Genomic DNA, 115,343 nt, shown 5'->3' on the forward strand with positions numbered 1-115,343 from the left:
GTCAGCGGAGTTCTGATTTCATGCGCTACATTGGTGAAGAACTCAATCTTAGCCTGATAGATTTCCTTCTCTTTTTCATGCTCAAAAAGCTCCATCAATCTTTTGCTTTTACGTTCCGTTCTTTGATGGTATTGCCAGATCAGGATCGCTAGAAAACCAATGAACAACAAGCCGTACAATATATAGGCAAAATTGGTTTTCCAGAAAGGAGGCAACACTGTTACGATCAGTTTTACATTGTCATGGCTCCATTCCTTGCTGCCGCTGATCATCGCTTTAGCCTCAAAAACATAGGTTCCTGGGGCCAGTTTCGTGAAATAAACCTTCCTGTTCGTCTTTAAATACTCCCAGTCGTTATATAAACCGGTCATTTTATAGGCATACTCAGTCATTTCCGGAGAAATGAAACTCAATGCCGCAAAGTCAATACTAAAAGAGGACTGGTCATGCTGTAAGGTAATCTCCTTGGTAAAGAGGATGGATTCATTCAGGATGGAATCTTCTTTTTGATCCTGAAGCCCTTTATTGTCAATTTTGAAGTCGGTTAAAAATACAGGAGCGGTAGCCTTAGTTGTACTCAATTGTGAAGGCTGAAAACTCACCATTCCTTTTACGCTGCCAAAAAACATTCGGCCATCCAGATCTTTAAACGAAGAATTGTAGTTAAACTGGTCGGTCAGCAAGCCATCTGCCCGGGTATAAACTTTTAGGGTGTTAAGGATCGGATTAAATCGGATCAAGCCACGGGTGCTGCTGATCCACAAGTTCTGCTGCTGATCTTCCTGCATCCGGAAAATAAAGTTACTCGGAAATCCATCCTTTACCGTATAAGATTTGAAAGCAGTTTGACTACTGTTGAGTAGCGATAACCCGCCGCCATCAGTTGCCACCCAGAGGTTCTTCCTGCTATCTTCGAAAATGCCGTTTACCGTGTTACTCGCTAAACTAGCTCTGTTTTTAGCTTCATGTCTGAAATTCTGATAACCTTTTACACCGGGCTTAAAACAAAAAAGACCCTCGCTATAAGTTCCCGCCCAGATCCGACCTTTACTATCTTCCAATATGTTATTGAAAAATAAAAGAGGTAAACCCGGAATGGCTTCAAAATCATCCTTTTTACGTTCGTATTTGTACAGCCCTACAGTAGTGGCCACAAGCACATCCCCGGACTTGGTTTTATAAAGGTGTAAGCTGAAATTAGACCTTAGTGCATTGCCAACACCCGCCTGATAATGCTTGATAATCCTGCCACTTTGGATGTCCATCAGGTCTATTCCATGTTCAAAAGTGCTGATCCAAAGCTTGTTTCCGTCGGCCAGCAAGCCATGGATATTCGAGTGAGCAATACTGGATTTGCTGCCATCTGGAAAAAAGGAAGTAAAGCGACCTGTTTTAGGATCCAGCTTATTCAATCCTGCATCCTCTGTGCCGATCCAGAAATTGCCATTTTTATCTTTAGTGATTTCCCGGATGTCATTTCCGCTGATAGAATTCTGCTCTGGCTGGGGGAAATACTTGCTGAAAACAGAAGATTTTGGGGAGTAATAATTGATGCCACCAAAATAAGTACCCATCCAGATGCCACCTTCCTTATCTTTACAAAGGGTGTAAATGGCATTATCCGATAGGGAATATGGGTTGCCCAGTTGCTTTTGTAAATGAGTAATCTTTCCGCTCTCCAGATGGTAACTGTACAAACCGGACTCTGTTCCAATCCAAAATTCATGGTCATTTAAAGCCTGAATATCCCTTACATAAATATGAGTTTTGTCTTTATTCTGTATTATCAGGTCCTTTAATACCTTGGTTTTTAAGTTGAATAACTTCAAACCTTCATTACTGGTTCCTATAATCAGCTGTTGATCCGGACTTTCTGCCATGGCGCAAATTCGGCCAAAAGAACTACTGCCTTCTTTAGTCAGGCGGTATTTGGTTTCAAAAGCCCGGCTATTCTTGTTGTAAAGCGCTAGGTCGGCCTGCGGACTACTGATCAGCATTTGTCCATTCGGGCGACAATATAGATGGGTTGCGCTAAATGAATCTTCCATCTTTACCTCTTGAAAGAGCTTCTTTAAGGGTTGATAAGTATATACTTTTTCTCCGGAAAGGATCCATAGCGTCCCTTCATGGTCTACCTGTAGCACCGAAATACCCATCTTTAGACTTTCTTTAATTGGGCTGAATGTTTCTTTCTGCGGATGGTATTTATAAACGCCCTGATCTGTGCCCAGCCATAAACCTCCGGATGGATCACTTACCAAAGCATGAACTTTATCATTTCCCAGGCTCTCCGGATCAGCAGGGTCATGGCGGTAAGTTTTAAAAGAATAACCGTCAAATCGGTTTAAACCGTCTTTAGTCCCAAACCACATCAATCCATCCCGGTCCTGGACATTGGAAAAAACACTGTTGTTGGAGAGTCCGTTCTCCACCTGATAATGCTTGAAGTAATAAGGTTGTGCATACCCCATTTTTGCGGTAAGCAGTAAAAATACGAGTAATATGGTTCTCAATTTGGTTTGGCTGGTTGTTTCAAATATATTAAAGATATCATCGCTTTTCGCCTGGAATGTAGATTGACACTATTTGTGGAGATTTTGAGACAAACGAGTAGTAGCACATCAGCCTAAATCAGCAATATTTGAGTAATACTCAGCAAATACGGAGCTGAATTCCCGAACCACCTTTAAAAAAACCAAATAATGAACAGACATTTAAAATATACGATGTGCCATCTGCTGCTCGCCGGGTTTGCCCTTAATATGCTTTCCTGCAGGGATATGCCAGGGAAAAATGCAGAAGAGCAAACTTCTGAGAATGTCTCAGCGATATCTGAAAGCGCTTTTGAGAAAACGGTAGATGGTAAAGAAGTAAAGCTTTTTAGCCTTCAGAATAAAAACGGTGCAAAAGCCTTGATCAGTAATTATGGCGGTCGATTGGTAGCTCTCTTGGTACCTGATAAAAACAATAAACTCCAGGATGTGGTCGCAGGATTCAGTACGCTGGAAGGTTATCAGCAATCTACAGAACCTTATTTTGGCGCTACAATCGGCAGGTATGGCAACAGAATTGCCAAAGGTAAGTTTACGCTGGATGGTAAAAACTACCAGTTGTTTACCAATAACGGAGTAAATACCTTACATGGTGGTAAGAAAGGATTTCAGGATGTAGTATGGGAGGCCAAACAGCTAGATCCCCAAACTTTGGAACTGAGCTATTTGTCGAAAGACATGGAAGAAGGTTTTCCTGGGAACCTAAAAGTTAAAGTTCTTTATACGCTGAGCAATGATCAGGAATTGAAAATTAGCTATGAAGCCACAACAGATAAAAATACGGTTGTCAATTTAACCAACCACGCATTTTTTAACCTCAATGGGGAGCAAAGCGGATCAATCCTGAATCACCTCCTGAAAATTAATGCAGATAAATATACGCCTGTGGATACTACACTCATTCCTCTTGGGAACTTAGCTGAGGTAAAAGGAACAGCTTTCGACTTTACAACCGAAAAAACCATTGGCAAAGACATTGAAACAAAAGATGAACAGCTTAAAAATGGAAAGGGTTATGACCATAATTATGTACTGAATAGTCATACAGCAAATCAGCCTGTGGCCCTGGTTACCGGAGATAAAAGCGGTATTGTGATGAGTGTTTACACGGATCAGCCAGGATTACAGTTTTATAGCGGCAATTTTATGTTAGGAAAAAACACCATGAAAGGCAATCATAAAGACGATTTCAGAACCGCTTTTGCCTTAGAAACGCAGCATTTCCCAGACAGCCCAAATCAACCAGCTTTTCCTTCAACACTATTGAAACCGGGGGAGCTTTACAAATCTACTTCCGTTTATAAATTTACAACGCTTTAATCATCCCTCTCGTTTTATCCTCTCCCCCAAAAAAGAAGGCACCGGGTAAACCCGGTGCCCGACGAAGATAAGATAACTAATTTATCTTATATCAAACCTGTCCTGGTTCATCACTTTATTCCATGCCGTTACAAAGTCGGTCACGAATTTACCCTGAGCATCTGCACTTCCATAGACTTCAGCAACCGCCCTTAATTCTGAATTAGAACCAAACACGAGATCCGCACGAGTAGCAGTCCATTTTAACTGCTGCGTATTGCGGTCGCGTCCTTCGTAGATCTCTTTTTCATCAGAGGTAGACTGCCACACTGTATTCATATCCAGTAAATTAACAAAGAAATCGTTGCTAAGCTGACCCGGGTTAGCGGTAAATACCCCATGTTTCGAACCATCAAAGTTAGCGTTCAATGCGCGCATACCGCCCAATAATACAGTTAACTGAGGTACGGTAAGCGTCAGTAAATTAGCTTTATCGATCAGTAGTTCTTCTGTGGATACTGGTATTTTTGAGTTTCGGTAGCTGCGGAAACCATCTGCAAGAGGCTCCAGGTAACCAAATGAATCTACATCAGTCTGCTCTTGTGAAGCATCCATACGACCCGCTGCAAAAGGAACCCTAACCGGATGACCAGCATCTTTTGCCGCTTTTTCAAGACCTGCACAACCAGCCAATACGATTAAATCAGCAAGAGAGATTTTCTTGCCCCCAGATTGAGCAGCATTGAACTCTTTCTGGATGTTTTCCAGCACATTCAATACTTTTTTCAATTGTGGAGGGTTATTCACTTCCCAGTCCTTTTGTGGAGCAAGGCGAATGCGTGCGCCATTGGCGCCACCACGTTTGTCTGTACCACGGAAAGTAGAAGCGGAAGCCCAGGCAGTAGAAATCAACTCAGATACGCTTAAACCTGATCCAAAGATTTTAGTTTTTAAAGCAGAGACATCACTTTCATTCACCAATGCATGGTCTAATGCAGGGATAGGATCTTGCCATAGCAATTCTTCCTGTGGTACTTCAGGACCCAGATAGCGCTCAATTGGCCCCATATCACGGTGCGTCAATTTATACCAGGCACGGGCGAAAGCATCTGCAAACTCATCCGGATTTTCGAAGAAGTGTCTGGATATTTTCTCATATACCGGATCAAACCTTAAGGCCAGATCGGTAGTTAACATCGTAGGTAAGTGTTTTTTTGAAGGATCAAATGCATCTGGAATCGTCGGTTCTGCCGCTCTTGCCACCCATTGGTGCGCGCCTGCAGGACTAGTCGTCAATTCCCATTCGAAACCAAATAAGTTTTCAAAGAAGTTGTTGCTCCATTGGGTTGGTGTGGTCGTCCAGATCACTTCCAGTCCGCTGGTAATCGCATCCGGACCTTTGCCCGAACGGTAGCTGTTGCTCCAGCCTAAGCCCTGCATTTCCAGGTCTACCGCTTCCGGCTCATTGCCCACATGATCAGCAGATGCCGCGCCATGTGTTTTACCAAAGCTATGGCCACCAGCAATTAAAGCCACGGTTTCATAATCATCCATGGCCATCCGGCCAAAAGTATCGCGAATGTCTTTGGCAGAAGCCACAGGATTCGGATCACCATCAGGACCTTCCGGATTTACATATATTAAGCCCATTTGCACTGCGGCAAGGGGTTTTTCTAATTTACGGCTATGGGTAGTTTCGCCATCATCATCGGTTACCACTACACCATGGTCTTTATCTACGCCAGAGGAGCCTTGCGCATAACGCAGGTCGCCACCCAGCCATTTGTCTTCAGCACCCCAATAAACGGATTCATCCGGTTCCCAAAGGTCTTCACGGCCACCGGCATATCCAAAGGTTTTAAAGCCCATAGATTCTAAGGCCACATTTCCGCTAAGGATCATTAAGTCCGCCCAGGAGATCTTACGGCCATATTTTTGCTTAATTGGCCAAAGCAATCTGCGAGCCTTATCCAGACTCACATTGTCAGGCCAACTGTTTAAGGGTGCAAAGCGCTGTAAAGCTGCACCTGCACCGCCACGTCCATCACCTACACGGTAGGTTCCGGCACTGTGCCATGCCATACGTATAAACAAGCCACCATAATGCCCGAAATCGGCTGGCCACCAGTCCTGAGAATCAGTCATCAGGGCATTTAAATCTTTTTTTACAGCTTCCAGATCCAGGCTGTTAAACGCTTCGGCATAATTAAAATCTTCCTCCATAGGATTGGATAGAGAAGAGTGTTGGCGCAGAATGCTCAGCTTTAATTGGTTAGGCCACCAATCATGGTTTCGTGTGCCGCCACCGCCAACATTGTGTTTCATGCTGCCATTATGAAAGGGGCATTTACTGATGTCATTTGATTCACTTTCCATACTTTAAATTTTACAGGTTGAATAGTTGCTTTTCCTCGCTGATCCTTAAGCAATATAAAATTAGGAGAATAAATGAAATTGTCATCATCAAATGATTATAAATTAGCTTCTTAAATCAGATTTTGATCAAGTCCAGAACCATTGACAACAGTAAAGAATAGGTTAGTAGGTAGAATGTGATGCGAAGTATTTCAAATTAAAATCATGCGTTTAGAACTGTTAGTTTTTTCAGCTTTTGAAACAGGTCATTAGGGTCGAATGGTTTGGATAGGCAATCGTTCATTCCAGATTGCTTTACCTTCATGGCTACACTGTTATTGACATCTGCGGTTAAGGCAATAATAGGCACATTCGCTTTGCGGGGATCAGTCAATTCACGAATCGCTGCCGCCGCCAGATAGCCATCCATTTCAGGCATATACAGATCCATTAAGACAATGTCGAACTCTTGCTGTACCACTTTCTGGACTGCAATTTTCCCATTTTCCGCAACCACTGGATGAATGTTCCACTGCTCCAGGGTCTTTTTAATCACCAGGATATTGATCGGATTATCTTCAGCAACGAGGACCTTCAAATGAGCCAGCTCTTTCCCGTTATTAGTCAGTTGATCTGTGTTATCAGGATCGGAAGCCTGGTAGTTGAAAGAGATCTCAAAAGAAAATTTGGTCCCTACATCTGGCGTGCTTTCCATTTTTATCGTGCTGTTGTGCATGGTCAACACCTTTTTAACAATAGGAAGACCAAGGCCTGTGCCACCATAATTTCTATTGGTACTGCTGGAAGCCTGAATGAAAGGTTCGAAGATTTGCTGTTGTTTATGCGCTTCAATCCCAATACCCGTATCGGCAATCATAAAGAGCAGTACGATGTGCTGCTCGCTGAGCTTGCTGGTTTTCACTTCCATACTTACTGATCCGTTTTCCGTGAATTTAATGGCATTATTCAATAAGTTTAGCAAAACCTGGGTCAGACGGGTCGGATCACCAATCAGCATTTTATCCTTTAGATCTTCGCTGATCGAAAGATTTAAATCCAGCATCTTTTCCCGGGCTTTCAATTTGATGCTGGAATAGTTGTTCTTCAACAGCACGTTCATATCAAAAGGAATACATTCCAGTTCCGCTTTATTAGAGTCGAACTTGTTGAAATCCAGCACATCGTTGATCAGTAGCAATAAGTTTTCTGCGGAGAATTTAAGTACGCCCAGGTTTTCTGCCTGGTCTTTACGTGGGTTTTGCAGTAACAAGGCGTTTGAAATTCCAATCACCCCGTTTAATGGCGTACGTAACTCATGCGACATGGTGGATAGGAAATCCATTCTGGCATTGGATGTAATTTGGAGGTCTTCCAGTGTTGTCTTTAGCTTTTCATTGAGTTCATTTAATTCATTTTTTGTGGCCGTCAAATTCACAATGTTATTATTAAACACCTTGAAAAAGTAATGGTGCATATAGATGATCCAAAGAAAATTATAAGCGATCACAAAAAGATAAGTCAGCAGGCTCACCGTATATGGACCGGCACCCAGGTAGAAATAATTCTGGTGATCACCCGCCGTAAGGACCAATACCGGCAACACATTAATTGCCGAATAAAACCATCCCCATTTTAAGCCATGCATGTAAAATCCCAATGCACAGGCAAACCAGATCAATTGCAGCGTCTCTACGTTTACCCCATGCACATAAAATGAGACATTGCTCCATACGGCCAGTGTAAGACTACAAAGAACGATGTGAGAGGCCGTTTTCCAGATCTTAAAATGATAAATAGCGGCGAGTAGGATCAGACAATTCACGAAAACAATACTTACCCGAATCAGGTGTGGCGCTGCTCCACCATAAATGTAGGCAATGATTAAGATCGCGGTATAGGGGATGTACAGAATCAGGATGTACAACAGTAATTTAATTCGGGCCTGATCGATTGTATCTGATTCAAATGAAGCGATATGGTTGACGAATTTTTTTAGAGGGCTGTATAAATGAATCATGGGAAGCTTTAATAGCTAAAGTTACACAATTCAATGAATTGGGAGAACTGGATTTTTTTGAACAAGAAAAAAGGCCTTGATCAAATTGATCAAGACCCTTTTCAGATAAGAGGAAAATTTAAAAACCTTTAATCGTTCTGATCAGGTAATCTTTAGTAGATCCATCAGCTGCTTTTACCTGATACACATGATCTTTTGAAAAGCTTCCCGAACTTCCCAGTTTCGGTGCATCCGCTAAAGGAACAACCGTACTGACATCAGAAACCGTCACGTAAACCCATAATTTATTCAATTGATCGGTTTGGATCAGCTTGTCAAAGGTGCTATAAAGCATTGCTTTAGTGACAGAGCCCGTCGGACCAGCTTTCAATACAGAATTCACATCATATGATATCGTGGTTTTAAATCCATCCATCCCGTTCTCATTCAGCTTAACGGTGTTTTTCTTAAACAGAACTTCACATACCCGATCTTTTAGAATCTCTTGTTTATCAGTTCCTTTTTGAATGGTATCCGTATATAAAAACCGGTAGGTATAATCAACGGAAGTCATCGCTTTTTGATTTGAATTTTCCAAATCTTCCATTCCTGCTTTTAAACAACCTGTCAGTGAAAAGATCATTCCAAGTGCCAATACACTAAACAGTGGTTTTATTATTTTTGTCATTGCTATTTGAATTATTGTAAGAATTAATCCCAACCTGGGTTCTGTTTAAGGCCTGATTTTAAACGAAATGCTTCGTTGATTGGTAAGAGGTAACGCTTAGGAGTAAACCTGGCTTCACCAGCCGAATTGTTGTCCTGGAAAAAGGTATACGTCTTTCCATCTCTGGAAATCCTGATGCCCCGAAGTGATCCTTGTAAATCCGGAATCACATAACCGCTACTTGCATATTCTCCATTCTTTACACCTCCGGAAGTTCTCATTCCCCAGCGTAAAAGAGACCAGTAACTGTCATTGTTTTCATAAACCATCTCCACATTTCTCTCTCTTTTATAGGCTTCAAACAAAGAACTACCCCAGGTATTTCCTGTTAGCGGAGCTAAATAACTCGTCACCTGACTTTCATCAAAGCCGGCATGTTTCACCATGGTTGGCGTCATGAAGGTCTTGGCATTTGCAAAATCACCTTTCATCAGGTAAGCTTCCGCCATATTCAGATAAGCCTCACCAAACCTTAAAACTGAAAAGGAATAATCTAATTTCTGATCGCCAGGATTTGGTAAACTGATGATCTGATCGTATTGATATTTGATCATCGCATAACCTGTAGAAGAGTTATAGTTCTCTGAATTTCCGGCTTTATAGCCATATTCTTCTACTGAACCTTCATTGATTTTACTGTTGGAATTACTCACATTTCCGTCTCTTCTAAAGAATACACGGGCTTGATTGTTGAAGTACATACAGCTATCGTATAATACGGTAGAGTAAAATCTAAGGTCTCTCTTTTTGGTGCTGCTGAAATACATCTTTTCATCAACATTTCTACCAGTATTGACATAGGAAGCCTCGTCCCATGGCTTAATACTGCCATTCACATCTTTCACCAGATAGTCGTCTACCAGATCCTGAGTAGGCCAGGAGCCGCCATCCATTCCCCAGAAATTCATCGTTACATTGATTGGGAAATGAAGTTTTGCATAGGCTGAGAAATTACCATTTGCCCATAATCCCTGATACTGTATCGGGGTATCATATAGCGAACTGTTAATCTTTGAACGCTCTCTGGATAGGATAATTTCTGGTGCTGCAATAGCCGTTTCATAGGCTCTGAACATATTCTCGTAGGGGCTAAGTTGTGAGCCCCCTGCATTCAGCCCTAATGCCGTTCCGGCAGCAATAGTTTTATCGTAATAAATGCTATTTGTTGCTCCGCCATCTACATAAGATGCTGCTTGTATGCCCACCCTCATCAAGAGTGCATAAGCCGCCGCAGAAGAGGCTCTTCCTCTTTCAACAGTTGGGGGAAGCGACTGACTGGCGGCATCCAGATCAGCAATGATAAAATCGTAAGTCTCCTTGATCGATTTCCTTGGGATTTGAAGGTCCTCCGTTGGACTAAGTTCACGATCAATAATCTGCAAACCACCATACAGCTTTGCATAGATAAAATAATGGGCAGCCCTCAAAAAGTGTAGCTCTGCCAGTGATCGTTTTTTATACTCCGCAGAGAACTTAGTACTCTCCTGAATATTTCTCATGGCAGTATGTATTCTCCAAAGTAGGTTGTAGTTTAACCAACCATAATCATCATTTTTAGTCATCAATTCCGCGCGGTCTTTCGACCAGAACGCCCCATTTAAAGTCCCCGTCATGGCATTTTTTGTGGAACTCTCCGAACGTGCAGAATTTGGACTTGCATAGGCGGCTAACCAGGAGTCACTGGTCAATATATCCGCATAGATCTGGTAAATAAATGCAGTAGTTAAATTCTCACTACTCCAGGTTTGTTCGCCAGTAATCTTGTCGTAGGGCTTTGTATCTAAGAACTTTTTACAAGAGGATAGGCAAATAGACAATAGGCCCAGCACCCATATTAGTTTATATTTTTTCATTTTCATATCATTTAGAAACCCAATTGAAAACCTGCAGAATAAGTCTTCATCATCGGATAAGAATAACCTTCAAAGTTGTTTGATTCAGGATCACCATATTTTACAGAAGGACCAGTGGCGAAAAGATTCAGGCCGGAAGCAAAAACCGTAAGGTTGCGCAACCAATTCTGCTGACTTAACATGGCATGCTTGAAGTCGTAGGACAGCGTCACTGATTTTAAGCGGACATAATTCGACTTACGTGCCCAGAAATCCGAGCTTGCATAATTGTTATTGTCATTTAAGGTAAGGTTCCCAGGTCTTGGTAAAGTGGCATTTGGATTATCTGTAGACCAGGCATCGGTCTGGAACACAAAATCTAACCTTCTTTCGCCTTCAGAACCCATCGCAACATTACTCATATAAGTTTGTCTTGGACCTGTTCCCTGAATTGTAGCCATAATAGAAGCGCCTTTGTAACTTGCGCCAAGGTCAAATCCAAAGACAAAAGTTGGCGTGGTATTGTGCCCGTATCTCATCTGATCCTGACCATCTATTTTTCCGTCATTATTCACATCCTGATATTGTAAATCACCAGGTCTAAGGTCTCTTGAAGTAAGGCGCTTAGGGTTGTTCAGAATGTCCATCGGATTGGTGTAGAATTTAGCACCCACATAACCGGTACCCACAAAAAACTTCTCATTTCCTTGTTTACGAAGACGAGGATTGGCCAGGGTAAGGCTATCTTCATTCGTTTTAAAAGCAAGAGATCTATAATAGGTAAAGTTAAATCCGGCAGTAAAATTCACCTGACCAATTTTAGTGTTATACTTTAAGGCACCATCAAAACCTTCTATTCGATCTTCAGCTTCCGATACCACCAATGGTAACTCGTATCCGATTGGATCTGTATAACGGAATTTATCAGCAGATAAAAACCCTTTGGTCTTTTCGAAGAAATAATCTACGGTACCCTCCAGTCGATTGCCAAAGAGGAAGAAATCTAGCCCGATGTCGTATTTGGTCTGATCATACCAGGTCATGTTTAAACTTGGTGTTGGTCCCGGGGTAACACTATTTTGTAGCTTTCCATCCACTACATAGGCATTGGAATTGTAATTATAAGTAGGCAAATAAGCATAGATCGAGTGTTCTATATCGTTTACCCCAATCTGTCCATAGGAAGCCCTAAGTTTCAGGTAATTCAATATATTTCCACTCTTGATGCCCTGGAAAAATTTTTCCTCAGAAATCGCATATCCTGCGGATACAGAAGGGAAGAAGCCCCATCTTTTGCCCTCAGGGAAGTTATCCGATCCATCATAACGCCCGGCAAATTCTAACATATATTTGCGGTCATAATCATAATGGAAACGCCCTACATAACCCATCCAGGCCTGCATTCCCTCGTTATTCCATCCCGTAACGGTACTCGCATCACCTTTTTGAATCTGGTGGATTTCTGTGGTATTAAAACCTCTGGATCCCGAGGATAAAGAGTCACTGTAAAAATGTTGTCTGGTATGTACTAACGTCGCTTCGATATTGTGTTTGCCAAGGATTGTTTTTTTGTAATCTGCCCTAACATTTACATCATATTGGTTGGTCATGAAAGAGGAGCGGCCAACGCTAATGTTGGAAGGATCTTCTTTGGTTGGATTCCCCGCCTCATCGTAAAAGGTGGCGGTTTGCGTCCAGTCTGCACGGTTCTGCGACTGCACATTATAGTTTCCGCTAAGCCCAAAACTCAAGCCTTCTACTCCAGGAACCACCCAGTTTAATGATCCTGCTACCTGGTTATAAACCGTTCTGATTTTAACATATCCCGGACTCATCAATTGCAGCGCCGGATTGTCAAATTGGTTGGAAATCTGACCATTTGAAGTAAATGGTTTCTCAAAAGGATTCCGATCTCTAATGCGGGAATAAATGGTGTAAGCACTAGCAGGTGGGTATTTTTCATCTGTTTGCGTACCATTTACATTCAGCTCCAACGTTAGTCCGATTTTATCAAAATGACTGCTCACATTGGATCTGTAGTTATATCGGTTGTAGTTTAGAGACTTGAATTTCATAATTCCTTCCTGTCCTAATGCATTTAAGCTCCCGAAAAACTTTAAGCGATCCGTACCGCCATTTACCGAAACGGTATGCTCTTGTTGCGGGGCATATTTGCGTAGCAACTCATCTTCCCAATTGGTGTAATTCGATAAATTCTGACTGATCTCCTGCATTTCTGCTGGCGATTTGAAAGCATTTACCCCTTGTCCCAATGCCTGAAAAAGGTTGTTTACGGAAGTAGCATATTCAAAAGCATTCATGCGTTTTGGCGCGTAAGAAGGGGTGTTGAAGGCGAAATTGCCCTGGTAATCAAAAGCCAATTGGCCGGATTCGCCTTTTTTAGTCGTGATCACCACTACACCATTACCGGCGTTCATTCCATATACCGCTGTAGAAGCGGCATCTTTCAGCACAGAAAGCGTTTTGATATCGATCTTGTTTAAGGTTAGAAAACGCTCGCGACTAGATACAAAACCATCGATAATGTACAAGGGTTCTCCGTTTCCACGAATGGAAATACTGGCCCCATTTTGTCCGGGCTCAGCCGAGCCTTGCTGCACAATAACACCGGGAACTCTACCTTGTAAGGCCGAACCCATGTCTCCAAAAGGTAAGTCTTTTAGAGCTTTAGGATTAAGCGTTGCAACCGAAGTAGTGTTTTTTCTGATACTCGTGGTACCAAATCCAACCACCATTACCTCTTCAAGTCCCTTCGCATCGGCATCCAGGGTAATTTGTAAGTTCGATTCCTGTCTTGAAACCCTATACTCTTTATTGATATGCGTGATATGACCAATCCGTAAAACGGTATTTATGGGCACTTCAATAGAAAACTTACCGTTTTCATCAGTGATGGTACCTTTTTTAGGATTTTTCTTGTCCACAATACTCGCCCCCGGAAGTGGCTTTTTATCACTATCGTATACCGTTCCTTTTACGCTTACGATCGTATCGGCTACAAGATTGTTGTGTATGGAATAACCCCTCAATGGTAGATGTAGGGTACTCACATTTCCTGGGCGTTTGCCTGCAAATGCTTTTGTGGCAGGTAAAGCGGCTAATAACATCGGAAAAACAATCATTAGACCTAAGCCAGTATTGGTTTGATGAAAACCAGCAAACCATCCATTAGATTTTCTGTTTATTTTCATTGCTCTGCTTGAATTTGGTAATTAGAATTGCACAATAGTGGCGAGGACGGGAGTCCCATTTTCAGGTAGTTTTTTCTTTTCATACGTTGGTTTGGTTGTTGGTTGATTTGGTGTCCATGAAGCAGCATTGCTGAGGTTCATGTTGGCTGTGCATGCTGAAAAATCTTATCGACGATTGGGGGAGGTTAAGCTTTTTTATATCTGTTGATCAGGCAGAGTTGTGGTGTTTTATACCCGGGCCTAACCAATATTCCCTAGCTACTAAAGATTATCAATTTATACAGTTTGTTGACTATGAGTAAATATAGAGGGCGTGTTTAGGCAATTCTAAAAGTTAAAATGCAAATGCTAAAACTATCTTACCCTGATGTATCTATTTGGAGGCGAAATGTTTAGTTTCGCTTTTTTTTCTATTGTAAATTTTCAAATGAAACCAGAATTAATAGATGTTAACCACATGGGGGTCAAGACTTTAAAAGTTAAGAGGTTGGAGACGAATAGCCTGATTGCCTCTTTTCATTTTCATGAATTGTGTGAGTTGGTTTGGATAGAAAAGAGCTATGGGAAACGGATTGTGGGCGACCATATTGGTAATTTCGAAGACAACGACCTTGTTTTAATGGGGCCGGATCTGCCTCATATCTGGCAGAGTGATCAGAACTTCCTGGCCGAAAAAACCAATAAAGTGAAATCAACGGTTGTCTATTTCCCATCCGACTTTTTATTGGGATTAAGTGATGATCAAAACACCATAAATCAGATACAGGAGCTGATCCGAAAAGCAGGTAGGGGATTGCGATTTTATGGGAAAACAAATCAGGAAGTCACCAAAATCCTGACGAAGTTACCTCAAAAAAAGGGGGTGAATAAGATCATTGCTTTTCTTCAGGCCATTGAGATCTTATCATTATCAAATGAATATGAGTACCTGGCAAGTGTCACCTTCAAAAATCCCTATGATGAAAAAGATACCAATAGGATCAATAAGGTTTATCAGTATTTAATGGAGAATTTTCAACGCGATATCAACCTTAAAGAAGTGGCTGATCTGTGCAACCTGACCACAAATTCCTTCTGCAGGTTTTTTAAGGATAGAGCCCAAAAATCATTGACGCAGTTTGTCAATGAGATCCGGATTGGCCATGCCTGTAAACTGTTGCAAAATGCAGAACTTTCGATCTCAGAGGTATGTTATGCCAGCGGATACAATAACCTGACTAACTATAATAAGTTCTTCAAGCAAATTACAGGAATGACGCCTTCAGAATACCGTGGGAATTTAAACAACAGTTTTAAAGGGAATGAACTCTAGTTTTGAAGAGCGGCAGCCAATAAGCCGCCGCTCTATTCATCTATTTTGTTAGAAAATCAAGCTCTGCAATAGCTAATGAGGTTTTGTTACCCGCAATAACAGTTGCCTGAATCTGTACATATCTGGCAGTGATCGCTGATTTAAAGTAATGTGTTCTTGCAGTTGGATCATTGATCAGGTTGCCAAATTCAAATTGCGAAACTGTTTCCCAATTTTTGCCATCCTGACTGATCTGCAGCAATCCTTTTTCCATCATACCTCCTAAAAATCCTTTTGGAGGAGTATAAACGAAGGCCGTTAATTGATGTGTAGCCCCTAAATCAATAGCAATTTTTGCTTGCGTATCATCAGGTTTTGAAAGCCAGTAAGTCTGCGCTTTTGCATCAAAAGCCATAGTTGCTGTATTCTTCGGACCAGCTTCACTACTTGCATTCAACAGTTTCCAGGTGTTTTTCACCAAACCAAATGTTGCAGTGGCAATGCTACCCTTATCCTGATCAGCAAAAGCAACCGCTTTTACTTCCCCCTTGGTGATCACAATAGGAGCAGTGTATTTTTTTGAAGCTTTTGTAGGTTCAGTCCCATCGGTAGTATAATAGATCTGACTGCCTTTGCCCAGGTTCTCTGAAGCGTTTTGTCCGTGGGGCTTCCATCCAAACTCATGCTGACTTGCCGAAATGGTCAATAAACCATTCAGGTCTCTTTGCAATTGTAATTGTGGCGGTCTGGTGCGGTAATGATGCGCCTCAATTGTGGCGATGGCTGGGTTTGCTCTGGACGACAGTACTTTTAACCTGAATTTCGAAGCGGTAACATCTGGGAAACGTAAAATACGCTTGTAACCAATGTTTGTTGCAGTCGCAATTTGTTGCCATTTATTGTCCAGCCAGGCCTCCAGGATGTGTTCTTCTACACGTTCCCCATGACTGGCGATCGCTTCCTGTAAAACAATTCTGTTGATGGTAACCGGGGCAGGAGTGCTGATCTCAATGGTTTTTTGACCTCCATTTAACAACTGATAGGTTCCAATTTGCTGATCCAATACTTGCTTTGATCCTTTAGCATTGGCAAATAAGTTTTTACCATAAGTCTCATTGATACGTTTACCTACTTCTTCCAGTACTTTTACATCAGTTGCTGAAAATTTACCATCTCTGTTTGGTGGAATGTTGAGTAGGAACGTAGAATTACCGCCAACAGATCTTTCATATATATCAAAAACATCATCCGTGCTCCGTACTTTTTGCTTCTCATCGTCACGGTAAAACCAGCCCTCACGGATTGAAGTATTGGTTTCTGCCTGCTGATAATGTAAATAATTAGCCTTATATAATTCCGCCCTGCTGCCCAAAGTATCTAAGGTTAAATCAGGGAAGTTGCTGGCCGTATTTGGATTTTCCTGGTAAGGGATCACATTCCATTCTGTGCTTCTTGTAGCCCCAGCTTCATTGCCACACCAACGGATATCTTCCTTGCCAAAAATCACCGCCTTAGGTGCTAAAGTATGGATCAGCTTTTTCCAGGCAGCATAGTTATAAGTCTGCCCGCCTTTGGTTTTTGGATGTGCGCCATCAAACCAAACCTCATCCACCTGTCCGTATTCTGTCAATACTTCAAACAATTGGTTCAGGAAGTATTCATTATAATCATCAACTTCAAACTCGAACTTAGTTTTGTTGGCAAATGGTTTGCCAGTAACTTGGCGAGGAATTGTACGCTTGGTCACTTGGCTTAAATTACCGTATAAACCGGTAGGGCTTTCGATTTGGAACAAATCTGCCGGCGATAAATAAACGCCTAATTTCAGGCCGTATTTCTTGGCAGATGCAGACAATGCTTTTAATATATCACCCTGGCCGTTTTTGAAGCCGGTCGACATGATGCCATGTTTCGTATATCGGCTTTGCCAAAGCACAAATCCATCATGGTGCTTTACCGTCAGGATCACCATTTTCATTCCCGCAGATTTCATAGACTGACACCATTGGTCGGTATCCAGTTCTTTTAAATCGAAAATCTTTGGATCTTCCATGCCATTTCCCCATTCCATACGCGTAAACGTATTCGGTCCAAAATGAATAAAGGCAATGAATTCGTTTTGTAGCGCGCTCAGTTGGTTCTTGGTAGGAACCACATGTGCAGCCTTGGCAATAATGCTGGCCTTGCTGTCTGCTTTAAGAATGGGAATGGTGTTTTGAGCTTTAATAGCAGCAGTTTGAGCTGATGCATTTAAATAACAAGTTGCCATAAGGGCGACTATAACAAATGGTTTTTTCATTTATGTGGATCTGGTTGCGGTAAAATTACAATTTGTTTGAGTTCAATACTTCAAGGTAATTGTCTCCTTCTTATGCGATTTTAGCATCTGTGCTGGTAAAGACCAGGTAAATATGGATAATATAGTATCAGTTTTGGCCAATAGGCTTTTAGTTATTTCGGATGATCATTGATAATTTGGCGCAGCAATATTTAATTAGAAATCCGCAACTGTGATCAAATTCCAGGTTAGAATGATAGCCATTTTATTGATGTGTAATATCAGCACATCAATCGCCCAAACAAACCTACATGAGCTACAAGCCAATTTCGTTGATTTGCGTTTTGGCGCAATGATGCACTTCAATATGGGGACGTTTACAGACGAAGAATGGGCAAGTCCCAACCATGATCCTAAACAATTTAACCCTACAAAACTGGATTGTAATCAATGGGCAGAGGCCTGCAAATCTGCTGGGATGACTTATGGCATTCTGACCACCAAACACCACGATGGTTTTTGCTTATGGGATTCAAAATATACCAATTACGATGTCGCCAATAGTTCGGTTAAAAAGGATGTGGTGGCCGAATATGTGAAAGCTTTCCGCAAGCAGGGACTTAAACCCTGCCTGTATTTTTCTATATGGGACAGGCATAATGGCGTAGAGAACGGCGGGCCAAAAGAAGAGGAGTTTGTAATGAACCAACTTACAGAACTGCTGACTCAATATGGAGAAATACCAATGATTATTTTTGATGGCTGGAATTGGAAAATGGGCCACCGGTTAATCGATTTTCAAAAGATCTATAACCATATAAAAAAGCTGCAACCCAATTGTCTGGTGGCTGAGCATAATGGCAACAGTCCATTACAAACTGATGTGATTTATTACGAAGGACCTAAAGGAGTGTATCCTCCAGGAAACAACAATTATCCTTCACAAATGGCACTTACCCTAACCAATGGTTGGTTTTGGCATCCTGCTGCAGAAAAACAGGTTAAAAGTCTGGATTATGTGCTGGATAAATTGCAAAGAGTGGTTCCTTTATATTGCAACTTTATGGTAAACATCGGACCTAATCGGGATGGGCTTTTTGATGAGGAAGTAGTTGCAAGACTTAAAGAAGTTGGGACGCGCTGGAAACCAGATTTAACCAGGTTGCCATTACCCAAACAAGGGGCAGCCTTAAAAAACTATATCCGCGCAAAAGGGATTGAAGCAAGTACTGGAAAGGTGTTTATTGAGCCTTCTGGCCCTGCCGATGATGGTACTCCGGTAGCTAGTTTGCTGAATCAGAAAACAGCCAGCGTGATGATCGATGGCATCAGTGACCTTGTTGGAGACCGAGGTGGATTTGCTGCTTTCCAAACCTATTGGAAGTTCTCGGACGAAAAAAATAGTTCCCTTGTTCTAGACCTGGGCATCGCACAAAGTATCAGTAAGTTTTATTATTTACCCGTTCAATTAAAAGGATACATCGGACTCATTACTAAATATGAGCTGTTAGTATCGGATGATAACCTGAATTTCCGACAGATTAAAACTGGCAACTGGAATAAAACTTCCGACCTTAAAATTGCGGATTTTGAACCCATAAAGACCAGATATATCAAGCTCCGGATCTTATCCGCTGTGGATGAAGCAATGGTCAGTGAAGTTGGGGTAGGTAACTAATCCTCCTAAATAATATCAAAAAAATAACCCACTAAATTGTAAATGATTTAAAGCACAGATATACCTTGGTTAGGTAAATAGGGCCACAGTTTCAGTAATCTGGCTGTGGTTCCTATTAAAATATTTGGAGGTTATCATAAATTCCATACATTTGCATAACTAGTTATGTAATTAATTATACCTATGGAACTATTCGAGAAAACAGGGAAGATGGCTTTAGGGAGCCGACTAAGATTACTGACCTCCAGAATCACTGAGGATGCAGCCAGGATTTACGAATTATACAATGTGGAATTTGCACCTAAATGGTTCCCCGCATTTTTTCTGCTTTCAGCAGAAGGCGAAAAGACCATTACCGAAATCGCCAATGAGATCGGACATTCACAACCATCTGTCAGTAAAATCATTCAGGAAATGACCACCGCAGGGTTGGTACAGGAAAACCGCGAATCATCAGATAAACGAAGGAATGTAGTTGCGCTAACTGAAAAAGGAGCGGAGATCGCTAAACAAATTAAGGTGCAATGCGCTGATGTGGATGCGGCAATTGACAGTGTAATCGCAGAAGCCAGGCACAACCTGTGGGAAGCAATCGCAGAATGGGAATTTCTGCTGGACGAAAAATCATTGTTCAGAAGAGTTCAGGAACACAAAAAACTACGGGAAAGTAAAGACGTGGAAATTGTTGCCTATGAGGAGAAATACCAGACTGCCTTTAGAACATTCAATGAGGAATGGATCTCGACTTACTTTAAAATGGAAGAAGCCGATTATAAAGCTCTAGACCATCCTAAAACCTATATACTGGACAAAGGAGGGAAGATTTTCGTGGCCTTGTACAACAACGAACCAGTAGGAGTTTGTGCATTGATTAAAATGGATGATCCAGAGTATGATTACGAATTGGCTAAAATGGCGGTATCGCCAAAAATTCAAGGTAAAAGTATAGGCTGGTTGTTAGGACAGGCAGTTGTAAATGCCGCTAAAGAGTTAGGAGCTAATAAAATATACCTGGAAAGTAATACCGCTTTGAAACCCGCGATCAATTTATATCAAAAGTTAGGCTTTAAGAAAGTGATCGGCAGATCTACACCTTATGAGCGCTGTAACATTCAAATGGAATTAGCACTGAAACCAAGCAATTAATTGATCCATGGAACAAGGAATTGAAAACACATCAAACTTCGCTAAAGAACTATTCATCATCGGAAATGGTGTGATTGCAAAAGCCCTGGCTGTTGCTTTAGCTCTCAATGGAAGAAAGGTGACCATTTTGAGAGGCAGTATTGATGGAGAACTGAGGTATACCGAAAATATTCAGGTAGAAATTGGAGCGGAATTGCTACAGGCTGAGATCGCCATCAGCAGCATTAGCAATTATGAAAAGCTGGATGGGATCATTCTATTGACCAACAAATCATTTGGCAATAAAGCGCTGGCAGAAAAACTACAGCTAAAAGCACAGGAATCACCAATCGTATTTTTGCAGAATGGTTTACATATCGAAAACTGCTTTATTGACCTTGGTTTTAAAGAACTGTATAGGTGTGTATTGATGGCCACTAGTCAGTCAGTTTCCGAAAATAGGGTGAGGTTTAGATTGGTTGCCCCATCACCGATTGGATGGATTAAAGGTTCAGAAGAAGTTCTTCAGCTTATTGTAGAAACACTGAATACTACGATATTTTCTTTCCGTGATGAAGCGGATATTCAAAAGCTAATTTGGAAGAAAGTAATTAGCAACTGCGTGTTTAACTCCATTTGTCCGCTGCTCGAAGTAGACAATGGTGTATTTCAACGAAATGATGCCGTACTGGAAATCGCAAAAACAGTGATCGCTGAATGTTTGACTGTGGCCATAGCCAATGGTATTCAACTAACTCAGGATGAGGTGTTACAAAACGTATTGGCGATCAGTAAAATGTCTGATGGAATAAAGATATCAACCTATCAAGATATCTTGAATAAGCGCGAAACAGAGATAGACACCTTGAACTTTGCAGTAGCCAAAGCCGGGGGACCTGGAATCTCTATTCCGGTAACGACCTTATTAGGGGAGCTGACAAAAATCAAATCCGACTTATCCAGAGCATAAAAATTCCCGATATTATTGAAGCATTTTTGCCAGGTTTCCCAGTTGCTTAAGTTTGAACTTTAAGGTGTCCGACCAGGGTAAACCGATGCAGAGTCTCATACAGTTTTCAAATTGGTTCTGTAAGGTAAACATCCGCCCGGGAGCAATGCTAATTTGCTGCCGGATGGCTAAATCATATAATTTGGTGGTATCCAGTTCCTTCTTGAATTCTACCCAAATTGCGAGTCCGCCTTGTGGCCGGCTCGTTTTTGTGCCTTCCGGGAAATATTCGGCAATGGCATTCACATAATTCTGATAATTGCTATTTAGCGTGCGGCGAATCTGTTGAAGGTGCTGCTCATACCTGCCGGTTTTCATGAAATTACCAACGGTTTCATGAATGAGAGATACAGAAGCGACCGAATGAATCAGCTTTAATTTTAACAGTTGCTCCTTGTATTTTCCCGGAGCAATCCAACCCACGCGATAGCCAGGAGCCAAAGTTTTGGATACAGAACTGCACCATAAAACATTGCCTTCGGTATCGAAAGATTTGCAGCATTTGGGACGCTGGGCACCGAAATATAAGTCGCCATATACATCATCTTCAACCAGGGGAATCCCATGTTTCGATAACAGTTCAACCACCTCTTTCTTATTTTCATCCGGCATACAACTCCCTAAAGGGGTGTTGAAATTAGGCACCAACAAGCAAATGTTGATCTTTGGAATCGCTTTTTTTAAAGCATCAATTTCTATTCCGGTAATGGGGTGGGTGGGCAATTCCAGGACTTTAAATCCGAAACCTATGGCGAGTTGTAAGATCCCCGGATAACAAGGGCTTTCTATGGCAATGGTATCCCCGGGTTTACCCAGCGCCATTAAACACAGCGACAAAGAGTTCATGCCTCCCGTGGTGGTCATCAGGTCGTCTTCATGCAAATTACCTCCCCAGCCTAAAGATCGTACCGCAATCATTCTCCTTAATTTTTCATTTCCTTGAAGGGACTCATAAGCTGCACCTCCTTCATTAAGCGCCCTGCTCGCATAACCGATTTCCTTTTTGAGTTTCGCCAATGGCAACAGATTGCCGGAAGGAACAGCAATGGAGAAGAGGGTTAAGTCGTCGTTGCCCATGCTCGTATATACCTTCGTGATCAATTCATCTGGCTCCGTATTCTGGGCAATCAGGGAAGGCTTGCTGACCTCAGAAAGGGGGAGTTTCTTGTAAGGGAGTTGGCTTACAAAAAAGCCTGACTGGGGTTTTGATTCAATTAGCGACTGACTTTCCAATTCAAGGAAAACCCGTTTGGAGGTATTCATTCCAATACCATAGTCCTGGCATAACTTCCTGACAGAAGGCAGTTTATCGCCGGCTTTTAAAACACCGCTTTTAATCTGAATCGCAATTCCATTCGCGATTTCATCATATATAAAACTCTTGCTCATTTGTAATACCCTAACTGTGTCTATGCAAATGTACAAAACTGATACTGTTATTTCTTGCTGCTTCTGTTCATTTTTGTCAGCAGGAAATAAATGATATGAAAGCAATAACTCTTGAAAAATCTATAGATCAAACTACCTGGGGCTGGATTAACGGCTTCATTGGCGTGGTCATATTTAGTGGATCTCTACCGGCAACAAGGGTAGCTGTTTTAGATCTGAACCCCTTATTTGTAACCGGCGGCCGAGCAACAATCGCTGGCCTCCTTGCAACTGCCATGTTGCTGATCTTTAAAGAAAAGCGTCCAAGTCCTCAGCAGATGTCCCATTTATTGATTGTAGCATTAGGCGTAGTGGTTGGCTTCCCTTTGCTAACCGCATTTGCGCTACAATATGTAACTTCTGCACATTCTATTGTTTTTCTGGGGCTGCTGCCACTTTCCACAGCGGTATTTGGAGTAATTCGTGGCGGAGAACGACCAGCACCGGTATTCTGGCTTTTTTCCATTCTAGGAAGCCTGCTGGTGGTAGGATTTGCAATTTCCCAAGGCCTGGCTGCAGCTCCTCTGGGCGATATCCTGATGTTGCTTGCTGTAATTCTGTGTGGATTGGGTTATGCTGAAGGGGCTAAATTGTCTAAAACATTAGGTGGCTGGCAGGTCATCTCCTGGGCATTGGTGATCTCATTGCCCCTTATGGCGCCCCTAACTTTCTTTATGCGTCCAGAATCATTTGCTGCAGTGAGTACAACTGCATGGTGGAGCCTGGGTTATATTGGCGTGTTCAGTATGTTTATCGGATTTATATTCTGGTACCGCGGATTGGCTCAGGGAGGCATTGCAGTGGTAGGGCAGTTACAACTTCTGCAACCGCTTTTCGGTCTCGCACTAGCTGCTACCTTACTTCATGAACAGGTGAGTGTTGGAATGTTAGGCGTTACTGCAGGGGTCATTATGTGCGTTGCCGGGACAAAGAAATTTGCTAAATCATAACGTTTTTAGGTTAGAGTAGCTGTGCCCCTCCAGCATATTTATTGAAAAATTCCTGTTTGAAAACTTCCCCAATGGGGATTTCAAATTCGTCCATGTAAATCGTGTGGTTATCAAATGAATCTATACAATTCAGATTCACCACATAGGATTTACTGACCCTGAGAAAGTAAGGAGCAGGGATCTTTTGATGGATGTTCTTTAGATTCATTGCGGTAATCAGCTTTTGTGTTTGTGTATAAATGACCACATAGTCTTTTAGCCCTTCAATAAATCTGATGTCCTGAAAGCGGATTTTGTAATACCTGCGCTCGGATTTGATCATCAGGAAATCTTCTGTACTGCCTTCAAATGTGCTTTTTGAACCGTCTGAGAGTAATTTTTGATATGCAACAGCTTTAGAAATTGCTTTTTCGAGCCTCTTGGTATCAATAGGTTTGAGCAAGTAATCAATAGCATCCAGTTCATAGCTTTTTAAGGCATACTGAGAATAGGCGGTCGTAAATATGATCAGGGTTTGTCCGGATATTTGTGCCGCAAACTCCAATCCGCTTACCTTAGGCATTTCAATGTCGAGGAAAATCAGATCCACTTCATTGCTTTTCAGAAACTCCAAAGCGGATAGCGCATTTGAAAAAACACCAATCACCTCTACCTGAGATAATTCCTTGACAAGAATCTGTAATTCCGCTCTCGCTAAAGGCTCGTCGTCTACAATGATACAATTCATATCGGAATGCTTAAATTAATGGAATATTGATGGGCTTCGGACTTTAAATCAAGGCTATATTCCTGCTGATATAAAAGCTCCAGCCTTCTTTTGATATTAATCAGTCCTAATCCGCTGTATTTTTGATCAACAACAGCATCATCTGCACTTTTAGAATTGGTACAGCTAAAATGTAACCTTTCGTTTTCTATCGAGATTGCTATGTGAATATAAGCCTCAGCTCCAGTAATATCTACGCTATGTTTCACCGCATTTTCTACAAAAGTAGTGAACAAATTGGGTGGAATAAATACATTCCTGAAAAACGATTCTTCTATTTGATTCTTTATCTCGAAGCTAAAATTATCTCTTCTTATTTTCTCCAAATTCAGGAAGTTGGAAATGAAATTGATTTCGGAAGTTAATGGCGTTTTTGTCTCATTGTTTTCATAGAGCTGGTACCTTAAAAACTCCGACAATTTGAGGATCACAATCGCAGCTTTTTCCGGGTCAGTTCTGATGAGCGCTTTCACATTATTGAGCATATTAAACAAGAAATGTGGATTGATCTGGTTCTTCAGTTCATTCAACTCCATATGAAGGGTCAACTCCTTTAATTCCGAAATCCGTTTATTATCCTGTATCCATCTTTGCAATAGCTTGATGGTGGTGGTGAGTAGGATGATCGGTACGGTAATCATGGCACCTTCATAATAACTTCTCACTTTGTGATGGTCTTCATTAGCCCAATTGATGCGATGGGTCTCCGTATCTTTTAACAAATACCCGGTAAGGGATAAGCCGGCCAATACCAACCCGACGACCAGTAAGAGGTACAGCAGATACTTGGCTCTAAAGAAAAACAAAGGAACCAATAGGTACATGTTGATATAGAACATCAGCACAAACACGCTGAAAATGCACATCAGGGTATAATATTTATAAACCCCTACATACTGGTTTGAAAAATCAGAATAGTAAAACAGTGCAAACAGGCCAAGCAAAAATCCCCCATGCCTTAAAAACCGATATCGGTCTTCGGAGAGGAAATTTAGAACCTGTTTGTTTTTAAGCTCTTGTGTAGTACAAGTCATTCGGTATAAATTAAAATTGATGCCCGGTCACAAAAGTAAAGTATATCCGATAGTTAGCAGGAGAATTATACCAAAGCCCTGCTTTATTATATCAAATTTCATTTATCCCGGCTTTTGGTATAATAAAGTGGGGCTTTGGTATAATAAAAAAATAGCAATACAAGTATTTTGTTGCTTTGCGACTGATTAATTCAACGGTATGAGTGTGGAACAGTTTCAAGTATTAGCAGAACAGATTGTAGATAGTCCCTGGTTAGAAGAAAATCAGCAGGAAGAAAAGATCATTCAGCTTGCGGATTTGTGTCGCTTTATTGCGAGCTATAAGCCTTCAATTAGTATTAAAGAAGTACGAACGCATAAAATAAATGTGATTGAGGACGATGGGATTAGAAAGGGTGTGTTTTGCATTGATGCTAAAGGTTTGTTGCAAATGTCAGCGGATTTCTCCTTGTTTAATTCCTTTGCGATAGAGGCTTATAAGGCCCAAACTAAAGTTGCTGAATTATGGATGGTCTTTATCGAGGATGGCGTGTGTAGCAAGGAAGATCAGTTTAGTGATTTTCTGGCAAAAAGTAGAATTGCCGCTATTTATGATAAAGTATTCTGCCTTGATTTCTTCCAATCTAAAATTCACGCATTAAAATAAAAATATGCCCATTTTCAATAAAGGAGCCATCAGCTTTAGCTTCCTGATGCTGTCCGGTGTAGCCGGTTTTTCTCAGAAAAGAGATAGTATTCCCGAAAGAGCAAAAGCTTATGTTGCCGATAAATTTCCAATGGCCAGGGTACTCAACCTGGAATACAATACAGTTATCCCTTACCGCTATAATTCCACATTCCATGGCGCAGATCAGCCGGAAAGAAAAGTAGAGAACTTCTACCAGTTAAAGGCGAGTGTGAATATAAATTTCTTTACGAATAGAAAATGGTCACTGGGAACCATTTTGAGCTATCGATATGTCTCTGCATCCCTTGATAATGAAAAGCATAAGAGAGATTTTCAATACCACTCAGAATCGCTTAACCTGAGCCATTTCAGCAAGCTATTTGGCAAAACGGCCATCTTTACCGGAAGTGCTATTGTGGATGGGACTGAGCAGGATTTTGAAAGAGTAAGGGGAGTGCTGACGGGTACAGTGTTATTAAAAGCCAACCGACAAACTCAAATGGCAGTAGGACTGATTGCATTGCTGGATCCCGGCGCAGTGTTCCCTGTTTTTCCTTCATTTAGTTACAAACACCAGTTCAACAATGGCTGGCTGGCAGATGTGATTTTACCAAGAGGAGTCCTGATACGTAAAAACGTGTTTGCCAATGGCAGATTCTCCCTTGGTTCTGAATTGGAAAACACCTTTTTCTACCTATATAACCTGGATGAAACTGGTCAGACTTATAGCCTCAATCAAATGGAAATTAATTCCGGTTTAACCTACGAACACCACCTTGGAGGCTCATTCATCGCCACTTTAAAGACCGGAATGAAGAATGTTGTCGAGGCCAGGGTATTTGAAAAAAGTGCCACTCAGCGCGACTATATTTTTAGGGCAAAGCCTGAGCCCTCGCTGTATTTAAATCTAGGCCTGTCCTTTAATCCTTTTGGTAAAAAGAAAAATTAACACACATATTATTATAAAATGGTTACTGTTTTCAAAACAAACGTACAATGTCCTGCAAAGGCAGTCTTTATCGTAAATGGACTTTTATCCGAATATCCAGCATTCAGAATCAACTTTGATCTGGAGGATTGCGATCGGATTTTAAGGGTAGAAGGAAATCATATTGAGATCAATGGGATTATAGCCAGTCTACAAAACCATGGGTATCTTTGTGAAGAGCTGCCTTATTGATGGCCATTAAATAATGGTTTGTCAATTTGGTACTCCCCGCATACCAAATTGAATTAGATCGGTAATTTATAGGTTTTTCTAAAACGTGACGCAGGGCGTCACATTTTATGGTTTGGTACTATCTTCCCAATTGTCAGTTCTAAATGGAGCCGCTGGAAGCCCGGCTTTATTGTACAAATTACATCCCGGGTTATTTGACCATCCATAGCGTATCGCTTTTGGCTGCATTACCTCAGGACTGCTTAAAATAATTCGATCTCCATGAATACTGGCTTTTGCCCAATGAAAAACCTGGTCTGCTCCGGCAATCGAAAACCCCCTTAATGTGGCGTTGTCTTTTGTCTTCAAGCCCCCATGAACAGCTCTAAAATTCAATTTAACAAGATCTTTATCGATCGTATAAGACTTTAATACTGGTCCGGAAAAGGGAATTTTCTTTCCATAAATATTGGCCAATGCAACTAATGCCAATCTTCTTCCCACTTCCTGTTTGTTTTTTGGATGGATATCCAGTTCATTACCGATATCAATGGTAACCGCCATTCCAGTGTTTTTCAGCTTCAATGCCCCCAATTGTGCATCTCTTAATTCAGCCCCTAAAGAAGGCCCCGGATGCAGATCTCTTTTCATAAAGTATGGAAGCTGCACAAAGTAAAATGGGAAATCTCCAATACCCCATGATTTTCTCCAATCATTAATCAATGCCGGAAAAAGAGTCCGGTATTGGTGTGCCCGCTCGGCATTACTCTCTCCCTGATACCAGATCACACCTTTAATAGCGAAATCTAAAAAAGGATAAATCATTGCATTGTACAGTACGGTAGGTTGTTGGTAACTCAACTCTTTTTTTGCAGGATTTAATTTCTCAACTGTTTTTGTAATATCAGGAAGGCTTTTAAGGGTTGCAGCACTCATCCAGGCTTCTGCAACACTACTTCCCCAGGAAGCATGAATAAGGCCTATAGGGATGCCGGTTTTTTGATATACCGTTCTCGCAAAAAAGTAGGCAGTAGCGGAAAACCCCGCAATATTTTCAGGATTGCAGACCCTCCAGCCAGCATTGGCTATCCCAACATCTTTTAGTGGTACATTACTACTGCGATGTTGAACCTGTAGTAGCCTGATGTTTGGGTAATTTGCATCCTTAATTTCTTGCTGATAGTTGTTTATTTTACCCCAGTCAGCTAATGGCATTTTCATATTGGACTGACCAGAGCAAACCCAGACATCGCCCAGCATGACATTGGAAAGCTGCAATGTTTTGCCATCGGAAATGCTGATTTTGTATGGACCACCATATCCTGGTGTTGGTAGCTTGATTTTCCAGTTGCCATTTTTATCCGATTGGGTGCTAAAAGTTGAAGAAGCCCAACTTGCTTTCAAGTTAACCTGCTTTCCAGGGGCTGCTTTACCCCAGAAGGCTACGGTAGTCTTTTGCTGGATCACCATATTATCACTAAAAACCGCTGCCAGAGTGATTTTTGCATTTCCCTGAAGGGATACAAAAACCATAGCCAGAAGGAGCGTAATGCTGGCATAACTGTGTTTTAATGTCATTTGACGAATATATAGAATTTATGCGACTCAGAAATGGCTCAGTAATAGAAAGCTATACCGGGAACGATATTAGGTATTATAGAGAAGGAAGAAAGCTTAACAAAAGGTTAATGCTGGGGTAAAATGGGAGGGCGTTAAACTGGGTATTTTCGCCATAAACTCATTAAGACAAGCTCCCAACGATATGAAAAGAAGAGATTTTGTGAAAAGCACTGCTTTTACAGCATTGGGCGCCACTTTATTGGCTCCATTAGCATCTGTAGCAGCCAATGCGGAAACCCATTTTGAAGGCGAGGATCTTTCTCCAGCCAAGGCTAAAAAGGATGATTATAAATTACATTTTGTAGCCATCGGAGATTGGGGACGAACCGGTGCAGACCATCAGACTCATGTTGCCAAGCAAATGGGGAAATGGGCCACAGAAAATCCAAATGATTTTATCCTCTCTTTAGGAGATAACTTTTACCCAAAAGGAGTGGTGAGCGAGCATGATCCGTTATGGCACTATTCTTTTGAAAATATCTATACTGATTTCTCATTGCAGGATGATTGGTATCCTATTCTAGGAAACCACGATTACCAGAGTGATCCGGATGCACAGGTGAGGTATAGTAAAGTGAGTAGGAGATGGAAAATGCCAGCACGCTACTATTCAAAAGAAGTTAGTCTGGGGGGGACTAATGGCGATAAAGTTCTGATGATTTTTATTGACACTTGTCCACTGATTCCAGAGTTCCATAACAATGAAAAATATGCACCTTTTGTAGACAACCAGCAACCTGATCAACAGCTCGCCTGGATTGATAAAACCCTGAAAAATGCAGGGCCGGATATCAAATGGAAAATGGTAATTGGCCATCATCCCATTTATACTGTCGGACCAAGGATCAAAAATTACGATACACTTGCCGTAAGAAAAGTGCTGAAAGAGATTTTCGAGCGCAATAAAGTGGATGTTTATTTATCCGGGCATGACCATTCTCTACAACACCTGAAACCCGAAGGTTTTACCCATCAGTTTATCTCTGGTTCCGGCTCAGAAATTACACCCGTTACCGCAGGCATTCCATATAGTAAGTTTGAAGCGGCAGAACATGGCTTTATGTATTTTTCAATAGATAAAAACAGATTGAATGCGCAAATTATCAATCATTCTGGAAAAGTCATTTATGAAACTACCCTAAATAAAGCATAGCTTTTAGGGGAATTTAGCCCCGATATCTTCGATCAGCTGAGCCAAAACTTTAATTTTTGGTTCCTGAATTTTCTCATAACTAATCGCAGTCCAGTTATGCGCAACTTCATCATCTCTTTTTCCATCTTTATTCCTTAATTTGCCATAAAGAAGGAGAGAGAGGTTGGAGCGGACTTCAGTTCCGATAAACTCTTTCCACCAGATTTGATCGCCAGCCACCATTTCTCCCTCATCATTCTCGTAATAGGTTTGAAGCTTAGCCGTATCAACTTTTAGTCGCAATTTTTCACCAAATAGTTCTCTGGAAATCATATTGATGGAATCAATTTTTGATTTTTGTGCATATAACGTCCAGCTAGAGGCCATAATGAGCAATAATATACAGAGTAGTTTTTTCATGGATGGTGCTTTGTATACAAGTTAATTATTTTTTTATCCCAATTTCAACCACATTCCCTTTATTTACAATAATTTTGCGGCGAAATAATAAATTCAACGCAATTATGTTTAGTAAGGATCTGCTGAAATGGGATAACATAAAAACCAGGTTGATCAGTTTGGTATATGGCGAATACTTTACAGATGCCTTGCGAAATACCATAGCCATTGTATTACCTTTTGTATTGCTGTTTTACTACGATCAACCTAACATGGCCGTTGGGGTAGGAGTTGGTGCATTACTGATCAGCTTAACGGATGCACCGGGAAACCGTGCTAATAAGTTTAAAACTGCGATTACCAGCACATTTTCTTTCTTTTTTACTGCGCTGATTATTTCCTCATCCTTGGGGAATCATTGGCTTACGGGCACGAGTATTTTCCTGTTGACTTTTGTCTTTTCCATGTTGGCGATTTTTGGCCACAGACTGGCACTAACTGGAACGATGGCCATTATTCTGGGGATATTCACCCTGGGCTTACATCCCGTAAATCCTCTGTTATTTAGCTGGTACATCTTACTGGGCGGATATTGGTATTTCCTGATTAGCTTGATTCAGATTGTGATCTGGCCATATAGATCATTGCATCAGGCCATTTTTGAATGTATTACCGCAACCTCTGTTTTTCTAAAATCTAAAGCCCGCTATTATGATCCTGAGGTAAACCTCGAGGAATGTTATAGTGAAACCATCGCCTTACACATCAAAGTGAGCGAAAAGCAGGAGTTGGTAAGAAATCTGTTGCTAAGCGACAAAGCGGCAATGAAGCCAACTAATGAACGTGGACAACAGTTGTTGCGAACCGCAGTGAGTGTAATTGACTTGTACGAACAGGTAACCGCCATCCATTACGACTATGCTTATGTTAGGAAGAAACTCGATAAAACCGGTGCATTAAACCTGATTATTGAATCCATTGAGTTGCTGGCAGAAGAATTAGAAGTGCTTAGCGCTGTTTTCTTAAGGCCTAAAAAAGCACATTCGGAATCCAGGTTACTTAAATTTGAACAGGCAAAAGCGGAACTAACCAGACTGGCATCTTCAGCAGAAGAAGCAACCGCGAACATCATACTTAAAGTATTGAAAAACCTGGAAGGGATTGTATTGGACATTCAGGTGATTAAAAACAGCAGACCTATGTCTGCCATTCCTGCCAATCTGGATACGGAGGACATTGCTTATGAAGAGTTTTTATCTCCTCAATTATTTACCCTAAAATCATTAAAGCAGCACTTTTCTTTTAGTGCCCCGGTCTTTAGATTTTCCTTGCGACTGGCGCTCATGTGTGGTTTCGCCTACCTGATCACACTGCTCTTCCCACTTGGAAAATACAGCTATTGGTTGTTGCTCACCATTGTGATCGTAGCAAAACCAAGATTCGGACTCACCTGGAAGAGAAATGTGGAGCGCTTATCCGGAACTTTCATTGGTGCCGTTCTAGGAATTGTGTTATTACTGTTGATCAAACAAACCGCAGTACTCCTGGTTTTATCTGCATTTATGCTCCTTGGTTTCTTTACCTTCAACCGGATAAAATATTCCGTTAGTGTGGTATTCGTGACTGCCATGGTGATCCTTTCGCTTAGTATTTATGATGGTCATTCCGATCATATCATTATGGAGCGGGTCTTGTATACGATTGTAGGCTGTGTCATCGCTTTCCTTGCCGCATTTCTTTTCCCGGTATGGGAGATCAAAAGCCTAAAAACACTAATTTCAAATATCCTCGAAGCCAATAGCAATTACCTGCATAAAGTAAGGGAGGAGCTATGGGGAAATGCAACAGGACTAACGGCATCAAAACTGGCGCGGAAAAATAGTTATATCCAGCTGGCTAAATTTTCAGAAACGCTGCAATACCTGCACCTGGAACCGAAAAGTAAACTGGTAGACATGCACGGGGTTTTTGCCATTCAAATCCTTAGCTATAGAATCAATTCTATTATCGCCTCTTTGTCGCTGTCTGCAAAGCGAAGTACCATGGAGAATTCAGGGATCGCATTGTTGTCGGAAGCCTTAAGTAATATGGAGTTTTGTGCCCAGAACAGCGATAAATTAAACCTGCAAAATATCAATAAAGTGGTTCATAGGGATAAAATGGAAGAATATAACGATGGGGAAGGGACATTACAACACCGACTTAACCTTTTACTCGCTCTATCTTTAGAATTGAAAATGTATTTCGTTTAATTTTTTAGCTTACCTTAGAATTAAGAATAGATTTCAGCAGATGAGTACCCTAGAAAATTTAAAAGATGGTGATCCATGCCTGGTCATCGGAGGAACCCATAAAGGTAAATCCGGTAAGGTGAGAGACATCAATACCAGCAAAACCGGACACATTACCATCACCGTGGAACAAGAAAATGGGCCGAGGTTTAAAACCCTTGGGAAAAATGTAATCGTAGTACCAGAAATCAATTAAGTATTGAACTTTTCTTCTTCCATATCCAGGAATTTTAAATGTCTTCTGATGATTTCTTCATCCAGGGTCATCTCTATTTTGTTTTTATTTATTAACCATATTCGTTGCTTTTCCAGCAATTCAAGATAGATGATTTTACATTCTTCAGCGAGTGGTTGATCAGGACTGGCGGTTGTTGCATTTTCCCATTTTATTGCGATTTGTTGTAACATCGGCTGATGATTTAACTGCTCGGGGTAGTTAGCTCTCAATTCCGACAAAGCATATGCGGCCAGCTCTTTCTTTATCGATTGGTAGGATTCCTCTTCTGGCAATTCTTTATCCAGGTTTGGGAATTTTATTTTCCTAATGAAATAGGGAAGGGTGAGGCCTTGTATGAGTAGGGTGAGCAGAATCACAATAAAAGTGATGAAGAGAATTAGGTTCCGTTGGGGAAAAGGACTGCCGTCTGCGAGGTGTACAGGGATAGATAAAGCTGTAGCTAGGGACACTACACCACGCATACCTGTCCAACCCAATAAGAGGATCGCTCCAGCGCTTACTGCATCAGGTGGAGACCTTGATTTTATTGGCCACCATAATCAGCAATACGATGGCGACAATTATTGCCAGATAAAATGAGAAATTCTTTTTCTGATAGGCTTTCTACCTGATGGCCATTTTTCAACTTATTTTCCTACTCTCTTTTGCAAATGTTCAGGATAACGCGCACCCTGAATCTGGATTTGTTTAGCAGCTTCTTCGATCTGTTGTAAATCTTCGGATGTAAGTTCAACCTCTCTTGCCCCAATGTTTTCTTCCAGGCGATGTAATTTCGTAGTGCCGGGAATAGGGACAATCCATGGTTTTTGTGCCCAAAGCCAGTTCAGTGCAATTTGTGCCGGTGTAGCCTCTTTTTCTCTGGCAATGTTATTCAGTAAATCTACCATTGCCTGGTTTGCTTTGCGTGCCTCTGCCGAAAAGCGGGGTACGATATTGCGGAAATCGGTTTTGTCAAACTCCGTATTTTCGTTGATTTTACCAGTCAGAAAGCCTTTTCCAAGCGGGCTGAAAGGGACAAAGCCAATTCCAAGTTCTTCAAGGGTAGGGATGATCTCCAATTCTGGTTCCCGCCACCATAAAGAATACTCGCTTTGTAAAGCAGTAACCGGTTGTACCGCATGGGCAAGACGGATGCTTTCCACACCTGCTTCCGATAAGCCAAAATGTTTCACTTTGCCTTCTTTAATCAGGTCTTTTACCGTTCCCGCAACCTCTTCCATCGGTACATTCGGATCCACACGGTGTTGGTAAAATAAATCGATCGCCTCAATATTTAATCTTTTTAAGGAAGCCTCAGCAACCGCTCTTATTCTCGCAGGACTGCTATCTAAGCCTTTTTTCGAATCTCCATCCTGAAAGCCAAATTTTGTGGCAATCACTACCTGGTTGCGAAATGGGGAAAGCGCTTCGCCAAGTAGTATTTCATTGGTAAATGGTCCGTAGCATTCTGCAGTATCAAAAAAGGTAATTCCCTTTTCGACAGCTGCATGTAATAACGTAATCATTTCTTTCTTATCGCCTGCAGGTCCATAGCCAAAGCTCATGCCCATACAACCCAGACCCATGGCAGATACCTGGAGTCCGCTTGTTCCTAATGTTCTGTTTTTCATATTTTAAGATTTCTAAACAAAAGTCACTGAATATTTTCTATCAGATGGTATCCAAATTACTGTTTTCCTTACCATTATCACTGTTGAAGTACAGAGATAATAAGAGGCAAAGCCCAATACCTGCTGTATATGCAAAAATGTCAGACCATAGAAAGCCGCGTCCAAGAACCAAGGCACCTAAAGTTGTGCTTCTGATCTGGTTGATCCATGGCGCCTGGTAAATTTGAGCAAACTCAATGCAGTAACAGAGTACTAAACTTAGGGTTCCTACCTTTTGATCGCTTGATTTCAGGAGCAGAAACCTGATGATTAAAAACATCATCACTGCATATAATAAATCGCCTACGAATAATGGGACAATGGTCGTTTTCCTGGAAAGTAAACCAGTAGCAATGACAATCAGAATGAGTAAGGCATAAAAACCTCTTTTTTTGAGGTTAAGCATGCTTGTTCATTAATTCTTTTGCGAGTTTTTTGATGAACATATAATTTATGGTTCCACTAATTACGCCACCTACCACTGGTACTAAACGGCGACTTACTTTGGAGCCTAAATTCAGGAATATTTTCTCTGCAACTTCCTCCATAATGTTTTTACTGAGTACCAATTGGGTATCTGCCTTCACTGAGGAAGCTACAATCTTGAAAAATTCTTCAAAACTGATTTTATACAAACCGGTTTTATGATAGGAAATGGCCAAAGTGACACGAAACTGCTGTGTGATGATGTTGATCATATCTAGGGGAGTACCAATCAGCATGGTGCCAACGCCACCTACTCCGGTAATTAAACCCGATCCACCTGCCATTAATGCACATTGATTTACGAACTTATCAATGCCTAAAGTGTCAACACCTTTTTTGATATTCACCTGGTCAATCCGACTAAAAATCTGTTTAAAGCCACCAGAGGCAAGGTTGTTAAAGCCTTCTCTGACATCTTTTCTTACTTTTTTAAAGTTGATGTTCTTAAGCGAGGGTAAATTCATAATTTCTAATTTAATAGAGAAGGCAGTACCACTTTCATGCCAGAGCTGAAAAAACAGGGCAATTCTGTCCCTGACGGTCTTGTTGATCATCAAAAAATAGATGCCAGAAGGCTGGGTTTAGACGAATCCGATCCTCAATTTATGACACTCAGGAGGGATGGTCGGGATTCTCCGGGATCTTCGCATTTCGGACTGGCGAGAACTGAGGCTTTAGCTTTGTACTAAGCTTGGCTTTTATTTTAGTTTTTGGTGATGATTTAGTGTTGGCGGTATGTTTAACTATCGTCTGAACCTCTTTGCTCGCATTCTTCTCCGCTTTTTCTGTGGGTTCAGTTTTTTCTATTTCAGGTTCAGCGATCTTTTCTTTTTTGGCAATGCTACCTGCATGAACACTGTCTGATATGGCTGATCCATCGGCTTTGATAAAGGAAATATAGGCCTCTATTCTTGCATTGACAAGGCTTGGATCAATTTGTAGGGTATGTTTCCCATCTTCTCTATGGGATGCACTGAGGCAATGCGTTTGTTGAGTATTACCCGGGAAACAAATTTGCAACATGGCCCGATCTTTTCTGTTTTCCCATGGAAGGTCATCTGGTACGTCCCAGGTAAATTCAATTGCTGTGCCTATGAGCTGGATTTGTGGGTTTTCTGCTTTTAAAAGCGTTCCCATGCTCAGCATGGCTTTGGAATAATCCATTTCAGCATTAGGATATTCGCCCATTACAGCGTGTTTTTTATTGTAAGAAACTGCTTCATTGTAGTAGTTTCTGTCCGTTCCAAGTACTTTTAGCTTAAAACCCAGTTTGATGAAACTGGTAATTGGGTGTAAAAAATCGTTCACAATCTTCATGCGATCGCAATTGATCTTTCTGGCGGGGCTAAGGGGCTTACCAGAGTGCCCAATAGTTCTGATCACGTTTTTGCCGTTCAGTATATAGCCAACTAGATTGCCTACCCGGCCATTAAATCCACCAAATAATCCGTTTTGTAAACTTCCCATAGCCTTGTTATTGATTGGTTAGTAGTGTGTTGCGAATGGTAAGGTAGTTAATTGCTTCGACATTCCTTATAGATGATTTCGAAATAAGCTCTAAATCTTTAGATATTAAATACGTAGTCAGGACATCTTCAAATAGTGCTTGAAAGGTCATTTTGACCTATTAAGGATTAATCAACCATTAATAGATAATGAATGGAAGACTTACTGAAATAAGACTCATATAGAACTGATATCGAGGGGAGGATAAAGGAGCTGAGGCTTAAGCAGTCTGAAACAGATTTTTTTGGCTTTTGTTGTGGTGGTTAACTTTTGGATTAAAATTAATTGTTATTTTTCTTATAAATTATTTTAATAGATTTGTTTATGTCTATATAATTAATAATATTAGTCTTGTAATTAAATTTTTTAGTAAAGAGTCTTGTCGTAGGAGTATCTGAAGCCGCGGGATAAGACAGCAAAAAAAACACCCATATTTGTACTTTAGGGTGTTTATATTTATGCATCCAATAAAAATGGATGTGAGGACTGCTGTAATTCCATTTCGCGTAAGGCTTCAGAAACTTTAAATTGCTACGATGGTTTGCAGTCCTCACATTTATTTGTGTTGATCTCAAAAAGGCTCATTAAAAAAATATGAGCCATGAACCCAAGAAAACGACAAATCTCCGCTTCAAATTTAGACCTCCTTGCTAACTGGCATCGGGAACCGAGAACTAAAGCTCCGGCTCCGGTTTAGTATAATGAAATTTTTTCCTGTTGATAATTCCAGAATATTTCATTTCCTAAACATTAACCATTATGGTAAGAACAGAAAACGGTAAAACAATAATAGAGATAGATAATTTCGAAGATTTCGAACATGACTTTATACAGGATTTACAATTTGATTTAATTCAATTGATGAATTGTGTACACGCATTAAAGAAAGGGCAAGATCTTGATCTGCCACTGCCCAGTTCTTTTTTAAGCATCATGCAATTGCAGAAGGCATTGGTGCCTACTATAGATCAGCTCAAAGTAATTTATCCTAAACCATTATTTAAATAGATTGGAGGCCAAAAATGCAACATTCATTATATAAAATATCAGAAATAGAATTACAGTACAAACCGAAGATTAAAGCATGTGAACGCCCTATTTTAAGATGCACCGAAGACATTTATGAAATATTTATGCAGCATTGGAATATGGATATGATTGGGCTGATCGAAGAATTTAAAGTCATTCTTTTGAACAGAAGCAATGCGGTGTTGGGGATTTTAAATGTTTCTAAGGGTGGATTAACGGGGGTAATTGCCGATCCAAGAATCATATTTGCCGCTGCCATCAAAAGTGGGGCGACTGGGATTTTGATATGTCATAATCACCCGGCAATGGTGTTAACACCTAGTGAACAGGACCTAACCTTCACGGAAAACCTAAAGAATATAGGAGCGATGTTAGATATCAATGTGATAGATCATTTGATTATAAATGAGGAGGGATATTTCAGTTTTGCCTGTGAAGAGTTGTTGTAGCGGTCAATTAACAAAAGACATCCATAGTCAATGGAAGTTTATAGTGGAGACCAAGGTGTTAAAGCAGGCGGTAAGACGTAATATTACCGGTTTTCCCGACGACTTTATGTTTGAAATAACCAGAAAAGAGCTTGAAAGTTTGAGGTCACAATTTGTGACCTCAAAGAAGAATAAACCTTACCTCTACCTTCTGGGCATCAAAACCGAGTAAGCTTTCGGCTTTTATCAGAGTTTTGCTGCCCTTGCCTACACCATCACTTTCGCCCTGTTTACGGATTTAAAAACACGATGTAAATTGATTAAATGGCGTACCGATTTAGAGTTGAATATTAGTACCCTTGCACATATTTTAGTCTATCTTCGAACCAATTTTTTATTAGTCGTTATGAAATAAGGGGTAGAATGGCCATCATAAAAGCAACGTTTAATTTATAAAAGAACCAATCAGTAAAAATGAAATCAAAAGTTGTTAAAATAATTATGCTTTTTAGTCCTGTTTATTTCCTATATCAGATCAGCAGTATAGCTTGCTTGGGTTAAGTGGATTCTTTATTTCAATAATAATAATCAAGATGGGGAGATTAATAAAATGTATGTTTATAGTTTTTGTACTTTCTACGAATGTAGCTTTTGCGCAGAAGGGTTACAATGTTGATAAAGATCATCGGATTCTTAAATTTCAGAATGAAATTATTAATTTTTTAATTCAAGAAAAGCAGATTTCTATTGAGAAATCACCAATTAAAATGGCAGATTATTCGGGGCAAATATTTATAAAGAAACATGTAGATATTTATGGTGCTAAAGTAGGTGATGTGCTATTAATTCAGTTTGGCTCTCTTGGTGATCATATAGATAAGTATTGGGGTTTGATAAATAGACGCAAGATGTTTTTGTTCTATAGTATTGATGACCCTGAATTTTTTAAATTAACTAAGGAGACAGATCCGCTAGTTGTGGCAACCATTACAGCTTATATCCAAAAATCTGCTTTAGATGAATAATGTAATTTTTAATATTTTGAAAGGAATAATTCTTTTAATTCTCTTATTAGAAGTTATTACTTTGATCCTTTAGTTCGTTGTAGAGGTTTTACAGAGAATTAATATGTATTTCCGAGTGCCAGAGTCAAAAGGTACAATAGGGACTGGAAAAATTGACGCAGGTCAAATGGTTAATTAATAATATATGAAAGATTATAATGGAACTCAAAAGGTGTTTATTGTACTGGCATTGTTCTGTATTGTGTATAATTTGTTCTTTTATTTTCAGGATGCAAATCTCGAAAAAGAGGGGTTGGTGAAGCTTTATGAGGTTAATCGCCAGTTATATAGGCGTTCAAAAACTATTTCTTCTATTCAAGTATATTTTAAGGGGAAAGTACATCGAATTAGAATGGGAAGTGAGGAAAGCTTAAAATATCCGGTAGGATCTAAGATACGGCTTATATATAATGATGAGTTTGATTACTTTTACAGACCTGGTGGACTAACACATTCTCTGGGTAAAGTTTTTATTGCACTCGCATTTTTAATTCTATCTGCTTTACCCTGGGATAAATTCATGTATAGATTACAGGTGAATCAAATCGTAAAAAAAGGAAGAATTTCCAAAGAGGTAGAATATGAATTGCTAATCAGTCGAATTGACGAAATATATGGAGATATAAAAAAAGTTGGTGAGATTGAAAAATTAAATAAGTTGCTTATTGCGTTCAATAAAAATTATAAGAAGAGTTCTAGGTAAAACCAGTGTTACTGGCTTTGCTCGGGGGGGCGGATTTTCCTATTTATTACTTTATGTACACAAAAAAAGATGGATTACAGGTAATTAGGGCAAGTAAAGAGTATGTTTTACAAAGTAATTATGAAAAGTGTTAAAATTCCATTAATTTTTTGTGGCTTAATTTTTGGCTTCTTAATAAGTGTAAGTTGCCAATCAAATCTTCATGAACTAGATAGTAAAATAATCATGGAGAATAAGCAGGATAGTATTTTTAAGCGCTGGGTAGGAGATACAATGGAAGTGATAAAGAAAATGCCAGATAAAATAGGAGATGGCTTAATTGACGTACGATTTGTGATTGCAGGTGATTCCCTTTCATTAGATGAAGTTAAGACTTATGGTTATAAATCTTACAATAAAGTTCCTAATAGGATGATTTTAAATGTCATTGCTTTACTAAAAGAGTATGAGGAGTTACCTCCAAATGATTATGAACTTTCTTTTATTACAAGTACATATTTCTTTTCTTCGGCTGTTCCGACTTTTCCATATGGTTATTTATTTGAATTTAAGGATGTAACAGTCGTGTATGACGGTAGAAGAATCAACTACGGGTATATAAGAGGTCGGTTGTCAAATAAAACAGTTAGTTGGAATGATACCCTGGCAAACAAAAGCAAAGTGATTTATGATTTTATTTGGAAGGATCATAAATTAATTAAAATAAAGAGGTAGCTGTTTGGTAGTATCATGACTGTTTGTTATGCTGAACTCTAGTCAAACTATAATTAATATGAAACTATCAATCACAATTCTTATTGGGCTATTAATAACCTTATTATTAGCAAGTATTATAATTGGTCACTTCTTGCCACCCAGTGGAATCTTTATGACTCCTGTTACAATATCTATAATGACAGGGTTAATCCTATTTACTGAAACAGATTTCAGTATTCTTGTGAAATCAGTCCTGTCCTATTTTTTCATAGGTCTAAATGATATTGGTACAAAACTTTTCGCAGGGGGTAAGAGTGACTTGGCAGGAATGGGGTTCATACATCTGTTGCTCTTTATTGGATTAGTACCTTGCTTTATAATGTTACTTATCGGTGTTTCTCAAGATAAGAGGTCTTCTCTTGGAATTAAAGTCCTTAGTGTCTTAATATTTATATTATTGATGTACGTGCATGTTGAACTATTTCAAAGCTTAGGTCTTAAGGAAGATCAATATTAGCGGCAACCATTACGGCTTATGTCATAACTTATGAAAATCAATCTATGAATCACCTTATAAAATAACCAACCAAAATAAATGAACATAAATCTATTAAAGGAAAATCAATTGAAAGAAAAAAAGTTGAGCATACTTGTTTTGCTATTGTTACTTAGTCCAGTGATTGGCTTTGCGCAATTTTTTGAAGGAACCATTACATATTCTAATAGTTATAAAAGCAAGTCTCCTCAATTGAAGGATGAGCAATTAAATGAAATAATGGGCACTACACAGGAATACTTTATTAAAGGGGGAGATTACAAATCTATCATGAATGGATCCTTTCTTAAAATGCAACTATATAGAAGTACAGAAAATAGAAGTTATATGCTTACCGGGAACTCAGATATAGTTTATTGGGAAGATTATAGTAAAAATAAAGATGTCGCTATAAAATATGAGGTACAAAAGAGTAAAGAAATCATTATGGGGATACCTTGTGATGTGCTAGTAGTTTATACGCCTAAAAGCAAAAGCTATTATTATTTTAATAAGAAATATGCTGTAAATCCAGAACTGTTTAAACAACATATATATGGCAATTGGTACTATATCATTTCCAGGACAAAAGCGTTGCCTTTAAAAACTGTTTATGAAGATGATCAATTTGTTTTGACAAGTACGGCTATAGATATTACGCCTAAAAAGTTAAATGCAAATGTATTCGAACTGTCTGATAAAGATAAAATTACACCGGCAACCTGGTAAAATAACTATGGAGAGTAAATGCTTAAACTAAAAGAACTCAGAGAGAAATGGGTTATTGAAAACACCTTGTATGGCTCAGCTGCAGATCCCGAATATTTACGGTCATTTCAGAAAGAAAATAACGTGATCATACCCGAAGATTTAATGACCTATTTTAAATCATTAAATGGAACCGGAGGGGAATGTACTAATGAACTTTATGAGTTTTATTCCATTGATCGAATTGTAAAAGTAAAAGATGAATTCAAAAATAAAAAAGGTATTCCTGATTATAAAGGTCTTTTAGCGATTAATGAAATCAGCAAATTGTATGTGTTTGCTAATTTTACCTTTGACCTTTTTGTATATGCAATTAAACTTTATCCTGATTTTTCAGATGAGAATGAGGTTTATATTTTATGTGGAGAGAAATATCAAAAGATTGCAAATTCCTTCTCAGAATTTGTTGAATTATACCTGAATGATGCTAAAGAATTATATTTTCCAACGAGAGAATGAATGTATCTATTATTGAAACAGCGCTGTAAATTGTGTAATTGTAGAGAATTTTTTTGATATAAAAGATGGAAATAAGTGATAGAAATACTCTGAAATTATGAGGAATGTATATTTTATTTATGTAGTATCTGCATTATGGACGGCATGGGTAGTCTCGTTTTCATTAGGGTTTTCATCTGGTTTTGCAAGTTCGATTCCTGTGGCGGCATTATTGGGCTCTGTCGTTATTTTTACAGTGGCCTCACCTGTAGTGATTTATAAAACTAATCTTGGATTATTGTTAGGGCTAATAGGGTACCTGTTCATTATTCCTTTTAATTTTATTCTTATCAAAAGGATTTTAGAAGACGGTATTTTTAATTGGATAATATTAATAGGATTATCAATGCCGCTTTTAGTATTAATGGGCTTCATTGTTACGATGAAGTTGATTTTGAAGAAAAACATTCATCTAATTGAATTCAATGGTAAATATTTAAGACTTGCGCTCTCATATACACCAATAATTTTGTTCGCTTTATATCTTATTTTATATGGAAAGTACTGGACTTGGGCTATGTTTGAGAGATAAAATTCAGGGCATACACAAAGGATTATTTTAATGGGAAATTTTCTAAAAGAAATTTTGATTGATTATGTTAGTTTTATAGTTGGATATAAAGAGCTTATCATCCAGCAAAATGGTATTGAATCCGATTTTATAGATCTGGGTAGTGGGACTATTGGCGATTATAGTTTTTTCTATCATGGTGCAGGATGTAGATTAGAAAAAGAGGGGGTTGTTTGTGAATTTGACTTCCTGCCTGAAAATGGTTTTCCTATTAAGTTTTCTAACTGGGAGGTATATGAATTTATCAATACTAATGCGAAGTGGAGTGGGATAACCTATAATTTGGATGAAATTCACATAGAACTATTAAAGTTGGTTGAAAAGAGAGAACTTGTTCTATTAGATATTAGTGGTGTCAAATTTCTAGTTTTTCAAATTAAGGATGTGGAAAATTTTTTAAATTGATTTAGCCTGCTTGGATGAATAATTATAAGACAAAGATTATTTTGGCAATAATAGTTTTTATAGCGGTCTCAATATCTTTTAGCTCATTAAAAGGTATGACTGACGGGCTGGACCGTTTGGGTTTTCCGCTAGTTTTTCTTCAGCATAATGGAGGTAAATGTCAAGATTGCGCTCACCTTAATTGGTTTAAGTTCTCTTATTTACTTTTTGACCTCCTTTGTTGCTTGATCTTAAGTTATTTTCTTGTAGAAGTGTATAAGCGGATTTTTAATAGAGGATAAGGTTTAAAATGGTGAAAAATAAATTGAACGAAATAGATAGTTTTATCAGTAAAGTATTGAAATCCTTGTTATTTGAGATGGTTCCAGAGTATGCTAACGGTTATGCCAAGGAAAATGTGTTTGAGGAAGGAATTTATTTTTACATGAATGATTTTGCAATGGACTTGGGTAGAGAACTCTCTATCAACAATTCCTCCAGTTTTGTCAAGAATGCTTTTAAATTTATTAATCTTTTAGGAGAAAGCTATAATTTAGAAATCTTAAATATAGTCAAGGTAGGGGTTCTTGAAATACTCTACACTACAGGATCTCTAGATAGAAATATGGTGTGTGGCTTACTTTGTGCAAAACTTAAAATACACTTTAATAGTTGGTCTGATTATTATCTATGAGGATTATTTACAAATTGTAAACTACAGTAGGAGCCTACCAAAGAAGAGAAAGCAAATTAAGCTCAGAAAGAATAATAAAGGAACAGAAAAAGAAAAGTTACCTATGAAAAGTGTCTATGTAATATTTGTTATTTTGTTGATGGTAAGTGCTGATTTAGTAGCCCAAAATAAAAAGAAACGGTCAAAAAAAATAAATCCATTTGAGATGGTTCATGTTGGTGACAGTGTTAGAACTAAATTATATGGGTTTTTATGGCATGAAAGAAATGATAGTTTAAAAGCCGGTATTTCAATTTATCATATCCTTGGAAAGGATAAAGTTAATAATTATCAATTTGTTCAGGGGGTATATTCTTTTAGGATGATGGGGCCTCATTTTCCATTATATTATTTCATTTATACAAAAAGGGATGGAGTACAGATTATAACTGATTATGAACTAGAAGGGCTACTTACTCAGGTTGTGAATTGTTTTAAAAGAAATTTGGATAGTTTTACTGAAGTAGAAAGGATTACTTACATTCAGCTAATGATAAAGGATCTTAATCGTAGAAATGAGTCTAATGGTGATGAAGTACTGAGCCTTTATTTGAAAAAGATGCAAGTAAATTAAACGCTGTAGATTTCGCCTATTGGAGATAGGGTAATCGACTTTAGACGGAATACGAAAAGTATAGTTGATGCGTGTAAAGCTACCCGACGTTATAAATGAGGGAAACGATGAAAGTCATTTATTATTTAATGTTATTTTTTATAATATCCGGTTGTAGGAACGGTCAGAAAAAACATTTGAGAACGTTAGATATTTGCAAAAATGAGAGTAGACTACCATGCAGCAAGCTTTATGTGGAGGTTTTTAATGATTTGGGTGTAGGGTTGCCGGAAAGTGATCTGACTTACGATTATTTAACCGATTCATCCAGTTTCAGGTTGTTTTTAGGTAAATATGACGAGACCTCGGAAATTCTTACTGCAGACATCAAAGGCGATAGCGTTATCATTATTAAAAGTACAAATGAAGGCCAAAGTCCAGAATGGCAAAGCCCTAAAGTTCTAGAAAAGAAAGTGTATAGCTTAAAGGAGCTGAAAGAGAAGGGACAGGTTGAGTAGCGTGTTCTATGTAAATCCATTTGAGATGGATCATGTTGGTGACTAGTGCGATTATGGGGCGAGGTTCGTTGATCCGGTTTATGTACAAATAAAAATAATTTATGATGGTGTCGTTTGTCAAAATTAATATAAAGTGGATAATAATTCTATTCGTTGGCATATTTGCTATTCTGACTATATTTCTAAGTGACTTTAGTGGTATGAGTGATGGACTTACTCGCGTAGGTTTTCCAATAGTTTTTATGCAAGATACTGGAGGGAAATGCATCGATTGCCAAAACGTAAAATGGTTTAATTTTTTTTATTTGGGGGTAAATCTTGTGTTTTCCTTTTTAATGTCTTTATTCATAGTTTTTTTCTGCCTAAAGAAACCCTCTGCTAAAGCCTGATATACGAGACAGTAGGATTATGGGCCCTACAACTTAAATGGTATATTAAAGTTGTTGATAACGCAAGGTTTACAGCTTTTGAACACTAAGTAATATAAAGTATGAAATTAGAAGTTGAATTTTTTAAAGCTCTATATTTAAGGGCAAGGCTTTCTTACAGTGAATGTGTTTTAAATCCAGACAATGATTATCTACAAGATGAGATAGATACTCCAATAGATGAAATCATTTTGAAAGAGGATGCTATCTGTTTGCAGTTTTCTGAACATGAAATAGATAGATTTACAGTAGAAGTAAAACTTCAATTAACCTCAGCAGATAATCACTTAATAGGGAACTATTTCTATTATGAAGATGAAAAAGAAATACCACTAGATGACAGGTTAATATTTGATTATCCTCTCTAGGATTGTAGATAGTATTATTGGGTTTAAGTTCTTACATTCGAACTAACAATCACAAAAGAACCAACCAAAATAAATGAACGATAATCTATTAAAGGAAAGTCAGGTTAAAGAAAACCGAAGGAACTTCCTGAAAGGTGGGCTTGTCCTGGGCGGACTTGCTTTATTACAGCCAGAAAAGGCAATCTCTAGTCCAAAAACGCAAGGAATTAATGAGGATTTTAAAATCCTTACCGGACCATATTTACAGACCAATTTTGGCAATAGTATTTCCATACTATGGATCACGAGTAAAGACAGCTCGAGTTGGGTAGAATATGGGGAGTCGGCCGAATTACTGGATAAAAAAGCCTATGGAAAAAGTGGTTTGGGTTTAAAGCCTACAGACCGCTTAAACTGTGTTAAACTAGAGCACTTGAAGCCTGGAAGAACTTATTATTATAAAATACTCTCCAAAGAAATCAAAGATTTCCAGCCCTATAAACTCACTTACGGGGAAACGGTTTCCAGTGGAATTGAAAGCTTTCTGAATACCGATACTTCAAAAGAAGAGGTTTCTTTTGTTATGTTAAATGACATCCACGACAGGCCAAAATCTATTGCCCATCTATTAGATTTGGATAAAGGCAATCCGCGTGATTTTGTGTTTTTTAATGGGGATATTTTTGATCACCAAACAGACGAACAGCAGATCATCAAAAACATGCTACAGCCATGTGTGGATTACTTTGCTAAGAAAACACCTTTTTTATATGTGAGGGGTAACCATGAAACCAGAGGTAAATTTGCACGTGATTTTCCGGCTTATTTTGATCAGGTGGGGAATACTTCATTCACTTTAGGACCTGTTCGTTTTGTGATTCTGGATACAGGGGAAGATAAAGAAGATGCGCATCCGGTATACGCTGGGATCGTAGATTTTGACCAGTACAGAATAGAACAGGCAGCATGGCTTGAAAATGAAATCAACCGTAAGGAATTTAAGAACGCAGCTTTCCGTGTAGTGTTGATGCACATTCCACCACGATATTCTGGTGATGCGCATGGTGCTGTACATTGTACCGAATTATTTGAACCGATCATGAATCGTGGCAAGGTAGACCTGGTACTGAGTGGTCATACCCATCAGTATAAAGTAAATCCACCGGTAAAAGGTTTAAATAATTACCCAATTATCATTGGTGGCGGCCCAAAAGAGGGCTTCCGGACACTGACAAAAATTAAAGCCAATAAAAAGCAGATTCAGGTAAGTATGCTGGATGATTCCGGTAAGGAAGTCGCAAGCCATGTGTGTTTAAAAAAGTAATGAAGCAATCATTACTTTATCCGTTTTAAATAGGTTTCAAATGATGTGTTCGAGACAGATGAACACATCATTTGAATACCAATAAAATGCTAATTGCCAGCTGTTCTTCTATAGCCTAATTCTGCACCACCACTAACAGCAAGTGTAGTTCCAGTGATGAACCTCGCTTTATCTGAAAGTAGAAATACACAGGCATCTGCAATGGCATCTCCATCCGGGCAATATCCTAATGGATGGATGTCGTCCAGATATTTTTCAATAGAACTGGCATTGGGTTGTTCCTGGCTCCATTCGCGCAACATTGGCGTCCATACACCCGCAGGCATTACCGCATTTACCCTGATTTTATCCTTCGCATAATCCAATGCCATTGATTTTGTTAATGCATTCATGCCTCCTTTTGTGGCGGTGTAAGCCGCATGATTCTCCTGTCCGATTTCTCCAACGAGACTACTGGTATTGAGGATACAACCCTTGCTTTCCTGCAATGCTTTAAAGCCATAGCGCGTAGTCAATAAGACGCTTTTTAAGTTGATGTTCATGAGGTTGTCCCATTCTTCATCGCTTGTTTCGTGTAAGGGTTTAGAAGGAGAGGCGATTCCTGCATTGTTGTGTATCGCATCAATTCGACCGTATTTATTCAGGGTTTGCTGTATGGCATCCGCTACTTGCGAGGCATCGGATACATCACAAGTGATTCCAAAGTGTTTATCGCCTAAAAGCGCAATGGCAGCGGTTACAGGGCCTGAGGAATGGGCAGCGATGACAACAATAGCGCCTTCTTTTGCATAACTTTTCGCGCATTCCAACCCAATGCCCATGGATCCTCCGCTGAGGAAAATAACTTTATCGGATAATAATTTCATATGTTTTTTGCGCTTAATTTGTGTGGAACACCTCTTCCATTGGTGTCCATATTTCGTTCTTTGCCGCTGCTTCCGGCAATGGTTGCTGACAAGGATCAGTTTCTTTCCACCAACGTTGGGTATTAGCATCTGCCGCCATCTTTTTCATATCTCCATCAAAATCTTTCCCGGTATACTCGAAATAGCTAAACAGGTAATATTCGTTGTTTATTTTCTGGAGATAAATGGAGTAGTTCTCAATGTGACAGTCTTTTATCTTCTTTAAAACTTCCGGCCAGGCATTTGCATGGAGCGCTTTGTATGCTGCCAGTTTATCGGCCTTTAAGCCGGTTACTGATGCAAAGCGTTTTATGGGTTTAATTTCCTTTTGGCAAGCAGACAGGAACAGTCCTGATAGCAATACGATGATGACATTTATTTTCATTTTCTATCGGAATATATAATATAAAACAGCTGTAACAGTTAACAATAGCGCAGAGAGGATCTTGTAATTTCCAATGCCTTTCCATGCTGGCCCTTGTAAGGGTTCCCATGGTGTTTTCCAGTACAACCTGGAACTTTCTTCAGTATGTTGAACAGGATATACATAGGAAAAAACCACCTGGATAAATACGCAGGTGCAGAATAGGTAAAAGGCCATCATCATGAAGGGAATATGACCAATCAAAGATTCAGGGAAAAGTTTGTTAATGGCAAATACAATTACACCCAATGCGGAGCCGATCCATAGGGTCAGTTTTGCCGATTCAGCAGAAGCTCCTTTCCAAAAAACACCTAGTAAAAATACACAGGTAATTGGGGGTGCAATGTGGGCGATGATATCATTGATTCCACTGAAAATACTTTCATATCTATTGAGTAATGGGAGCAGGCCAAGAGAGAATACCAAGGCAATGGCAGCGGCAATTTTTCCTACCCGAATCAGTTGCTTATCAGTAGCAGTAGGGCGGTAACGCTGGTACATATCGTAACTGACCATGGTAGATATGGAATTCAACGCTCCCGAAACCTGACTCATCAATCCGGACAATAATGCCGCAACGAGTACGCCCACCAATCCGGAAGGTAATAACTGGGTAATCATCAAGGTATAAATGCCTTTTGAGTTTACGTTTCCTTGATCATCCAAACCCAGACTACTGATGTCCAGATGCCCTGATTTGGAAAGGGTATAGGCAAAAAGACCAGGCAGGACAAAGATGAAAACCGGTAATAGCTTAATGAAACCACAAAATAATGGGCCAATGCGGGCATGGTTTTCATCTTTAGCCCCAAGTACCCTTTGTACGATGGTTTGATCTGCACACCAGTACCAAATACCGAGGATAGGGTAACCTAGAAATATCGTATACCAGGGCATTCCGCTACTGTCCCCATGCGGTCGAAGCATGGAAAGCTTGTCCATTTCGTTATTTGCTTTTAATACGTTGGTCATCGGTTCCCAGCCACCCATCTTTTGAAAAGCAGCATAGCTGATAATGAATGCGCCTGCAAGAAGGACTACCGTTTGTATGGATTCTGTAACGACTACTGCTTTTAATCCCCCAATAATGGTGTAAATGGCCGTGATGACACAGATGACGATAATGCTGACGTACATATTTAATCCGAAAAGTGTTTTCAACACGATGCCTCCGGCAAGCATAGAAAAGGCGATATGGATAATGATGGCCGAAACCACGGAGATGATGGCCAGCCAATCCCGACTGGATCTATCATATCGTTTTTCCAGAAAGTCCGGTAGGGTGGCCACTCCTGATTTGATGTAAAATGGGACAAAGAATAAAGAAAGCAGGATTAGGGTAAATGCCGCCATCCATTCAAAATTCCCATTGAGCAAACCGCTGTCGAAACCACTTTGTGCCAGACTAACCAGGTGTACGGTAGAGATATTGGTGGCAAACAGCGCTAGTCCGATTGCAGGCCATTTTAAGGTTTTTCCCGCCAGAAAATATTCGCCGGCAGCATTTGCCTTATTTTTACGCCGGTGACTAATTCCAGCCCAAAGTCCTACGGCTAGAATACCAAGGATGTATATAATGCTGATGCCTAAGTCTAGAGAATTTAACATGCTTTTTCCGGATTAATTCAATGATTTTAAATCGCAGCTGCTTCCCGGCTCCATAGGTGTTTGATATACGCCAGATTCAATCCTGACAGGATGAACGAAATGTTGCTGTAGGTGTGGAATATGCTCCAGAAATAAGGCTTCATGTCCCATAGAAATGTGGTTAAACAACACGAGATGCTGGTGTAGTTGTCCCATATCACCCACGTGAGGAACTACAGGGATATTGAATTTACGACACAGCAAGCTTACAGTGATAAATTCGCTGACCCCACCCACACGAACGGCATCCACCTGCATGAAACCTGCAGATCCGGTTTGCAGATAGTTCTTAAAGATAATGCGGTTAGGTACGTGTTCTCCTAAGGCAAGTTTGGTCGGTGCAATGGCTTTGGCTAAAGTTGCATGGGCAAGAACATCATCTGGATGGGTAGGTTCCTCAATCCAGTAGGGGTTCATACTTTGCAGTTCCTTACAGATCTTAATGGCTTGTGGTAAGTTCCATTGTTGGTTGGCATCCAGCATTACTTTGATGTCTGCACCGGCCACCTCGCGAACAATGTGCGCCCTGCGAATGTCGCGCTCCGGATCAGTACTGCCTACTTTAAGCTTCATGGCAGTAAATCCTTCAGCAACCGCTTTCTTACAGTTTTCACGTACTTTTTCATCCGGGTAATTAAACCAGCCAATAGAGGTATCGTATCCAGGATATCCTGCTTCAATAATCCCCATGCGCTCAGATTTGCTGTTGATATTGCTTTGTAATAGGCTTAAGGCCTGCGCTCTGCTGAGTTCATCTTCCAGATACGAGAGATCCAGCGTATTTAGGATTTCTTCTGCGCTTAAGTCAGTCAGCAATTTCCATAATGGAATACCTCGCTTTTTTGCCCATAAATCATAACAGGCATTGGTAACTGAGGCCAATGCCAGATGCACAACTCCTTTATGCGGCCCTAACCATCGGAATTGTTGCTCATTAGAAAACTGATGAAAAACTGTGCCGAAATCTGCCATCAGTTCTTCAATATCTTTTCCTTTGAGTTGTTCTGCATAAAATGCGGCGGCTTTACAAACTAGGTCGTTCCCTTCGCCAAGCGTAAATGCGAAGCCAGTACCTACTAGACCACTGTCGTCTATTAGATTTGTGACGGCATAAGAATAGATGGGATCGCGGTGTATGGCATCACTGCCGGCACCTTTCCCTAATGGATATCTTGCATCGTTAATTTGTATTTTGGTAATCATGGTTCAGGTTTGGTTTAAATGGTAACAGGTAGTTTTTCTGCATTGGTATTCAGTTCCAGTACGATAACTGAATCGTCAGCATTTGGAAGCTGGGCTGGCAACTGTAGCGTAATGGCTCCTGTAGCATCCTTACGATGCGTGATTTTGCTGCCTTTTAACAGGTAAGCTTTGTTAACCTTAACTCCTTTTAATGCTGGAAGGGTTAATTCTTCAGCTTTTCTTTCGAAAACATGGATGTAAATTTTATTGCCTTTACGGGTGGCAGCATAGGTTTCATTTGGTTTGTATGGACCTCCTTTGGTACCATAAACACTCTCCCCGTAGGTGTTTAACCAATCGCCCATTTCTTTCAATCTGTTGATCTGGCGTTGTTCGATACGTCCATCCATCATCGGACCTACGTTGAATAATAGGTTCCCATTTCCACCGGAAGTCTTAGCTAAGGTCTGAATACATTCTTTTAGTGTCTTTAATTTATCATTTGGTTTCCAGGCCCATTGATTACAAATGGTCATACAGGTTTCCCATGGATGGTTCATGTTCAGCTCTCCGATTTTTTGCTCAGGAGTGGCATAGTCTCCAATGGTTTGAGCGGATAAATTGGGATGGTCGGCACCTTGTCCGGCACCAAGTCTGTTGTTAATGATCACTTTTGGATCTAATTTTTTAAGGAAGGTATAAATCTCTACGCCGTATTCATTTTTCCATGGGCTTTCCCAGTTGCCATCAAACCAAAGCATATAAGGGTGATATTGGGTCACTATTTCCTGCAACTGATTTTTCATGGTCTTTACAAACTTGTTCATGTCTGCTTTTGGATCCGAGATTTTTCCATCTGGTAGATGGACGGGGTAATTAGGATCATGCCAATCCAACACAGTAAAATAAACGCAAAACTTTAGGTTGTACTTTTTACAGGCCTTGGCCAGTTCGCCCACAATGTCTTTTTTGTAGGGAGAATTCATGATGCTATAGTCCGAATATTTGGTTGGCCATAGGCAGAAACCATCATGGTGCTTAGCAGTGATGGTCAGGTATTTCATGCCGGCATCTTTTGCCGTTTTTACCCATTGGTCTGCATCAAATAAAACCGGATTAAATTCTTTATATAAATTATCATATTCATTAGTTGGTACGTTTGTTCCCCTGCTCCAGCCTATTTCCGTACCACGAAGGGCAACAGGACCCCAGTGGATAAACATTCCAAAACGTTGGTCCATAAAATCATCCAGCACTACCTTTGACGTTTTTATAGATGGATCAATTGCGGCAGTTTGTGCCTGACTTTGACAATACATAGCGAGTAATATCAAGAGTGTGAATAGTCGTTTCATTTTGTGAAGGCTTATATTGGTTTCCGAAAAACTAAATTAGAACCTTTAAACAACCAGCACAATAAACTATGCTTTGGCTTTAATGGATTATTCTATGATACTTAGGAGAATGGATAATTCTACTGAGAATAGACCAAGTTTTCTGTTTGATCAGCATAGTGGTCGTGGAATAATCCATTATATGTATAGTATAATCCATTGTTAGAATTACGTATATTATCTAATATTACCGTAGATGACCTGAATAAGGTTGTCTACACAAAAGAAACCAAATATATTGTTGTATGTATCGCAGGCTATTTTATATAATGCTCGCGATTGTGGGTATTGTATATGCGATACAAGCCTGCAATTCGCCGGGTAATCAAGGTATTGATGAACAAATACCTGATACCGTTAGCTATAATTTTCATGTGCGCCCGATTTTATCGGATAAGTGTTTCGCTTGTCACGGGCCAGATGCGAATAAGCGGGAAGCGGGTTTAAGACTCGATATTGCGGAAGCAGCTTATAAAGCCTTGAAGGAAAATCCTTCTGCACATGCACTCGTTCCTTTTAAGCCGGGTGCATCAGAGGTTTTTTTAAGGATTTCTACCACAGATTCGGCCCTGATTATGCCGCCCAAATCTTCCAATCTAAAACTGACCTCACATGAGATTTCGCTGATTGAGAAATGGATCAAACAAGGGGCGAAATATGAAAAACACTGGGCCTTTAATCCGCCAAAAATGCCGAAGATTCCGAAAGTTAAAACCGAAGGCTGGGCAGAGAATGAGCTGGATTATTTTGTGCTGGAAAAGATGGAACAGCGGGGTGTAAAGCCGAATCCGGAAGCCGATAAAGAAAGGATTTTGAAAAGGTTAAGCCTGGATCTGACCGGCTTGCCACCTGGTATTGAACTGATGGATAAGTTCCTGGCCGATGGCAGTAGTAAAGCTTATGAAAAAGCGGTGGTATCTCTGTTAAATACACCAGCATATGGGGAGAAGATGGCGCTTCATTGGATGGATGTTTCCAGATATGCAGATTCCCATGGTTATCAGGATGATAATTACCGTTCTCAATGGCCATGGAGAGATTGGGTAATCCATGCTTTTAACAAAAACATGCCATATGATCAGTTTATTACCTGGCAATTGGCAGGTGACCTAATGCCCAATGCAACTAAAGAACAGCTCCTGGCAACCGGTTTTAACCGAAACCATAAAATCACGGAAGAAGGTGGAGTCATTGACGAAGAATATCGTGTAGAATATGTGACCGATCGTACCAATGCCTTTGGGAAAGCCTTATTAGGCGTGACCTTAGAATGTGCCCATTGTCATGACCATAAATACGATCCCTTCTCTCAAAAGGAGTATTATGAGGTATTTGCCTTCTTTAATAATGTAAAGGAAGTTGGACTGGAATCCACTGTTGGAGGGGTGGAGACTTATGCTAAAAAACCTTTGATGGAGATCAGCAACCAGGATGTAAAAAAAATCCTGTCTTTTGTCAATAAACAAGACACCAATAAGCTCATTGTTTCGGTGATGGGCGATATGGATACCTTACGTAAAACTTATATCCTGAATAGGGGTGTTTATGATGCGCATGGTACAGAAGTATCCGCGGGAACGCCTAAGTCTATATTGTCATTTGGCAATCAATATGCTAAAAACCGACTAGGACTTTCTAAATGGTTATTTGATAAACAAAATCCGTTGACTGCAAGGGTCTTCGTAAACCAGATCTGGCAGCAGTTTTTTGGTCGGGGTTTGGTAAAAACATCGGGGGATTTCGGGATGCAAGGGGAACTTCCTTCTCATCCTGAATTGCTAGATTGGTTGGCTGTAGATTTTATGAATCATGGTTGGAATATCAAGCGTTTGGTACAACAGATCGTCAGCTCTGCTACCTATCGTCAGTCGGCAGTACTTTCCCAGGAAAAATTAAAGACAGATCCGGATAATATTTTATTGTCCAGAAGTTCTCGTCATAGGATTCCAGCCGAATCGGTAAGGGATGTCGTATTGGCGAGCAGTGGATTGCTGGTGAAAACAATTGGCGGTCCAAGTGTGAAACCTTATCAGCCGGAAGGACTCTGGGAAGCGGCTACCTCTGGACGCGGAATTTTGGCGAAATATGTTCAGGATCATGGAAATAGTTTGTACAGAAGGGGGATGTATACCTTTATCAAACGTACGGTACCACCACCTACGATGAGCATTTTTGATGCGAGCAACAGAGACCAATGTGAAGTGCTGCGCTTAAATACGAATACGCCTTTACAGGCATTGGTGATGCTAAATGACCCTACGGTATTGGAAGCTTCCCGTGTTTTGGCGGCTAGTTTATTGCAAGAAAAGACGGATGTTCCAGCCAAATTGGTCAAAGCATTTCGCTTGATCGTATGCAGAAATCCAAATGAAAAGGAAATTAAACTATTGACCGCCTATTATGTGGATCAGCAAAAGGTATTTCAGAAAAAATCACAAGCAGAAAAGGTGTTGGCAGTTGGGGAGTTCCCAATTCCGAAGCAAATCAATAAACAAGATTTAGCTGCGCTGATGCAAGTGATGACTACCATTTATAATTTAGAAGAAACCATTACAAAAACCTAGCGCTATGGAAAAGGATTTTTTAGAACATGGACTTAATTTCAACAGGCGCCGTTTTTTATCCAGACTAAGTTTAGGACTTGGCAGTGTGGCTTTGGGTTCTTTATTGATCCCGGACCTGTTTACTGGCGGGATGGACGAAAGTAGCCTTCCTCCGGGAATTCCGGATTTTGCACCAAAGGCGAAAAGAGTGATTTACCTGTTCCAAAATGGGGCACCTTCACAACTGGAATCCTTTGATTATAAGCCAAAACTCAGGGAAATGATGGGCCAGGAATTGCCAGCATCTATTCGTGCCGGGCAACGGTTAACGGGTATGACTGCCAATCAGGCTTCTTTTCCTTTGGTAGGTTCCTATTTTGATTTTAAGCAATATGGTGATTCCAGGGCATGGATCAGTGATCTGTTCCCTTATACTGCTAAGGTGGTAGACGATATTTGTATCATCAAATCCATGCATACGGAGGCGATCAACCATGATCCGGCCTTGACCTTTTTCCAGACTGGTGCCCAGCAGGGCAACAGGCCGAGTATGGGTGCATGGCTGAGTTATGGACTGGGTAGTGAAAATAAAAACCTGCCTGCCTTTACGGTGTTGCTTTCCAGAGGGAAAGGGAATGGGCAGGGGGTGTATTCCAAGCTTTGGACAAATGGATTTCTGGATTCTACCCATCAGGGTGTTCAATTTAGCAGTGGCGAGGATCCGGTATTGTACCTGAAAGATCCTAATGGATTGAATAGATTTGAAAGAAGAAAGATGCTCGATCAGCTGGCGGAACTCAATGAAATTTCTTATCAGGAATTTGGTGATCCGGAGATTAGTGCCAAAGTACAGCAATATGAGATGGCCTACAGAATGCAGACAGCTGTGCCTGAAACGACAGATCTGAGTAAAGAACCCGACGATATCATTAAGCTATATGGCCCGGACTGTCTGGTACCCGGAACTTTTGCTGCCAATTGTTTGCTGGCAAGAAAGTTAAGTGAAGACGGGGTGCGCTTTGTGCAATTGTACCATCAAGGCTGGGACCAGCATGGCAACCTCCCTTCGGAGATGGCCGGACAAGCGAAGGATGTGGATCAGGCTTCGGCAGCATTGATCACCGATTTGAAACAAAGAGGATTGCTGGATGAAACACTGGTGATCTGGGGCGGTGAATTTGGAAGGACGAATTATAGTCAGGGGGCAATGACGAAAGACAATTATGGCCGCGACCATCATCCACGTTGCTTCAGCATCTGGATGGCCGGAGGAGGTGTGAAACCTGGAATTGTATATGGAGAATCGGATGAATTTGGCTATAACGTGATTTCAAATCCGGTACACGTTCATGATTTCCAGGCTACGGTACTTCATCAACTTGGTTTAAACCATGAAAAGTTAACATTTAAACACCTTGGTCGCCGGTACAGGTTAACGGACGTTTCCGGGACGGTGATAAAAGACATTTTAATTTAAAATATTCATGCAAAGAAGGGCATTTATAAAAAATACAACGATCATTTCTGCCAGTTTTTTTATTACAAAAGATCTGTATGCAAAGCCAAGAGGGCCTGTTTATGGCCATAATGGGATGCAATATCGGCTGGACCCCAAATGGGGACAGTTGAATCCTTTGAAAAATCCAGTAAATGATTGTCACGAGATGGTTCAGGATGGAAAAGGAAGGATCATTTTGCTTACTAATGAGACTAAAAACAACATTCTGATTTATAATAAATCCGGGAAGCTGATGGAGAGCTGGGGACATGAGTTTCCAGGCGCCCATGGACTGAGTTTGGCCAAAGAAAACGGAAAGGAGTATCTTTTTATTACGGATACAGACCGACATCAGGTTTATAAAACTACTATGGATGGGAAGGTCCTGATGACGATTGATTGTCCGATGGAAACCGGTTTGTATAAAAAGAAAGAAGAGTTTGTGCCTACCGAAACGGCAATAGCCGATAACGGTGATATATTTATTGCCGATGGTTATGGTTTGCAATATGTTTTCCATTACAACGCAGCGGGTAAATTGCTGAGTTACTTTGGAGGTAGAGGTTCAGAAACTAAACACCTCGATAATGCCCATGGTGTGTGTATCGACCATCGCCATGCGGAACCATCATTACTCGTAACCGATCGGACGAGGAACTGTTTTAAGCGGTTTGATATGCAAGGCAATTTAAAGGAGATCATTCAACTGCCTGGTGCTTGTGTTTGCCGGCCAGTGATCAAAAATGATTACCTCTACGCAGCAGTATTACGTTCTCCGGATTTGAATCTGGCAGGAAGTGGTTTTACTACAATACTCAATAAAGAAAATAAAGTGGTCTCCAATATTGGCGGAAAGGAGCCGATATATAAAGATGGTGTATTGCAGCCGATGAGTCAGGGGGAAAAGATTTTATTGAATCCTCATGATGTATGTGTGGATGATGAGGAAAATTTGTATGTGGCTCAATGGGCTTCCGGCAAGGTTTATCCTTATAAATTTACCAGGGTATAGTTTTATTGATGAGCGTAACTCTTATATATGGGTATGACTTTTAAAGGTCTTGCAGCGAATGCGCTGTTTGCAGCTAATGTTTTTATTCTCTTTCTACTCGCTTTTAGCGATCAGTTGACTATTCCTTATTGGTTACAGCCTTTGGGAAGAATGCATCCGATGATTCTGCATTTCCCGATCGTATTGTTGATGCTGGCGATGTTAATGGAGTTTTTTAGGTTCAAAGAAGCCTATCTTAAAGAACCATTGTACCAAAGTTTTACAACAGGACTTTTATTGTCAGGGGCATTGTTATCGTCGGTGACAGTCATCATGGGTTTATTGTTATCTAAAGAAGAAGGTTATTCCGGGAGCGTATTGCAATGGCATAAATGGACGGGGATAGGCCTTGTTTTTATGGCTTCAATGATCTATTGGTCGAGGAATGCTTCCTGGTATAAAGTGACGCTGGCCAGAATAGGGGCAGTTGTAACGGTGTTATGCCTGATTCTTGCTGGTCATTATGGCGCTTCATTAACTCATGGAGATAACTTCGTGATGGAACCGGTAACTGCTGCGAAGGAAATACCTAAGGTGCCTTTGGAACAGGCTAAAGTATTTGAGGACGTTATACTGCCCATATTTTCTCAGAAATGTCTGAGTTGCCATAATCTGGAAAAAGCGAAAGGAAGTTTGATGATGGACAATGCGGTTTCCTTATTAAAAGGAGGGAAATCTGGGAAGTTATTTGTGCCTGGGAAACCAGAAATCAGCCTGTTGCTGGAAAGAATCCATCTCCCTATGGACGATAAAAAACACATGCCTCCAAAAGGAAAAAATCAATTGACGGAGGAAGAGATCTCAGTTTTAAAGTTATGGGTTAAAGGCAATGCGGAGCTGAAGAAAAAGGTGATTGATTTACCTCTGACAGATTCTTTAAGAATTATAGCAACCACCTTTTTGGCACCTTCGGAAGCTTCCGCCCCAAAGTATGACTTTGCTGCGGCAGATGAAAGCACGATTAAGAAACTGAATAACAACTACAGGATCGTGTATACGCTGGCCAAAGAGTCGCCGGCATTAGCCGTTAATATTTACAATAAGAACGAGTATAAACCTGAGGCGCTAAAAGAACTGGAGGCGATAAAAAAACAAATCGTTTCTTTGGATCTTAAGGGTTTGCCCGTTCGCGATGAAGAACTGAAAACGATTGCCAGTTTTGAAAACCTCCGTACGCTAAACCTTAACTTTACCAATATTACAGGCGCTGGCTTAAAAGAACTGCAAGCGATGAAGCATTTAAACAGCCTTTCTTTATCGGGTACGAAATTGGATTATAGCAAACTGAAGCCATTACTGGGGATGAAGAGCCTTCAGAAACTGACCTTATGGAATGCTGGACTAACAGCAGGGGAGCTGCAACAATTGCAAAAGCTAAACCCAAAGCTGGCAGTGATTGCTGGCTTTAAAGATGATGGTAAACATCCAATTCAGTTAAATCAACCTCGTTTATTGAATTCAGTATCGGTGTTCAAAAATTCATTAGCCTTACAGATGAAGCACCCGATAAACGGTGTTCAAATCAGATATACGACAGATGGATCCGAGCCTGATAGCTTGAAATCCAGTTTATACAATAAGGAGGTACTATTAAAAGAAAGCACAACTTTAAAAGCGAAGGCTTATAAACAAGGATGGTATGGAAGTGAAACCATTACGGATAATTTTTACAAGAGCGGTTATCAGCCGGATACGATTACATTTCTACTTCCGCCCGACGATAAGTATAAGGCAGGAGGGGCAAAAATCCTGAATGATCAGCAGTTTGGAGATTATGAAGCGAATTCCGGTAAATGGATTGGGGTACGACAGAATAATTTGGAGGCCTTGCTGTTTTTCAAGCAAGCGGTTCCATTGCAATCTGTAATTTTAAATGTGATGCGGTTGGTTCCATCCTATATTTTACCTCCGGTAGCGGTAGAGATTTGGGGAGGTCCCCAGAAAAACAACCTTCGTTTATTGAGTACTGTAAAACCAGAACCTACTAAGAAAGATGCAGAAAGAGCGTTGATAAAGGTGGAGGGGAAATTTAAAACCCAGAACATTTCCTATCTGAAAATTGTGGTCAAAAACCTGAAGAAGCTACCGGATTGGCATCCTGGAAAAGGAGAGCCTGCATGGGTGTTTATTGATGAGATATTGCTGAATTAGGGATGTCGACGTACTTTTATGATTTTGATGGCGTTAGATGAGCGTATAAGATTGTCAAATTGATTAAGCGCGAAAACACATATGAAAACATATTTAATTTATGGAATAAGTAAAGGATTAGGTCAGCAGCTCACAAAATTACTTCCGGCTAAGGATGACTTGATTTATGGTGTTTCGAGAACCAGACCTGCTTATCTGGACGAGCATCCGAATGTAAACTGGGTTCAGGCAGATTTGTCAAATCCAATAGCCGCCAGGAATGCAATTAAAACTGCAGTTGGCGATCAAAAGATCGATTACTTGATCTATAACGTTGGCATATGGGAACAAAACGCTTTTTCGGAAGACTATCATTTCCAGGATAACTCAGCAGAAGAGATTTTAACCATGGTCAATACAAATGTCACGTCTTGTATTTTAGCGGTTCAATCTTTTATTGAAAACTTGAAGCTGTCTGAAAATGGGAAGCTCATCCTTATTGGCTCCACTTGGGGCCTTGACCATCACAATGGCAAAGAAGTCACTTTTTCCGCTACAAAATTTGCAGCAAGAGGGATGGTACATGCTTTAAGGGAAAACTTAAGGCCTTATAAGATTGGCGTAAGTGTGTTAAACCTTGGCTTTTTGGAAGATAGTGCTCTGTTGGATCAGGATGCAAATTCAAATGGATTTATTCCGGTTCAGGATGTGGTCAATGCAATTCAGTTTATCCTCTCTACATCCAATGCTTCCTGTGTAAAAGAAATCAATATGCCTGCGATGCAGGATTTAAATATCTAGCCTTAGCCTAACATAATGATGGTTATTTCGAAGCCTTTCTGAGATTTATTTCAGAAAGGCTTTTGTTTTTTACAAGGATGGTTTCGTATATTTAGTGCTTATCAACGTTCTCTTTTATGCCGCTCTCTCTCTTTTTCCGACCCCTTCCTTTAGTTGATATACCTACGTATTTATTAACCTCTTAATTATAATTTCTTATGGAAAATTACCTGCATGGGTTATTGGATGAAACCAATGATCCGATCATTCAACAATATTTAAAATATATTGATGAAGGCATTCCTGCTGCGGAAAAATCAAAAAAAGTATTGATCATTGGCGCTGGAATGGCCGGTATGGTGGCTGCAAGCATGTTAAAAAAGGCTGGCCATGATGTGACAATTGTTGAATCGAACACCAGGGTTGGTGGAAGGATTAAAACCTTCAGAAACACGGACGAAAAAAAGTATTTTGAAGATGATGGTGTTTATGGGGAAGCAGGTGCGATGCGAATCCCGACCATCCACCTGATGGTATTGAAATACATTGAGCAGCTGAATTTGAAAATAGAGCCTTTCTATTATATCTCTGTTGATAAGCAGCAGGCATTTGCACATCAGGCAGATCCAAAAAAACCTATTCCTGATAAGACCAGGAACTCTCTTTTATATGTGAATTACAAGAGGGTGGTTCAAAATAAGTATGCTGAGAAGGATGCGGATATTAAAAAATTACTGGATTACGATCTGGAGGATCCTGAGGAAAACAAAGCCGCAAATCTTTTAATGCTCAAAGTAATGCAGCCATTAAAGGATTTTATTGCCATGAATCCGGAGAAAAACTGGCCAATATTGATTGAGCGTTTCGGAGAGTATTCGATGAGGCGTTTTTTGGTAGAGCAAACGCTTTATTCTGAAAATGCAATTGAAATGATTGGGGTATTGCAAAACCTGGAATCCAGGATGGCTTATGATTTTATTCAAAGCTTTATTGAAACGAATATCATTAAAGACGATACCACTTTTGTAGAAATTGTTGGAGGTTCGGACTTGTTGCCAAAAGCATTTTTTGAAGCACATGACCTGGCAGACAATACTTATTTCGACTGTCGCGTAGACGAGTTGAAAATTGATTCAAAAACAGGTAAAATCAAGGTCGGGGTGGAGATTGAAGTGAAAAGAGACTTTAAATACTACAAAAAGGCTGGTTTCAAAGTGTTGGAAACACCGGTTACCGATTTGGAGTTTGATGAGGTGATTGTAACCATTCCTTTTTCAGCACTGAGACATGTTTATGTTAATCCTGGTTTTAGCCCATTAAAACGGAAAGCAATCCGTGAACTTCATTATGATTCGGCTACTAAAATATTGCTGGAATTTAAAGAGAAGTGGTGGCAGGAAGCACCTTATAATATTGTAGGTGGAGGTACGATCACCGATTTTTCTAACCGTTTTGTGTATTATCCGAGTAATGATCTGGCTAAAAAAGGACATGGATTAATCCTGGCCTCTTACTGCTGGTCGGATGAAGCAAGTCGCTGGGATTCTATGGACGATAATGACAGATATTACTATGCCTTAAGAAATCTGGCCATTATGCATACCGATGATGAAAAAGAAAGAAAGCGGATTATGGATCTGGCAGTGATTACCACCAGTACGAAAGGGCCGGAGGGCATCGCTAAGAACAAGATCGGTGGTGCTACTCAAAGTTGGATGTTGGATCCTTACGCTTATGGTGAGGCTGCGATTTTCAATCCTGGTCAGCTGCATTTATTGCAAAAACACATCATTTCTACGGAATGGGATGGGAAAGCACATTTTGCCGGCGAGCATGCTTCCTTAAAACACGCCTGGATTGAAGGGGCGATTGAATCAGGTATTCGCACAGCTCTGGAAGTAAATGGAACCACAGGAAGTTTAAATAATCCGCGCTAACATGGGAGAGACACAAATCACGGTAGCGAAATACCTGCAAATCAGATTGGAGCAAATGGGTTTGAAGCATCTTTTCGGGATCGCAGGGAATTATACGGCACCATTTCTAAATACTATTCTGGAGGATAAGCAAGCAAAAATCCAGGTCATCAATGATACCAATGAAATCAATGCGGGTCATTGTACTGATGCTTATGCCCGGTTAAACGGCTTTGGCGCTGTTGCGGTTACTTATGGCGTGGGTGCTTTTACCCTACTAAATTCTGTGGCGGGTTCTTTTGTAGAGCATTGTCCGGTATTGGTGATCAATGGGGCACCAACCAGTAGTGATCAATTGAAAAATATAGCACAAGGACTGCTGTCTTCGCACATGACAGGTGATATGTACAGCAATATTAATGTATATAGAAATGTAACAGTAGCTGCAGAGCAGGTAACTGGAGCGGCAGATGCACCCTATAAGATCGATGCTTTATTGAATGCCTGTATTTTGTATGGAAAGCCTGTTTATCTGGAGGTTTTTGAAGATGTATGGCGTATGAAATGTGCTGCACCGAGTACTGATCTTGTCAAAAGATCATTAAAAGGTTGTCATGAGAATGCTCAAAAAGCCGCTAAAAAAGTTGCTGAACTGGCCAAAGGAAAAGAGATCATCTTTTGGGCCGGGGAGGAGATTCATCGCTATGGTTTACAACAGGAATTTTTAAACTTAATTGAAGAAACGGATACGGAGTTTGTGACTTCTATTCTTGGGAAATCTGTGATTTCTGAAGACCATCCAAGGTTTAAAGGGGTGTTTAATGGGAATGCTTCTCCAAAGGATGTGCAGGAAAGGTTTAAAAAAGCAGGGGTTAAGATCGCTGTGGGGGTATGGACTACAGGGAAAAATCTGGGCGGTTTTGATGTCTGGAATGACGATACGGTACTTGCCAATCATAGTGGGGTGAGGATCGGAGCGGCATATGAACCGAATGTATCGTTGAAAGATTTTATGCATTATTTGCCCCAGGCCTTATTGGAGGTAAAGTTTGAAGCTTATCAAATGTATGGAGCAGCTAAGCTTAAGTCTTCTTTCTTTGTGGCTGCTGCTGGGGAAAGTAAGGGTAAGAAAACGGGTATTACTTACGATCTGTTTTTTGCCAAAATGAACAGCTTTATTAATAAAAGTCATGTGGTCGTGGCGGATGCAGGATTTCCATTATTGGGTAGTCAGGGGATTCATATTGCAGAAGCAAATGGATTTGTTGCACAAGCTTCCTGGCTTTCCATCGGCTATTCTGTACCTGCAGCAACGGGTGTTAAATGTGCAAGACCAGATAAAAGGGTGGTTGTTTTTGTGGGGGATGGTGCCTTTCAGGAAACTTGTCAGGCGATTTCTACTCAAAACAAATTAAAGCACAATACCATTGTTTTTGTATTGGACAATGAGATTTATGGAATTGAGCAGCTGCTGGTGAACCCTAATCCTTTTCGCGGAAAAGATAAGATCGATTATCCTTTGGAGGATCTGAATGAGGTTTATGCTTATAACGAAATGCATCCATGGAAGTATTCGAAATTGGTGGATGTTTTCGGCGGAACGGGTTTCGAAGTGTCAGATATGGAGGCTTTGGATGAGGCGCTGGATCAGCTGGACGGAATTGAAGGGAACACAATTATACATGTTCACCTGCCTAAAACTTCGATCCCTGAAGCGATTGCGTATAAAAATGGAAAACCGGGGGAGGATGAGTTTTTGAATCCGAAATGGGATTTATGTTAATTGATGTATGTAAATTATTGATTTCACAAAAAAAGAGCGCATTGTAAAATGTGCTCTTTTTTTGTGGTATATATATTATATGTTATTGCTTTTTACCCGCAGCATATTTCCAATAGATATATGGGGTCATAGGTAATAATCTTCTGGCGGTATCTACAGGGTTTTCACCTCCTGTTGTATAAAACAGAACTTCATTATTCATTTTGGAATAATGGACTTTCCCAACATCACTTATGCGTATCTGCGATGGTTTTGTTATTCTTTTTAGATGAGCATATTTATGCGGATCCATATCAAGGATGATGGTGCCATAACCTAAATTTTTATCGCAATCCGTGTATTGATATCGATCGCCATCCCAATACATACATTCAGATTTTAATATGGTATTCCAAATGATAATGGCACCAGATATCGCAACGAATGCAAATAAGCATATGGCAATTGTTCTGTAATATTTACGAGGAATGCCAAAGATTCCTCTTTCATTTTCCGGATCGATAGGTGCTGTTGGATCCGTTGATTTAGGTTCATCGGGCGCTGGGTTTTCCTGATCAGGTATTGGCTCAGGTTCTTTTTCCGGGACAGGATTTTCTAGTTCTGGTGTTGGAACAGGTATTAGATCAGTTATCTGATCCCGTTCTGTTATTGGATTTGATCTTGATATGGGGTTTTCTGGCGCTGTTTTTTTTTGTTCAGTTAAGTGCTCAGGTATTGTATCCGCTTCTGGTTTTTCAGCATCCGGTTCAGGTTCACCTTTCGGTTTTTCATCAGATGGAGAACTCTTCCGGATTTCATACGTATATGGCCTATTTGGTCTTGGTTCGAAATCAATCAAAAAGGCTAGTAATTCAATATATCTCTTATTAGTATTATTCGATTTTCCTCTTAAAAAGTCATACAAAGGTCTGAAAAAAGGAGGTGTTGTTCCCTCCAGCATATCATAATATTTTTCTTTAGTTCCATCTTTCTGAAACAGGTTCTTGAAGGTGCTATTGTCTTTCTCAGTATAGCGGCTCTCAAAAACCTCTAAACATTCATTTCTCAGGTTTACATAAGAGAGATTCTCCAAATTATAAGGTAATGTGTTCTCTTTTTTCTTCTCTTCATAAGCTAGAATTACTTCTTTCTTATAGTCTTCAAATCTTTTCAAATCTATTCTCGGATAATAATTTAATGAAATTTTAGGAACTCATCGGGGGGTTCAGGAATTCTTTAGGAATTCCTCAGGAACTTTAGGAATCCTAGGAATTCGCTGCTTAATCGCTATTCAGGGCTTGTATGTTTGCATTGTCAATCTGTTCAAGCCTTGATTCGCTATCAAGTTTTAAATGTACAAAACAGTTTTGATAAAGAGTGGAAAGCACGGGTATTACTAGCCGGTTTGGGAAGCAGTTAATGGTTCCCGTGTTCGAAACTCATACTTCCCAAAAATTTTCAGAAGGCCTTCTGATTTGCAATTGTAGCAATCCCCACAACAGGCGTGGGGAACCTACTAAAGTATTTCATATTCTAAAATTTTTGACCATGTTTTTTCAATTACTTATCGCAATAATCCTAGGCTTTTCATCGCCTTCAACAACCAATGATGACGGTACTCCTCAGAATAACCCTACAGATGTTCCTACAAATGGAGATCCTGTTACAGGAGGTGATATGGGACAAAATCCGCCACCAAAATAGTCGACAATTCCAGGCTGGGAAACCAGCCTAACTCCAGCTTAATGGATTAAATAAATCCTGAAAATATTAATTAAGATTTCATACCAATAAACAATAGCAGTTTATTGGTATGAAATCTCTTTATTTTCATTATTTTCGTTAAAATTAAGCGCTTGAAATACTTCTATCTACTCCTGTTAACGACTATATTTTTTTACGCCTGCACCAAAGAAATCAAGACAGAGCAGTCTAAGGACAATTTGTTTTATGACAAGGCTTTTGAACTCCGCGACAAAAATATATCCGACAGTTCCTTTTTCTTTTTCAATAAAGCTAAGGAGGTATTCTTACAACAAAAAGACAGCTTTGCAGTTGGAAAGTGTTTGGTTAATATGGCGATTATCTCTACTAAGCTAGGAGATTCTTTTACTGGTCAGGAGCTTGGATTAAACGCCATTGCTTATTTGGACAAGAAGAAGGAAGGTCAATACTATTATATCCATTCTAACCTTAATAATCTTGGGATTGCGACGCATAATCTGGAAAATTATGAAAGAGCAGTGGAGTTTTTTGATTCTGCAATGGAATTTTGCAAGGATTCAACGGACACCCGTCTTTATATGAATAATAAGGCCCGAACTTACCAGGTACTGGCAAAGTATAAGGAAGCTTTAGAAATATATAACCAAATTTTAAGAGGAGCGAGTAAGAATCGAAAGGAATATGCCAGGGCATTGACGAATATCGCTGCTACCAAATTAGCAATGGATTCCAATTACAATGCTGCTCCTGATTATTTGAAAGCTTTAGCAATCCGGAAGGAAGAAAAGGAGCTATTGGGTTTAAATTCCAGTTATTCCCATCTCTCTGATTTTTATGCCCGGACAGAAAGAGATTCCGCATTATACTATGCTGCTCTGATGTACGAGGTGGCTAAAAAAATGAAGAGTACAGCTGATCAGATCAACGCCATCAGCAAGCTGATTAAATTGAGTCCAGCTCCGGTTGCTCAAGAGTATTTTCCAATTTATAAAGATCTGGATGATAGTTTGCAACGGGTTTACAATACTAATAAAAACCAGTTTGCGCTGATCCATTACGAAACAGAAAAACACAAAACAGATTTTCTGCAGGCTCAGGCGGAAAACGTCAAGAAACAAAACAAGTTATTGAGACAGAATTTTGCCTTGGGTATTTTAGGTCTGGTTTTAATTGGTGGCTACTGGTTTTATAGGAAGCGAAAAAAGGAATTACAGCAGGAAAAAGAGCTGGAAGTTAAAAATACGGAGATCAAATACGTTAAAAAGATTCATGATCGTGTAGCGAATAAAGTATACCAGGTGATGTCGGAAGTGGAGAATACCCCGGCACTCGATAGGGATGCTTTACTGGATAAGCTCGAGAACCTTTATAATGTTTCCAGAGATATTTCCTACGAAGAAGAATTAAATACAGAAAAGGGTTATGCTCAGCAGCTTTCCAAAATGCTCAGTTCTTATGCTTCTGAAAACATTGAGGTGTTTATCATTGGAAATGATGAGGAACTTTGGGAAGGAAGTAGTAAGGAAGTGAAAACGGAAATTTTTTGCATCCTGCAGGAATTGATGACCAATATGAAAAAACACAGTCAGGCGAATTCTGTAGTTTTGAAATTCACTAGAAATGAGGGTGTTGTGTCTATTTCTTATGCTGATAATGGCATAGGAATTAAGGATCTTCATAAGAAGAATGGCTTAACGAATACGGAAACCCGTATAAATGGTATTCGTGGTACGATTATATTTGACACTACACTAAAAGAAGGGCTAAAGATTCAGCTTTTATTTCCCTTTTCGTAAAATTTTAAAAGAATGTTCAAAAAAGTACTTATAGCAGAAGACCACGAACACGCTAACATTTCTGTGCGTAAAACCCTGGAAGATCTCGGCACCCCTCAGAAAGAGTTTAGATTTTATTGCGATGATGCACTGAAGCTTTTGCAACAGGCATATGATCAGGACAATCCTTTTGATTTGCTGATCACCGATCTTTCTTTTGAAGAAGACTCAAATATCCAGGAGATTACTGGTGGCAGAGAGCTGATCAGAGCAGCCAGAAAATTACAACCTGGTTTAAAAGTTATCGTGTTCTCCCTTGAAAATAACATCACAGCAGTTGATGAATTGTTTGACGACCTGGATATTGATGCTTACGTGCGTAAAGCACGTTATGATGCCGCTGACCTTAGGCGTGCAGTTGATGCCGTTTCGGGCAATAAAAAATACCGTTCGCCGGATTTGATGAGAAACAAAAAAGTGGAAAATGCTTATGATTTTAAGCTGTATGACATTGAGATCATCACCCTCCTTTGTAATGGAACGCCTCAAAAGAATATCCCTTCTTATTTGAAAGAAAATGACATTAAACCTGCCGGATTAAGTAGCGTTGAAAAGCGCCTTAGTGCCATCAAAACAGCATTGAGTATCTCCAGCAATGAGCAGCTCATCGCTTATTGTAAGGACAAACGAATCATATAATATAACAGTAATCCTCCTGGTTGCTGTCTATGGAATGGATAATTCTTTTGACATTATCCATTCCATCTCCCTATATTTTAAAACACCATTTTAGGTATCTTTTCATTTTACGGAATCCCGTAAAATTAATATTCATGTACTCTCTATTTTTGATCAATACATAAATCAATATACATGAATACAATTCTACTCTTCGGCTACATTCTTCTAAATACCATCACTTCGGCAGAGCCGAAAGAGGTTTATCTCTGCAACAACAAGAAAACTAAAAAGTACCATTATTCGGCCAGTTGTAAAGGGCTAAGTAACTGCCAGTTTAAGATTGCAAAAATCTCGCTAGCAAGCGCCAAAAATAAGGGCATGACTTTGTGTGCCTGGGAGGCTAAGAAAAACAAGCAGCAGACAAAGTAATACAGCATTTTCAATTTACAGATTTAACGAATTATTAAACAAACAGCGGAATGGATTTTAAAGATCAGATAGCGCAACTGGCTTCTCGTGTAGAGAAGATGTTGCCTCAAATACAAACAGAAGAAGCAACGAAAAATGCTTTGGTGATGCCATTTATACAGATAATGGGATATGATGTTTTCAATCCATTTGAAGTTAATCCTGAATTTGTTGCCGATCTGGGCATTAAAAAAGGAGAAAAGGTAGATTATGCGATCATGAAGAATGGGGAGCCAACTATCTTGATCGAATGTAAACACCACCAGGAGAATCTTGATCCACATAACTCGCAATTGTTCAGGTATTTTCATACCACTAGCGCTAAGTTTGGTTTGCTGACGAACGGCCTGGTTTATCGTTTCTATACTGATCTGGTAGAGAAGAACAAAATGGACAGCACACCTTTCTTTGAATTCAAGCTAACTGAAATCAAAGAGGCAGAGATTGCGGAGTTGAAGAAATTCCATAAGTCTTATTTTGATGTAGACAGTATCGCGAACACAGCGAGTGAGTTGAAGTATTTGAATGAACTGAAGACATTGCTCCACCAGGAGATAGCGGAGCCTTCTGAGGGCTTCATTACGTTCTTTACCAAGCAGGTGTATCCTAAAGTGATTACCGCCAAAGTAAAAGAACAATTTGCTCCGATCATTAAGCGCTCTTTTAATCAATTGATCAGTGATGCCATTAATGAGCGATTGAAACTTGCCTTGAATCAGGAAAAAGAGAAGGATGTAGCGGAGGCTGCGAAAATTGAAGAAATCAATGCTTTGGAACCAGAATCCGGTATTGTGACTACCGAAGAGGAGATAGAGGGATTCTTCATCGTTAAATCTATTCTGAGAGAAACGATAGATCCTAAAAGAATTACCTATAGGGATGCACTTTCCTATTTCGCCATTTTATTGGATGATAACAACCGTAAAACCATTTGCAGACTGTACCTGAACAACAAGAAATACCTGGCAGTATTGGATGAAAACAAAAAGGAGATTAAATACGAATTGGATGGGGTGGATGACCTGTATAAGTATGTAAGCAATTTAACAGAGGTGATAGCCAGATTGGAAGAGAGTAAGGTTAAGGAAAAAATCACTGATTAAGAATGAAAACATATCACAAATTAATAGCTCTGGTTTTTCTAGGTGTTTTATTTTCCGGTTGCAATGAGATTAATGATGGGGTGGAATCTAGTTTTAAAGAGGATGCCTGTCTTGTAAACGATAAAACTAAAACGGAAAAAAAGAACGGTAAAGCATATACGGTCAACTTCTTTATGGAAACTTCAGGAAGTATGAATGGATTTATGTCAAAGAAGGGTACGGAGTTCCAAAAGGATATTTGGGCGCTAATCAATTTACTGGATGGAAATTATCCGTCTGGGCTTTCCCTGTTTCAGGTTGAAGCGAAGGGAGAACCCATTAAATCCAGTACGATGTCTGATTTCAGAGACAAACTAAACGTTGGGGACTTTAATATAGCTCAATCTACAGATATCCCAGAGATCCTTGATTCTATTTTGTTAAAAACCAATGATAACCAAGTGTCGATTTTTGTATCTGATTTGATCTTTGCACCTTCTAGTGGCACAAATGCTTCTTTATTGCAAATCTCTTCAGATATCTATAAGCGGTTTTCAAATAAGAAATATGCTTCGGTAATCTATCAGTTTAAGTCTAAATTCTACAATAGTAAATCAAAAATAGTATCCGAATCCAGTCCATATTATGTTTGGATGATCGGACCAGAGGAAGGGCTGAAAACAGTTGCGGCGCAGTTGAGATCGGCCCTGCCATCAGATTATAATGAGGTGACTTTTGGGGTCAGTTCTGATCAACCAAAATATACTATTCTTCCACATGTTGATGAAGCAGTTAATGCAATCCCAGTCCTTTGTCAGAACAATCAGCTGTACTATTGTTATGGTGCCTTTGATGATTCGGAAGGTTCAAAAATCATTTTGAATATAGCACTGAATCTTGATGACCTTTCTAAGAACGATAGGGAGCCAGCTTCCCTAATGGCGAATTTCAGTAACATAGGTACAGATGCTAAAATCAAGCTGGAATCTATTACGCCTTTACCAGTCTTGAAAAATACTGAAGATCAAAAGTTAGCTAAACGCATTTCAGCAACTCATTTTCTTAAAATGGAAGTGGATCAGATTTACAATGAAGTTGCGACACTGGAGATGAACTTTAAAGCGAAACGTCAAGATTGGATCAGCGATTCAAATCTGGATGTAGACGATTATCAACGCAACAAGACTTTGGGTTTAAGCAAAATGATAGCTGGTTTAGAAAAGGCTTATGGTAGTCCCTCGAATGGACTATTGTTCAAAGCTCCTTTTAAGATTTTGATAACTAAAAACGATTTATAACATGTGGAAATTCTTTTATGATGCTTTAGTCCAGGCATTCGCCAATTTAAAATGGTCTTCTTTTCTAGCAAATAATACTGAAAATGCTGAAATGGCAAAAAAGATGAGAAGTATTTATCTCAGCGAAATTTATACCTATTCCGGATATATTTGTCTTGGTTTATCAGCCCTGGCCATATTCGTGTACTACTTTGTCTTAAACAAAAAGGGCGGATCAGGTTATTGGTTCCAGCTTAGATATTGGGTATATACCCTTTTAATTAGCGTGGTATTTATTTTTGGAATCACCCTTTGGGTAAGTTCAAATCTTACGCAGTCCTTCTCCATCTTACACCCATTTAAGTATTCCTTAGCGATGAGTTTAACGAATGCCTTATACGGAGCTATCTTTTTTATGCTGCTATCGATCGTCTTTAAAAGAGCATCGGTTGCGAATACCACCCCATTTTAATCCTATTTATTTATGCCTAGATTATTTGTTTTCGGAATTGGCGGAACTGGCGCCAGGGTAATAAAATCTTTAACATTATTATTAGCTGCTGGTGTAAAAACCAATGACTTTGAAATTGTTCCCATTATCATAGATCCTCATAAGGACCTTCCTGAATTAAAGGACTGTAAAAACTTAATGAAGCTCTATAAAAAGATCCATAATGGTATTTATACGGATTTTCAAGGATCAGGAAATGGTCTTTTCTTTCGTTCAAATATGATTTCATTGGATGAGATTATGTCAGACGTAGGCCCTAATAGTTTTGATCAGGATGAGCGGATTGATGCGTCATTTGGTGATTTAATTTCCTACAATACCTTGGCGAAAGGGGATGTGAATAGAGATCTGATTGATTTGTTATACACGGAAGGAACACTTCGGACTCCATTGTCTGTGGGTTTCAAAGGAAATCCAAATATTGGCACAGTGGTGTTGAATACTTTTGAAGATGCGGCCTGGTACAAAAGCTTTGAAAGCATTCTTGATGCGAAAGACAGGGTCTTTATTGTGAGTTCCATTTTTGGCGGAACCGGAGCTTCCGGATTTCCATTATTGGTCAAAACACTGAGAGAAAGTAGCAATCCTACGGTTAATAATATTGTGATAGGAGCATTGCCAGTTATGCCTTATTTTAAATTAACGGAACCGGATCCAGGTTCTAACCATAAGGAGATTGATTCCAATAATTTCTTTACCAAAACCAAATCGGCACTTAGTTATTATGAAAAGAATTTGAAGGGTGTAAATGCCTTGTACTATATAGCTGACCCAACAGAGCAATCTACACCTTATATCAATAATGAAGAGGCGCAGGATAATAAGGCACATTTGGTGGAGTTAATTGGTGCATCGGGCATCCTGGATTTTCTTAATAAAGATTTCACAAAGGCAGATTCAAATCACTATGATTATGCTTTGAAGGAAGATGCAACTATCATTGATTTTAAGAATCTGGGTGATGAGTTGAGGGATTTGATCGATAGTGAACTGACCAATTACCTGGTTTTTACAAAATTAAATCCTCTGCTAAAAGGCTTTCCAGATGCTGCGGTCAATAAGAATGAGATATTCAATGATCAGTTCTATAGATCAGACTTTGTGCGGGATTTGGAAGAGTTTAACGTACGATACTTTTCCAAGTGGATCTCAGAACTGAGTGAAAATGAAAGAAAATTCAAGCCTTTTAATTTATCTACCTCTACAGATGCATTACATCTTTTAAAAGTCGGCTCGCCAATTAAAAGCAAAACGCTATTTGGTTTGAAAAACAGAAGGTTCGATACCTCCAATTTTATCAATAGGATGGAAACGCTCCGTTCAAAATACAAGGATATCCCAACAGATTCAAAAGCATCAAAATATCTAGCCTTATTAAATGGGGCCATAATCGAAGTTTTAAAAGAAGAATACAATAAATAAACCTATATGAAACCACTAAATATTTTTGACGCCGGAAACCCAAATACGGGTTGGCGATCTGTCGATAAATTGAACGATAGAGCTATAGGTGATTTTAGGGATAAATCTGCAAAGACAAGTAACGCTCTAAATGCAGTGCCATCACCATTTGCTAGAATGCATATTTTTGAAACTGCATTTAAGCTGGTTGTAAAGGATGCCAAAGAAGGACAAAATAATGCCTCTGAAGTATATAAGGGATTAATCTCTAATTGTCTGGATATTTTAGAACTCGTATTTAACCTTAATTTTCATAAATCACAAGGGGATAAAATTAGCATTGTTAACTGGAGAATTAGTGATCTTGAGCAATTTAAAAAAGGTTCAGATGGTCAGAAAACCTTTCAGAAAACGATCGATATGTACCTTAGAACGGACTTGCCGTCTTTAGATGGGACGATCTCGATTATTAAATATAAAGATATGGTGTTAGGTGGAACCTCACCTTTTTCTTTATTGTTTTCTGCCCCTAGTTTCGATAGAAACGGCCAGGGTGCTTTTCGGGATGAACATTTGGACAGACAATTTGATTTAATCAATCCAAATAGTGGCGTACAATACTTTAAAAAAACCATACCTTTTTCTAAAAGGAAGTTGGATTTTAAGCTTTACATTTCAAAAATCTTTAATGATAATCCTGTTCTTAAGGGGGAGATGAAGATATTTTATGATTATTTCAGACAGGAAGGGATAGAAAGAATAAACTCTGATCATGTTTTAAAATTAGCTGATGTGAGATCTGATAATGGCGGGCACCTGAGTGTTTTTGGTGTTAATATTCAGGGCAATGCGGATGAATCATCTTTAGATATATTTAATGATCACATTGTAAAAGTAGGGTATCGACTAAATAGCCAATCATTTCATGTACCTACCTATGTAAATGATATTCCGTCAAGGTATTTTGATTTTTTGCTTCCAGTTAAGGAAAGCTTTTTAAATCATATCGATTTGAATAAAATTGGAGAGTTGTTTCAATATGAGGTTATAGGCTCCAGTATTGAAGTTTCCTATACTTCCTCCTCATCGATTAAGCCGAAGAGTAAAGTATACAAGCTTCCTGATGGCCCTAATGTTAAATTAGAGGGAAAGATTATAGATATAAGTTTAGACTTACGTTATAAACTTACGCTTGGTATATTTCCTTTTCTACAAGTTATTGATCAGGAGCAACAACTTGATCCTAAATATAACGACTATTATAAAGTGTTACTGGCGGTATATGATACAAATAGTCACCTACAAAACACCAATGATTTTTCGTTGGATTTCTTTAAAAAGGAGGAGAATAAAATCAATCAGATCACCTCTGAAACCACCCTGTTTAATTCAAAAAGGTTTAATAGGAGGGGTTTTGAGGGCGGTGATCCTACAGCTTCGATTTATTACGAGGTCAAGAATACTACTTTTGATGTGATCAAACTTAATCTGCCAGGTGCTTTTAAGTTTAGTACCCTGTCAGGATTAATTATTCCTAAATGGAAGCGTAAGGTTTTGGGTTCTAAGTCCTTTAGTTTCTCTGTTGATTTTGGAACTACTAATACTTTTATTGCTTATGCTGATAAATCAATTTCTGAATCAAAGCCTAAGCATTTTGAGATCGGTGTAGATGATGCTCAGATGGTGATGTTGCATGAGGTTCCAAAAGGGGAGGCGGGTGAGTCCATTACGACGACCTTTAGAAAGGGGACAAATGATCATTTGGTCGTTGCACTCTTTAATCAGGAGTTTGTGCCTCCGGTATTGTTACCTAAAGAAGATAAAAGTCCCTTTAGGATGCCTTTTAGAACAGCGATATTACAACAGCGGAATATTAGAGACTTTAACTTGTTTGATGACTTGAATATTCATTTTTCCTATCAGAAAACAAAGATTGATGACAAAGCGAGGGATGCTCAGGAAACCATCACAAATTTGAAATGGGATATCACTAATAAAACAGATCTGGGCTCTAAGAAAAGGATCCAGAGTTTCATCAAAGAATTGTGTTTGCTTATTAAGTACAAAACCATATTGAATGATGGAGATCCATCAACGGTTAGCCTTATTTGGTTTATACCTCAGAGTCTAAGTTATGGAGCTACAAGAGATTATGCTGAGATATGGGAGAATGAGGTTAAAGATAGCTTACAATCTTTGATTGCGCCACGGAAGGTCTACGAATCTGAGGCTCCTTATTATTTCTTAAAGAGGAATGCTGCTATTGATAATCCTAAATCTGTGTTGTCTATAGATATTGGCGGAGGTTCAACCGATGCGATGCTTTTTGTAAATGATATTCCTCGTATAGGCACCTCATTTAATTTTGCAGGAAATGTATTATGGTCTAATGGCTATGATCAGTTTTCAAATGATTCCAGGAGCAATGGTTTTTATCAGAAGATGCATGAAACCATGGAGACGAAAATAAAACAAAGTTCGACGTTAAGTCCACATCTCACTGATTTACAGCATAAATCAACAGACGAGATTATCAACTTTTGGATATCAAATTCTGAAGATTTGCCGGTGTTTGATCTATTAAAAGCGGCTGATTTTCGAGTAGTTTATCTGGTACATTATTGCGCTGTTGTTTTTCATTTAATGCAGTTTATTAAAATGAACAATCAACCTGCTCCAACCTGTATCATTTTTAGTGGTAACGGGAGTAAATACATTGATTTATTAGGTGATACCAGTATTTTATCTAAAATCTCAGCATTTATTACTGAGAAGGTTTTTGGTGCTTCAGAAGCTGAACAACAGGTGATATTGCCAAAAGAAAATAGAAAAGAGGCGACTTGTTTTGGTGGGATATACAAAGAGAAAAACACCGAATTTATTTCTAAAACCCATATTGGGACACAATTGTCTCATCCAGAAGTGAATGGCATTAAAACATATAATGATGTTGAAAATAACCTGAACTCTATAAAGCTAAGTATCAATAAGAACATCACTGATTTGTTCGAAATGATCAAGGCTTTAGATGAAAGGTTCTCTTTTAAGGAGATTTTGAGTATTGACTATAATATCTCTTCCATAAAGAATATGGTATTAAGCCAGTTAGATTCGTTTTTTGATAAAGGATATAATATCAGAAAAGATAAGGTTGTGTTTGAAGAACCAGTTACTGATAGTTTGTTCTTTTATCCTTTTACCGGAATCATCTTTGAACTGGCAAAAGTATCTAATGTAACGCTAGAGAAGTTTATCCCTAAACATGTTCGGTATATGTCTGCTCCACATTCAGAGAACGTTTTTCACCAGGACAAGATACATCCGGAAATCACAATTGACAGTATTTTCAAGCTTATGATTCCAGAAAATAACCCCAATGAAGCGGTGTATGAGATCATCGATGATCACGAAATCTACAGAAGAGGATGGATGTCATATGACACCATGTTAGAACCGGTATGTACCTGCGATGCCTTTCCAACTTCTAACTCAAATTACCTCTTAAAACAAACCAATAAAGGGAAATTGAGGAAAGACGGAGACACCTGGGTGGTCACTGAAAGATTGAGAATTGAATTTATTAATAATTAACCTATGATAGTTTTAGAATTACTTATCCTCGCTGGAATTATCTTCTTTCAGTATCGCTTTTTTATCAGCTCAAAGCGGGAGATATTGGATTTAAAAGCGTTGTTTCCATCTAAACCTTTAGATGGAAACAATATTAATACCTGGGGAAATGAGACGGTGGCTTATGAACAGATTGATATTCCAAGTCATAATGTGAAACAGTTTCAGGAAATTATTAGCGCAACAAATCACTATTTGAAGAAAAATATCGGTTCAACAGATTTTAATATCATTAAGAATATCGCGGATAGAGCGACTTCTGCGCAGGAGAATAAAATATCTTCAGAAGTCTCCATTCCTCTTTATCTGGGGCTGATGGGAACTTTTCTTGGGGTGATTCTAGGATTAGGGAGTGTGGTTTATGGTTTGAGTGATGGGAATGGCGATTTGAGTTCCTCTACCATCAGCTCATTTATTGCAGGTGTACTGATTGCGATGGTTGTGAGTTTGATTGGATTGAGCTTAACTACCTATAACAATTCAATTCATCTAAAACAGGCGATTGCGATTAGAGATAAGAATAGGAATAATTACTTCAATTTTCTGCAATCTGAGCTTCTTCCACAGCTAGATAACAGTCTTTATTCAGCTTTAGACCAGTTCAAATCAAATATTTCAGATTTCAATACTAAGTTTACTCAGAATCTGGACTTGTTTGATGTTTCATTTGGAGACAATATTAAGCATTTAAAGGAAACCGTTCTTGGGATGTCTGGTCAGATAGAAACAGTGAATAAAAACACTCAGGTGCAACTCGATTTCCTAAACGAACTTAGAAGTATTGGCTACAATAGAATGGCTGAAGCAAATATCAAAGTTTTTGAGAAGCTGAAAGAGACTGGGCCGATGTTGATTTCTTTTATCAAAGAGCATCAAAACTTTAATTCTAATCTGGAGAACGTGAATGGATTTGCCGACAAAATAGGCAATCTGTTGAATCGTGTAACCACTTTTGAAGATGGAATAAACAGTCTGGGCAGAGAAATTCATAATTCTGAAATGATAGGTTCTGAGGTGATTAATGTGGTTAAGAAACACCTGACTTCGATCCAGCAAAAAGAAGACTTAGTTGCCGATTATGCTTCAAAATCTACAAGGGAAGTAGAAATCTTCCTGGAGTCTGCATTGGAAAGAGTAAAAAGTCTCTCTCATAAAATTGAAAATAACCTGGATCAGGCATTTGATTTTAATGTTGAAGGGAATCTGATGCAAAATCTGAACTATTTGAAACCACTTACTGAGCATACCATGGAAATGAAGAATTCGGTGAAAAGTATAGAGAAATCGGATGTGAAGAGCCCTGAACTCGAAATTATAATTGAACACCTGGCAGAGCTGAAATTGATCCATAAAAAGCAACAACAAGGTTTTTCCTGGGATCAAAAATCAACTATATGGACCTGGTTAAAAGGACTCGCAAGGAATTAAGATATGGAGGATAATGGAAAACGCGATTTTTTCTGGCCTAGCTATGTAGACCTTATGACCAGTTTGTTTGTGGTGATGCTTGTCTTGTTTATTTTGAGCTATGTGAAGTTTAGTAAGAAAAATAAGGAATACCAGGCATCCTATAAGCAGATGCAGATGATCAAACAAATCGACAGTGCTTTGGCGAAACTGGATTCAAATTCTTTTACGTACGACAAAGACAGTAAGCGGCATAAGCTTAAAGTAAATGTCTCTTTTAAATTCAATAGCGTAGATTTTAATGATATAGATCTAGCGACAAAAAAGGATTTGATTAAAGCTGGACGAAATCTATACCAGTTAATGGACTCCTTAACACAGAGCAATAAGAACGTGAGTTATCTGCTTGTAGTGGAGGGGTTTGCACAGCGGAATTTATGGAACTATAAAAAGATTAGAGACACAGGGTATGTGTATAGCTACAAAAGGTCATTAGGACTGGTCAATTATTGGATCGCCCAGGGTTATGATTTTACCAGTAAGAAAAGATTGGCTAATTGTGAACTGATTATTGCCGGAAGCGGTTATTTTGGGAATAGAGATGCTAATGAAAACAATAATAGAAGATTTACTATTCAAATTACGCCAAAATATAAAGTAGAGGAGGGTGGCTAATCTGTAACCTATAATAATCGGTTTTCTGTGTCTGTATCTGGCTGGATTTGATGCCTAATTTTGTTATCAAATCCTACGTTATGAAAGAACAAGATCCTAAGTGTAACCACATCGAATTCCGTAAAGTATACCTGTCTGACTTAAATGCTTTGATCAGACTTTATAAAAACCAAGGCCAAAATCAGCAGTCGGCGGTTCATCAGCTGACTGCAAATTTTGGTCTTCCCCTAAGTGTCGCGCTAAACAATAAGGAGGTCATCGGCTTTGCTTTCGCTTCTTTTAATGAATTGGACGAGCTGATGCTCAGCACACACACCTTATCATCTAGGGATGCCTTCATTGATCAAAAACTCAAAGCAGAGGCGGAAATCACCTTACATACCACATTTACAGGTCTGAAACAGGATCATACTCCATTAAAAATAGCGATCGAACAATTGGTCAGCTGGCTAAACACCTGTTCTAATTAATATCAGGATACAGATTTGTTTTAAGTAAATTTACAGGACACAACAGCGGCACATGGCTCAAATGAAAAAGGAATCTTTATACGTTAGAATTGCAAAAGTGATGGAGGAGCAGATCGAAAGTGAAACCCTAAAGCTAGGGGATAAGCTGCCTTCCATTCGCACGATTCAGAAGCTTTATAATGTCAGCATGAACACGGTAAAGCAGGCGTATTTGGAACTGGAAAGCAAGTCCTTGATAGAGCCTAGAGCTAAATCAGGCTATTTTGTGAGTAAAGCATCCATGCGAAAGTTCTCTTTACCCTCTGTTGGGAAGATGAAAACTTCGACGATGGAGAAGGAACCTGAAGATTTGATTTCTAAGGTGTTTAACACTTTAGGGGATAAGACGATTACTCAGTTTTCTTTGGGGGTGACGGCAAACAGCATGTTGCCCATTGCAAAATTGAATAAGGGAATGATCAATGCCATTCGCCGCATGGAAGATGGTGGGACAGGTTATGAACCCGTTGCGGGGAGTACCAATCTCAGAAGAACGCTTGCCAAATGGTCTTTTGTACTGGAGGGTAAGTTAACCGAGGATGATTTGGTGACCACATCTGGTGCGATGAATGCTATTTTTAACTGTCTGATGGCGGTGACTAAACCCGGGGACACAGTGGCTATTGAAAGTCCTGTTTACTTTGGAATTCAGCAGATTATAAAGTCGCTGGGACTAAAGGCGATTGAAATCCCTACACATCCGGTTACCGGTGTAGATTTGGAGGCGATTAAGAAAGTACTGCCAAGGTTAAACGCTTGTTGTTTCATTAGTAATTTCAGCAATCCACTAGGCTGTTTGATGCCTGATGAACATAAAAAAGAACTGGTCAGGATGCTGACCGCCTACGACATTCCACTGATCGAAGATGATTTGTATGGCAATTTATTCTTTGGAACAGAAAGACCGAAACCCTGCAAGTATTATGATGAAGCAGGGATTGTGATGTGGTGCGGTTCTGTATCTAAAACTTTGGCTCCGGGATATCGGGTAGGCTGGGTTGCTCCGGGAAAGTATAAAGAGAAAATTATCAGGCAGAAATTGGTGCAGACCATTTCTACGCCCTCTTTGTATCAGGAAGTCATTGCTGATTTCATGGAAAATGGCAGATACGACCACCATTTACGCACCTTAAGAAGCAAGCTTTATAGCAATTGCTTGAAATACCAAGGGGCTATTGAAGCCTATTTTCCAGAAAACACTAAGATATCTCAGCCACAAGGAGGCTTTATGCTATGGCTGGAACTCGATAAAAAACTGGATACCGGGGAATTGTTTGATCAGGCGATCAAGCAAAAAATAAGCTTTGCACCGGGTAGAATGTTTACACAATACAACCAATACAACAATTGTATGCGTCTGAATTTTGCGCTAGAATGGAACGAAAAATTAGAGGATGATCTCAAACGTTTAGGACGTCTGGTTAAAGCCAGCATCTAGCCTTTCTTTTTCAAGAAATTTGGCTAGGATGCAAGCTTAGGGGGGGATCTTTAAAGTGTTGTTTTTATATTTTGTTGTTTTCCATCAATGCTTAGACTAAGGTTGATGTTTCCTTTTTCATAATCATTTCCTTTGTTTTCTTTGAGGATGATTTTAGGCGCGTTAGCTCCCTGATAAGGGAAAACGATGCTGACAAACTGCTGTGTTCGGTCGTCCTTTTTTGCTTTCTCAAAGACAAATGCAGGTCTGGCGACTTCCTTTCTATACTGGTAAGAGACTTTCCCTTCTTCTTCAACCAGATTCAACGGATCAGTGTTTAAAGATTGGATTAACAGGTTGTTCCCATCTGCATAGCTTGTGTAAACCTGATTTAATGAGGTGTTAAATACCGGTTTGCTATCTTCTCTAAGCTGAAAATGTACACCTAGTTTTCCTGTTGCTTTACCAATGGCCTTGTCAATAATCAAAAAGTATTGTTGGTTGATAAATAACACTGTACGTTGGTGTTTTAATTCCGGGTAGCTAGGATTGGTATAGGTCAGGATATCAAGGTTTTTACCAGTTTCCCATTTGTTTTGCTGCGCTTTGGTGATTACCATGTTCTGATTGTCGAGGGTTAAGGTCTGGTGAACCCTGGTTTGACGGTAAGCTTCCCTTAGTTTATTGATCTCGGCATCGCCGCTATACACATATACGCCACCATCTGGTGTGAAATTTCTGCCTTTTACCCAAAGCTCGAAAGTACCGTTATCTGGTTGGGCATGGAATTCTCCCGGAGGACTAGCTTTTAAAATCATTACCGTAGACTGGTCGTTCCAACCGTTTCTAAAAGTGTAGAAACCTGCAGTGCTTAAACCATTAGATAAATGTTCAGGTATTGTTCCTGATGCACCATCGGTAGCAAAATATTTGATCGTATTGTTTTGTGGGAATGCTTTTGACCAGGTTTGAAACTGTTTCAGTCTTGAATCTTTTTCAACCAGCCAGGAATCTCCGAACATCGGATTGTTATAGTCAGGGAAGGAGATATTGGCTAAAGCAACAATCATGCTTTCAATCGTTTTGCTATAGCTTTCTGGAAACTCCTTTTCTGCGCCAGCCATTTTTGCGGCATTATACCCTTTTAAAAAGATATCAATTGAAGCAACATGATAGGTCGGCGACAATTCGAATTGCATTCCATCCGGGTATACTTGTTTTTTGATCTCCGTATTTAACACCGTGATTCCGCTTTTTCTCCATGCAGCGGCATCTTTAAATTCTGGAAAAAAAGAACCGGCAAAAAGTATCCTTTGTGCTTCGAATAAAAGGTGGTTGCCCAATTTGGAGTAATGCAGGGGGATATAGCTGGCTTGCTGCTGATAACTTTGTAAAAAGTCCAGCAAAAAGCGAGGGCTAAAATTTGGTGAGGGTAGGAACAGGTTGAATGTTCCCGGCAAACTTTGCACGCGTTCTGATACTTCTAATGGGCGCCAGGCATACCTGTCGTTGTCTGCAGATAAGCCTAAAGGATTTTTGCTGGCCCAATCGCGGAATTGATACACCCATTCTTTGGCGTATTGTTCATCAGCGCTGGTACGGTAAGCCATACCCATTGGTTGCCACCAGTATACGCGGTGCAATTGCCAGCGGACTTCGTTGTCTTTTACCGGCCATAATTGCCAGTTGATGTCTTTCCCATAATCAAAAAAGCCATAGCCTTTATGAGGTTGAAATTTGTGTTCCAGCGCGTTGTTTGCTTTTAATAGATTTGCGGCGCCGACGTTTTTTCCTTTAAAACGAGCTTCATCACCCAGGTTAAACTCCGGATGTCTAACCGTTTTACGGTTTCGGTAATAATGCAGCAATTCTGCAGCAGCTCCGTTATAATCACCAGCTAGAAACAGCTGATTGGTTTTTTCCAGTCCGGGGTAGGACAGGTTGATCGGATCGAAGTCTTTTTTAGTAATTACCGCTTCTTGTGCTACGCTACTTTGCGAGAAGAAGAAGAGGCATAAAATGGCCGGTAGTATAATATTTTTTAAGTTCATCGGAGAAACAGATTTACTGATTTAATTCAGGTTTATTTTTTTTAGGCTGGCATAACGATTCAAGGCTTCCAGGAAGTAATAATCGGCATAATCCAATGGGGTATCGATTTCAGAATTGTATAAAAACGCACCTACACTATGTTTCAGGATGAAAAGTCCATTTTCCCCTGGTTTAGCGAGGTAAGTATCCGAAGATAAGGATTTGAGGATTTCTTCGGCATAATCGGCGTATTTCTTACCATCTTTTACCTGTGTGCTGAGTTCCAGCAAGGCGGAGGCAATAACTGCTGCGGCAGAAGCATCTCTAGGTGCAGGCTGTTCTACGTCCATCGCATTGTGAACATCAAAATCCCATACTGGAATTTTATCTTTCGGCATTTTAGGGTGGTTCATGATAAATGAAGCAATCTTTTCTGCTTGAGCTAAGAATGTTTTGTCTTTTGTATTTGCATAACACATGGTATAGCCATAAAGACCCCATGCTTGTCCGCGGGCCCATGCAGACTCATCCACTACTCCCTGATGGGTCACTTTGCGCAATACTTTTCCTGTTTTAACATCATAATCTACCACATGGTATGAGCTATAATCCTTCCTGAAATGGTTTTTCATGGTGGTACTGGCATGGCTGCTTGCAGCCTGTGCATAGGCTGGTTGTTTAAATGCGGTTGCTGCCCAGTATAAATACTCCAGGTTCATCATATTGTCAATGATCACCGGAAATTTCCATGGTGCGAAATCCCAGGAGCGGATCACTCCAACCTTAGGGTTAAATCTTGCAAAAAGATGCCTGGCACCATCGGCCAATGCCGGTAAATAGGCTTTATCAGCGGTCAGTCTATAGCCATTTCCATAGGAACAATAGAGCATGAAGCCTAAATCATGGGTATCTGTCAGGTAACGCACAGAATCCAGAGCCAGGGTGAATCGTTTCGCCTGATCTGCCAGTTTCTTATCTCCGGTAAGCTCGTAACCATACCAAAGGGAGCCAGGGAAAAATCCAGTGGTCCAATCTTTATAGGGGGCTAGTCTTACTGTGCCGTCCGGGTTAACAGAACGTGGGTGTTTGCCGGGGCTATAGGTATTTGCTGCTTTGTTTAGTTGTTGGCTAATCAGGCTTGCTGTCTTTTTTAACCATTGTAAGGAATCAACGTCATTTATAGGTTTTGCTGAGCTGCTCAAGGCAAAAATCGACGCGGCTAAAAATAGGCCGAATGTTTTATTCATAGTTCAAATATTTGGATTTCGGTTCAATTGCTTGTAGCAGTGAAGATAGGATGGCCGAAGAAAACAGACTTTCGAATTTTTCCATAAATCATTTAAAATTGATGAAGTATACTGGAGAAAGTTTAGTTTTGACTCCCTTTGGGGGAAGCTGATGTACTTTTCATCAAAATTAATAGGATTTTGGACGCATTTAAAACTCTGGTAAGCAGCATACTTTTAAATTCGTTCTTATCAACAACCAAATATTTTACATCCTAGACTATGAACAGACTGATCTCTCTTTCCAAGGGGACAATTCATCGGAGGCGACTTTTTCAGTACGCGGGAACTGCTATGTTAGCAGTAGCTGTTGCGGGCTGTAAAGAGAACAATCCTGAACCCAGCACTCCTTATATAAATAAAGACAATACCATCGATTTAAAAGATGATACGGGCTTGCTGAATTACATTTACAGTTTAGCACAATTGGAAGCCGCATTTTATACGAAAGCGGTAGAAAATTTAGGGGCAGGATATACCAGCACACAGACCTTGTTTTTGAATGATATCAAATGGCATAAAACTGCGCATCGTGAATTCTTCAAAACCTTTTTAGGTCCTGCTGCAATAGGTTCCCTGGAGTTCGACTTCTCAGCGATAGATTTTAGCGTTCCTACAGCTGTTTTTGGGCTGGCAAGGACTTTTGATAACCTCGGATTGGCCGCCTATAATGGGGCGATAGAGAAAAGTAAGGAGGCTTATACCCTCATTATTTTAAGTCAGATTGCCTCTGTTCAGGCGCGTCATGGGGCATGGATTAGTACTCAATTGCCGGATGTTATATTTGGCAATCTGTTAGAGCTAAAGGAATTGGGTTCCGATGAAACAAAAGGGCTGGATGTTGCTTTGCCAGCGGCACAGGTATTGGCTCAAGCCACAAAATATATCAAAACTCAACTTAACGTCATTAACCTTTAAACCAGATTCACATGGATATTTTAAACCTGCTTAGTAACCTGGAAAAGGTTGATCAAGAGATTTATGAACGGTTGAGTCCCCGTCGCAAAGTGATGAAGGATTTCTTTAGTATAGGAAAAAAGGTTTCTCTGGCTGCATTACCTATGGCTTTAGGCTCGATGTTGCAAAAAGCATATGGACAGAGCAGTAGCAGTACCCTGGTATTGGATTCGCTGAATTTTATGCTGGCGATGGAGTACATGGAATTTCATCTGTATAACAATGCGCTGGTTAAAACGCCTGCTTTGATTCCCGCTGCGGATAAGGCGGTAATTACCACTATCCGCGATCAGGAACAGGCACATATTAATTTATGGATCCAAACCATTCAAACTTTAAAAGGAAAAGTACCTGATGCAATGCCTTATGAGGCTTTCGATTACACGAAAATAAATCCCAATATCAATACCACTTATGCGACTTTCCTGAGGACAGCTATGGTGATTGAAGACCTTGGTGTTCGGGCGTATAAAGGGCAATTGATTCCCCTGATGGAAAACAATACTGTACTGGCAGCAGCGGCAAGGGTTCATTCTTTAGAAGCCAGGCATTCTGCACAGATCAGACAAATGGTTAATAAATTACAAATCGCCAATCTGAAATTGTTGAGGCCATGGCCGGGACAGCGAAGATCCGATAATGGTGATCTGGTAAAAGACAACTTCAATGATTCTACGCTGGGCAATATGGCTCCGGTATACGATAAAGACAGTACCGTTGCCAATAATGAAATCAGAACGGTACAAGCAGGAATTTCATTGGTTGGCATCAATGGCAATGAAGGAGTTACAGTGGCCGCTGCTGCAGAGTCATTTGACGAGTATTTGTTGACCGTTTCTGCTAAGAAAGCCGCAAACGACCTGTTCATCAGAGCAGGATTTAAGTTGATATAAACCACGAAATTTAACATAAGATGAAAAAATTAGTACTATTAATGTTAATGCTCTCCATCTGCACATTTATGTATGCGCAGGAGGTGATCACCGTAAAAGGAGTGGTTAGAGATGGAGAAAATAAACCAATTCCAGGTGCAACCGTATTTGAGAAAGGAACGAAAAATGGGGTAGTGACCAACCCGGATGGGAGCTACAACATCAAAGTGAAATCAAATGGCACGCTAACCTATTCTTACCTGGGTTCTAAAAGTGTAGAGCAACTGGTAAAGAATAAGACCAATATAGATGTGAAACTGATAGATGATGCAAATGACCTGAATGAAGTGGTGGTGATTGGTTACGGAAAAGTCCAGAGAAAGGATTTAACCGGCTCCGTATCTTCGGTGAAAGGTGAAGAGCTGGCTAAAGTTCCTGTCCAGAATGTGGCTTCGGCATTAGTTGGACGTGTGGCGGGTTTACGGGTTTCTACTGATGATGGAACACCTGGAAGTACGCCCACAATTACCTTACGCGGAGGGGGTTCTATTACCCAAAGTAATGAACCGCTTTATGTGATAGATGGGGTGCCACAAACCGATGGACTGAGCTTTTTAGATCCTACAGATGTGGAAAGTATTGATGTTTTAAAAGATGCTTCTGCAACTTCTATTTATGGTGCCAGAGGCGCTAATGGAGTGATTTTGGTGACCACAAAACAGCTGAAACCTACTAAACTGACGATCAGTTATGATATGTATTATGGGGCAAAAAAGGCCAATAAATTTATCCCGGTTCTTAATCCATTAGACTTTACGAGCTTACTATATGAGAAATTCGGTACTGATCCAGATAAACTGTTGGATATCAAAAATAAGTTTGGTGCTTATTCAGAATTACCAGGCCTATATAGCAACAGAAAAGGAATCAACTGGCAGGAGGAAATGTTTGGCGATTGGTCAAATACGCAATACCATAAGGTGAGTATTGGCGGCGGACAAGGCGACACACGTTTCAATATTTTTTACTCTAAAAGTGACGATCAGGGCTTGGTTCAGCCGGGTGGCTCTATAAAAAACGTAGCGAAATTTAGCTTGTTGCATAACGTAAGTAAAAAAATGAAGCTTACGGGAATTGTCAATTATAGCGATCAAAAGATCACTGGTTTTGGAACCAGAGAAGGTGGAGATCGTTTCAATGCACTGATTAACATTTTTCAGTATAGACCAATTAGTGATAAGAATTCAACGGATAAGGAGTTCCTGGAGTTGGATAACGATCCTTCGATAGATGTGAATGCCATTCCAATTCAAAACCCACGTACCAATGCGGAATCGCAATTCAGGGAATCTATAAACCGTTCGCTAAATTTCATTGCCTCGCTGGACTATAATTTTGCCAATCATTTTACCTATCGTGGATTGGTATCTGCAACGGTTGGTGATACTAAATTGAAAACTTTTAGTGATGCGCGTTCGATTATGGCTAAAAGGAGCGGAGGTCCATTTGGGGCATTGTCGCAAACAGATGTGAACAGCTTTAACTACAACAACACCATTACTTACGACAATACCTTTAACAAAGTACATAAGGTGACGTTCTTATTAGGGCAGGAGCAGCAGTATTCAGCTAAAGAGAATTTTACGGCGAGTAACAGCAAATTTCCATCTGTTAACCTTGGTTTAGGGAATATTGCCCTGGGTACAACGCCAGGTATACCAACCTCTTTTGAGGAGGCCGACGACCTGCTTTCGTTCTTTTCACGTGCAAATTATACTTACAAAGACAAATACATTTTTACCGCTACTTTAAGGGCAGATGGTTCTTCTAAGTTCGGCGACAATAACAAATGGGGTTATTTTCCTTCTGCTGCTTTTGCATGGAGGGCGATAAATGAAAACTTCCTGAAAAATCTGAACTTCCTTTCAGATGCGAAATTGCGCTTAAGTTATGGAGCATCCGGGAATAACAGGATTGCTAATTATTTAATGATCAGTCAGCTGGCAAGCGGAACCTATCCTTTGAACAACAACAATAGCATTGCCATTTACCCAAATAACATTGAAAACAAGGATTTGAAATGGGAAACTACCAAGTCGTTAAATATTGGAGTAGACATTGGGTTTTTTAAACAACGCCTGAGCTTAACGGTTGATGCCTACGATAATCGTACGAAAGACTTGTTATTAGCCGCCCAAGTGCCTTTTATAAGTGGTTTCGCTACGCAGGTAGTCAACATTGGCTCCACTTCTAACAAAGGAGTAGAGCTGAGCCTGAATAGCACGAATGTGAAAACTGAGCAGTTTATCTGGAGCAGTTCCTTAAACATGGCCTGGAATAAAAATAAGGTATTGGCACTGAGCGATGGAGAAAATAAAAGACTGAGCAACAGCTGGACCGCACAAAACGATTATTTGGTGCAAGTGGGCAATGCGGTAGGTTTAATGTATGGGTATAAGTCTGCGGGTTTATATGAGCTTAGTGATTTTAACTACAACCCAACTACAAATAGCTATACCTTGAAGTCTGGTATTCCGGTAGATGTAAACTATGCAGCACAGCCTGGTTACCAGAAGCTGGTAGATTTAAATGGTGATGGGGTGATCAATCCAGACGATAGAACTGTGATTGGAAATGGCATCCCTAAGTTCACAGGGGGACTGAGCAACACCTTCTCTTATAAAGGATTTGATTTAAGTGTGTTTATCAACTGGTCTACCGGTAGTGACGTTTACAACGCAAACAAACTACAAATGAGTACGAATGTAACGGCTTATACCAACAACCTTGCTACTTTCAAAGACCGATGGACGACCATTGATGGCAATGGGGTGAAAGTCAACACGCCAGCTGCTTTGGCCGCTTTAAATCAAGGTAAAACGATTCCTAGATACGATGGTTATGGCACTACGCCAAGGTTTAATGATCAGCTAGTGGAAGATGCTTCCTTTTTAAGAATCAACAATGTAAGTCTGGGTTATACCTTGCCTAAAAGCTGGATCTCTAAGGTTAAACTCAATAATGTGAGGCTTTATGTGACCGGTTATAACCTGTATGTATTTGATAAGTATTCTGGTTATGACCCTGAAGTAAGCACCAATAGCACCGGAGGCTTAACTCCTGGTGTAGATTTTGGCGGCTACCCACGCAGCAGGTACTATGTAGCTGGTATGAACATTTCATTATAACAATTTCCATCATGAGAACAACATTCAATATATATCGCAATAATGGTTTAAAACTACTGATCGTCATCGCCTTGCTGGCTAATTTTACGGCCTGCAAAAAAGCACTCACCGAAGAGCCAAAATCTGTTTTTAATGCAGAGAAGTTCTTTAACAGTGTTGATGAAGCAGATTTGGCCACTTTAGGGGTGTACCAAAGTATGTGCAATCAGAATACGCTGGCTTTTTACGCCTCGATTCTGTATGAGAACGACAATGACATTGCACAGGTTAGAGATGTGGTGACCTCTGATTTTCGTGGGGTAGCACATTATGCCATTACTTCCGAATCAATTTATACACAGGGAACCTGGCAGACCTATTACGAGGGCATCAATCGCGCCAATCTGGTGATCGAGAAAATCCCTCAAATGGCATCTTTTAATCAGGAAGGACAGGGTAAGACTTTAAACCGTTACCTCGGAGAAGCTAAGTTTTTACGCGGATACTATTATGCCGAACTGGTGCGGTTATTTGGTGGTGTGCCTATTAAGTTAACGCCCACACGTTCAGGTGATGATCTTCGCTTAGCTAAAGCGACAACTGATGAGGTTTATCAGCAGGTGATCAAAGACATGACAGAGGCTATTGCGCTTTTGCCTGAGGGTAAAACCAGTGATGAGCGGATCAGTAAAGTTGCAGTGAAAGGTATGTTGGCAAGGATTGCCCTATTTGCCGGAGGCTTCTCTTTAAGACAAAATGGAAAGATGGAGCAGCCTTCAAATTATAAGGAGTTGTACCAGATTGCCCAGAAACAAAGTAAAGAAGTGATGGAGTCTGGTGTATATACCTTAAATCCCAGCTTTGAGCAGTTTTTTAGAAACCAATGTCAGCTGAAGATTGATCCAAACGAGAGTATGTTTGAAGTGGCTTTTTATAACCTGGCAGGGGCAACACCCGGTTCAAGTGTGATTGGGCAATGGAATGCGCCTGCAGTAGCGGCGAGTACCACTCTTGGACGTACCAATTCTTATGTAAAGACCACTCCATTGTTTAGGAATTCTTTCCTTGCCGGTGATTTAAGAAGAGATATTGCAGTTTCTACTTACCAGATCAATGCTGCCGGTCAGGCGGTTGAATATACGGCTGCGCAGGATCAGAATTATGCACCAGGGAAATGGCGTCGTGAGTATCAATTGCAACCGATAAAAGATTTGAACAATACCGACATCAATTATGTGGTATTGCGTTATGCAGATGTGCTGTTGATGCGTGCGGAAGCCGAAAACGAATTAAATGAAGGGCCGAATGCCGCAGCTTATGAAGCCATCAATATGGTGAGAAGAAGAGCTTTCGGAAAACCGGTTAATACCGTAGATCCGACAGTAGATTTGCCGGCAGGATTGAGTAAAGCGGAGTTTTTCGAAAGATTGAAAAACGAAAGGGCCTGGGAACTTTGTTTCGAAGGATTGCGTAAATATGATTTATTGCGTTGGAATATTTTAGGATCAAGCCTTCGTGCAACTGAGACCGCGCTTAAAACGTATAGAAGTACCTATCCTTACATTGCCGGAACCATGTTTAAAGAGGGGAAGCATGAGTTGTATCCCATCCCATTAAGAGAGATTGACCTGAACAAAAAACTCTTTCAGAATCCTAATTACTAAGGTAAAATAGGTTTAAAAAGATTATTTTGGCTTTGTTAAAGCTGGGGGCTTTATGTTAAGCCTCCAGCTTTAAGCCGTTTTTGGCTACTATAGCCTTAATTATTTGTTGATTTATATGATATTGGCTGAAATGAAAAGGTGTGTGGTGTTTGTTTTTTTGTTGCTGATAGGCCATGGCGTATTTGCACAACAGGGAACGAAGCAATTTCGTAATATTTCAGTAGACAAGGGCCTTTCCCAAAGTACGGTTTTTGCCATGAAACAAGATACCCTGGGCTTTGTTTGGATAGGGACCCAGGATGGCTTAAACAGGTATGATAGTAAAAATTTCAAGACTTACCGCCCGGTAAAGGACAAGGCAAACAGCCTGCAATCTTATTATATCCGCAGTCTGATTCTGGACCATACCGGCAGTTTATGGGTTGGAGGGAATCAGGGAATTAGTCGCTATGATCATAAAACGGATAGTTTTCTAAATTACAAATTACCACATCGGGTTGGGGAGTGGTACATCTGCTCCATGCTGGAAGATGCGCAACATAATATCTGGGCGGTTTCTATCGCTGGAGATGTTTTTTGCCTGAAGTCCGGCGCTGATCAGTTTGTTCCGCTCAACCTGAATACGCTATCCTATGGGATCAAAAACATCTCCTATATCGGGATTTGGAACAATAAGATGTTGCTGGGTACAGATGTAGGACTTTTCGAAATCAATGCTAAAAGAAATGCGCTGAGTAAAATAGAACTTGGCCTGGATAAACCTTCAGTGAATGATGTTTTTATTGAGCAGAATGAACTGTGGGTCGCCACAGAAGGACATGGATTGTTGCATTACGACTTGAAAAAGAAGGAAAATAAATCTTTTGTCCACCAGGCAGGGAGGAATAGCATTGCTGATGATAACGTCCGCTCTATTGCTAAAGATGCGGAAGGCAAGCTCTGGCTGGGAACTTTCAGAGGACTGTCTATTTTAAACCCGGCAGACAATAGTTTCGACAATTACTACCATCAGCTTTCTCAGCCTTTTACCATTGGTCAGAATTCGGTGCGCTTTGTTTACCGCGACCGGCAAAAAGGCATGTGGTTGGGCACTTATTACGGAGGGGTCAGTTACTACCATAAAGACGATATTAAATTCAATCTGCTGAGTCAGAATACAGGCAGCCCTTCTTTGAATGACGAGGTGATTAGTGCCATAAAACAAGACAAGAGTGGAAATTTTTGGATCGGAACCAATAACAAAGGCCTGAATTACTGGAAGCCAGATCGTCATACCATCAGCTATTATTCCGCTCAGGAGAATCAGCCGAATAGCTTGAGTTCCAATAACATTAAAGCCATCAATTTTGATGAGGATGGGAATGTATTGATCGGTACACATAAAGGAGGGTTGAATGTATTGAACCCCTCTACAGGACAAATTAAGCGGTATTTACACCGCCCAAATGATCCGAACAGCATTGCCGGTGATCTGGTTTACAGCATCCTGAATGATAGTAAGGGAAGGATCTGGATAGGCACACGTTCCGGTTTGGATCAGTTCCTGCCTAAATCACAGAAATTTATCCATATTTCCCTGGATAAAGCTGGAAAAAGATTGGTTTCTGATGATATTACCTGTTTGTTCCAGGATAGTCAGGATAGGATCTGGATTGGCACCACCAATGGTGTTTCTCAGTTTTATCCCGACAATATGCTCTTTGGAAATATTGGTGATGGTACTTTAAGCGAGGATATCGTGAATTGTATCGCTGAAGATCAGAAAAAGAGGATATGGATGGGTACCAGGGATGGTCTAAGCCTTTATGACGAAGGAAAGCGCTCTTTTATCTCTTTTAAAAATAGAAAGGGATTTTTAGAAGGTACGATCTATGGCATACAACCTGATGATGATGGGAATTTATGGATTTCTACCAATAGCGGGCTGCTGAAATTTAACCCAGATACCTATGCTGTACAGGTTTTTGATGAAAGTGATGGGTTGCAAAATAACCAGTTTAACGAGTACTCTTTTTGTAAAGCTACAGATGGGATGCTGCTTTTTGGAGGGATAAAAGGGGTTTCCTATTTCTATCCTTCGGCATTGAAGCAAAAGCCGCTCAGCTTGAAACTGAACTTTACGGCCATAGAAGTTTTCAATAGAAACATTACTACCGATGATGGGACGGGTATTTTAAATCAGCACATCGATCAAACGGAAAGCTTGGAGCTTCGTCCAGACGACAAACAGTTTTCTGTGTTTTTTAATACTTTCAATTATATTTCAACCAACCGGACCAAATACTATTACCAGCTGGAAGGTTTTGATGATTCCTGGCAGGAAACCACCGATTTTAAAGTCAGTTATAGCAATTTGCCATCTGGAGATTATGTATTGAACGTTAAAGTGATAGGGCCTAACGGGGAGCTTAGTCCGGTTAGAAGTCTGGAGATCACTGTGCTGCCACCATGGTACAAAACGGGCTGGTTTTATTTAGTGATGTTGCTACTGATTGGGCTAGCCAGCTACATCAGTTACCGCATCATCTCAGAAAGAATGAAAGCCCTGGATCAGTTAAAACTCGAGCGACTGGACAAAGAAAAGGTGGGCTATATTCACAAGGTGAAAATGGATTTCTTTACCAATGTATCACATGAGCTGAGGACACCTTTGACATTGATATTGGCGCCTTTAGAAGAATTAATTAAGCGGCCCTGGGGCGATAAATCGGCGGCTAAAAAGCTAGACTTGATGATGGTCAATGCGAAAAGGCTTTACAATTTAGTGGATCAGCTATTTGAGTTCCGGAAGACTGAAATGGGCACCAGACAGCTTAAAGTAGTCAAGGCTGACCTGGTTAGTTTTGTGCATGAAATCTATGAGTCTTTCCAGCCCCTTGCCGAGAAGAACAAGATCCAATATACTTATCGTGCCAATGAGGCGAAGTTGTCCTTTTACTTTGATAAAGATGCAATGGAAAAGATTCTATTTAATCTCCTTTCCAATGCCTTTAAATACACAAAACCAGGAGGGAAGATCAATATTGAACTCCTGAGGAAAAATGAAGAAGTAATGATCCGAATTACAGATACCGGTTTGGGAATTACTGCGGAAGAATTGCCTAAGGTATTTGATCAATTTTATCAGGTAAATAACCGCGAGATGAACCTCGGTTCTGGGGTTGGTCTGGCCTTTACCAAACGTTTGGTGGAGCTGCACCATGGTCGGATTACGGCAGAAAGTGAACCGGAAAAGGGAAGTAGTTTTACGGTAGTTATCCCGATGTCTGATGCGGTATATGTACATGATCTGACACCTGAAAACAAGGTGTATGAACTTTCTACTACTCCGGAAACAGAGGAGCAAACCGCTCAGGATGGTACTGTTGATTGGAGTACTGAAACTTTAGTAACTGGTGTTGATCATTCAGATAATAAGTCAGTTAAGTTATTGATTGTGGATGATAATCAAGAGATCTTGTCTTACCTGGAAGATTATTTTAGCGCTGATTATCAGGTCTCTCTGGCCTGCGATGGCAAAGTAGCTTTAGCCATGTTGGAAACCCAGCAATTTGATTTGATCATTAGTGATGTCATGATGCCGGAATTGGATGGTCTTCATTTTTGTAAGCGGATCAAGCAGAACATCAATACTTCACATATTCCCTTGATACTTTTAACGGCTAAGAGCGAAACCAGTCAGCAGATAAAGGGTTTGGAAATGGGCGCTGATGATTATGTAACTAAGCCTTTTTCGACAGATTTATTGTCGGCAAAAATTACGAATATTCTGCGTTCCCGGAAACGCTTAAAAGAATACTACTCCGCGAATAAGGAAATTGTACCCGAGAATATTGCCTTCAATACGCTCGATGAAGAATTCCTGAAAGAAGCCATTTCCATCATCGAATTGCACCTGTCTGATGCGGAGTTTTCTGTAGATAAGTTTAGTAAGGAGATCGGGATGAGCAGGTCTAATCTGTATTTGAAATTGAAAGCAATTACCGGCGAATCGGTGATAGAATTCATGAAACGCATTCGTTTTAAGAAGGCCGTAGAATTGATGGTGTCAAAAAGATATACTATTGCGCAGATCGCCTATACCTGTGGCTTTAACACACCATCCTATTTTTCAACCGCATTTAAAAACTATTTCGGGGTGATGCCCAGCGAGTATCTGGCTAAAATGGAAAAGGAAAAGTAAGGAATGGAGTGTTACAGGCCCTTATTCATCAAATTTGAAAGCATTTAGACCGCAATTGAAACGTGGAATTGTCAGTTGATTTTAAATTCGTTAGACCAAATATCACCTACAAATAAAACTTTAAATGAACGTTAACACTATTTTTAAATGTGCTTTCTGTTGCGGTATTTCCCTGTTTTTAAGTCTTGCAGCTATTGCGCAAAATAAGGATCGGCCGAACATTCTGATCATCATGACGGATCAGCAAACCGCAGATGCGATGAGCAATGCGGGGAATAAGGATTTACGAACCCCTGCCATGGATCGGCTGGCAAAAAACGGCGTAAAATTTACCAAAGCTTATTGTGCGCAGCCATTATGTACACCTTCAAGAACTTCGATCTTTAGTGGGAAAATGCCCTTCGAAACAGGCTTTGTGGGCAATGCGCCGGAAAAAGACGGACTTTGGCCGGACAGCTTACTGATGATGGGAAAGATCCTTAAAAATGGAGGCTATAAAACCGGGTATGTCGGCAAATGGCATTTACCTATTCCTACAGCCAAAAGGAGTCAGCATGGCTTCGATGATATTGAAAATACCGATTTTCTGGACTATAATGATGCCGGAACACCTTCGTACTGCGCCCGTTTTATAAAGGAAAATAGAAATCAGCCATTTTTATTGGTGGCTTCTTTTTTAAATCCACATGATATCTGCGAATGGGCCAGAGGTGACGCAATGAAAATGGATGTGCTGGAAAATGCTCCTCCAGCTTCCGAATGTCCTGCTTTACCTGATAACTGGAGCATTTCTGCACATGAGCCGGAAATGATTCGGGAGCAGCAAAAAGTGAGTTTCAGAACCTATCCTACGGTAAACTGGACGGGCGATCAATGGCGACAATACCGATGGGCTTACAACAGGCTGGTCGAGAAAGTAGATGTTTACATTGGTATGGTACTGGCTTCCCTGAAAAAATATGATTTGGAAAAGAACACCATCATCATTTTCACTGCGGATCATGGGGATGGTTATGCGGCACACCGCTGGAACCAAAAACAGGTATTGTACGAGGAAGCTGCTAAGGTGCCTTTTATCATTTCTAAATTGGGCGACTGGGAAGCCCGTACAGACGATATGTTGGTTTGTAACGGGATCGACATCATCCCGACCATTTGCGGCTTCACAGGCGTCGCAAAACCGGCTTATCTAAAGGGGATGGACCTGAGCCAGCAGCTCAAAAACCCAACAAAAAAACTTAGAGATACTTTAGTCATCGAAACTGATTTTGCAGATAATGAAGATTTATTGGGAATTAGTGGCCGTGCGGTTATCACCGCGGACTTTAAATACATCGTTTACAATAAAGGACTGATTAAGGAACAGCTGTTTTCGCTTAAGAAAGATCCCGGTGAAATGAACAATCTGGCGGTAAATTCCGCTTATAAAAAGAAATTGGAAGGCATGCGCCTTTATTTGAAAAACTGGTGTCAGCGTAATGGCGATAAATTTATTGCAGGCGTATTATAGCGATTGATAAGAAATAACATAAAATGAAAAAAATACTGACTTTACTCAGCTTTTCCTTGGTCTCTGTCGCTCTTTTTGCGCAGCAGGAAAATGCGGTGTTGAAAATTGATGCGGAAAAACTACATGCCAGGGTACGTGAATGGCCTTATCCCGCAAACGGGATTATAGTGCCTACTGTTGAGCCTGCCTTGCTTTGGCCCGGCACCAATGGTAAAAATATGGTGCTGCCAATGGAAAGCGGGAGCGAAGTTAAAGAAGATCCTAACATTGGAAATGTAGTTTATAAAGTGATGCTGGCTAGGGATAAAGACTTTAAGAAGGATTTAATCAGCAGTGCTGAGCAACGTTGGACGGTTTATCCGGTACACCAGGCTTTAAAACCGGGGACCTGGTTTTGGAAATACGGCTATAAGTTAAAGGGTGGCAAGCAATGGAGCTGGTCGCAGGTTTATGATTTTCAGGTTGCTGCTACTGCGGGAAATGCAGCGCTTAAAGTGTCTCCGCCAGTTGCGGAAGTGCTGAAACGAAACGAAGGACCACATCCACGATTGTGGAATATGAATAAAATCGGAGAAGATTTTTATCAGAATAACCTGCAAAATCCTGAAGCAAAAAAGTTTATTGTTTTTGCTGAGAAGCTAATGCTGGCACCTTTGCCGGAAGAGAAGCCGCAACGGATCATTGATACGACCGGAAAAACAAAATTGGAAAAGAAGATCATCGTTGAAAGGATGTACCATGGTTTTGGAGATGCGGTAGGGAATCCGGTACGTAATCTTTGTATCGCCTATCAACTGACTAAGGATGAAAGATTTATTAAAGATGCCAAAAGACGGGCCCTAAATATTGCCAGGATGAATCCAAATGGCCTGGCGACAGGTGATGATTTTACCAGTGGTGCGGTATTGGAAGCGCTGGGATGGTTTTACGATGCCGGCTATCAGTTCTTATCTGCAGAAGAAAAAAAGGAGCTTAGGGATATGATTACCCTGAGAGCCAGAAAGGTATATAATCATTTGCCAAATAGATTTGAACTACATGTAAGCGATAATCATGTATGGCAAATTACGCTAAGGAATCTGGCCATTGCTACAGTAGCAGTGATCAATGAGGTGCCTGAATCTAAGGAATGGATGACTTATATGTACGAAGTATGGTCTGCGAGATTCCCGGTATTGGGGACTACGGATGGCGGTTGGCATGAAGGAAATGGTTATTTCAGGGTCAACTTTAAGTCTATCGTGTACCTTTCCCAACTGTTCGGGGATTTTACCGGTGTGGATTATTTTAAGTTGCCATGGATGCATAATCTGCCTTATTTTATGCTGTATACTTACCCGCCACATTCTTCCTCAACTTCTACTGGTGATATGTGGGAAAATATTCCATACATGGTCAAAGGACAAGCCTGGTTTGCAGAAGCGCTGACTTTTAAAATGGATAACCCTTACCTGAACTGGTATGTTGCAGAGATCAAACGCGAAAAACCGGAGTACTTTAGAGGCACGGATGATTTCTTGCTGTTCAGGTTGTTGAATTATAAGCCAAACAGGAAACTCAGTACATTATCACCGTCCAGGCTACCCAAAACAAGGAATTTCGCAGATGTTGGCGTAGCGGCAATGCACGAAGATTTAGGTCAGGAAGACAAGAGTCTAAGTACCTACCTGATGAGCAGTCCATTCGGATCTTCCGGCCATGGACATGCCGCTCAAAATGCCTTTACTTTAAATTATAAGGGTAAAACTATTTTCGGTGGAAGTGGCTATTATAGCAATTTCAGTGACCAGCATAACCTCTTGTATTACCGTACTTCGAGGGCTTACAATACGATTTTGGCCGATAGCATTGGTCAGAAGTTAGGGGAAGAAGGCTACGGCTGGATTCCGCGGACGATCTCAGGAACTAACATTCAATATGCTTTAGGGGATGCCAGTAATGCTTATGGCGAGATTAAAAGTGAGTTTTGGCTGGACAGGTTTAAACAGATCAAATTGACACCTTCGAAAAGTAATGGCCATGGCGATCCGGGAGTAACCTTGTACCGCAGACATATGTTGCAATTGGAGGGTGGTTATGTGGTCTTATATGATGAGCTGGAAGCCAAAAATCCGGTAAAATGGACTACGCAATTCCATGTACCTTATGATAAGATTGTGGCGGAGACCACCACAGATCCGCATCAGCAAAACTTCGGGGTCATCACAGATTTAGCGGAGGTGAAGGCCAGCGTTTTTGCGAACGAACCTTTGAATATGGTAATCCATGATCAGTTTTCAGCGGCAGCGGTAAATTGGAATAAAGTGACCAATGATGAAGGCAAGATCAAAGACTTTGTAAATCAATGGCATGCCGGGATTACTTCGAAACCGATGCAGAAGTTTAGGTTCTTAACCATTATACAAGTGAAAAATGGGGAAGCACAGATGATTAAAATCATCAAGGCAGATCAGGGATTGTATCATTTGAAAATTGGTGATTGGGATATTCAAGCACAACTGGATGGGACAAAAGCTCCGGCATTGCAGGTATCGGAAGGCAATGGTAAATCTTTGTTTAACTATGGAAAACTACCCATCCTTTTTCAGGGAAAGGCGTATCAGCCTAAAATGACAGGCAGTTCTTTTCTATTGGAAAAAGATGCTAACGGAAAATTGAACCAGCAGGAAGTAAGCGATCAGCTACCTGATGTATTGAAGTACGATCGGAAATTTTGATCATCGGCTTGTTTGCTATAAGCTTAAATTAAAACACCCAAAACTGCCTTAATGGTGGTTTTGGGTGTTTTGGTAAATGCGGTTTTTGTACCTGTTATTTCCTGTATAAAGGAGTTCTTTTTAGTAAATATTCCAAAGGACTATTGTACGAACCATCAGTGCTGGTCAGGAAAGCTTTATGACTTTGATTGTAAATGCTTGCATTGTTATCCATATAGATATGAAGACTTACACTCACTTCATATCGTTGTACTGAATTGGCATAGTTGGTATTTGAACTGGAAACGCCTCTTACTTTTTCCTCTCCATCTCTTTTTACCTTAGTATTAGAACTGCCACCGGAAGCACTGGTTTGATAGCCTTTGTTTTGAATAATGGTGCCATCAATTACATATTCAACGCCAAGAATATCACAAATGTCTTTCATGGTAAAAGCCATCATTTTATCCCTGGTTACGCCCGCTTGAAGGAGCTTCGCATTTGTTGTTCTTGGATCAAGGATGGTATATCCTGCAGAATGTTTAGATAGGAAACCATAGGCATCTTCTTGTGCTTTATAGCCGATTTGCTCTGCGCCAGGTTGGTTGTCCATCAAATAAGTAAATGGAAGGATCGCAATTTTGTTGTGGTGATCAGTAGGGCTGGCCGACATCGCTACCTGATCTTTTTGTCGATCTGCAGCAGGTAGGGAACTCTGACCGAAAACCTCAACCCGGCCACTTGCATGGATGATTTTTGAAATCTCAGATTTTTTAATGGTGTATTCTACCGTTTCGCCAGGATAAATAAAACTGACTTCATTATCGCTGATTCTGGTCAGTTTACCTTTCATTTCTTCACCATTGGTTTTTTGGATGATGTCTGGCTTTACTGATGGACGATTCTGAGCGAAAGTGTTAAGTGTGATGATTGTCGCGAAGACAAATAAGAGAATTTTTCTCATGATATGTGATGTTGTTTGTCAAATATAACAAGGATTGCGCTGTTTTGATTTATGTTTTCTAAGAAAAATAAACGCAGCTTTTTCCGTATTATTGGGCTTTATCCCCAATCAGATGATCATTTCAAAAAAAGTAAGTGTCTTGATTTTGTTTTTTGTAAGCCTGTTTTTCGTTTTATCGCTAAATGCCCAAACAAAAGACACCGCAAAAACTGCAGTTACAGTAGACAGTTTAAAGTTGGATTTTGTAGGAAAAATGCAGGCATTTGCAAAGCGCTCTTCAAAAGAAAGTGCGGATGAGTTTGCGGCGGATAAGGCAAGAACTGCGCAGATCAAGACATTTGAGGAAATCAAAAGGACGATGCAAAAGGCAAAGATCTACCTTAAAGGAAATCTGGATACGCCCGGTACTAAGACCGAATTGAAAGAAATTGAAAAAGATTTTGTTATCGCGGGAGATGGGGTTTTTAACAATAAAGGCTCTGCACAAACCTTCCGAAATTTAACAGCTACTTCCAAAATATTAGCCGAATTATTAAAGAAAGCTAATTTCAGAAAATCGAAGTTAGACATTCGTCAGCAAGACCTGAATAATTTGCGTTATCAGATGGATTCTTTAATGAGTGTGCCCGCCTTATTTAAATTCCCAACGGATTCTAATACACTGATGAAATACCTGCAGAAAATAAAGGTAATCGCTTATGAAAATGAGCCAATAGATTCTGCATTAAAAATTGCCGTTAATAATATCCAGACTTTGCTGAATCAGGTCAATATGACTGTTTTTAAACTGCAAAGTAGTTTGGAAGAATTGGATACCTATCAGAGAGAGATGGCAGACCATACTTACAAGCGGGAATTTAGTAACATCTGGGGCGAAGAGGGTTTTTCCCGTTCTTTTGGAGAGATTCTTGATTTTTCAAAAACAAAGGGATTACTGACTTTCAGCTTCTATGTAGAAAATAATATAGGGAAAATATTGCTGTTAATTCTATTGATCATCACCTCCTTTGTCTATTTGAGGTCGATTAAAAGCATCTATGTTAAAGAAAACCTGTTAAAGCCTGATTTTGAAGGACAATTGGTGCTGAGGTATCCTTTTCTTTCTGCAGTGTTGATCGTGATCAGTTTATTTCAGTTCTTTTTCCCCGCCCCGCCTTTTATTCTAAATGCCATTTTCTGGTCGGTATCTTGTATTTGTCTGACGCTGATTTTTATCGGTTTTGTAAACAGGTTTTGGTTGAGGGTATGGGTATTAATATTCCTGCTTTTTATGTTGGCAACGGTCTGCAATATGGTACTACAAGCCTCCAGAACAGAACGCTGGATCATGCTGTTTACTTCTGCCTTGGGCATTGCATTAGGTTTATTCAGCTTAATAAAAGGAAATCGTGAAACGCTAAAGGAAAAATGGATCACCTGGTCTATCGCTTTTATGGTTTTTCTGGAATTTGCCGCGATCATCGCCAATACTTTTGGGCGCTATAATCTTGCTAAAACACTTTTTATAAGTGGATTTTTGAATGTGGTGATCGCCATTCTTTTTCTATGGACAGTCAGGTTGATCAATGAAGGCTTGTTAATGGCTTTTAATGTGTATTCCGGACAGGATAAGAAGCTGTTTTATCTGAACCTGGAAAGGGTTGGGAAAAAGGCTCCTGTGTTCTTTTACGTATTGTTGGTGATCGGTTGGCTGGTATTAATTGGTCGTAATTTTCCTTCATTCGACTACCTGTCGAAACCACTGTTGAACTTTTTTACTGAGGAACGTACATTGGGAAGTTATACCTTCACGATCAATAATATGCTCTTGTTCCTGTCTATTATGGGCGGTTCGGTTCTGGTGTCTAAAGTTGTTTCCTTTTTCGCCACGGATCAACACATTTCTCCGGGAAAAGAGAATAAGAACGAGCGACAGGGCATAGGCAGCTGGTTATTATTGGTTCGGATTTCTATTCTTTGTATTGGGTTATTTTTAGCTGTTGCAGCAGCGGGGATTCCGGTAGACAGGCTGACCATCGTTTTAGGTGCTTTAGGCGTAGGTATTGGTTTTGGTTTGCAAACCCTGGTTAACAATCTGGTGAGCGGTTTGATCATTGCATTCGAAAAGCCTGTGAATGTAGGGGATATTGTAGATATCGCCGGACAAGGAGGAACCATGAAATCTATTGGATTTCGGAGTAGTGTGATCTCCAATTGGGATGGCGCTGATGTAGTAGTTCCTAATGGAGATCTGTTAAATACCCAGCTGGTGAACTGGTCGCTCGGTGGAAACCGGAAACGGATGTCGATCATGATCGGCATTGCTTATGATTCTGACTTAGAAAAAAGCAGACAAATTCTAAGGGAGATTTTAGGCAAGGAAGAGCGGATTAGTAAAAATCCTGGTCCCATTGTGCAATTTGAACAATTTAATGACAGTTCGATTGACCTGAAGATTTATTTCTGGGCGAAGCATATTGGGGAGACTTATGCCACCAGAAGCGACCTGATCATTGCCATCGCTGCCGCTTTTAAAGAAAATGAGATCAAAATCCCATTCCCTCAACATGAGGTATATCTGCGTAATTTGGGTGATCATTCCGATAATGATCATAAGGAATAAAGGGGGAGCCCTAAGAAATAATAAAAGGAGCGGCTATTCATTGAAAAAATGAGTAGCCGCTCCTTTTAGGAAAAAAATGATTCCTGATTTATTTTATACCTGGCTTACCAGTTAAACGATGGATCGCTAAGTGCTAAACCGCTAAGGGCATCTTTTTTGGCTGTAGCATCTGCAACAGCCTGGATGCTTGGATTAGCAGGATAGGCTTTTCCATTATACTTTATCAAATGATCTTTTCCATTGCTTTGAATAATCAGATCTTTCCAACCTTTTGTGCTTGTTGTGGCAACCGAAACAGGGTAATCCACGACCGTGAATTTATTAAGGACTTTTCCTTCTGCATCAAATAATAGCATGGTGCATCCTCCTGATCCACAAAAATAAGAACCTGTTAATCCCACTAAAATCTCTTTTTTAGGGTCCTCATTCAGGTTGACTTCAAACAGTTTGAATTTTCTGCTTGGGGTATCAATCAGGTTTTTCGCCAGATCATCTTTGTATATCTCGTTCAACTTAAGCTTGATCAGATCAACTGTCTTTTGATCAACAGCAGGTACAGTTGCTACAGTTGTATCTGTTGGAGTTGCTGTCGAATTTTGTACTGCACTGAGGGTATCAGTATTGTTCTCTTTTTTTTCTGAAGAGGTACAGCTAAATAGAAGCATCCCGCTTAGGAGACCAATAACTGGAAATTGTATTTTCATATGCGTGTTTTTTATAAGTAGTTAAAGATACTGCTTTTGACTGGATTCATGCAATTGGACCTGATAACTTAGCAATTTTCACATTGCCGATTTTAGCTTAGAAAACTATGGTCAAGTAATTGATTCGAAGTTTTTTAGTCAATCTTTATAGAAAAGTTACGGTATTTCCCTTTTTTGGGAGCAAAGAAACCGATACATTTGAGGCCTTGAAGAAGCGCATTGCCATATTTATCACTTTAATCCTCCTCATTTTTTCTACCGGATTGCAGGAATTAATCAAACTGCCCTTACTTTTTCAACATTATTTCGAACACAAGGCTATAAATGAGGATATTACCTTCTCTACCTTTCTGTTTGACCATTATAATTCTGTGCCGCATACAGACAATGACCAGGAACGCGATAATCAATTGCCTTTTAAATCGGTTGATCAGCACTCCGTTTTAAGCAATTCTGCTGCTCCACCATTCCATAAATACCAGATTAAAGTATTTAGCGCTCAGCTACGCACAAAAACAGTCATTTATAACGATGACCATGTCCCATCCGCTTACCTGGATACCATTTGGCAACCGCCAAAAGTTTGATTTATACTACTAAACCGGCAGGATAATTCCCTGGTTTAGCTCTTATTGTTAGAAGAATAAATCACATTACAATTTTTTTATGTTGAATAAAATCATTGGGTTTTCTGTAAAGAATAAACTCATAGTAGCGCTATTTACCATCGCGCTGATCATTTACGGTGCTTTTGAATTGACAAAGCTGCCCGTAGATGCAGTGCCTGATATTACCAATAATCAGGTGCAAATTATCACCACTGCGCCTTCTTATGGCGCCACAGATATCGAAAGACTGGTCACATTCCCCGTAGAACAGGCAAGTAGTAATATTGCCGGAATCAAGGAAATCAGAAGTTATAGCCGTTTTGGACTTTCGCTGGTAACCCTGGTTTTTAACGACGATGTAGATGTTTACTGGGCCAGACAACAGGTTTCAGAACGATTGCTGACTGTACAGGCAAGTATTCCTGATGGCATAGGGAAGCCTGAAATGGGACCTATTTCTACAGGTCTCGGAGAGATTTACCAGTATGTGCTGAAACCTAAAAAAGGTTACGAAAGCAAATACGACATCACCGAATTGCGGACGCTCCAGGATTGGGTGGTTAGGCGACAACTCCTGGGTGTAAAAGGGGTAGCCGAAGTGAGTAGTTTTGGAGGTAAATTGAAACAATATGAGGTAGCCATCAATCCCAATAAATTACAGGCGCATGGGATTACCATTGCCGATGTGTTTAATGCTTTGGAAAGTAACAACCAGAATACTGGCGGTTCTTATATAGAGAAACAATCATCGGTAAGCTATATCAGAAGCGAAGGACTGATTGAAAATAAAGACGACATAGAAAATGTAGTCATCAAGAACAAAAATAACAATGTACCCTTATTGGTTCGTGATGTTGCGGAAGTGAAAATCGGCTCAGCAACACGTTATGGTGCCCTGATTTACAATGACGAAGGAGAGGTTTCCGGTGGAATTGTAATGATGTTAAAAGGTGCCAATAGTAATGTGGTGATTGAAAGTATCAAATCAAAGATTGCCGAGATACAAAAGATGCTGCCGGAAGGTGTAGTCGTAGAGCCATTTTTGGACCGCACGGATATGGTGAGCAATGCAATTGATACTGTAAAGACAAACCTGATGGAAGGGGCCTTGATTGTCATCTTTGTACTGGTGCTGTTTTTAGGAAATGTCCGCGCTGGTTTACTGGTGGCCTCTGTAATTCCCCTTTCCATGCTTTTTGCCATCATCATGATGAATTTGTTTGGGGTAAGTGGCAACCTGATGAGCCTTGGTGCCCTGGATTTTGGATTGATTGTAGATGGTGCGGTGATTATCGTAGAAGCCGTGATGCATCAATTGACACATAGCAAGAAATTTGCCGGATTGCGGACGCTATCTCAGCAGGAAATGGATAAAGAAGTGAAAAGTGCTTCTTCGAAAATGATGAATAGTGCGGTTTTCGGACAGATCATTATCCTGATTGTGTACCTGCCGATTTTCAGTTTGCAGGGAATTGAAGGGAAGATGTTCAAGCCAATGGCACAAACGGTAGCATTCGCACTGTTAGGCGCCTTTATCTTGTCGCTAACCTATATTCCAATGATGAGTACCGTGTTCCTGAGTAAAACGATCAGCGATAAAAAGAACTTTTCTGATCGCCTGATGGCAAGAATTGAATCCGGTTATAGCAAAATATTAAACCGTGCATTGGCAATTCCTAAACTCATTTTAACAGTAGTGGTGGCCATGTTCGTGTTTGCGGTCTTTTTATTAACGAGACTCGGTGGTGAGTTTATTCCATCGATTGAAGAAGGAGATTATGCAGTAGAAACCAGGGTGCTTTCTGGTAGTAGCCTGAATACAACCATAGAAAACGTACAGAAGGTATCTGCGATTTTGAAATCCCGATTCCCGGAAGTGAAAAATATCGTGACCAAAATTGGTAGTAGTGAAGTGCCTACAGAGCCATTGCCAATGGATATGGGGGATATGATCATCAACCTGAAAAAGAAAAGTGAATGGACTTCCGCCAGCTCTTTTGATGAGTTGTCTGAAAAAATGAGTAAAGCGGCTTCGGAAGTTCCAGGGGTAACCACGAGTTTTCAGTTCCCGGTTCAGATGCGCTTTAATGAGCTGATGACGGGAGCCAGGCAAGATGTGGTCTGCAAGATCTATGGCGAAAACCTGGATACTTTGAGTGTATATGCCAAGCAATTGGGCAATATTGTGAGAAGTGTGGAAGGAACTACGGAGCATTATGTAGAACAGATTTCCGGAACGCCTCAGATTGTGATTAAGTACAACAGGCCCGCAATTGCGCAGTATGGATTGAACATTGCTGAAGTTAACAGAAACATCAATGCGGCTTTTGCAGGTCAGAGTACAGGGCTTGTTTTTGAAGGGGAGAAGCGCTTCGAATTGGTGGTGAGATTAGAAAATGAAAATCGAAAAGACCTGACTGATGTACAGCAGTTGCTGATCCCAACACCTGCAGGTCATCAGATTCCTTTAAGTCAGGTGGCTACCGTCGAGCTGGTAGACAGCCCAAGTCAGATTCAAAGAGAAAATACGCAAAGAAGGGTATTGGTAGGCTTTAATGTGAACGGCCGGGATGTAGAAAGCATCGTGAACGAATTGCAGGAAAAAGTAGAGGAAAAGATCAAATTGCCGGTAGGTTATACAGTGGCTTATGGTGGATCTTTTGAAAACCTGAATGAGGCCAAATCTAGATTGTCTGTAGCTGTTCCAGTATCATTGATTCTCATTTTCTTACTGTTATACTTTGCTTTTGACTCTATAAAATATGGCCTGTTGATTTATACCGCCATCCCATTGTCGGCGATTGGAGGGATTTTCCTGCTGGCCATTCGTGGGATGACTTTTAGCATTAGTGCAGGGGTTGGCTTTATCGCTTTATTTGGTATTGCCGTATTGAATGGGATTGTATTGGTTGCAGAGTTCAACCGCATTAAAAAAACCGGAGAAACAGATATGAAAAATGTAGTGATGCAGGGAACCAATACGAGGTTAAGACCGGTATTAATGACTGCTTTTGTAGCTTCTTTAGGCTTCTTGCCGATGGCATTGAGTAATGGGGCAGGTGCTGCAGTACAGCGGCCGCTGGCCACAGTAGTAATTGGTGGATTGATGATTGCCACTTTGTTGACGCTTTTCGTCTTGCCAATCCTATATATTGCGGTGGAGAAAGGTTTGAAACCTGTTAAACACGCCAAATCGGTAGCTACACTGATCCTGTTGGTTTTTGCTTTTAGCCCTTTTAATACGGTTCTGGCACAAAGACCCATCGATCTAAAGGAGGCTTTAGACAGCGCTACCACAGGGAATCTGCTGGTTAAAGGCCAAAAGTTAAGAGCCGAACAAGCACATCAGCTGATTAGAACGGCAGGGGATATTCCCCAGACCAATTTATCCGGGCAGTATGGGAAATTCAATAGTTCCCTGATTGACAATGGCTTTGGGGTCAGTCAGAGTTTTAGTTTACCAACCCTTTATGCCAGGCAAAAAACCAGAGGTGTTGAAGAATGGAAACTGAGTTTGCTGGATGTGGATTTAAAACAAGCAGAACTGAAAAAGTTGACCAGTTCCATGTTTTACGAGCTATTGGTGATCGCGGAAAAAGAAGCTTTGCTGGTAGCGATGGACAGCACCTATCGCGAGTTTTTGAGAATTGCCACTTTAAGGTTTAAAGCTGGAGAAACCAATATGCTGGAAAAGGCGACTGCGGAAAATCAATTGACACAAATTGGCCGACAAAAGAAAGAGTTGCAAAAGGAGTTTAGTTTCCTGCAGCAGCAGTTTATGTTATTGATCAATAGCGGAGAAAAACGTTGGCCAAAGGCCCCTGATTTTAAGCTAGGCTGGACTGATATCGCTCCTGAGATGCTGGAAAATCACCCTGTGTTGAAATTGCATGTACAACAGGAGCAACTGGCCAAAGCCAATACTGGTGTTGAAAAGGCAAAATTGCTCCCTGGAATCACGTTGGGTTATCAAAATATGAGTCTGCAGGATGGGATGCGTTATGACCTGGGTTCAAGGTTTCATTCCTTTCAGCTGGGTGTCGGTATCCCGATCTTTTCAGGAGCCCAGAAAGCAAGGATAAAATCTGCAAAAACACAGCAGGAACTCGCCATAAATGAAACTGCTTATGCAAAGAAACAGTTGCAGGCGGAAATGGAAGATGGCATTCAGCAGTTGAAAAAGAACAAAGAAATTGTAGCGGATTTTGAAAGTAATGCTTTGAAAAATGCCAGAGAAATTACCCAAACATTGAATAAACAATTGCAAAAGGGGGAAATCAATTATCTGGAATGGACGGTACTGAACCAACAGGCTTTAGCCCTCCGTATGGATTATTTTAATGCCATTATCAACCTCAACAACAGTATTATTCAATTGAATTACCTTTTATCAAAATAACATGAAATCTATAGTTTTTAAATATTTGCCAGTTTTATTATTTCCAGTACTTATTTATGGATGTAGCAGCAGCGCCAAAGAAGAGTCGAATGCTCCGCTTATAATAGAGGAAAGCATCGTGCAATTGAGTCCGGAGCAAGTTAAACAGATCGATTTGAAGCTTCAGGAAGTACAGCCTCGTGAGATCAGTACGGTATTGAAGCTCAGCGGACAAATTGAAGTGCCACCTCAAAATCTGGTATCAGTGAGTGTGCCTTTAGGAGGATACCTGAAATCGACACAAATGATCCCCGGTACGCGGGTAAGAAAAGGTCAGGTTTTAGCGACTATTGAAGATCCACAGTACATCCAATTGCAACAGGATTACCTGAGTACAAAAAATAAACTGGGTTTTGCATTGAAAGAATACAACAGACAACGCGAACTTCATACTGCTAAAGCAGGTAGTGATAAAGTATTGCAACAGGCAGAAAATGAATACAGAAATTTCAGCATTGAAAGTAAAGCCTTAGCGGAAAAGTTAAGGTTGATCGGATTAAATCCAGCTAAACTTACCGAAGATAACATCAGTAGGACGGTAGGGATTTATTCGCCAATCAATGGCTATGTGAGCAAAGTGAATGTGAACATTGGTAAGTACGTATTGCCTTCAGATGTGATTTTTGAACTGGTTAATCCGGATAATATCCACTTGAATTTGACAGTGTTTGAAAAGGATCTGGCGAAGATAAAAATCGGTCAGCAGGTGATGGCCTTTAGCAATGCTAAACCAGACAAAAAACACCTCACTAAAGTGGTGTTGGTGAGTCATGCACTAAATGAAGAAAGAAGCACTGCTGTTCATTGCGACTTCGATCAATATGATCAGAAGCTCGTGCCGGGAATGTATATGAATGCAGTAGTGCAGGTGAATAATGATAAAGTAGATGCTTTGCCGGAAGATGCTTTTGTGAATTTTGAGAACAAAGATTATGTGTTTGTGAGTAATGGTAAGGACAATTTCAAAATGACAGAAGTAAAGAAAGGTGGTACTGAACAAGGCTTTACTGCCCTGCTTTCAGACCTTAAAGGAAAGAACATCGTGGTAAAAGGTGCTTATTCTTTACTCATGAAATTGAAAAATACTACCGAAGAGTAAGTCATTTGAAGAATTTCTATTTCCCCTAATAGAAGATTGAGAAACCACCAGTAATGAATTGGGCTGCTAACATGGGCCTGTTCATTGCTGGCGGTTTTCTAGTATAAGCTTAATCCGATAGGGCTTTGCTAGGGTACAGCTATGGAGCTGATCCCGGTTTTTCAGGCAGAAAGCCCTGGCCATCCTTCTCCAGATAGCAATCAAAGCCCCAGCCAATATCAGTGGTAATTAATCGCTATTGCTGATTTAATCTGCGGCCTTCCTTTTAATGCTGCTTCCCTTTTCCTGTTCCAAACATTTAAGCTGATAAGTAGTTATATTTAAGAGTGCATTTATGAATCGGTAAAAGAAACAAAGTATGAAACATTACGATGCGATTATCATTGGAGCCGGACAGGCTGGAATACCATTGGCTAAAAAGCTGGCCGAAGCCGGAAAAAAGACTGCCATTATCGAGCAAAGTATGGTTGGTGGCACTTGTATCAATAATGGCTGTACGCCAACAAAAACGATGATCGCTTCTGCCCATGCCGCACATCGGGCCAGGATGGCTGCTAAATTGGGTATCGAAATAGGGTCGCTAAAGGTCGACTTTAAAAAGATTAAGAAAAGGAAAGATGAGATCGTTGAGTCCTTTCGGAATGGGGCAGAAAAAGGCCTGAAATCAATTAAAGGTTTAGACCTTATTCATGGTAGTGCTACATTTTCGGGTTTAAAAGAATTGACGGTAAAGACAGCTGATGGGAAGGAATTGTTACTCTCCGCAGAATGGATCTTTATCAATACCGGCGCTAAACCTCGAATCCCGGAATTACCAGGCTTAACGGCAACAAATCACCTGACTTCCAGTAGTATCCTTGATTTAACTGAAATTCCTGAACATCTGGTGATTCTTGGTGGGAATTATATCGGTCTGGAATTTGGTCAGCTATTTCAGCGTTTGGGTAGCAAAGTAACTATCCTGGAGAAATCTGAGCGAATTATGGGACGCGAAGATGATGATGTCTCTTCCGAAATGACTAAAATATTGAAAGAGGAGGGTTTGGAAATTCTAACCAATACCACCATTACAGCAGTAGAGGGAAATGAAAATAAGCTGAAAATTCAGCTGAAATCTTTGGAAGAAATGAGAACTATTAAGGCAACTCATCTTTTGATCGCCGTTGGCAGAACTCCGCAGACGGCTGCTTTGAACCTAGATGTTCCAGGTATAAAAATAAATAAGAATGGATATATCCTGGTGAATGATAAACTGGAAACGAATGTGAAAGGAATTTATGCACTGGGGGATGTCAATGGTGGTCCGGCTTTTACACATATCGCTTATCATGATTATACAATTGTTTATAGGAACCTGATAGAAAAAGGAAGGCATAGCAGGAAGGATAGGCCGGTTCCATATTGCATGTTTACGGATCCTCAACTGGGTCGGGTTGGGCTTTCTGAAAAGGAAGCCAAAGCAAGAGGCCTGAATTATTTGGTGGCAAAAATACCGATGTCGCGTGTAGCCCGTGGCATTGAAACCGGTCAGACTTCAGGCTTTATGAAGGCTGTTGTAGCGCCAAAAAGTAAACAGATTTTAGGAGTTTCTATTCTTGCAGTAGAAGGCGGCGAGATTATGGCGGTACTTCAAATGGCGATGGAAGGGAAGATCACCTATGATAAGCTAATGTATGGTGTTTTTGCCCATCCAACATTTTCAGAATCTATCAATAACCTGTTTATGAGTATCGAAAAAGAATAGCCTGTGCCATGTTTAAATAAACTTTTTATGAACCTTGAAAGTAAATAGATGATTGAATTATCCGCAGTCAGTAAGCGTTTTGGAGATACACAAGCCGTAAAAGAAGTGTCTTTTACGGTATTGGAAGGAGAAACCATGGTGATCCTGGGAACCAGCGGTTGTGGGAAAACCACTACGCTCAAAATGATCAACCGCCTCATTGAACCTGATAGTGGAAATATCAACATCCTTGGCCAGTCTGCAACTGATGAGCAACCCGAAATACTGCGGCGAAAAATTGGTTATGTGATGCAAAATATAGGTCTTTTTCCTCATTATACGGTTGCGCAAAATATTGCAGTAGTGCCGAAGTTATTAAACTGGTCTGAAGAGAAAATCCAGGAAAAAACACATGAATTATTAGGGAAACTTCGATTGGCTCCCGATTGTCTGCCGCTATTTCCCCATGAATTGAGTGGTGGACAACAGCAAAGGGTAGGCCTGGCAAGAGCCTTGGTTGCTGATCCTGCAATCTTATTGATGGATGAGCCTTTTGGAGCGCTCGACAATGTAACCCGGTCAAAGATTCATGTGGAGTTTAAAGAATTAGAAGCATTAAAACGAAAAACGATTGTCATGGTAACGCATGATGTTCAGGAGGCTTTTGATCTGGCCGACAGGATTTGTTTGATGAACAAAGGAGAGGTGGTTCAGATTGGTACTGCAAAGGATTTACTATATAGACCCGCCAATGATTTTGTACGGCAGTTTCTCGATGGCGCACGTTTAACCCTGGAATTTAAATCTGTCAGCATTAAAGATCTATGGGAATTGTTGCCAGATCATTATAACGGCGATCAATATCAACAACAGGCTACGGAAAACAATGGCAGATTGCAAGCCGCAACCTTAAGTACATGGCGGGCAATGGAGTGTTTCAATTTTACCATAAATGACTATGTGACCTTCGTTTTGGAGGATAGTTCAGAACAAAGGAAAACCATTAGTTTTCCAGAATTAACTCAGGCTTTTCAGGACTATCAACAACAGTATATTCATGAATGAGCGCGAGCAAACCTTATGGAATTTCATGTGGGAGCAGAAGGATAAGCTGTTCAATCAGACTTTACAGCATCTCGGACTTACTTTTACGTCTTTATTGCTAGCCATTGCTATCGGCCTTCCCCTTGGGATGTTTATCGCCAGAAATCGTAAATGGGCGGCAGGAGTATTGGGTTTTGCCGGGGTACTGCAAACCATTCCAAGTATCGCTCTTCTGGGTTTTATGATTCCAATACTTGGAATTGGTGCGAAACCAGCAATCGTAGCGCTCCTGGTATATGCTTTATTGCCCATTATCCGAAATACTTTTACAGGAATAACAGGCATTGACAGAGATGTTATTGAAGCAGCAAATGCTTTGGGAATGAATAAAAAACAAGTCCTTTTCCGCGTAGAATTGCCTTTGGCCATGCCAGTGATCCTTGCCGGTATCAGAACGGCTGCAGTGATTAATGTAGGTGTAGCCACACTCGCTTCCTTTATCGCCGCTGGCGGATTAGGGGAGTTTATTTTTGGAGGCATTTCGCTAAACAATAGCAATATGATCCTTGCAGGTGCAATTCCAGCGGCTTTATTGGCAATCGGTTTAGATTTCCTATTGTCTAAACTTCAGCAATTGGATTTTATTAAGCTTAAAAAACTGGGCTATGTGGCTATTATACTAAGTCTTTGTTTACTGAGTTATGAATTCTGGCCAACTGTGGCAAGGGCGGATACCAAGCTTACCGCCGGATTTACTCCTGAATTTATGGGCCGACAAGACGGGAACCTTGGACTGAAATCGGTGTATGGATTAAAGATCCCGACTCGGGTAATTAGCGATGCGGTGATGTATAAAGCGGCTTATGAAAAAGAACTGGATGTCATCAGCGGATACTCTACTGATGGCAGGTTAAAGGCCTTCGATCTGATTGTTCTGAAAGATGATAAGGGAATATTTCCTCCATATGATGCTGTACCGGTGGTCCGCGAACAGAGTTTGAAAAAGTTTCCGCAATTGGAAGCGGTATTGAATCAGCTTGCCGGAAAAATCAATGATTCTACGATGGTTGCGCTTAATTACCGCACAGATTACCTGAAGCAGAGTCCGGAACGCGTGGCTAAAGATTTCTTAATGTCTGCCGGACTGTATAAAAATCCTAGGAATGGAAATGGGGAAATCGTCCGGATTGGTTCAAAAATCTTTGGCGAACAATATATTCTTGCCCAGATCTATCGGATGTTGATAGAAGGAAATACCAATTATCAGGTGGCTACAAAATCCGGCCTGGGTGGGACTAAAATTTGCTTTGATGCGCTGGTCAATGATCAGATTGATTTTTACCCGGAATATACGGGGACCGGTTTACTGGTGTTGCTAAATCCAGATCAGACATTACTGAAAAGTATTAGCCAGGATAAAGAAAAAGTATATGATTATGTGAGCAAAATGTTTCAACAGCAATACCAGTTGAAGTGGCTTACTCCTATAGGGTTTAACAATTCTTATGCCTTGATGATGAGGAGAAAACAATCGAAAGCACTAGGTGTTACTACCATTACAGAACTTAAAAACTACTTAGATACGAATTGATGACACTAGCGGAAAAGTACCTGCAGATAAGAAAACATTCTGAACAGATTTGCGAACCCCTGGAGGTTGAAGATTATGTGGTACAACCTATCGTAGATGTGAGTCCACCTAAATGGCACCTGGGCCATACCACCTGGTTTTTTGAAACCTTTATTCTGGAAGCCTTTATGCCCGGTTATCAGGTTTACAATGCTGCATATAACTATGTTTTTAACAGTTATTATGAGACGATAGGAAACAGGGTGATCCGTACAGATCGGGGGAATTTGAGTAGGCCGGGAGTGAAAGAGATTTATGAATATCGCGCATATGTAGATGCTGCAATGCTGCGCTTCCTGGAAAGTCCGCTCAGCCAAAATACTGAAGAATTGCTGTTGCTCGGTTTTAACCATGAGCAGCAACATCAGGAGCTTTTGCTGACGGACATCAAATATATACTGGGACACAATCCACTCTTTCCTGCTTACCACAAGACAGTTGTAGGGCATTCTCCAAATCCAATAGGAAATAGAGAAATGATCAGTATTGCTGCAGGAGTATACGAGATTGGTTATAATGGAACAGATTTCTGTTTCGACAATGAGCTAGGTCGGCATAAGGTATACTTACCTGAATTTTCGATTAGCTCCAATCTCCTCAGCAATGCTGAATATCTGGAATTTATCAATGACGGTGGCTATCAGAATTTTGTTTACTGGCATTCGGAAGGTTGGGACTGGCTAAAGAACAATCAAATCAGCGCGCCAATGTATTGGCATTTGGTAGATGGGCAATGGCATACCTATACGCTTGCAGGGTTTCAGCCACTCGATCTTAATGAACCGCTAACACATGTGAGCTATTATGAAGCCTATGCTTTTGCCAGTTGGGCCAAGCGCAGACTGCCCACAGAATTTGAATGGGAGGTGGCCGCGACTACTTTTAAATGGGGACAACGGTGGGAATGGACCGAAAGTGCCTATCTGCCTTATCCGGGATTCAGTAAAGCGCCAGGAGCAATCGGAGAGTATAACGGGAAATTTATGGTCAACCAAAAAGTATTGCGGGGGGCCTCTGTGGCTACATCTGCCGCACATAGCAGGATCACTTATAGAAACTTTTTTCATCCACAATTAAGGTGGCAATTCACAGGAATTCGACTTGCCAAATAACAGAG

Annotated in this window: 89 protein-coding genes (1 of these 89 running past the window's edge); 62 read left to right on the top strand and 27 right to left on the bottom strand. The window is 40.2% G+C overall.

What is annotated here, in order from left to right; translation table 11 throughout:
- Positions 1–2,513: the 5' portion of a two-component regulator propeller domain-containing protein gene (locus tag R2S10_RS00905; RefSeq protein ID WP_316838540.1), read on the bottom strand. The gene continues 673 nt to the left of window position 1, outside the view; 2,513 of the gene's 3,186 nt are visible here — the first part of the coding sequence; its start codon is at positions 2,511–2,513; its stop codon lies beyond the left edge, outside the window.
- Positions 2,514–2,702: 189 nt separating this feature from the next.
- On the opposite strand from R2S10_RS00905, the gene R2S10_RS00910 reads away from it, so the two are divergent.
- Positions 2,703–3,872, top strand: coding sequence for an aldose epimerase family protein (locus R2S10_RS00910; protein ID WP_316838541.1), 1,170 nt, complete (start codon positions 2,703–2,705; stop codon positions 3,870–3,872).
- Between the two features lie 81 nt (positions 3,873–3,953).
- Here R2S10_RS00910 and katG read toward each other — a convergent pair whose 3' ends face one another.
- The 5 genes from katG to R2S10_RS00935 form a co-directional block, all read right to left on the bottom strand.
- Entirely contained in the window at positions 3,954–6,227 is a 2,274-nt protein-coding gene (gene katG / locus R2S10_RS00915; protein ID WP_316838542.1) for a catalase/peroxidase HPI, read from the bottom strand.
- Positions 6,228–6,429: 202 nt separating this feature from the next.
- Positions 6,430–8,223, bottom strand: a complete 1,794-nt coding sequence (locus R2S10_RS00920) for an ATP-binding protein (protein ID WP_316838543.1) — start codon at positions 8,221–8,223, stop codon at positions 6,430–6,432.
- Between the two features lie 118 nt (positions 8,224–8,341).
- A complete protein-coding gene (locus R2S10_RS00925; RefSeq protein ID WP_316838544.1) occupies positions 8,342–8,890 on the bottom strand; it encodes a DUF5018-related domain-containing protein in 549 nt (182 codons plus the stop codon).
- A gap of 23 nt (positions 8,891–8,913) precedes the next feature.
- Positions 8,914–10,782 carry a RagB/SusD family nutrient uptake outer membrane protein gene (locus R2S10_RS00930; RefSeq protein WP_316838545.1) on the bottom strand — a complete coding sequence of 623 codons (1,869 nt, stop codon included), beginning with the start codon at positions 10,780–10,782 and terminating at the stop codon, positions 8,914–8,916.
- Positions 10,783–10,793: 11 nt separating this feature from the next.
- Positions 10,794–13,973: a SusC/RagA family TonB-linked outer membrane protein gene (locus R2S10_RS00935; RefSeq protein ID WP_316838546.1), complete on the bottom strand. Its 3,180-nt coding sequence runs from the start codon at positions 13,971–13,973 to the stop codon at positions 10,794–10,796.
- A gap of 427 nt (positions 13,974–14,400) precedes the next feature.
- On the opposite strand from R2S10_RS00935, the gene R2S10_RS00940 reads away from it, so the two are divergent.
- A complete protein-coding gene (locus tag R2S10_RS00940; protein WP_316838547.1) occupies positions 14,401–15,285 on the top strand; it encodes an AraC family transcriptional regulator in 885 nt (294 codons plus the stop codon).
- 40 nt (positions 15,286–15,325) lie between these two features.
- On the opposite strand, the gene R2S10_RS00945 is transcribed toward R2S10_RS00940, so the two are convergent.
- On the bottom strand, positions 15,326–17,563 hold the full coding sequence (locus tag R2S10_RS00945) for an alpha-L-fucosidase (protein ID WP_316838548.1): 2,238 nt from the start codon (positions 17,561–17,563) through the stop codon (positions 15,326–15,328).
- 232 nt (positions 17,564–17,795) lie between these two features.
- Here R2S10_RS00945 and R2S10_RS00950 point away from each other — a divergent pair, with 232 nt between their 5' ends.
- The 3 genes from R2S10_RS00950 (at position 17,796) to R2S10_RS00960 (ending at position 21,315) form a co-directional block, all read left to right on the top strand.
- Positions 17,796–19,220 carry an alpha-L-fucosidase gene (locus R2S10_RS00950; protein ID WP_316838549.1) on the top strand — a complete coding sequence of 475 codons (1,425 nt, stop codon included), beginning with the start codon at positions 17,796–17,798 and terminating at the stop codon, positions 19,218–19,220.
- Positions 19,221–19,403: 183 nt separating this feature from the next.
- On the top strand, positions 19,404–20,366 hold the full coding sequence (locus tag R2S10_RS00955; RefSeq protein WP_316838550.1) for a helix-turn-helix domain-containing GNAT family N-acetyltransferase: 963 nt from the start codon (positions 19,404–19,406) through the stop codon (positions 20,364–20,366).
- A gap of 7 nt (positions 20,367–20,373) precedes the next feature.
- A complete protein-coding gene (locus tag R2S10_RS00960; RefSeq protein WP_316838551.1) occupies positions 20,374–21,315 on the top strand; it encodes a ketopantoate reductase C-terminal domain-containing protein in 942 nt (313 codons plus the stop codon).
- 12 nt (positions 21,316–21,327) lie between these two features.
- Here R2S10_RS00960 and R2S10_RS00965 read toward each other — a convergent pair whose 3' ends face one another.
- Entirely contained in the window at positions 21,328–22,743 is a 1,416-nt protein-coding gene (locus R2S10_RS00965) for a PLP-dependent aminotransferase family protein (protein ID WP_316838552.1), read from the bottom strand.
- A 95-nt stretch (positions 22,744–22,838) separates the two neighbouring features.
- On the opposite strand from R2S10_RS00965, the gene R2S10_RS00970 reads away from it, so the two are divergent.
- The gene (locus tag R2S10_RS00970) at positions 22,839–23,732 is read left to right on the top strand and encodes a DMT family transporter (RefSeq protein ID WP_316838553.1); all 894 of its coding nucleotides are present in this window, start codon (positions 22,839–22,841) and stop codon (positions 23,730–23,732) included.
- Positions 23,733–23,742: 10 nt separating this feature from the next.
- Here the strand turns inward: R2S10_RS00970 and R2S10_RS00975 are convergent, their stop codons facing one another.
- Together R2S10_RS00975 and R2S10_RS00980 are read right to left on the bottom strand one after the other, a co-directional pair.
- The gene (locus R2S10_RS00975; RefSeq protein WP_316838554.1) at positions 23,743–24,459 is read right to left on the bottom strand and encodes a LytTR family DNA-binding domain-containing protein; all 717 of its coding nucleotides are present in this window, start codon (positions 24,457–24,459) and stop codon (positions 23,743–23,745) included.
- Positions 24,456–25,532 carry a sensor histidine kinase gene (locus tag R2S10_RS00980; RefSeq protein WP_316838555.1) on the bottom strand — a complete coding sequence of 359 codons (1,077 nt, stop codon included), beginning with the start codon at positions 25,530–25,532 and terminating at the stop codon, positions 24,456–24,458. The genes R2S10_RS00975 and R2S10_RS00980 overlap by 4 nt, the downstream gene beginning before the upstream one ends.
- 199 nt (positions 25,533–25,731) lie before the next feature.
- On the opposite strand from R2S10_RS00980, the gene R2S10_RS00985 reads away from it, so the two are divergent.
- Genes R2S10_RS00985 through R2S10_RS00995 form a run of 3 tightly spaced genes read left to right on the top strand, consistent with a single transcriptional unit; the run spans position 25,732 to position 27,379 of the window.
- Entirely contained in the window at positions 25,732–26,178 is a 447-nt protein-coding gene (locus R2S10_RS00985) for a hypothetical protein (protein WP_316838556.1), read from the top strand.
- 4 nt (positions 26,179–26,182) lie between these two features.
- Positions 26,183–27,148: a DUF6268 family outer membrane beta-barrel protein gene (locus R2S10_RS00990; protein WP_316838557.1), complete on the top strand. Its 966-nt coding sequence runs from the start codon at positions 26,183–26,185 to the stop codon at positions 27,146–27,148.
- An 18-nt stretch (positions 27,149–27,166) separates the two neighbouring features.
- A complete protein-coding gene (locus tag R2S10_RS00995) occupies positions 27,167–27,379 on the top strand; it encodes a hypothetical protein (RefSeq protein WP_316838558.1) in 213 nt (70 codons plus the stop codon).
- Between the two features lie 105 nt (positions 27,380–27,484).
- Here the strand turns inward: R2S10_RS00995 and R2S10_RS01000 are convergent, their stop codons facing one another.
- Positions 27,485–28,936, bottom strand: coding sequence for a sialate O-acetylesterase (locus R2S10_RS01000; protein ID WP_316838559.1), 1,452 nt, complete (start codon positions 28,934–28,936; stop codon positions 27,485–27,487).
- Between the two features lie 184 nt (positions 28,937–29,120).
- Here R2S10_RS01000 and R2S10_RS01005 point away from each other — a divergent pair, with 184 nt between their 5' ends.
- On the top strand, positions 29,121–30,131 hold the full coding sequence (locus R2S10_RS01005) for a metallophosphoesterase (protein WP_316838560.1): 1,011 nt from the start codon (positions 29,121–29,123) through the stop codon (positions 30,129–30,131).
- A gap of 3 nt (positions 30,132–30,134) precedes the next feature.
- On the opposite strand, the gene R2S10_RS01010 is transcribed toward R2S10_RS01005, so the two are convergent.
- Positions 30,135–30,530, bottom strand: a complete 396-nt coding sequence (locus R2S10_RS01010; protein WP_316838561.1) for a hypothetical protein — start codon at positions 30,528–30,530, stop codon at positions 30,135–30,137.
- A gap of 104 nt (positions 30,531–30,634) precedes the next feature.
- On the opposite strand from R2S10_RS01010, the gene R2S10_RS01015 reads away from it, so the two are divergent.
- Positions 30,635–32,761 (top strand): FUSC family protein, encoded by a 2,127-nt coding sequence (locus R2S10_RS01015; protein ID WP_316838562.1) that lies wholly within the window; start codon positions 30,635–30,637, stop codon positions 32,759–32,761.
- 40 nt (positions 32,762–32,801) lie between these two features.
- The gene (locus tag R2S10_RS01020) at positions 32,802–32,996 is read left to right on the top strand and encodes a KOW motif-containing protein (RefSeq protein ID WP_316838563.1); all 195 of its coding nucleotides are present in this window, start codon (positions 32,802–32,804) and stop codon (positions 32,994–32,996) included.
- On the opposite strand, the gene R2S10_RS01025 is transcribed toward R2S10_RS01020, so the two are convergent.
- The 5 genes from R2S10_RS01025 to R2S10_RS01045 all read right to left on the bottom strand — a co-directional run bounded on the left by R2S10_RS01025 (position 32,993) and on the right by R2S10_RS01045 (position 36,640).
- On the bottom strand, positions 32,993–33,499 hold the full coding sequence (locus R2S10_RS01025) for a hypothetical protein (protein WP_316838564.1): 507 nt from the start codon (positions 33,497–33,499) through the stop codon (positions 32,993–32,995). The genes R2S10_RS01020 and R2S10_RS01025 overlap by 4 nt on opposite strands.
- Before the next feature lie 165 nt (positions 33,500–33,664).
- Positions 33,665–34,648, bottom strand: coding sequence for an aldo/keto reductase (locus R2S10_RS01030; RefSeq protein ID WP_316838565.1), 984 nt, complete (start codon positions 34,646–34,648; stop codon positions 33,665–33,667).
- 40 nt (positions 34,649–34,688) lie between these two features.
- Entirely contained in the window at positions 34,689–35,093 is a 405-nt protein-coding gene (locus tag R2S10_RS01035; protein ID WP_316838566.1) for a DUF2809 domain-containing protein, read from the bottom strand.
- The gene (locus R2S10_RS01040; protein WP_316838567.1) at positions 35,086–35,637 is read right to left on the bottom strand and encodes a hypothetical protein; all 552 of its coding nucleotides are present in this window, start codon (positions 35,635–35,637) and stop codon (positions 35,086–35,088) included. The genes R2S10_RS01035 and R2S10_RS01040 overlap by 8 nt, the downstream gene beginning before the upstream one ends.
- Positions 35,638–35,785: 148 nt before the next feature.
- The gene (locus R2S10_RS01045; protein WP_316838569.1) at positions 35,786–36,640 is read right to left on the bottom strand and encodes a DUF6266 family protein; all 855 of its coding nucleotides are present in this window, start codon (positions 36,638–36,640) and stop codon (positions 35,786–35,788) included.
- Positions 36,641–37,438: 798 nt separating this feature from the next.
- On the opposite strand from R2S10_RS01045, the gene R2S10_RS01050 reads away from it, so the two are divergent.
- The 15 genes from R2S10_RS01050 (at position 37,439) to R2S10_RS01120 (ending at position 47,258) form a co-directional block, all read left to right on the top strand.
- Positions 37,439–37,687 (top strand): hypothetical protein, encoded by a 249-nt coding sequence (locus tag R2S10_RS01050; RefSeq protein ID WP_316838570.1) that lies wholly within the window; start codon positions 37,439–37,441, stop codon positions 37,685–37,687.
- Positions 37,688–37,701: 14 nt separating this feature from the next.
- Positions 37,702–38,157: a JAB domain-containing protein gene (locus R2S10_RS01055; protein ID WP_316838571.1), complete on the top strand. Its 456-nt coding sequence runs from the start codon at positions 37,702–37,704 to the stop codon at positions 38,155–38,157.
- Entirely contained in the window at positions 38,114–38,368 is a 255-nt protein-coding gene (locus R2S10_RS01060; RefSeq protein ID WP_316838572.1) for an ORF6N domain-containing protein, read from the top strand. The genes R2S10_RS01055 and R2S10_RS01060 overlap by 44 nt, the downstream gene beginning before the upstream one ends.
- Positions 38,369–38,729: 361 nt before the next feature.
- Positions 38,730–39,161: a hypothetical protein gene (locus R2S10_RS01065; protein ID WP_316838573.1), complete on the top strand. Its 432-nt coding sequence runs from the start codon at positions 38,730–38,732 to the stop codon at positions 39,159–39,161.
- A 184-nt stretch (positions 39,162–39,345) separates the two neighbouring features.
- Entirely contained in the window at positions 39,346–39,903 is a 558-nt protein-coding gene (locus tag R2S10_RS01070) for a hypothetical protein (protein ID WP_316838574.1), read from the top strand.
- 120 nt (positions 39,904–40,023) lie between these two features.
- Positions 40,024–40,617, top strand: coding sequence for a hypothetical protein (locus R2S10_RS01075; RefSeq protein ID WP_316838575.1), 594 nt, complete (start codon positions 40,024–40,026; stop codon positions 40,615–40,617).
- A gap of 577 nt (positions 40,618–41,194) precedes the next feature.
- The gene (locus tag R2S10_RS01080; protein ID WP_316838576.1) at positions 41,195–41,863 is read left to right on the top strand and encodes a hypothetical protein; all 669 of its coding nucleotides are present in this window, start codon (positions 41,195–41,197) and stop codon (positions 41,861–41,863) included.
- An 18-nt stretch (positions 41,864–41,881) separates the two neighbouring features.
- A complete protein-coding gene (locus tag R2S10_RS01085) occupies positions 41,882–42,361 on the top strand; it encodes an SMI1/KNR4 family protein (RefSeq protein ID WP_316838577.1) in 480 nt (159 codons plus the stop codon).
- 97 nt (positions 42,362–42,458) lie between these two features.
- Positions 42,459–42,932 carry a hypothetical protein gene (locus tag R2S10_RS01090; protein ID WP_316838578.1) on the top strand — a complete coding sequence of 158 codons (474 nt, stop codon included), beginning with the start codon at positions 42,459–42,461 and terminating at the stop codon, positions 42,930–42,932.
- Between the two features lie 30 nt (positions 42,933–42,962).
- Positions 42,963–43,376 (top strand): DUF6896 domain-containing protein, encoded by a 414-nt coding sequence (locus R2S10_RS01095; protein ID WP_316838579.1) that lies wholly within the window; start codon positions 42,963–42,965, stop codon positions 43,374–43,376.
- Positions 43,377–43,665: 289 nt separating this feature from the next.
- On the top strand, positions 43,666–44,049 hold the full coding sequence (locus R2S10_RS01100) for a hypothetical protein (RefSeq protein WP_316838580.1): 384 nt from the start codon (positions 43,666–43,668) through the stop codon (positions 44,047–44,049).
- Positions 43,988–44,662 carry a hypothetical protein gene (locus tag R2S10_RS01105; RefSeq protein ID WP_316838581.1) on the top strand — a complete coding sequence of 225 codons (675 nt, stop codon included), beginning with the start codon at positions 43,988–43,990 and terminating at the stop codon, positions 44,660–44,662. The genes R2S10_RS01100 and R2S10_RS01105 overlap by 62 nt, the downstream gene beginning before the upstream one ends.
- A gap of 176 nt (positions 44,663–44,838) precedes the next feature.
- Positions 44,839–45,159 (top strand): hypothetical protein, encoded by a 321-nt coding sequence (locus R2S10_RS01110; RefSeq protein ID WP_316838582.1) that lies wholly within the window; start codon positions 44,839–44,841, stop codon positions 45,157–45,159.
- Positions 45,160–45,649: 490 nt separating this feature from the next.
- Positions 45,650–45,955, top strand: coding sequence for a hypothetical protein (locus R2S10_RS01115; RefSeq protein WP_316838584.1), 306 nt, complete (start codon positions 45,650–45,652; stop codon positions 45,953–45,955).
- 73 nt (positions 45,956–46,028) lie between these two features.
- Complete coding sequence (locus tag R2S10_RS01120) at positions 46,029–47,258, top strand: FN3 domain-containing metallophosphoesterase family protein (RefSeq protein ID WP_316838585.1); 1,230 nt, start codon at positions 46,029–46,031, stop codon at positions 47,256–47,258.
- A gap of 89 nt (positions 47,259–47,347) precedes the next feature.
- On the opposite strand, the gene R2S10_RS01125 is transcribed toward R2S10_RS01120, so the two are convergent.
- From R2S10_RS01125 to R2S10_RS01145, 5 genes are read right to left on the bottom strand one after another with little or no spacing between them, the layout of a single operon-like run.
- Entirely contained in the window at positions 47,348–48,124 is a 777-nt protein-coding gene (locus R2S10_RS01125; RefSeq protein WP_316838586.1) for an SDR family oxidoreductase, read from the bottom strand.
- Between the two features lie 13 nt (positions 48,125–48,137).
- Positions 48,138–48,548 carry an L-rhamnose mutarotase gene (locus R2S10_RS01130; protein ID WP_316838587.1) on the bottom strand — a complete coding sequence of 137 codons (411 nt, stop codon included), beginning with the start codon at positions 48,546–48,548 and terminating at the stop codon, positions 48,138–48,140.
- Between the two features lie 3 nt (positions 48,549–48,551).
- Entirely contained in the window at positions 48,552–50,195 is a 1,644-nt protein-coding gene (locus R2S10_RS01135; RefSeq protein ID WP_316838588.1) for a sodium:solute symporter, read from the bottom strand.
- A 12-nt stretch (positions 50,196–50,207) separates the two neighbouring features.
- On the bottom strand, positions 50,208–51,437 hold the full coding sequence (locus R2S10_RS01140; RefSeq protein ID WP_316838589.1) for an enolase C-terminal domain-like protein: 1,230 nt from the start codon (positions 51,435–51,437) through the stop codon (positions 50,208–50,210).
- A 14-nt stretch (positions 51,438–51,451) separates the two neighbouring features.
- On the bottom strand, positions 51,452–52,771 hold the full coding sequence (locus R2S10_RS01145) for an alpha-L-fucosidase (RefSeq protein ID WP_316838590.1): 1,320 nt from the start codon (positions 52,769–52,771) through the stop codon (positions 51,452–51,454).
- Between the two features lie 284 nt (positions 52,772–53,055).
- Here R2S10_RS01145 and R2S10_RS01150 point away from each other — a divergent pair, with 284 nt between their 5' ends.
- The 7 genes from R2S10_RS01150 (at position 53,056) to R2S10_RS01180 (ending at position 64,511) form a co-directional block, all read left to right on the top strand.
- Positions 53,056–55,374, top strand: coding sequence for a PSD1 and planctomycete cytochrome C domain-containing protein (locus R2S10_RS01150; protein ID WP_316838591.1), 2,319 nt, complete (start codon positions 53,056–53,058; stop codon positions 55,372–55,374).
- Between the two features lie 4 nt (positions 55,375–55,378).
- Positions 55,379–56,830, top strand: a complete 1,452-nt coding sequence (locus R2S10_RS01155; protein ID WP_316838592.1) for a DUF1501 domain-containing protein — start codon at positions 55,379–55,381, stop codon at positions 56,828–56,830.
- 7 nt (positions 56,831–56,837) lie between these two features.
- Positions 56,838–57,863, top strand: a complete 1,026-nt coding sequence (locus R2S10_RS01160; protein ID WP_316838593.1) for a hypothetical protein — start codon at positions 56,838–56,840, stop codon at positions 57,861–57,863.
- Positions 57,864–57,896: 33 nt separating this feature from the next.
- The gene (locus R2S10_RS01165) at positions 57,897–60,053 is read left to right on the top strand and encodes a c-type cytochrome domain-containing protein (RefSeq protein ID WP_316838594.1); all 2,157 of its coding nucleotides are present in this window, start codon (positions 57,897–57,899) and stop codon (positions 60,051–60,053) included.
- An 81-nt stretch (positions 60,054–60,134) separates the two neighbouring features.
- A complete protein-coding gene (locus tag R2S10_RS01170; RefSeq protein WP_316838595.1) occupies positions 60,135–60,833 on the top strand; it encodes an SDR family oxidoreductase in 699 nt (232 codons plus the stop codon).
- Between the two features lie 197 nt (positions 60,834–61,030).
- On the top strand, positions 61,031–62,749 hold the full coding sequence (locus R2S10_RS01175) for a flavin monoamine oxidase family protein (RefSeq protein ID WP_316838596.1): 1,719 nt from the start codon (positions 61,031–61,033) through the stop codon (positions 62,747–62,749).
- Between the two features lies 1 nt (position 62,750).
- Positions 62,751–64,511: an alpha-keto acid decarboxylase family protein gene (locus R2S10_RS01180; protein ID WP_316838597.1), complete on the top strand. Its 1,761-nt coding sequence runs from the start codon at positions 62,751–62,753 to the stop codon at positions 64,509–64,511.
- A gap of 82 nt (positions 64,512–64,593) precedes the next feature.
- Here the strand turns inward: R2S10_RS01180 and R2S10_RS01185 are convergent, their stop codons facing one another.
- A complete protein-coding gene (locus tag R2S10_RS01185) occupies positions 64,594–65,664 on the bottom strand; it encodes a hypothetical protein (RefSeq protein WP_316838598.1) in 1,071 nt (356 codons plus the stop codon).
- 374 nt (positions 65,665–66,038) lie between these two features.
- Between R2S10_RS01185 and R2S10_RS01190 the strand changes: the two genes are divergently transcribed.
- The 13 genes from R2S10_RS01190 to R2S10_RS01250 all read left to right on the top strand — a co-directional run bounded on the left by R2S10_RS01190 (position 66,039) and on the right by R2S10_RS01250 (position 81,069).
- Positions 66,039–66,194, top strand: a complete 156-nt coding sequence (locus R2S10_RS01190; protein ID WP_316838599.1) for a hypothetical protein — start codon at positions 66,039–66,041, stop codon at positions 66,192–66,194.
- A gap of 152 nt (positions 66,195–66,346) precedes the next feature.
- A complete protein-coding gene (locus R2S10_RS01195; protein WP_316838600.1) occupies positions 66,347–68,011 on the top strand; it encodes a tetratricopeptide repeat protein in 1,665 nt (554 codons plus the stop codon).
- A gap of 12 nt (positions 68,012–68,023) precedes the next feature.
- Entirely contained in the window at positions 68,024–68,689 is a 666-nt protein-coding gene (locus R2S10_RS01200; RefSeq protein WP_316838601.1) for a response regulator, read from the top strand.
- Between the two features lie 174 nt (positions 68,690–68,863).
- Positions 68,864–69,100 carry a hypothetical protein gene (locus R2S10_RS01205; RefSeq protein WP_316838602.1) on the top strand — a complete coding sequence of 79 codons (237 nt, stop codon included), beginning with the start codon at positions 68,864–68,866 and terminating at the stop codon, positions 69,098–69,100.
- 50 nt (positions 69,101–69,150) lie between these two features.
- Positions 69,151–70,242: a type I restriction endonuclease gene (locus tag R2S10_RS01210; RefSeq protein WP_316838603.1), complete on the top strand. Its 1,092-nt coding sequence runs from the start codon at positions 69,151–69,153 to the stop codon at positions 70,240–70,242.
- 2 nt (positions 70,243–70,244) lie between these two features.
- Positions 70,245–71,519, top strand: coding sequence for a hypothetical protein (locus R2S10_RS01215; RefSeq protein ID WP_316838604.1), 1,275 nt, complete (start codon positions 70,245–70,247; stop codon positions 71,517–71,519).
- Between the two features lies 1 nt (position 71,520).
- Positions 71,521–71,970, top strand: a complete 450-nt coding sequence (locus R2S10_RS01220; protein WP_316838605.1) for a hypothetical protein — start codon at positions 71,521–71,523, stop codon at positions 71,968–71,970.
- A 12-nt stretch (positions 71,971–71,982) separates the two neighbouring features.
- A complete protein-coding gene (locus R2S10_RS01225) occupies positions 71,983–73,431 on the top strand; it encodes a hypothetical protein (RefSeq protein WP_316838606.1) in 1,449 nt (482 codons plus the stop codon).
- Between the two features lie 6 nt (positions 73,432–73,437).
- Positions 73,438–77,001: a hypothetical protein gene (locus R2S10_RS01230; protein WP_316838607.1), complete on the top strand. Its 3,564-nt coding sequence runs from the start codon at positions 73,438–73,440 to the stop codon at positions 76,999–77,001.
- 3 nt (positions 77,002–77,004) lie between these two features.
- On the top strand, positions 77,005–78,468 hold the full coding sequence (locus tag R2S10_RS01235) for a hypothetical protein (RefSeq protein WP_316838608.1): 1,464 nt from the start codon (positions 77,005–77,007) through the stop codon (positions 78,466–78,468).
- Between the two features lie 3 nt (positions 78,469–78,471).
- Positions 78,472–79,122: a hypothetical protein gene (locus R2S10_RS01240; RefSeq protein ID WP_316838609.1), complete on the top strand. Its 651-nt coding sequence runs from the start codon at positions 78,472–78,474 to the stop codon at positions 79,120–79,122.
- A gap of 80 nt (positions 79,123–79,202) precedes the next feature.
- Positions 79,203–79,592, top strand: a complete 390-nt coding sequence (locus tag R2S10_RS01245) for a hypothetical protein (RefSeq protein ID WP_316838610.1) — start codon at positions 79,203–79,205, stop codon at positions 79,590–79,592.
- A gap of 52 nt (positions 79,593–79,644) precedes the next feature.
- The gene (locus tag R2S10_RS01250; RefSeq protein ID WP_316838611.1) at positions 79,645–81,069 is read left to right on the top strand and encodes a PLP-dependent aminotransferase family protein; all 1,425 of its coding nucleotides are present in this window, start codon (positions 79,645–79,647) and stop codon (positions 81,067–81,069) included.
- Positions 81,070–81,119: 50 nt separating this feature from the next.
- On the opposite strand, the gene hepC is transcribed toward R2S10_RS01250, so the two are convergent.
- Both hepC and R2S10_RS01260 read right to left on the bottom strand, forming a co-directional pair.
- Positions 81,120–83,099: a heparin-sulfate lyase HepC gene (hepC, locus tag R2S10_RS01255; RefSeq protein WP_316838612.1), complete on the bottom strand. Its 1,980-nt coding sequence runs from the start codon at positions 83,097–83,099 to the stop codon at positions 81,120–81,122.
- Between the two features lie 21 nt (positions 83,100–83,120).
- On the bottom strand, positions 83,121–84,326 hold the full coding sequence (locus R2S10_RS01260) for a glycoside hydrolase family 88 protein (protein WP_316838613.1): 1,206 nt from the start codon (positions 84,324–84,326) through the stop codon (positions 83,121–83,123).
- Between the two features lie 261 nt (positions 84,327–84,587).
- Between R2S10_RS01260 and R2S10_RS01265 the strand changes: the two genes are divergently transcribed.
- From R2S10_RS01265 to R2S10_RS01295, 7 genes are all read left to right on the top strand, one after another.
- Positions 84,588–85,283: a ferritin-like domain-containing protein gene (locus R2S10_RS01265; protein WP_316838614.1), complete on the top strand. Its 696-nt coding sequence runs from the start codon at positions 84,588–84,590 to the stop codon at positions 85,281–85,283.
- A gap of 11 nt (positions 85,284–85,294) precedes the next feature.
- Entirely contained in the window at positions 85,295–86,215 is a 921-nt protein-coding gene (locus tag R2S10_RS01270) for a ferritin-like domain-containing protein (RefSeq protein ID WP_316838615.1), read from the top strand.
- A gap of 20 nt (positions 86,216–86,235) precedes the next feature.
- Positions 86,236–89,382: a TonB-dependent receptor gene (locus tag R2S10_RS01275; protein WP_316838616.1), complete on the top strand. Its 3,147-nt coding sequence runs from the start codon at positions 86,236–86,238 to the stop codon at positions 89,380–89,382.
- 11 nt (positions 89,383–89,393) lie between these two features.
- Positions 89,394–91,025 (top strand): RagB/SusD family nutrient uptake outer membrane protein, encoded by a 1,632-nt coding sequence (locus R2S10_RS01280; protein WP_316838617.1) that lies wholly within the window; start codon positions 89,394–89,396, stop codon positions 91,023–91,025.
- A 115-nt stretch (positions 91,026–91,140) separates the two neighbouring features.
- Positions 91,141–95,208, top strand: coding sequence for a two-component regulator propeller domain-containing protein (locus tag R2S10_RS01285; protein ID WP_316838618.1), 4,068 nt, complete (start codon positions 91,141–91,143; stop codon positions 95,206–95,208).
- Between the two features lie 124 nt (positions 95,209–95,332).
- A complete protein-coding gene (locus tag R2S10_RS01290) occupies positions 95,333–96,718 on the top strand; it encodes a sulfatase (RefSeq protein WP_316838619.1) in 1,386 nt (461 codons plus the stop codon).
- A 23-nt stretch (positions 96,719–96,741) separates the two neighbouring features.
- Entirely contained in the window at positions 96,742–99,435 is a 2,694-nt protein-coding gene (locus R2S10_RS01295) for a DUF4962 domain-containing protein (RefSeq protein ID WP_316838620.1), read from the top strand.
- Between the two features lie 94 nt (positions 99,436–99,529).
- Here R2S10_RS01295 and R2S10_RS01300 read toward each other — a convergent pair whose 3' ends face one another.
- Positions 99,530–100,378 carry a hypothetical protein gene (locus R2S10_RS01300; RefSeq protein WP_316838621.1) on the bottom strand — a complete coding sequence of 283 codons (849 nt, stop codon included), beginning with the start codon at positions 100,376–100,378 and terminating at the stop codon, positions 99,530–99,532.
- A 112-nt stretch (positions 100,379–100,490) separates the two neighbouring features.
- Here R2S10_RS01300 and R2S10_RS01305 point away from each other — a divergent pair, with 112 nt between their 5' ends.
- The gene (locus R2S10_RS01305) at positions 100,491–102,980 is read left to right on the top strand and encodes a mechanosensitive ion channel family protein (RefSeq protein WP_316838622.1); all 2,490 of its coding nucleotides are present in this window, start codon (positions 100,491–100,493) and stop codon (positions 102,978–102,980) included.
- 104 nt (positions 102,981–103,084) lie between these two features.
- Here the strand turns inward: R2S10_RS01305 and R2S10_RS01310 are convergent, their stop codons facing one another.
- Complete coding sequence (locus R2S10_RS01310) at positions 103,085–103,684, bottom strand: hypothetical protein (RefSeq protein WP_316838623.1); 600 nt, start codon at positions 103,682–103,684, stop codon at positions 103,085–103,087.
- Positions 103,685–103,890: 206 nt separating this feature from the next.
- On the opposite strand from R2S10_RS01310, the gene R2S10_RS01315 reads away from it, so the two are divergent.
- From R2S10_RS01315 to egtB, 7 genes are all read left to right on the top strand, one after another.
- A complete protein-coding gene (locus R2S10_RS01315) occupies positions 103,891–104,271 on the top strand; it encodes a hypothetical protein (protein WP_316838624.1) in 381 nt (126 codons plus the stop codon).
- A gap of 79 nt (positions 104,272–104,350) precedes the next feature.
- On the top strand, positions 104,351–108,691 hold the full coding sequence (locus R2S10_RS01320) for a CusA/CzcA family heavy metal efflux RND transporter (RefSeq protein WP_316838625.1): 4,341 nt from the start codon (positions 104,351–104,353) through the stop codon (positions 108,689–108,691).
- Between the two features lies 1 nt (position 108,692).
- Positions 108,693–109,829, top strand: coding sequence for an efflux RND transporter periplasmic adaptor subunit (locus R2S10_RS01325; RefSeq protein ID WP_316838626.1), 1,137 nt, complete (start codon positions 108,693–108,695; stop codon positions 109,827–109,829).
- A 358-nt stretch (positions 109,830–110,187) separates the two neighbouring features.
- Entirely contained in the window at positions 110,188–111,573 is a 1,386-nt protein-coding gene (gene lpdA, locus R2S10_RS01330) for a dihydrolipoyl dehydrogenase (RefSeq protein WP_316838627.1), read from the top strand.
- A 48-nt stretch (positions 111,574–111,621) separates the two neighbouring features.
- The gene (locus R2S10_RS01335) at positions 111,622–112,617 is read left to right on the top strand and encodes an ABC transporter ATP-binding protein (protein WP_316838628.1); all 996 of its coding nucleotides are present in this window, start codon (positions 111,622–111,624) and stop codon (positions 112,615–112,617) included.
- Positions 112,610–114,187, top strand: coding sequence for an ABC transporter permease/substrate-binding protein (locus R2S10_RS01340; protein ID WP_316838629.1), 1,578 nt, complete (start codon positions 112,610–112,612; stop codon positions 114,185–114,187). Before R2S10_RS01335 ends, R2S10_RS01340 begins: the two co-directional genes overlap by 8 nt.
- Positions 114,187–115,338 carry an ergothioneine biosynthesis protein EgtB gene (egtB, locus tag R2S10_RS01345; protein WP_316838630.1) on the top strand — a complete coding sequence of 384 codons (1,152 nt, stop codon included), beginning with the start codon at positions 114,187–114,189 and terminating at the stop codon, positions 115,336–115,338. Before R2S10_RS01340 ends, egtB begins: the two co-directional genes overlap by 1 nt.
- The last annotated feature ends 5 nt before the right edge of the window (positions 115,339–115,343 follow it).

The sequence above is a fragment of the Pedobacter gandavensis genome (genome assembly GCF_032678745.1).
Lineage (GTDB): Bacteria > Bacteroidota > Bacteroidia > Sphingobacteriales > Sphingobacteriaceae > Pedobacter > Pedobacter gandavensis_C.

Coding starts and splice junctions, on each gene's coding strand:
- R2S10_RS01180 (WP_316838597.1), top strand. CDS start 62,751: ATGGGAGAGACACAAATCACGGTAGCGAAATACCTGCAAATCAGATTG.
- lpdA (WP_316838627.1), top strand. CDS start 110,188: ATGAAACATTACGATGCGATTATCATTGGAGCCGGACAGGCTGGAATA.
- R2S10_RS01325 (WP_316838626.1), top strand. CDS start 108,693: ATGAAATCTATAGTTTTTAAATATTTGCCAGTTTTATTATTTCCAGTA.
- R2S10_RS00925 (WP_316838544.1), bottom strand. CDS start 8,890: ATGACAAAAATAATAAAACCACTGTTTAGTGTATTGGCACTTGGAATG.
- R2S10_RS01205 (WP_316838602.1), top strand. CDS start 68,864: ATGAATACAATTCTACTCTTCGGCTACATTCTTCTAAATACCATCACT.
- R2S10_RS01060 (WP_316838572.1), top strand. CDS start 38,114: ATGAGGAGGGATATTTCAGTTTTGCCTGTGAAGAGTTGTTGTAGCGGT.
- R2S10_RS01005 (WP_316838560.1), top strand. CDS start 29,121: ATGAAAAGAAGAGATTTTGTGAAAAGCACTGCTTTTACAGCATTGGGC.
- R2S10_RS00995 (WP_316838558.1), top strand. CDS start 27,167: ATGGTTACTGTTTTCAAAACAAACGTACAATGTCCTGCAAAGGCAGTC.
- R2S10_RS00955 (WP_316838550.1), top strand. CDS start 19,404: ATGGAACTATTCGAGAAAACAGGGAAGATGGCTTTAGGGAGCCGACTA.
- R2S10_RS01115 (WP_316838584.1), top strand. CDS start 45,650: ATGAAATTAGAAGTTGAATTTTTTAAAGCTCTATATTTAAGGGCAAGG.
- R2S10_RS01210 (WP_316838603.1), top strand. CDS start 69,151: ATGGATTTTAAAGATCAGATAGCGCAACTGGCTTCTCGTGTAGAGAAG.
- R2S10_RS00985 (WP_316838556.1), top strand. CDS start 25,732: ATGAGTGTGGAACAGTTTCAAGTATTAGCAGAACAGATTGTAGATAGT.
- R2S10_RS01155 (WP_316838592.1), top strand. CDS start 55,379: ATGGAAAAGGATTTTTTAGAACATGGACTTAATTTCAACAGGCGCCGT.
- R2S10_RS01310 (WP_316838623.1), bottom strand. CDS start 103,684: ATGAAAATACAATTTCCAGTTATTGGTCTCCTAAGCGGGATGCTTCTA.
- R2S10_RS01215 (WP_316838604.1), top strand. CDS start 70,245: ATGAAAACATATCACAAATTAATAGCTCTGGTTTTTCTAGGTGTTTTA.
- R2S10_RS01130 (WP_316838587.1), bottom strand. CDS start 48,548: ATGAAAATAAATGTCATCATCGTATTGCTATCAGGACTGTTCCTGTCT.
- R2S10_RS00940 (WP_316838547.1), top strand. CDS start 14,401: ATGAAACCAGAATTAATAGATGTTAACCACATGGGGGTCAAGACTTTA.
- R2S10_RS01095 (WP_316838579.1), top strand. CDS start 42,963: ATGGGAAATTTTCTAAAAGAAATTTTGATTGATTATGTTAGTTTTATA.
- katG (WP_316838542.1), bottom strand. CDS start 6,227: ATGGAAAGTGAATCAAATGACATCAGTAAATGCCCCTTTCATAATGGC.
- R2S10_RS01250 (WP_316838611.1), top strand. CDS start 79,645: ATGGCTCAAATGAAAAAGGAATCTTTATACGTTAGAATTGCAAAAGTG.
- R2S10_RS01015 (WP_316838562.1), top strand. CDS start 30,635: ATGTTTAGTAAGGATCTGCTGAAATGGGATAACATAAAAACCAGGTTG.
- R2S10_RS00945 (WP_316838548.1), bottom strand. CDS start 17,563: ATGAAAAAACCATTTGTTATAGTCGCCCTTATGGCAACTTGTTATTTA.
- R2S10_RS01240 (WP_316838609.1), top strand. CDS start 78,472: ATGGAGGATAATGGAAAACGCGATTTTTTCTGGCCTAGCTATGTAGAC.
- R2S10_RS01090 (WP_316838578.1), top strand. CDS start 42,459: ATGAGGAATGTATATTTTATTTATGTAGTATCTGCATTATGGACGGCA.
- R2S10_RS01305 (WP_316838622.1), top strand. CDS start 100,491: ATGATCATTTCAAAAAAAGTAAGTGTCTTGATTTTGTTTTTTGTAAGC.
- R2S10_RS01040 (WP_316838567.1), bottom strand. CDS start 35,637: ATGAATTTACCCTCGCTTAAGAACATCAACTTTAAAAAAGTAAGAAAA.
- R2S10_RS01150 (WP_316838591.1), top strand. CDS start 53,056: ATGTATCGCAGGCTATTTTATATAATGCTCGCGATTGTGGGTATTGTA.
- R2S10_RS01065 (WP_316838573.1), top strand. CDS start 38,730: ATGGGGAGATTAATAAAATGTATGTTTATAGTTTTTGTACTTTCTACG.
- R2S10_RS01200 (WP_316838601.1), top strand. CDS start 68,024: ATGTTCAAAAAAGTACTTATAGCAGAAGACCACGAACACGCTAACATT.
- R2S10_RS01010 (WP_316838561.1), bottom strand. CDS start 30,530: ATGAAAAAACTACTCTGTATATTATTGCTCATTATGGCCTCTAGCTGG.
- R2S10_RS01055 (WP_316838571.1), top strand. CDS start 37,702: ATGCAACATTCATTATATAAAATATCAGAAATAGAATTACAGTACAAA.
- R2S10_RS01175 (WP_316838596.1), top strand. CDS start 61,031: ATGGAAAATTACCTGCATGGGTTATTGGATGAAACCAATGATCCGATC.
- R2S10_RS01135 (WP_316838588.1), bottom strand. CDS start 50,195: ATGTTAAATTCTCTAGACTTAGGCATCAGCATTATATACATCCTTGGT.
- R2S10_RS01030 (WP_316838565.1), bottom strand. CDS start 34,648: ATGAAAAACAGAACATTAGGAACAAGCGGACTCCAGGTATCTGCCATG.
- R2S10_RS01000 (WP_316838559.1), bottom strand. CDS start 28,936: ATGACATTAAAACACAGTTATGCCAGCATTACGCTCCTTCTGGCTATG.
- R2S10_RS01075 (WP_316838575.1), top strand. CDS start 40,024: ATGAAAAGTGTTAAAATTCCATTAATTTTTTGTGGCTTAATTTTTGGC.
- R2S10_RS00935 (WP_316838546.1), bottom strand. CDS start 13,973: ATGAAAATAAACAGAAAATCTAATGGATGGTTTGCTGGTTTTCATCAA.
- R2S10_RS01270 (WP_316838615.1), top strand. CDS start 85,295: ATGGATATTTTAAACCTGCTTAGTAACCTGGAAAAGGTTGATCAAGAG.
- R2S10_RS01080 (WP_316838576.1), top strand. CDS start 41,195: ATGAACATAAATCTATTAAAGGAAAATCAATTGAAAGAAAAAAAGTTG.
- R2S10_RS00975 (WP_316838554.1), bottom strand. CDS start 24,459: ATGAATTGTATCATTGTAGACGACGAGCCTTTAGCGAGAGCGGAATTA.
- R2S10_RS01190 (WP_316838599.1), top strand. CDS start 66,039: ATGTTTTTTCAATTACTTATCGCAATAATCCTAGGCTTTTCATCGCCT.
- egtB (WP_316838630.1), top strand. CDS start 114,187: ATGACACTAGCGGAAAAGTACCTGCAGATAAGAAAACATTCTGAACAG.
- R2S10_RS01335 (WP_316838628.1), top strand. CDS start 111,622: ATGATTGAATTATCCGCAGTCAGTAAGCGTTTTGGAGATACACAAGCC.
- R2S10_RS01145 (WP_316838590.1), bottom strand. CDS start 52,771: ATGAAACGACTATTCACACTCTTGATATTACTCGCTATGTATTGTCAA.
- R2S10_RS00965 (WP_316838552.1), bottom strand. CDS start 22,743: ATGAGCAAGAGTTTTATATATGATGAAATCGCGAATGGAATTGCGATT.
- R2S10_RS01120 (WP_316838585.1), top strand. CDS start 46,029: ATGAACGATAATCTATTAAAGGAAAGTCAGGTTAAAGAAAACCGAAGG.
- R2S10_RS01295 (WP_316838620.1), top strand. CDS start 96,742: ATGAAAAAAATACTGACTTTACTCAGCTTTTCCTTGGTCTCTGTCGCT.
- R2S10_RS00960 (WP_316838551.1), top strand. CDS start 20,374: ATGGAACAAGGAATTGAAAACACATCAAACTTCGCTAAAGAACTATTC.
- R2S10_RS01050 (WP_316838570.1), top strand. CDS start 37,439: ATGGTAAGAACAGAAAACGGTAAAACAATAATAGAGATAGATAATTTC.
- R2S10_RS00930 (WP_316838545.1), bottom strand. CDS start 10,782: ATGAAAAAATATAAACTAATATGGGTGCTGGGCCTATTGTCTATTTGC.
- R2S10_RS01285 (WP_316838618.1), top strand. CDS start 91,141: ATGATATTGGCTGAAATGAAAAGGTGTGTGGTGTTTGTTTTTTTGTTG.
- R2S10_RS01140 (WP_316838589.1), bottom strand. CDS start 51,437: ATGATTACCAAAATACAAATTAACGATGCAAGATATCCATTAGGGAAA.
- R2S10_RS01085 (WP_316838577.1), top strand. CDS start 41,882: ATGCTTAAACTAAAAGAACTCAGAGAGAAATGGGTTATTGAAAACACC.
- R2S10_RS01220 (WP_316838605.1), top strand. CDS start 71,521: ATGTGGAAATTCTTTTATGATGCTTTAGTCCAGGCATTCGCCAATTTA.
- R2S10_RS01045 (WP_316838569.1), bottom strand. CDS start 36,640: ATGGGAAGTTTACAAAACGGATTATTTGGTGGATTTAATGGCCGGGTA.
- R2S10_RS01025 (WP_316838564.1), bottom strand. CDS start 33,499: ATGCGTGGTGTAGTGTCCCTAGCTACAGCTTTATCTATCCCTGTACAC.
- R2S10_RS01165 (WP_316838594.1), top strand. CDS start 57,897: ATGACTTTTAAAGGTCTTGCAGCGAATGCGCTGTTTGCAGCTAATGTT.
- R2S10_RS01100 (WP_316838580.1), top strand. CDS start 43,666: ATGGTGAAAAATAAATTGAACGAAATAGATAGTTTTATCAGTAAAGTA.
- R2S10_RS01170 (WP_316838595.1), top strand. CDS start 60,135: ATGAAAACATATTTAATTTATGGAATAAGTAAAGGATTAGGTCAGCAG.
- R2S10_RS01245 (WP_316838610.1), top strand. CDS start 79,203: ATGAAAGAACAAGATCCTAAGTGTAACCACATCGAATTCCGTAAAGTA.
- R2S10_RS01230 (WP_316838607.1), top strand. CDS start 73,438: ATGAAACCACTAAATATTTTTGACGCCGGAAACCCAAATACGGGTTGG.
- R2S10_RS00970 (WP_316838553.1), top strand. CDS start 22,839: ATGAAAGCAATAACTCTTGAAAAATCTATAGATCAAACTACCTGGGGC.
- R2S10_RS01290 (WP_316838619.1), top strand. CDS start 95,333: ATGAACGTTAACACTATTTTTAAATGTGCTTTCTGTTGCGGTATTTCC.
- R2S10_RS00950 (WP_316838549.1), top strand. CDS start 17,796: ATGATAGCCATTTTATTGATGTGTAATATCAGCACATCAATCGCCCAA.
- R2S10_RS01260 (WP_316838613.1), bottom strand. CDS start 84,326: ATGAATAAAACATTCGGCCTATTTTTAGCCGCGTCGATTTTTGCCTTG.
- R2S10_RS01125 (WP_316838586.1), bottom strand. CDS start 48,124: ATGAAATTATTATCCGATAAAGTTATTTTCCTCAGCGGAGGATCCATG.
- R2S10_RS01265 (WP_316838614.1), top strand. CDS start 84,588: ATGAACAGACTGATCTCTCTTTCCAAGGGGACAATTCATCGGAGGCGA.
- R2S10_RS00920 (WP_316838543.1), bottom strand. CDS start 8,223: ATGATTCATTTATACAGCCCTCTAAAAAAATTCGTCAACCATATCGCT.
- R2S10_RS01320 (WP_316838625.1), top strand. CDS start 104,351: ATGTTGAATAAAATCATTGGGTTTTCTGTAAAGAATAAACTCATAGTA.
- R2S10_RS01340 (WP_316838629.1), top strand. CDS start 112,610: ATGAATGAGCGCGAGCAAACCTTATGGAATTTCATGTGGGAGCAGAAG.
- R2S10_RS01225 (WP_316838606.1), top strand. CDS start 71,983: ATGCCTAGATTATTTGTTTTCGGAATTGGCGGAACTGGCGCCAGGGTA.
- R2S10_RS01160 (WP_316838593.1), top strand. CDS start 56,838: ATGCAAAGAAGGGCATTTATAAAAAATACAACGATCATTTCTGCCAGT.
- R2S10_RS01275 (WP_316838616.1), top strand. CDS start 86,236: ATGAAAAAATTAGTACTATTAATGTTAATGCTCTCCATCTGCACATTT.
- R2S10_RS00910 (WP_316838541.1), top strand. CDS start 2,703: ATGAACAGACATTTAAAATATACGATGTGCCATCTGCTGCTCGCCGGG.
- R2S10_RS01070 (WP_316838574.1), top strand. CDS start 39,346: ATGAAAGATTATAATGGAACTCAAAAGGTGTTTATTGTACTGGCATTG.
- R2S10_RS01280 (WP_316838617.1), top strand. CDS start 89,394: ATGAGAACAACATTCAATATATATCGCAATAATGGTTTAAAACTACTG.
- R2S10_RS00980 (WP_316838555.1), bottom strand. CDS start 25,532: ATGACTTGTACTACACAAGAGCTTAAAAACAAACAGGTTCTAAATTTC.
- R2S10_RS00990 (WP_316838557.1), top strand. CDS start 26,183: ATGCCCATTTTCAATAAAGGAGCCATCAGCTTTAGCTTCCTGATGCTG.
- R2S10_RS01020 (WP_316838563.1), top strand. CDS start 32,802: ATGAGTACCCTAGAAAATTTAAAAGATGGTGATCCATGCCTGGTCATC.
- R2S10_RS01235 (WP_316838608.1), top strand. CDS start 77,005: ATGATAGTTTTAGAATTACTTATCCTCGCTGGAATTATCTTCTTTCAG.
- R2S10_RS01035 (WP_316838566.1), bottom strand. CDS start 35,093: ATGCTTAACCTCAAAAAAAGAGGTTTTTATGCCTTACTCATTCTGATT.
- R2S10_RS01300 (WP_316838621.1), bottom strand. CDS start 100,378: ATGAGAAAAATTCTCTTATTTGTCTTCGCGACAATCATCACACTTAAC.
- hepC (WP_316838612.1), bottom strand. CDS start 83,099: ATGAACTTAAAAAATATTATACTACCGGCCATTTTATGCCTCTTCTTC.